General features: G+C 51.6%; 114 protein-coding genes, 2 tRNA genes and 1 pseudogene (1 of these 117 running past the window's edge). 53 read left to right on the forward strand and 64 right to left on the reverse strand.

Annotated elements, in window-relative coordinates:
- Positions 1-233: 233 nt before the first annotated feature.
- Together HBA93_RS07505 and leuD are read right to left on the reverse strand one after the other, a co-directional pair.
- A complete protein-coding gene (locus HBA93_RS07505) occupies positions 234-653 on the reverse strand; it encodes a metallopeptidase family protein (RefSeq protein ID WP_221722878.1) in 420 nt (139 codons plus the stop codon).
- A gap of 150 nt (positions 654-803) precedes the next feature.
- Entirely contained in the window at positions 804-1409 is a 606-nt protein-coding gene (leuD, locus tag HBA93_RS07510) for a 3-isopropylmalate dehydratase small subunit (RefSeq protein WP_121992254.1), read from the reverse strand.
- A 243-nt stretch (positions 1410-1652) separates the two neighbouring features.
- Between leuD and HBA93_RS07515 the strand changes: the two genes are divergently transcribed.
- Positions 1653-2522, forward strand: coding sequence for an HpcH/HpaI aldolase/citrate lyase family protein (locus tag HBA93_RS07515; RefSeq protein WP_221722879.1), 870 nt, complete (start codon positions 1653-1655; stop codon positions 2520-2522).
- 31 nt (positions 2523-2553) lie between these two features.
- Positions 2554-2760 (forward strand): DUF1737 domain-containing protein, encoded by a 207-nt coding sequence (locus HBA93_RS07520; protein WP_221722880.1) that lies wholly within the window; start codon positions 2554-2556, stop codon positions 2758-2760.
- A 146-nt stretch (positions 2761-2906) separates the two neighbouring features.
- Here HBA93_RS07520 and HBA93_RS07525 read toward each other — a convergent pair whose 3' ends face one another.
- Positions 2907-4943 (reverse strand): M3 family metallopeptidase, encoded by a 2037-nt coding sequence (locus tag HBA93_RS07525; protein ID WP_286201824.1) that lies wholly within the window; start codon positions 4941-4943, stop codon positions 2907-2909.
- 155 nt (positions 4944-5098) lie between these two features.
- Between HBA93_RS07525 and HBA93_RS07530 the strand changes: the two genes are divergently transcribed.
- The 4 genes from HBA93_RS07530 (at position 5099) to typA (ending at position 10540) form a co-directional block, all read left to right on the forward strand.
- Positions 5099-5566 carry a MarR family winged helix-turn-helix transcriptional regulator gene (locus HBA93_RS07530; RefSeq protein WP_221722882.1) on the forward strand — a complete coding sequence of 156 codons (468 nt, stop codon included), beginning with the start codon at positions 5099-5101 and terminating at the stop codon, positions 5564-5566.
- Between the two features lie 44 nt (positions 5567-5610).
- Positions 5611-6879, forward strand: coding sequence for a multidrug effflux MFS transporter (locus HBA93_RS07535; RefSeq protein WP_221722883.1), 1269 nt, complete (start codon positions 5611-5613; stop codon positions 6877-6879).
- A 232-nt stretch (positions 6880-7111) separates the two neighbouring features.
- Positions 7112-8500 carry a magnesium transporter gene (gene mgtE, locus HBA93_RS07540; RefSeq protein ID WP_221722884.1) on the forward strand — a complete coding sequence of 463 codons (1389 nt, stop codon included), beginning with the start codon at positions 7112-7114 and terminating at the stop codon, positions 8498-8500.
- Between the two features lie 222 nt (positions 8501-8722).
- Complete coding sequence (typA, locus tag HBA93_RS07545; protein ID WP_121992248.1) at positions 8723-10540, forward strand: translational GTPase TypA; 1818 nt, start codon at positions 8723-8725, stop codon at positions 10538-10540.
- 72 nt (positions 10541-10612) lie between these two features.
- Here typA and HBA93_RS07550 read toward each other — a convergent pair whose 3' ends face one another.
- On the reverse strand, positions 10613-11062 hold the full coding sequence (locus HBA93_RS07550) for a universal stress protein (protein WP_121992247.1): 450 nt from the start codon (positions 11060-11062) through the stop codon (positions 10613-10615).
- Positions 11063-11454: 392 nt separating this feature from the next.
- On the opposite strand from HBA93_RS07550, the gene cysK reads away from it, so the two are divergent.
- On the forward strand, positions 11455-12423 hold the full coding sequence (gene cysK / locus HBA93_RS07555; protein ID WP_221722885.1) for a cysteine synthase A: 969 nt from the start codon (positions 11455-11457) through the stop codon (positions 12421-12423).
- Between the two features lie 351 nt (positions 12424-12774).
- A complete protein-coding gene (locus tag HBA93_RS07560; protein ID WP_221722886.1) occupies positions 12775-13218 on the forward strand; it encodes a DoxX family protein in 444 nt (147 codons plus the stop codon).
- Between the two features lie 119 nt (positions 13219-13337).
- Here HBA93_RS07560 and HBA93_RS24125 read toward each other — a convergent pair whose 3' ends face one another.
- From HBA93_RS24125 to HBA93_RS07590, 7 genes are all read right to left on the reverse strand, one after another.
- Positions 13338-13466: a hypothetical protein gene (locus HBA93_RS24125; RefSeq protein WP_286201812.1), complete on the reverse strand. Its 129-nt coding sequence runs from the start codon at positions 13464-13466 to the stop codon at positions 13338-13340.
- Between the two features lie 216 nt (positions 13467-13682).
- Entirely contained in the window at positions 13683-14564 is an 882-nt protein-coding gene (locus tag HBA93_RS07565) for a 3-hydroxybutyryl-CoA dehydrogenase (RefSeq protein WP_121992244.1), read from the reverse strand.
- Positions 14565-15001: 437 nt separating this feature from the next.
- Positions 15002-15931, reverse strand: coding sequence for an electron transfer flavoprotein subunit alpha/FixB family protein (locus HBA93_RS07570; protein WP_221722887.1), 930 nt, complete (start codon positions 15929-15931; stop codon positions 15002-15004).
- Between the two features lie 23 nt (positions 15932-15954).
- Positions 15955-16704: an electron transfer flavoprotein subunit beta/FixA family protein gene (locus tag HBA93_RS07575; protein WP_221722888.1), complete on the reverse strand. Its 750-nt coding sequence runs from the start codon at positions 16702-16704 to the stop codon at positions 15955-15957.
- Positions 16705-17129: 425 nt separating this feature from the next.
- Positions 17130-17735, reverse strand: coding sequence for a cob(I)yrinic acid a,c-diamide adenosyltransferase (locus tag HBA93_RS07580; RefSeq protein ID WP_221722889.1), 606 nt, complete (start codon positions 17733-17735; stop codon positions 17130-17132).
- Between the two features lie 36 nt (positions 17736-17771).
- Positions 17772-17963: a twin transmembrane helix small protein gene (locus HBA93_RS07585; RefSeq protein WP_022709359.1), complete on the reverse strand. Its 192-nt coding sequence runs from the start codon at positions 17961-17963 to the stop codon at positions 17772-17774.
- Positions 17964-18104: 141 nt separating this feature from the next.
- The gene (locus HBA93_RS07590; protein ID WP_286201825.1) at positions 18105-18962 is read right to left on the reverse strand and encodes an SDR family oxidoreductase; all 858 of its coding nucleotides are present in this window, start codon (positions 18960-18962) and stop codon (positions 18105-18107) included.
- 169 nt (positions 18963-19131) lie between these two features.
- Between HBA93_RS07590 and HBA93_RS07595 the strand changes: the two genes are divergently transcribed.
- Complete coding sequence (locus HBA93_RS07595; protein WP_121992240.1) at positions 19132-19977, forward strand: YihY/virulence factor BrkB family protein; 846 nt, start codon at positions 19132-19134, stop codon at positions 19975-19977.
- Positions 19978-20030: 53 nt separating this feature from the next.
- Here HBA93_RS07595 and HBA93_RS07600 read toward each other — a convergent pair whose 3' ends face one another.
- A complete protein-coding gene (locus HBA93_RS07600) occupies positions 20031-21062 on the reverse strand; it encodes an aspartate-semialdehyde dehydrogenase (RefSeq protein WP_022709801.1) in 1032 nt (343 codons plus the stop codon).
- 623 nt (positions 21063-21685) lie between these two features.
- On the opposite strand from HBA93_RS07600, the gene HBA93_RS07605 reads away from it, so the two are divergent.
- A complete protein-coding gene (locus HBA93_RS07605) occupies positions 21686-23563 on the forward strand; it encodes an MFS transporter (RefSeq protein ID WP_221722890.1) in 1878 nt (625 codons plus the stop codon).
- A gap of 94 nt (positions 23564-23657) precedes the next feature.
- On the opposite strand, the gene leuB is transcribed toward HBA93_RS07605, so the two are convergent.
- The 5 genes from leuB to HBA93_RS07630 form a co-directional block, all read right to left on the reverse strand.
- Complete coding sequence (leuB, locus tag HBA93_RS07610) at positions 23658-24770, reverse strand: 3-isopropylmalate dehydrogenase (RefSeq protein WP_221722891.1); 1113 nt, start codon at positions 24768-24770, stop codon at positions 23658-23660.
- Between the two features lie 250 nt (positions 24771-25020).
- Entirely contained in the window at positions 25021-25212 is a 192-nt protein-coding gene (locus tag HBA93_RS07615) for a Trm112 family protein (RefSeq protein ID WP_122005965.1), read from the reverse strand.
- Between the two features lie 26 nt (positions 25213-25238).
- Positions 25239-25937 carry an LON peptidase substrate-binding domain-containing protein gene (locus HBA93_RS07620; protein ID WP_221722892.1) on the reverse strand — a complete coding sequence of 233 codons (699 nt, stop codon included), beginning with the start codon at positions 25935-25937 and terminating at the stop codon, positions 25239-25241.
- Between the two features lie 83 nt (positions 25938-26020).
- On the reverse strand, positions 26021-27088 hold the full coding sequence (trxA, locus tag HBA93_RS07625) for a thioredoxin (RefSeq protein ID WP_221722893.1): 1068 nt from the start codon (positions 27086-27088) through the stop codon (positions 26021-26023).
- Between the two features lie 140 nt (positions 27089-27228).
- Complete coding sequence (locus HBA93_RS07630) at positions 27229-27744, reverse strand: prolyl-tRNA synthetase associated domain-containing protein (RefSeq protein ID WP_221722894.1); 516 nt, start codon at positions 27742-27744, stop codon at positions 27229-27231.
- Between the two features lie 388 nt (positions 27745-28132).
- On the opposite strand from HBA93_RS07630, the gene HBA93_RS07635 reads away from it, so the two are divergent.
- Positions 28133-28207, forward strand: a tRNA-Gly gene (locus tag HBA93_RS07635).
- 201 nt (positions 28208-28408) lie between these two features.
- Positions 28409-28483: transfer RNA gene (locus HBA93_RS07640), tRNA-Gly, on the forward strand.
- A gap of 148 nt (positions 28484-28631) precedes the next feature.
- Here HBA93_RS07640 and HBA93_RS07645 read toward each other — a convergent pair.
- From HBA93_RS07645 to HBA93_RS07660, 4 genes are read right to left on the reverse strand one after another with little or no spacing between them, the layout of a single operon-like run.
- Positions 28632-29480, reverse strand: coding sequence for a metal ABC transporter permease (locus tag HBA93_RS07645; protein ID WP_121992234.1), 849 nt, complete (start codon positions 29478-29480; stop codon positions 28632-28634).
- Entirely contained in the window at positions 29477-30340 is an 864-nt protein-coding gene (locus HBA93_RS07650; protein ID WP_113943884.1) for a metal ABC transporter permease, read from the reverse strand. Before HBA93_RS07650 ends, HBA93_RS07645 begins: the two co-directional genes overlap by 4 nt.
- Positions 30340-31233 (reverse strand): manganese/iron ABC transporter ATP-binding protein, encoded by an 894-nt coding sequence (locus HBA93_RS07655; RefSeq protein ID WP_221722895.1) that lies wholly within the window; start codon positions 31231-31233, stop codon positions 30340-30342. The genes HBA93_RS07650 and HBA93_RS07655 overlap by 1 nt, the downstream gene beginning before the upstream one ends.
- Positions 31233-32153, reverse strand: a complete 921-nt coding sequence (locus tag HBA93_RS07660; RefSeq protein ID WP_121992231.1) for a metal ABC transporter substrate-binding protein — start codon at positions 32151-32153, stop codon at positions 31233-31235. The genes HBA93_RS07655 and HBA93_RS07660 overlap by 1 nt, the downstream gene beginning before the upstream one ends.
- 142 nt (positions 32154-32295) lie before the next feature.
- Here HBA93_RS07660 and irrA point away from each other — a divergent pair, with 142 nt between their 5' ends.
- The 6 genes from irrA to HBA93_RS07690 all read left to right on the forward strand — a co-directional run bounded on the left by irrA (position 32296) and on the right by HBA93_RS07690 (position 38011).
- Complete coding sequence (gene irrA / locus HBA93_RS07665) at positions 32296-32760, forward strand: iron response transcriptional regulator IrrA (protein ID WP_221722896.1); 465 nt, start codon at positions 32296-32298, stop codon at positions 32758-32760.
- 145 nt (positions 32761-32905) lie between these two features.
- A complete protein-coding gene (locus HBA93_RS07670; RefSeq protein ID WP_221722897.1) occupies positions 32906-33754 on the forward strand; it encodes a metallophosphoesterase family protein in 849 nt (282 codons plus the stop codon).
- Positions 33754-34935, forward strand: a complete 1182-nt coding sequence (locus tag HBA93_RS07675) for an ABC transporter ATP-binding protein (RefSeq protein WP_221722898.1) — start codon at positions 33754-33756, stop codon at positions 34933-34935. The genes HBA93_RS07670 and HBA93_RS07675 overlap by 1 nt, the downstream gene beginning before the upstream one ends.
- Entirely contained in the window at positions 34928-35860 is a 933-nt protein-coding gene (locus HBA93_RS07680; protein ID WP_221722899.1) for a carbohydrate ABC transporter permease, read from the forward strand. Before HBA93_RS07675 ends, HBA93_RS07680 begins: the two co-directional genes overlap by 8 nt.
- Positions 35861-35872: 12 nt before the next feature.
- Entirely contained in the window at positions 35873-36694 is an 822-nt protein-coding gene (locus tag HBA93_RS07685; protein ID WP_122093056.1) for a carbohydrate ABC transporter permease, read from the forward strand.
- 51 nt (positions 36695-36745) lie between these two features.
- The gene (locus HBA93_RS07690; protein WP_221722900.1) at positions 36746-38011 is read left to right on the forward strand and encodes an extracellular solute-binding protein; all 1266 of its coding nucleotides are present in this window, start codon (positions 36746-36748) and stop codon (positions 38009-38011) included.
- Positions 38012-38042: 31 nt separating this feature from the next.
- Here HBA93_RS07690 and HBA93_RS07695 read toward each other — a convergent pair whose 3' ends face one another.
- Entirely contained in the window at positions 38043-38918 is an 876-nt protein-coding gene (locus HBA93_RS07695) for a DMT family transporter (RefSeq protein WP_221722901.1), read from the reverse strand.
- 100 nt (positions 38919-39018) lie between these two features.
- Here HBA93_RS07695 and HBA93_RS07700 point away from each other — a divergent pair, with 100 nt between their 5' ends.
- Positions 39019-39519, forward strand: coding sequence for a YaiI/YqxD family protein (locus HBA93_RS07700; RefSeq protein WP_221722902.1), 501 nt, complete (start codon positions 39019-39021; stop codon positions 39517-39519).
- A 5-nt stretch (positions 39520-39524) separates the two neighbouring features.
- On the opposite strand, the gene HBA93_RS07705 is transcribed toward HBA93_RS07700, so the two are convergent.
- The gene (locus HBA93_RS07705) at positions 39525-40145 is read right to left on the reverse strand and encodes a LysE family translocator (RefSeq protein WP_221722903.1); all 621 of its coding nucleotides are present in this window, start codon (positions 40143-40145) and stop codon (positions 39525-39527) included.
- An 81-nt stretch (positions 40146-40226) separates the two neighbouring features.
- Entirely contained in the window at positions 40227-40940 is a 714-nt protein-coding gene (gene tlpA, locus HBA93_RS07710) for a thiol:disulfide interchange protein TlpA (protein ID WP_221723044.1), read from the reverse strand.
- A 44-nt stretch (positions 40941-40984) separates the two neighbouring features.
- Between tlpA and argH the strand changes: the two genes are divergently transcribed.
- From argH to HBA93_RS07725, 3 genes are all read left to right on the forward strand, one after another.
- A complete protein-coding gene (gene argH / locus HBA93_RS07715; protein WP_221722904.1) occupies positions 40985-42385 on the forward strand; it encodes an argininosuccinate lyase in 1401 nt (466 codons plus the stop codon).
- A gap of 169 nt (positions 42386-42554) precedes the next feature.
- Positions 42555-42737: a lipoprotein gene (locus tag HBA93_RS07720; protein ID WP_022709648.1), complete on the forward strand. Its 183-nt coding sequence runs from the start codon at positions 42555-42557 to the stop codon at positions 42735-42737.
- A 221-nt stretch (positions 42738-42958) separates the two neighbouring features.
- Entirely contained in the window at positions 42959-45466 is a 2508-nt protein-coding gene (locus HBA93_RS07725; RefSeq protein WP_221722905.1) for a TIGR02302 family protein, read from the forward strand.
- Between the two features lie 161 nt (positions 45467-45627).
- Here HBA93_RS07725 and hpt read toward each other — a convergent pair whose 3' ends face one another.
- The gene (hpt, locus tag HBA93_RS07730) at positions 45628-46173 is read right to left on the reverse strand and encodes a hypoxanthine phosphoribosyltransferase (RefSeq protein ID WP_221722906.1); all 546 of its coding nucleotides are present in this window, start codon (positions 46171-46173) and stop codon (positions 45628-45630) included.
- A gap of 407 nt (positions 46174-46580) precedes the next feature.
- Here hpt and ftsE point away from each other — a divergent pair, with 407 nt between their 5' ends.
- The 5 genes from ftsE to ppa all read left to right on the forward strand — a co-directional run bounded on the left by ftsE (position 46581) and on the right by ppa (position 50666).
- Complete coding sequence (ftsE, locus tag HBA93_RS07735; RefSeq protein WP_121992220.1) at positions 46581-47240, forward strand: cell division ATP-binding protein FtsE; 660 nt, start codon at positions 46581-46583, stop codon at positions 47238-47240.
- Positions 47233-48228: a cell division protein FtsX gene (locus HBA93_RS07740; protein ID WP_221722907.1), complete on the forward strand. Its 996-nt coding sequence runs from the start codon at positions 47233-47235 to the stop codon at positions 48226-48228. The genes ftsE and HBA93_RS07740 overlap by 8 nt, the downstream gene beginning before the upstream one ends.
- A gap of 112 nt (positions 48229-48340) precedes the next feature.
- Positions 48341-49075: a YdcF family protein gene (locus tag HBA93_RS07745; protein WP_221722908.1), complete on the forward strand. Its 735-nt coding sequence runs from the start codon at positions 48341-48343 to the stop codon at positions 49073-49075.
- A 135-nt stretch (positions 49076-49210) separates the two neighbouring features.
- On the forward strand, positions 49211-50020 hold the full coding sequence (locus HBA93_RS07750; RefSeq protein ID WP_221722909.1) for a lysophospholipid acyltransferase family protein: 810 nt from the start codon (positions 49211-49213) through the stop codon (positions 50018-50020).
- Positions 50021-50132: 112 nt separating this feature from the next.
- On the forward strand, positions 50133-50666 hold the full coding sequence (ppa, locus tag HBA93_RS07755) for an inorganic diphosphatase (protein WP_022709655.1): 534 nt from the start codon (positions 50133-50135) through the stop codon (positions 50664-50666).
- Between the two features lie 86 nt (positions 50667-50752).
- On the opposite strand, the gene HBA93_RS07760 is transcribed toward ppa, so the two are convergent.
- Both HBA93_RS07760 and HBA93_RS07765 read right to left on the reverse strand, forming a co-directional pair.
- Positions 50753-51046, reverse strand: a complete 294-nt coding sequence (locus tag HBA93_RS07760; protein WP_221722910.1) for a YggT family protein — start codon at positions 51044-51046, stop codon at positions 50753-50755.
- Positions 51047-51217: 171 nt separating this feature from the next.
- Positions 51218-51805, reverse strand: a complete 588-nt coding sequence (locus HBA93_RS07765; protein WP_221722911.1) for a gamma-glutamylcyclotransferase — start codon at positions 51803-51805, stop codon at positions 51218-51220.
- 265 nt (positions 51806-52070) lie between these two features.
- Between HBA93_RS07765 and HBA93_RS07770 the strand changes: the two genes are divergently transcribed.
- Positions 52071-53087, forward strand: a complete 1017-nt coding sequence (locus tag HBA93_RS07770) for a DUF2125 domain-containing protein (RefSeq protein WP_221722912.1) — start codon at positions 52071-52073, stop codon at positions 53085-53087.
- Positions 53088-53182: 95 nt separating this feature from the next.
- Here HBA93_RS07770 and HBA93_RS07775 read toward each other — a convergent pair whose 3' ends face one another.
- Positions 53183-54112, reverse strand: a complete 930-nt coding sequence (locus tag HBA93_RS07775; protein ID WP_028233314.1) for a prephenate/arogenate dehydrogenase family protein — start codon at positions 54110-54112, stop codon at positions 53183-53185.
- A gap of 1 nt (position 54113) precedes the next feature.
- Complete coding sequence (hisC, locus tag HBA93_RS07780; RefSeq protein ID WP_121992322.1) at positions 54114-55223, reverse strand: histidinol-phosphate transaminase; 1110 nt, start codon at positions 55221-55223, stop codon at positions 54114-54116.
- A 426-nt stretch (positions 55224-55649) separates the two neighbouring features.
- Between hisC and metX the strand changes: the two genes are divergently transcribed.
- Both metX and metW read left to right on the forward strand, forming a co-directional pair.
- Positions 55650-56831 (forward strand): homoserine O-acetyltransferase MetX, encoded by a 1182-nt coding sequence (gene metX / locus HBA93_RS07785; RefSeq protein WP_121992214.1) that lies wholly within the window; start codon positions 55650-55652, stop codon positions 56829-56831.
- A gap of 4 nt (positions 56832-56835) precedes the next feature.
- Positions 56836-57507 carry a methionine biosynthesis protein MetW gene (metW, locus tag HBA93_RS07790; RefSeq protein WP_221722913.1) on the forward strand — a complete coding sequence of 224 codons (672 nt, stop codon included), beginning with the start codon at positions 56836-56838 and terminating at the stop codon, positions 57505-57507.
- Between the two features lie 99 nt (positions 57508-57606).
- On the opposite strand, the gene HBA93_RS07795 is transcribed toward metW, so the two are convergent.
- Positions 57607-58386, reverse strand: a complete 780-nt coding sequence (locus HBA93_RS07795) for a methyltransferase domain-containing protein (RefSeq protein ID WP_221723045.1) — start codon at positions 58384-58386, stop codon at positions 57607-57609.
- Between the two features lie 72 nt (positions 58387-58458).
- Positions 58459-58728: a hypothetical protein gene (locus tag HBA93_RS07800; protein ID WP_221722914.1), complete on the reverse strand. Its 270-nt coding sequence runs from the start codon at positions 58726-58728 to the stop codon at positions 58459-58461.
- A gap of 390 nt (positions 58729-59118) precedes the next feature.
- Between HBA93_RS07800 and aqpZ the strand changes: the two genes are divergently transcribed.
- Entirely contained in the window at positions 59119-59805 is a 687-nt protein-coding gene (aqpZ, locus tag HBA93_RS07805; RefSeq protein WP_221723046.1) for an aquaporin Z, read from the forward strand.
- A gap of 61 nt (positions 59806-59866) precedes the next feature.
- Here the strand turns inward: aqpZ and HBA93_RS07810 are convergent, their stop codons facing one another.
- The 5 genes from HBA93_RS07810 to hemC all read right to left on the reverse strand — a co-directional run bounded on the left by HBA93_RS07810 (position 59867) and on the right by hemC (position 65474).
- Positions 59867-60403: a tellurite resistance TerB family protein gene (locus HBA93_RS07810; RefSeq protein ID WP_121992211.1), complete on the reverse strand. Its 537-nt coding sequence runs from the start codon at positions 60401-60403 to the stop codon at positions 59867-59869.
- 194 nt (positions 60404-60597) lie between these two features.
- A complete protein-coding gene (locus tag HBA93_RS07815; RefSeq protein WP_221722915.1) occupies positions 60598-62307 on the reverse strand; it encodes a heme biosynthesis protein HemY in 1710 nt (569 codons plus the stop codon).
- A 24-nt stretch (positions 62308-62331) separates the two neighbouring features.
- Entirely contained in the window at positions 62332-63750 is a 1419-nt protein-coding gene (locus HBA93_RS07820; RefSeq protein ID WP_221722916.1) for a COG4223 family protein, read from the reverse strand.
- Between the two features lie 80 nt (positions 63751-63830).
- On the reverse strand, positions 63831-64541 hold the full coding sequence (locus HBA93_RS07825; protein WP_221722917.1) for a uroporphyrinogen-III synthase: 711 nt from the start codon (positions 64539-64541) through the stop codon (positions 63831-63833).
- A 3-nt stretch (positions 64542-64544) separates the two neighbouring features.
- Positions 64545-65474, reverse strand: coding sequence for a hydroxymethylbilane synthase (gene hemC, locus HBA93_RS07830; protein WP_221722918.1), 930 nt, complete (start codon positions 65472-65474; stop codon positions 64545-64547).
- 214 nt (positions 65475-65688) lie between these two features.
- Here hemC and tsaD point away from each other — a divergent pair, with 214 nt between their 5' ends.
- The 5 genes from tsaD to HBA93_RS07855 all read left to right on the forward strand — a co-directional run bounded on the left by tsaD (position 65689) and on the right by HBA93_RS07855 (position 69295).
- The gene (gene tsaD / locus HBA93_RS07835; protein ID WP_221722919.1) at positions 65689-66780 is read left to right on the forward strand and encodes a tRNA (adenosine(37)-N6)-threonylcarbamoyltransferase complex transferase subunit TsaD; all 1092 of its coding nucleotides are present in this window, start codon (positions 65689-65691) and stop codon (positions 66778-66780) included.
- On the forward strand, positions 66777-67757 hold the full coding sequence (locus HBA93_RS07840; protein ID WP_221722920.1) for an NAD(P)H-dependent glycerol-3-phosphate dehydrogenase: 981 nt from the start codon (positions 66777-66779) through the stop codon (positions 67755-67757). The genes tsaD and HBA93_RS07840 overlap by 4 nt, the downstream gene beginning before the upstream one ends.
- 12 nt (positions 67758-67769) lie before the next feature.
- Complete coding sequence (locus HBA93_RS07845; RefSeq protein WP_221722921.1) at positions 67770-68060, forward strand: YciI-like protein; 291 nt, start codon at positions 67770-67772, stop codon at positions 68058-68060.
- Between the two features lie 32 nt (positions 68061-68092).
- Positions 68093-68521 (forward strand): EVE domain-containing protein, encoded by a 429-nt coding sequence (locus tag HBA93_RS07850; RefSeq protein WP_022709673.1) that lies wholly within the window; start codon positions 68093-68095, stop codon positions 68519-68521.
- A 90-nt stretch (positions 68522-68611) separates the two neighbouring features.
- Entirely contained in the window at positions 68612-69295 is a 684-nt protein-coding gene (locus tag HBA93_RS07855) for a class I SAM-dependent methyltransferase (protein WP_221722922.1), read from the forward strand.
- Between the two features lie 124 nt (positions 69296-69419).
- Here HBA93_RS07855 and HBA93_RS07860 read toward each other — a convergent pair whose 3' ends face one another.
- The gene (locus tag HBA93_RS07860) at positions 69420-70301 is read right to left on the reverse strand and encodes a DMT family transporter (RefSeq protein ID WP_221722923.1); all 882 of its coding nucleotides are present in this window, start codon (positions 70299-70301) and stop codon (positions 69420-69422) included.
- A 237-nt stretch (positions 70302-70538) separates the two neighbouring features.
- Between HBA93_RS07860 and HBA93_RS07865 the strand changes: the two genes are divergently transcribed.
- Positions 70539-71912 carry an aminotransferase-like domain-containing protein gene (locus tag HBA93_RS07865; RefSeq protein WP_286201826.1) on the forward strand — a complete coding sequence of 458 codons (1374 nt, stop codon included), beginning with the start codon at positions 70539-70541 and terminating at the stop codon, positions 71910-71912.
- Between the two features lie 12 nt (positions 71913-71924).
- Here the strand turns inward: HBA93_RS07865 and HBA93_RS07870 are convergent, their stop codons facing one another.
- The gene (locus tag HBA93_RS07870; protein ID WP_221723047.1) at positions 71925-72488 is read right to left on the reverse strand and encodes a L,D-transpeptidase family protein; all 564 of its coding nucleotides are present in this window, start codon (positions 72486-72488) and stop codon (positions 71925-71927) included.
- Positions 72489-72795: 307 nt separating this feature from the next.
- Between HBA93_RS07870 and HBA93_RS07875 the strand changes: the two genes are divergently transcribed.
- Positions 72796-73476 carry a response regulator transcription factor gene (locus HBA93_RS07875; protein WP_028233341.1) on the forward strand — a complete coding sequence of 227 codons (681 nt, stop codon included), beginning with the start codon at positions 72796-72798 and terminating at the stop codon, positions 73474-73476.
- Between the two features lie 188 nt (positions 73477-73664).
- Positions 73665-74120, forward strand: coding sequence for a cyclic nucleotide-binding domain-containing protein (locus tag HBA93_RS07880; protein WP_121992201.1), 456 nt, complete (start codon positions 73665-73667; stop codon positions 74118-74120).
- Between the two features lie 27 nt (positions 74121-74147).
- Here HBA93_RS07880 and HBA93_RS07885 read toward each other — a convergent pair whose 3' ends face one another.
- The 5 genes from HBA93_RS07885 to tesB all read right to left on the reverse strand — a co-directional run bounded on the left by HBA93_RS07885 (position 74148) and on the right by tesB (position 81238).
- Positions 74148-75740 carry an ABC-F family ATP-binding cassette domain-containing protein gene (locus tag HBA93_RS07885; protein ID WP_221722925.1) on the reverse strand — a complete coding sequence of 531 codons (1593 nt, stop codon included), beginning with the start codon at positions 75738-75740 and terminating at the stop codon, positions 74148-74150.
- 154 nt (positions 75741-75894) lie between these two features.
- Positions 75895-76701 (reverse strand): exodeoxyribonuclease III, encoded by an 807-nt coding sequence (locus HBA93_RS07890; RefSeq protein ID WP_221722926.1) that lies wholly within the window; start codon positions 76699-76701, stop codon positions 75895-75897.
- Positions 76702-76858: 157 nt separating this feature from the next.
- Positions 76859-77500, reverse strand: a complete 642-nt coding sequence (locus tag HBA93_RS07895; protein ID WP_075654699.1) for an outer-membrane lipoprotein carrier protein LolA — start codon at positions 77498-77500, stop codon at positions 76859-76861.
- A gap of 94 nt (positions 77501-77594) precedes the next feature.
- Positions 77595-80159, reverse strand: coding sequence for an FtsK/SpoIIIE family DNA translocase (locus tag HBA93_RS07900; protein WP_221723048.1), 2565 nt, complete (start codon positions 80157-80159; stop codon positions 77595-77597).
- 215 nt (positions 80160-80374) lie between these two features.
- Positions 80375-81238, reverse strand: a complete 864-nt coding sequence (tesB, locus tag HBA93_RS07905; RefSeq protein WP_033315854.1) for an acyl-CoA thioesterase II — start codon at positions 81236-81238, stop codon at positions 80375-80377.
- A 202-nt stretch (positions 81239-81440) separates the two neighbouring features.
- Between tesB and HBA93_RS07910 the strand changes: the two genes are divergently transcribed.
- Entirely contained in the window at positions 81441-82712 is a 1272-nt protein-coding gene (locus HBA93_RS07910; RefSeq protein WP_221722928.1) for a ubiquinone biosynthesis hydroxylase, read from the forward strand.
- Positions 82713-82805: 93 nt separating this feature from the next.
- A complete protein-coding gene (locus tag HBA93_RS07915; RefSeq protein ID WP_022709741.1) occupies positions 82806-83243 on the forward strand; it encodes an OsmC family protein in 438 nt (145 codons plus the stop codon).
- 48 nt (positions 83244-83291) lie between these two features.
- Here the strand turns inward: HBA93_RS07915 and HBA93_RS07920 are convergent, their stop codons facing one another.
- From HBA93_RS07920 to rimM, 11 genes are all read right to left on the reverse strand, one after another.
- Entirely contained in the window at positions 83292-83663 is a 372-nt protein-coding gene (locus HBA93_RS07920; RefSeq protein WP_122093025.1) for a VOC family protein, read from the reverse strand.
- 268 nt (positions 83664-83931) lie between these two features.
- Positions 83932-84711 carry a succinate dehydrogenase iron-sulfur subunit gene (locus HBA93_RS07925; RefSeq protein ID WP_022709743.1) on the reverse strand — a complete coding sequence of 260 codons (780 nt, stop codon included), beginning with the start codon at positions 84709-84711 and terminating at the stop codon, positions 83932-83934.
- 17 nt (positions 84712-84728) lie between these two features.
- Positions 84729-86564 carry a succinate dehydrogenase flavoprotein subunit gene (sdhA, locus tag HBA93_RS07930; RefSeq protein ID WP_121992197.1) on the reverse strand — a complete coding sequence of 612 codons (1836 nt, stop codon included), beginning with the start codon at positions 86562-86564 and terminating at the stop codon, positions 84729-84731.
- Between the two features lie 8 nt (positions 86565-86572).
- Entirely contained in the window at positions 86573-86956 is a 384-nt protein-coding gene (gene sdhD / locus HBA93_RS07935; RefSeq protein ID WP_022709745.1) for a succinate dehydrogenase, hydrophobic membrane anchor protein, read from the reverse strand.
- 12 nt (positions 86957-86968) lie between these two features.
- A complete protein-coding gene (sdhC, locus tag HBA93_RS07940) occupies positions 86969-87370 on the reverse strand; it encodes a succinate dehydrogenase, cytochrome b556 subunit (RefSeq protein ID WP_121992196.1) in 402 nt (133 codons plus the stop codon).
- Between the two features lie 431 nt (positions 87371-87801).
- A complete protein-coding gene (locus HBA93_RS07945) occupies positions 87802-88269 on the reverse strand; it encodes a GNAT family N-acetyltransferase (RefSeq protein ID WP_121992195.1) in 468 nt (155 codons plus the stop codon).
- A 387-nt stretch (positions 88270-88656) separates the two neighbouring features.
- Positions 88657-90066: a 3-isopropylmalate dehydratase large subunit gene (gene leuC / locus HBA93_RS07950; RefSeq protein WP_121992194.1), complete on the reverse strand. Its 1410-nt coding sequence runs from the start codon at positions 90064-90066 to the stop codon at positions 88657-88659.
- 243 nt (positions 90067-90309) lie between these two features.
- Entirely contained in the window at positions 90310-90744 is a 435-nt protein-coding gene (gene rplS, locus HBA93_RS07955; RefSeq protein WP_022709749.1) for a 50S ribosomal protein L19, read from the reverse strand.
- Positions 90745-90956: 212 nt separating this feature from the next.
- A complete protein-coding gene (locus HBA93_RS07960) occupies positions 90957-91310 on the reverse strand; it encodes a DUF4260 domain-containing protein (protein WP_221722929.1) in 354 nt (117 codons plus the stop codon).
- Positions 91310-92005 carry a tRNA (guanosine(37)-N1)-methyltransferase TrmD gene (gene trmD, locus HBA93_RS07965; RefSeq protein ID WP_221722930.1) on the reverse strand — a complete coding sequence of 232 codons (696 nt, stop codon included), beginning with the start codon at positions 92003-92005 and terminating at the stop codon, positions 91310-91312. Before trmD ends, HBA93_RS07960 begins: the two co-directional genes overlap by 1 nt.
- Positions 92005-92628: a ribosome maturation factor RimM gene (rimM, locus tag HBA93_RS07970; RefSeq protein WP_221722931.1), complete on the reverse strand. Its 624-nt coding sequence runs from the start codon at positions 92626-92628 to the stop codon at positions 92005-92007. Before rimM ends, trmD begins: the two co-directional genes overlap by 1 nt.
- Before the next feature lie 91 nt (positions 92629-92719).
- Here rimM and HBA93_RS07975 point away from each other — a divergent pair, with 91 nt between their 5' ends.
- The 3 genes from HBA93_RS07975 to aroB all read left to right on the forward strand — a co-directional run bounded on the left by HBA93_RS07975 (position 92720) and on the right by aroB (position 95571).
- Positions 92720-93691, forward strand: a complete 972-nt coding sequence (locus tag HBA93_RS07975) for a tyrosine recombinase XerC (RefSeq protein WP_221722932.1) — start codon at positions 92720-92722, stop codon at positions 93689-93691.
- A 112-nt stretch (positions 93692-93803) separates the two neighbouring features.
- Positions 93804-94412 (forward strand): shikimate kinase, encoded by a 609-nt coding sequence (locus tag HBA93_RS07980; protein ID WP_121992190.1) that lies wholly within the window; start codon positions 93804-93806, stop codon positions 94410-94412.
- A gap of 22 nt (positions 94413-94434) precedes the next feature.
- Positions 94435-95571: a 3-dehydroquinate synthase gene (aroB, locus tag HBA93_RS07985; protein WP_221722933.1), complete on the forward strand. Its 1137-nt coding sequence runs from the start codon at positions 94435-94437 to the stop codon at positions 95569-95571.
- A gap of 66 nt (positions 95572-95637) precedes the next feature.
- On the opposite strand, the gene HBA93_RS07990 is transcribed toward aroB, so the two are convergent.
- Together HBA93_RS07990 and HBA93_RS07995 are read right to left on the reverse strand one after the other, a co-directional pair.
- Positions 95638-95898, reverse strand: coding sequence for a DUF2798 domain-containing protein (locus tag HBA93_RS07990; RefSeq protein ID WP_221722934.1), 261 nt, complete (start codon positions 95896-95898; stop codon positions 95638-95640).
- A gap of 220 nt (positions 95899-96118) precedes the next feature.
- Positions 96119-96448: a BolA family protein gene (locus tag HBA93_RS07995; RefSeq protein WP_113943822.1), complete on the reverse strand. Its 330-nt coding sequence runs from the start codon at positions 96446-96448 to the stop codon at positions 96119-96121.
- A gap of 180 nt (positions 96449-96628) precedes the next feature.
- Between HBA93_RS07995 and HBA93_RS08000 the strand changes: the two genes are divergently transcribed.
- From HBA93_RS08000 to cobT, 3 genes are all read left to right on the forward strand, one after another.
- Positions 96629-97252 carry a J domain-containing protein gene (locus tag HBA93_RS08000; RefSeq protein WP_022709758.1) on the forward strand — a complete coding sequence of 208 codons (624 nt, stop codon included), beginning with the start codon at positions 96629-96631 and terminating at the stop codon, positions 97250-97252.
- 318 nt (positions 97253-97570) lie between these two features.
- A complete protein-coding gene (cobS, locus tag HBA93_RS08005; protein ID WP_121992188.1) occupies positions 97571-98557 on the forward strand; it encodes a cobaltochelatase subunit CobS in 987 nt (328 codons plus the stop codon).
- A gap of 94 nt (positions 98558-98651) precedes the next feature.
- Positions 98652-100538 carry a cobaltochelatase subunit CobT gene (gene cobT, locus HBA93_RS08010; protein ID WP_121992187.1) on the forward strand — a complete coding sequence of 629 codons (1887 nt, stop codon included), beginning with the start codon at positions 98652-98654 and terminating at the stop codon, positions 100536-100538.
- 92 nt (positions 100539-100630) lie between these two features.
- On the opposite strand, the gene HBA93_RS08015 is transcribed toward cobT, so the two are convergent.
- Positions 100631-101299, reverse strand: a complete 669-nt coding sequence (locus HBA93_RS08015) for a VUT family protein (protein WP_286201814.1) — start codon at positions 101297-101299, stop codon at positions 100631-100633.
- Between the two features lie 81 nt (positions 101300-101380).
- Positions 101381-101674, reverse strand: a complete 294-nt coding sequence (rpmB, locus tag HBA93_RS08020) for a 50S ribosomal protein L28 (RefSeq protein ID WP_022712289.1) — start codon at positions 101672-101674, stop codon at positions 101381-101383.
- 337 nt (positions 101675-102011) lie between these two features.
- Between rpmB and HBA93_RS08025 the strand changes: the two genes are divergently transcribed.
- Positions 102012-102860 carry a DUF3108 domain-containing protein gene (locus HBA93_RS08025; protein ID WP_221722935.1) on the forward strand — a complete coding sequence of 283 codons (849 nt, stop codon included), beginning with the start codon at positions 102012-102014 and terminating at the stop codon, positions 102858-102860.
- A 24-nt stretch (positions 102861-102884) separates the two neighbouring features.
- Here HBA93_RS08025 and HBA93_RS24130 read toward each other — a convergent pair whose 3' ends face one another.
- The 6 genes and pseudogenes from HBA93_RS24130 to dapF all read right to left on the reverse strand — a co-directional run bounded on the left by HBA93_RS24130 (position 102885) and on the right by dapF (position 108490).
- Positions 102885-103385, reverse strand: coding sequence for a hypothetical protein (locus HBA93_RS24130; RefSeq protein WP_286201815.1), 501 nt, complete (start codon positions 103383-103385; stop codon positions 102885-102887).
- A 28-nt stretch (positions 103386-103413) separates the two neighbouring features.
- Positions 103414-104178, reverse strand: a complete 765-nt coding sequence (gene gloB, locus HBA93_RS08035; protein ID WP_122093016.1) for a hydroxyacylglutathione hydrolase — start codon at positions 104176-104178, stop codon at positions 103414-103416.
- Between the two features lie 15 nt (positions 104179-104193).
- Positions 104194-104868, reverse strand: coding sequence for a septation protein A (locus HBA93_RS08040; RefSeq protein ID WP_221722936.1), 675 nt, complete (start codon positions 104866-104868; stop codon positions 104194-104196).
- Positions 104865-105926 (reverse strand): annotated as a pseudogene (gene ftsY, locus HBA93_RS08045) (signal recognition particle-docking protein FtsY); the annotation flags it as partial. The pseudogene ftsY and the gene HBA93_RS08040, both read right to left, overlap by 4 nt.
- A gap of 396 nt (positions 105927-106322) precedes the next feature.
- A complete protein-coding gene (gene mtaB / locus HBA93_RS08050) occupies positions 106323-107603 on the reverse strand; it encodes a tRNA (N(6)-L-threonylcarbamoyladenosine(37)-C(2))-methylthiotransferase MtaB (RefSeq protein WP_121992182.1) in 1281 nt (426 codons plus the stop codon).
- 2 nt (positions 107604-107605) lie between these two features.
- Positions 107606-108490, reverse strand: a complete 885-nt coding sequence (gene dapF, locus HBA93_RS08055) for a diaminopimelate epimerase (RefSeq protein ID WP_221723049.1) — start codon at positions 108488-108490, stop codon at positions 107606-107608.
- Positions 108491-109059: 569 nt separating this feature from the next.
- On the opposite strand from dapF, the gene HBA93_RS08060 reads away from it, so the two are divergent.
- From HBA93_RS08060 to sucD, 5 genes are all read left to right on the forward strand, one after another.
- The gene (locus tag HBA93_RS08060; RefSeq protein WP_121992311.1) at positions 109060-109605 is read left to right on the forward strand and encodes a protease inhibitor Inh/omp19 family protein; all 546 of its coding nucleotides are present in this window, start codon (positions 109060-109062) and stop codon (positions 109603-109605) included.
- Between the two features lie 86 nt (positions 109606-109691).
- The gene (zapE, locus tag HBA93_RS08065; RefSeq protein ID WP_221722938.1) at positions 109692-110876 is read left to right on the forward strand and encodes a cell division protein ZapE; all 1185 of its coding nucleotides are present in this window, start codon (positions 109692-109694) and stop codon (positions 110874-110876) included.
- 439 nt (positions 110877-111315) lie between these two features.
- Positions 111316-112278: a malate dehydrogenase gene (gene mdh / locus HBA93_RS08070; protein ID WP_121992181.1), complete on the forward strand. Its 963-nt coding sequence runs from the start codon at positions 111316-111318 to the stop codon at positions 112276-112278.
- A 152-nt stretch (positions 112279-112430) separates the two neighbouring features.
- Positions 112431-113627, forward strand: a complete 1197-nt coding sequence (sucC, locus tag HBA93_RS08075) for an ADP-forming succinate--CoA ligase subunit beta (protein ID WP_113943808.1) — start codon at positions 112431-112433, stop codon at positions 113625-113627.
- A gap of 3 nt (positions 113628-113630) precedes the next feature.
- Positions 113631-113918: the 5' portion of a succinate--CoA ligase subunit alpha gene (gene sucD / locus HBA93_RS08080; protein ID WP_113943807.1), read on the forward strand. Its footprint extends 615 nt past the window's final position; 288 of the gene's 903 nt are visible here — the first part of the coding sequence; the start codon lies at positions 113631-113633; the stop codon falls past the right edge of the window.

The following is a 113918-nucleotide window of genomic DNA, read 5'->3' on the forward strand; positions in this document are numbered from 1 at the left end:
GAAGCTCTCTGCCGCTAGCAGCGCCGCCGCCCTCGTTGTGTCGCTATATAGACCCCACCAATCCAAACTGTCAACACGACTTTTCAAAAAAATTACACAAATCGCAAACTTTCTTTCCACAGGGAAAACTTCGAATTTTATGCAATTATTAACCAACGACACAGGACTCTTTGGAACAGAGATTCTATATGCCTCTGCGAGCCGCGCTGCACCTTTATATATAGTAGAGCATATTAATGCTGACTGCCGAGCCGCTCCATCTCCGCTTCCGACAGACCTAAGCTCTGGCCGATCTCATGCAGCAATATATGACCGATGATCTCGCCGAGCGTTTCTGTATTCTCGCTCCAGTAATCTAAAATAGCGCGGCGATATAATGTAAGCACCTCCGGCCCCTCCTGCGCGCGCAAATGAAAGCGTTCACCAATACCCCGCCCTTCAAAAAGACAGAGAATGTCATAAGGCGTATCCAGATCCAGATCTTCCATAACCTGTTCATCCGGAAAATCTGCAACTTCAATACGAATCTGCGGGCTGAGCGCATGAAAGTCATCCGGCATATGCGCATAAGCATTCAATGCCAGTGATTGTAATTCATCGATAGACGGGGCAAGCCTTGTTGCCCAGTCTCCGCTCAGATCAGTCTGAACCATTGTCCCTGTCTTTCTGCCCCGCTTATTATACAGCAGGTAGTCCAAAATTGATTCCATAAAAAAACCACGCTGACAGCCATCTGCAGCGTGGTTTCAAAACTGATATAGGCATTTATCCTGTAAATGCCAAGTGAGCCTTATTTTAAAGGCTCAGGCCCACGGACGGCTTGCAGAATTCTTCTTCTCAAATACCGAGATATTATCCGCTTTTTCCATTGTCAGGCCGATATCATCCAAACCATTGAGCATGCAGTAGCGCTTGAACTCATCCAGTTCAAAAGCAATAGAACCGCCATCCGGACCGGAAATTGTCATAGATTCGAGATCAACACTCAGCGTAGCATTGGCACCGCGCGAAGCATCGTCCATCAACTTATCCAGATTTTCCTGAGAAACCTTGATCGGCAGGATGCCATTCTTAAAGCAGTTATTATAGAAGATATCCGCAAAAGAAGTGGAGATCACGCAGCGGATACCAAAATCCAGCAAAGCCCAAGGCGCGTGTTCGCGGGATGATCCACAGCCAAAATTGTCACCGGCCACCAGAATCTGCGCATTGCGATAAGCAGGTTTGTTCAGAACGAAATCCGGATTTTCCGAACCGTCTTCATTAAAGCGCATTTCCGCGAAAAGACCTTTACCAAGACCTGTACGCTTGATTGTCTTCAGATAATCCTTAGGGATAATCATATCCGTATCGATATTGATGATCGGCAACGGAGCGGCAACGCCGGTAAGCTTGGTAAATTTTTCCATCGGTCTCGTAACCTGTAAGTCAAAATGCTTTTCTCATTGTGCTTTACACCAGCTTTTTGCAGAGTCAAAGGCCTGAAATCCAAGCGAAGTGCCGCACCATGATAATAATGCGCCCCTCAACCCCAAAGGCAACTACCTTTTCATTGATTGCCTATGATATTAAATTTAAACAATATCCTGTCATTTTTGACCAGTTTTCAGATCAAAAATAACACAAACATCTTTGCCAGGGAGAAATTCTGAGTGACACTTTATCAGCCGCGCCGTGCCGTGCTTTATGTTCCGGCCAGCCATCAGAAAGCCCTCGCCAAAAGCACACAACTACAGCCTGATGCCATTATATATGACCTTGAAGACTCTGTTGCCGAGCAAATGAAACATGAAGCGCGTGATAATCTGCGCGCACATTTTCAGAAGCAGTACCAAACAGTACGAAGCCCGCTAAAAGCTATTCGCATCAACAGTCTTGCCACGCAATGGGGTGAGGATGACCTGAAACTGGCAGCAGAACTCAAAACTGAGGCTATTGTTCTGCCGAAAACAGAAACGCCGCAACAGGTGATAGATGCTGCCCGCAAGCTTGATGATTATGATGCACCGGAGACCCTCGGCATCTGGGCAATGATTGAAACCCCGCGCGGTATTCTCAATGCGGATGAAATTGCCCGACTGGCACAAAAATCCGCAGCGCGTCTCAAATGTTTCATTATCGGCACTAATGATATTGCCCTGAGCACAGGCGTTAAAACCACGAACCAGCGCAGTGCATTACTGCCGTGGATGATGCAGATTATTCTCGCAGCCCGCGCAGGTGGCATTGATGTGCTGGACGGCGTTTACAATAATTTTCAGGATCAAGCCGGTTTTGCAGCCGAGTGTGAACAAGGTGCAATGCTCGGTTTTGACGGCAAAACCCTGATTCATCCCTCTCAGATTGAAACAGCTTTGGACAGCTATTCTTCTACTGCCGAAGAAGCCGCATGGGCAAATCAGGTAATTGCTGCTTTTAATCTGCCGGAAAATGCTGCCAAAGGTGCCATCTCTCTCAATGGTACGATGGTCGAGCAATTACATATTCGCCAGGCCGAGCGTACTCTAGCGCGTGTGCGCTGATTCTTCTTTCTGCAAACTACAGGAGTTTTCCATGCAGCTTTATCGTTTTCTTACCGGACCAGATGATTCTTCTTTTTGTCATCGTGTTACCGAAGCCCTGAACAAAGGCTGGATGCTCTATGGTTCGCCAAGCCACAGCTATAATGCTGAAGAGAAGAAAATGTATTGCGGTCAGGCCGTAACCAAGACCGTTGATGGGCATGAATATTCGCCGGATATCAAGCTCGGCAGCTTCTAAAAATAAAAGCCCCTGCATAATTTGCAGGGGCTTTTTCTATTTACTAGAGCATAATTCCTTAAACTTGAATCAGTTTAAGGAAAAATTATGCTCTAATTTTAAAGTGTTAGAGCGACCTTTGTGTGCCAAGTCTGGCACACGGCGCTCTAAAGGCCGCGCTTTTCGATCATCGCCTGCGGACTTGGCATCCGGCCACGGAATGTTTTGTACAATTCCTCCGGATCTTTGGAACCACCCGCCGCGTAAATATGTGTCTTCAGCTTTTCTGCCAGATCCGCATTGAAGACATCGCCGCTTTCTTCAAAAGCTGCAAAAGCATCAGCGTCGAGCACTTCCGACCACATATAAGAATAGTAACCGGCCGAATATCCGTCACCGCTGAACACATGCAGGAAATGCGGTGTACGGTGGCGCATAATAATCGCGTCCGGCATATCAAGTTTTTTCAGAACTTCCGCTTCAAAAACCAGCGGATCAGTCACAGGCTTGTCACTGGTATGGAATGCCATGTCCACCAGCGCCGATGAGGTGAATTCCACCGTGTTGAAACCGGCATTGAAAGTGGCAGCTTTCAGCACCTTGTCAATCAGATCCTGCGGGATTGTCTCACCGGTTTTATAATGTGTGGCGAATTTCTCCAGCACCGGACGCTCTGTCAGCCAATGTTCATAAAGCTGGGATGGCAGTTCGACAAAATCACGCGAAACTGCGGTGCCGGAAATCGCTGGCCATGTCACATCGCTCAGCAGTCCATGCAGAGCATGGCCGAATTCGTGGAACAGCGTATGCGCATCGTCGAGCGACAACAGCGCCACCTCGCCTTTAGGCGGCTTGGCGAAGTTCATCACATTATAAATGATCGGTGGCTGACCACCATCCAGACGATGAGACGACTGCAATGCACTCATCCATGCGCCGGAGCGTTTGCTCTGGCGGGCAAAATAGTCACCTAAGAACAGGCCGCGTCGTGAGCCATCTGCATTGAACACTTCCCACACACGCACATCTGGATGCCATGTCTGAATACCCTGATATTCTTTGAATGTCAGGCCGAACAGACGTGTTGCAACATCAAAAGCTGCTTCAATAATTTTATTGAGCTGCAGATAAGGTTTGAGATCGCCTTCATCAAAAGCGAAGCGCTCGGCACGCAGTTTTTCTGCATAATAGCGCCAATCCCAGCCAGCTACCGGATGATTAAGCCCCTCACCGGCAATCAGCTTTTCCAGATCAGCCTGTTCTTCCGATGCACGTTGTTTGGCTTTATCCCAAACCGGTATCAGCAAATCCATCACCGCATCGGGTGTTTTGGCCATTGTGTCATCAAGCTTGAACGCAGCGAAATTTGCATAGCCCAGCAGCTTTGCCTTTTCATCACGCAAGGCAACAATCTCTGTTACCAATGCGCGATTGTCAGTCTCGCCACCATTTTCACCACGCTTTGCCCATGCTTGATAGGCTTTTTCACGTAAATGACGAACGGAGGAGAATGTCAGGAACGGCTCGACAATCGCACGGGACAATGTAACTGCCCATACATCGTCACGGCCGCGCTCCTCAGCTGCCGCTTTCATCGCATCACGCAACTGATCCGGCAAACCGGCAAGCTCGGCTGCATCCGTGATAAACAAAGCCCATGATGCTTCATCTTTCAGCACGTTCTGGCCGAAACCGGCACCAAGACCGGCAAGCTTTTCATTAATATCAGCCAGTCGTGCTTTGTCCTGTGCATTCAGTTTAGCGCCGTTACGCACAAAGCCTTTCCAGCTCTTTTCCAGCACACGCAGAGTTTCTGTATCCAGCCCGAGATTGATACGGTTCTGATAGAGAGCATCAAGGCGGGCAAACAGCGCTTCATTCATCATGATGCGCGAGTGATGGCGGGACATTTTCGGCGCGACTTCGCGTTCCAGCGCCTGAATATCCTCATTGGTATGGGCACCCGCGCGCATCCAGAAAATCGCAGCAATATGGGAAAGATCACGGCCGGAAAGCTGCAATGCTTTCAGCGTATTCTCAATTGTCGGCGCATCAGGGTTCTGCAGAACAGTTTCCACATCCGCCCAGTCTTTCTCCAGAGCAATATCAAAAGCCGCTTTAAAATCCGCATCACTGAATTTACTGAAATCCGGCAGACCAAGCGGGCCGCTCCACTGGCTGAGTGCTGAATAGGCGGGCGTCATCTGATTGTCCTGCGGCATATCTCACGGTCTCCGGTTTGCAGAATTACATTTCAAACATTTAAGCAGCCCGCTTATCCGCCACAAGTGATTTATACGGATAATTGACCGGTTTGAAAATAAATAGTAAGGAAACCTTATTATAAGGATGCCTTACAATGTTTACAGGAAAATCCTACGATCCCGATAGTTTCGGCTTCGTTGTCTATGATATCAGCCGGCTTTTCAGCCTTGAGCGGGAGCGTAAGATCGTTGCCGCAGGTCTTGAACTCACCGCTTTCGAGTCACGGACACTGGTTCATGTGGCGCGTTATCAGCCAGCCCGCCAGTCTGTCCTCGCCGAGAGTATGAATATTGAAGCTATGACCCTGTCCGGCTATCTCGACAGGCTGGAAAATCGTGGCTTGCTGCGCCGTGAGCCTGATCCCGATGACCGTCGTGCCAAACTGATTTTTCTCAATGATACAGCCGTGCCGGTTCTGGATGAGCTGAAACGCATTGCGAAAGAAACCATCGCCGATGCTTCACAGGCGCTGCCGCCGGAAGAATGGCAGAGATTTTTGCATAATCTGCTGACCGTCCGCGCGCACTTAAGACAACTCAATCAGGAAAATCGGAAAAGCTGATCCGATTATCCGCAATTTAGCTCCCAGCCATAAAGCATGCCGCTATGCCCGATTCATCACCCCGCGAAAAAACACCCCCGCTTGTCATTATGTCCGAGCGCCGCGTTGGCATTATCGGCGGCTTTCTTGCCGCCATCGGCCCGCTGGCTATGTCACTCTATACACCCGCGATGCCGGAAATTGTCTCGGATTTCGGCACCACAGAAGCAGCAGTTAAACTGACCCTGACCGCCTATTTCGGCGGCTTTTGTTTTGCTCAGCTGATCTGCGGCCCCTTATCAGACGGTTATGGCCGCAAACCGGTCACTATTCTTTTCATGTCTGTCTATCTGGCAGCCAGTGTGCTGGCATTGTTTGCACCGACAATTGAGATCATGGTGCTGGCACGCCTGCTGCAAGGGGTCGGCGCTGCGGTCGGCGTTACCATGTCCCGCGCGATTGTCCGCGATCTGTTCACCAGCGACCGCTCGGCGCGGGTTATGAACCTGATTGGCATTGTCCTCTCCGTCGGCCCTGCCATCGGCCCGACACTTGGCGGGCTGACACTGGAATTCCTCGGCTGGCATGCGATCTTTCTGGTGATGATTTTGCAAGGGGCAGCCGTCATTCTCATGATGCTGCTTTTTGTGCAGGAAACCGGTAAGCCCGATCCTTCCCGTGTCCGGCCACGGGCACTTGTGCAATCCTATTTCAGCCTGCTCAAAACCCCGCACTTCCTGTTTGCCAGTCTGGTGCTTACCGGCGCTACCGGCGCCCTTTATACATCAGCCACCATCATGCCCTTCATTCTTATGACGCGTGTGGGGCTGTCACCGAGCACATTCGGCATGGGGATGTTGTTGCAAACTGCTTTCTATATTTCAGGCGGCATTATTTACCGCATCCTGATGCAGCGCGTGACCGTTTTCCAGATGTCCTGCATCGGGTTGCTCTGCACCGGCTCCGCCAGTATCCTGCTCGCTGTGTTGCTGCGCATTTATGAACCGGGCTATCTGCTGGTAATGCTGCCGATGGGGCTTTACGTGATGGGCATTGCCTTTCTCACCCCACAAATGACAACGGCAGCCATGGCACCTTTTCCGAAAATTGCCGGTTCGGCTTCCGCTTTGATGGGCTTCTTCCAGATGGGCGGCGGTCTGGTCGGCGGCATCATCTCAGCCTCTATGGGCGATCCGGTTATCGCCATGGCAACATTATTGCCGCTGATGGGATTACTGTCATTAATCAGCTATATCATGTGGAACAGGTTCAAACTGCCTCTGGCCCCTACTTTGGAGCATCCGATCACCCCTGAAAAATCTGCAGACCGGTAAAGTCAGACTCTCATAGAATTGTCAGGCAAAAACAGCAGGGTTGACAAGCGCGGCCCGAGAGCACAAAACACGCCCAGACCATCAGGTCTGATTTTAACCGGAGTTTTACTCTTATGCCCAGCGACAGTCACAGTCGATTGTTTATGCCGTCAATGGCAGATCTGACCTGATCGCAGGAGCGATTGGTTTGTCACGATCTGCCATGACGGCGGATCGACAGAGAGGCAAACCAATGAACAACAATAACGGCACCTTCCGTGCTGCTCTCGATACAACGAATCTTGCAATCTCCGCGCTGCTTGAACAGATCGGCCAATTGCGTACAGGTGATGCTGTTGAACTGATTAACGAGCTCGATCTCGACGATCAGGTCACTTTATTCCGCAGCATTTCAACCGATCAGGCTGTTCTTTTTCTGGATCAGCCGGAACTGCATTATGCAGACCAAATCATTGACAGTCTGGATAACGGACGCGCCGCAGAGATCCTGAACGGCATGTCTGCAGACCGTGCAACAGACATTTTCCATGATCTGGACTGGCCGTCCCGCAACCGTCTGTTTTCAGTTCTTTCACCGGAAACCAAAACCGCACTGAAAAAACTGATGGGCTATCCGGCCGATACCGCCGGTGGTCTGATGACAACGGAATTTATCGCTGTGCCATCCACATGGACAGTCGAACAGACTTTAGCTCATATCCGGCAGGTCGAGCGCTCCCGTGAAACGGTCTATGCCATCTATGTTGAAAATCCGGAAACCCGCATTTTACAACATGTAGTATCACTGCGCCGTCTCATCACCGCCAATCCGCAATCCGGCATTGCGGAAGTCGGCCGTGATCAGGAACCGCTGACAATTCCGCCAATGATGGATCAAGAAGAAGTCGCACGTCTGTTCCGCAAGCACGATCTTCTGGCAATTCCCGTAGTGGATGAGCAGCACCATCTGATCGGCATTGTCACCGTGGACGATGTGCTGGACGCCATGACCGAAGAAACTTCGGAAGATGCCTATAAATTCGGTGGTATGGAGGCTTTCACCAAGCCTTATATGCAGATCAGCTTCTTCGAGATGCTGCGCAAACGCGGTGGCTGGCTTTGCATTCTTTTCTTAAGTGAAATGCTGACTGCCAGCGCCATGCAGCATTTTGAAGTCGAACTCGAAAAAGCCATTGTTCTGGCACTGTTCATTCCGCTGATTATGAGCTCCGGCGGCAACTCCGGTTCACAAGCCACATCCTTGCTGATCCGTGCCTTAGCACTGCAGGATCTCAAGCTCGGTGACTGGTGGCGTGTGGCTCTGCGTGAAATACCAACAGGTCTGGCACTGGGCTCTATGCTGGGCGTGATCGGCTTTGTCCGTATTGCAATCTGGCAGAAAACCGGCCTCTACGATTACGGTGAGCATTGGGTGCTGATCGGCATTACCATTGGCGTTGCACTGATCGGCATTGTGCTGTTCGGCTCTCTCTCCGGCTCGATGCTGCCGTTTGTTCTGCAGCGTCTCGGTCTTGATCCGGCCAGCGCCTCTGCACCTTTTGTAGCCACACTTGTCGATGTGATGGGGCTGGTCATCTATTTCAGCGTTGCGGTTATTTTCCTCACCGGAACACTGCTTTAACCTCGGAACAGGCCGGAATTTTCCGGCCTTTTTCTTATGCTGAAAATGTCCGTCAGGCTTTTTATGCAGTCAGTGCACAGCAGCAATGAGATATGCAATATGCTAAAATCAGCCCGCCCCCTTTTAAAATTGGCGAAAAACCTGTAAGAGCGCCCCATTATCTGCGGCGTTCACGAGGGATATCCTTAAGCGTCCCAACCCCCTATTCAGAGTGATAACTCAATGCAATTGCGCAACATCGCGATCATCGCACACGTTGACCACGGCAAAACGACCCTGGTTGACGAACTTCTGAAACAGTCCGGTGTATTCCGCGACAATCAACGCGTTACCGAACGCATGATGGACTCCGGCGATATCGAGCGCGAGCGCGGCATCACCATTCTTGCCAAGGCAACTTCCGCTGTCTGGAAAGATACACGCATCAATATCGTTGATACTCCGGGCCACGCCGACTTCGGCGGTGAGGTCGAGCGTATCCTTTCGATGGTTGACGGTGTTGTTGTTCTCGTTGACTCCGCTGAAGGCCCGATGCCTCAGACCAAATTCGTGGTCGGTAAAGCTCTGAAACTCGGCCTGCGTCCTATCGTTGCGATCAACAAGATCGACCGTCCGGATGGCCGCCATGAAGAAGTCATCAACGAAGTTTTCGACATGTTCGCAGCGCTTGATGCGACTGACGAACAGCTCGACTTCCCGATCCTTTACGGTTCAGGCCGTAACGGCTGGATGGCAGAAAATCCGGAAGGTCCGAGCGATCAGGGTCTGGCTCCGCTTTACGATCTGATCGTCAAGCACGTTCCGGCGCCAAAGGTTGCTGAAGGTCCGTTCTCGATGATCGGTACCATTCTGGAATCTGATCCGTTCCTCGGCCGCATCATTACCGGTCGTATCCATTCCGGTACTTTGAAGCCGAACCAGTCGGTTAAAGTGCTCGGTCAGGACGGTAAACTGCTGGAAAACGGTCGTATTTCCAAGATCCTCGCTTTCCGTGGTCTGGAACGTACTGCCATTGAAGAAGGTATGGCAGGCGATATCGTTGCTATTGCCGGTCTTTCCAAAGGCACCGTGGCTGACACATTCTGCGATCCTTCAATCAACGAAGCCATGAAGGCTCAGCCGATTGATCCGCCGACCGTTACCATGTCCTTCATCGTAAACGACAGCCCGCTGGCCGGCACCGAAGGTGACAAAGTTACCAGCCGTGTTATCCGCGATCGCCTGCTGAAAGAAGCTGAAGGTTCGGTTGCCCTGCGTATCGAAGAATCCGAAGACAAAGATTCGTTCTACGTTTCCGGTCGCGGTGAATTGCAGCTTGCTGTTCTCATCGAAAACATGCGCCGTGAAGGCTTCGAGCTGAGCATTTCCCGTCCGCGCGTTGTGATGCACAAAGACGAAGATGGCAACCTGCTGGAACCGGTAGAAGAAGTTGTGATCGACGTTGACGAAGAATATTCCGGTACTGTTGTTCAGAAAATGTCTGAACGCAAAGCGGAAATGGTTGAGTTGCGCCCGTCCGGCGGCAACCGCGTCCGTCTGGTATTCTTCGCACCAACCCGCGGTCTGATCGGCTACCAGTCAGAACTGATGACTGACACACGCGGTACAGCGATCATGAACCGTCTGTTCCACGAATATCAGCCACATAAAGGCGAAATCGGCGGACGTAACAACGGCGTGCTGATCTCCAATGATCAGGGCGAATCGGTTGCCTATGCAATGTTCAACCTTGAAGACCGCGGTCCGATGATCATCGATTCCGGTACCAAGGTTTATCAGGGCATGATCGTTGGTATTCATACCCGCGACAACGATCTGGAAGTCAACGTGCTGAAAGGCAAGAAGCTGACCAACATGCGTGCATCCGGTAAGGATGAAGCTGTTAAGCTGACCCCGCCGATCCGCATGACTCTGGAACGCGCTCTGTCCTGGATTCAGGATGACGAACTGATGGAAGTAACACCAAAATCCATCCGTCTGCGTAAGCTTTATCTGGACCCGAATGAACGCAAGCGTTTCTCGAAGTCCAAAGGCATGTAATCTGCACTAAAAAAGAAAACGGCGCTCTCGGCGCCGTTTTTTTTATTCAGACTATCCAGATAAACCGGTATCTTATTTCACAACCAGAACCGGTATTTTGCTCAAAGACAGCACCTCTGCCGCCTGACTGCCAAGCAAAAGCTTATTCACACCGCGACGGCCATGCGAGGCAACCACAATCAGCTCAGCCTGATGGGTCTCGGCAGCCTCAACAATACCTACTGCCGGTGACTGATTTTCAATATGCAAGCCTTCAGCAGTCACACCGGCATCGCGCGCTTTGGTGATCGCCTGCTGCACAATGGCTTTGGCCTGCTCTGCCATGGAGGTGCGGTATTCTTCAAAAATTTCCGGTGAAGTGCTTAAACCCGGTGCCACAACAATGCCGTAACTCGGAAACAAATCCGTTACAGTCAGCACTGTAATTTTTGCGGAAAGTTCTTTGGCCAGACCGATCGCCTGTTCCAGCCCTTTATTGGCAAGTTCCGAACCGTCTGTCGCCACTAAAATATGTTTATACATGTCCTCGTCTTTCCCTTTTACAGCATCCGCCGGAATGCACCCTGTCTATTATATGTGTGTTTCTGTTCCGGTTTTTCAATCAGTATCACTACAAACACACATTATTCAGAATGGACTCCTGAGAGACACATCATAATATAAATCTAGGAATGAACAGGACAAATTACATTGATCAGGATCAAACTGATTGTGATTTCCTGTACCGGAAAAGCCTGAAAACTCCATGGAATTTGCTGAACTGCTGCTCCCGTTCCGCCCCTGTGCCATAAAATAATTCTAATATTTCACATTGATAGAATAATATTCTAAATTACTCCTGCATTCTGGAAGCCTGCATCTATAATCCTGAGCAGACAGGTTCTATGCTTTGCAGAAAGATCAGGAGATTTGGTATGAGCGATTCTAACAAGCCAGGCCGCGGCCGTATTTATTCTTCTATTGTTGATACAATCGGTAACACACCGCTTGTCCGTGCAGATAAATTTGCCCGCGAAAACGGCGTGGTCGCCAATCTTCTCGTTAAACTCGAATTCTTTAATCCGCTGGCCAGCGTCAAAGACCGTATTGGTCTGGCTATGATTGAAAGCCTTGAAGCCAAAGGCAAAGCTGTTCCGGGCAAAACCGTATTTATTGAGCCGACATCCGGCAATACCGGTATAGCACTGGCATTTGCTGCGGCCGCCAAAGGCTACAGCCTGATTCTCACCATGCCTGAAACCATGTCGATTGAGCGTCGCAAATTGCTCAAACTGCTGGGCGCGGAACTGGTTCTGACCGAAGGTGCAAAAGGTATGAAGGGTGCGATTGCCAAAGCGGAAGAGCTGGCAGCAGGCAATCCGAACGCAATTATTCCGCAGCAATTTGAAAATGCCGCGAATCCGGAAATTCACCGCAAAACAACGGCGGAAGAAATCTGGAATGACACCAATGGTGAAGCGGATATTCTGATTTCCGGCATCGGCACCGGCGGCACGATCACTGGTGTTGGCCAAGTCCTGAAAGCCCGCAAACCGTCATTCAAAGTCGTCGCGGTTGAGCCAAAGGATTCGCCTGTACTTTCCGGCGGCAATCCGGGTCCGCATAAAATTCAGGGCATAGGTGCAGGTTTTGCGCCGAAAACACTGGATACCGGCGTTTATGATGAGATCATTCAGGTCGCCAATGAAGATGCATTCGCTTTTGCACGCCAGATCGCCAAAGTTGAAGGTATTCCGGTTGGCATTTCTTCCGGTGCTGCTTTGAAAGCCGCTGTGGAAGTCGGCAAGCGTCCGGAAAATAAGGGCAAAAACATTGTCGTTATTATTCCGTCTTTTGCTGAGCGCTATCTCTCAACCGCTCTGTTCGACGGGCTTGATGCCTGATCTGCCTGCTTAAAACCATCCGCTATAAAACCGGCGCAATCGTGCCGGTTTTTTTATGCCGCTCTTTGGTTTCCGGCGCTGAATTACTTCAGTAAACATAAAACGAATACAAACTGATGCTTTATCGCCCATGCCCGATAAAGCGCATCAGGCATAGATTTCTCTGTCGTAACCTCTTTCATCACGAACAATTCATATCCGAAGAATATCCGGTTCTGTTACATGAGAAAACAAGAATCGAACCATACGGTTTAATATGCTTAACCTATGTTTCAGTTCGTCTATCGCAGGAAAATACAAAAAAGATTTCACGTGAAACGCAAATAATCCAAGCGCAAAGAAACCTGATCCATGACAGACAAACTTTCTGAACCATCTTTATTGCTGCCATTCCTGGCCCCTGTTTATGCCCGTTTTCATGATTTCACCTATGCAGTCATGCGTGCAACCAGCGGCGGCATCATGGCTTTTTTCGGTTGGGAAAAGCTGTTTAACGGCGATATGCCACGCGATATTGAATTGTTCCGGCAACTGGGATTGGAACCGGCAATCCCTTTGGCCTATTTCACCAGCATTCTGGAATTTATAGGAGGCATAGCTATTGCGATCGGCCTGTTCACCCGCCCGCTCGCCTTTATGCTTTTCATTCAGATGGTCGTAATTCTGGTGATGGTGATGATCCCGCGCGGCAGCGGTTTCCAGCTTTCAACCGTCTGGTTCGGTGTCTTCATGTATCTGAGTGTGGCCGGCAGCGGGCGCCTGTCGCTGGATCGTCTGATCGGCAAGCAGTTCTGAAATACAAAAGCCGGCTCATGAGCCGGCTTTATTCATTTTCAGTTGACCGGATCTGGGAGCTATCCGGAAAACAGTAAAGTTAATGAGCTATGCACCCCAGTGGACGCACAAAGATCGCTCTAATGCGAATGACGGGCTGCACAGGCTGGACCCGGGCCACGCATATAATGGCGTTCCGGACGATAGCTTGGTGCCAGAAACTCACGAATAACTTTAAAAACTTGACGAAACTGAACGATCAGACCCATCACACTACACCCTGATTAATTTAACATTATTATTTTTTCTGAAGCGCAAATCACAACAGTGAATTTAAGGTAAATATTAGCGAAGAAAGGTGAACACGAAGTGAATTCGCATGCTTAATGAGCAGTTAAAAATAACCTTTTATTTATTAACCCGACAAAAAACCCTGCATTTCCTAAGCAAATGCAGGGTTTTCAGCAATTTATGCGCTCAAAATATTAACGGGTAGGCACCGGCTCATCACCGCGATAATCATAGAAACCGCGACCGGTTTTACGTCCGAGCCAACCGGCTTCAACATATTTCACCAGCAACGGGCATGGGCGATATTTTGAATCCGACAGGCCTTCATAAAGCACCTGCATGATCGACAAGCAGGTATCCAGCCCGATGAAATCGGCCAGCTGCAACGGCCCCATCGGATGATTGGCACCAAGCTTCATGGCCGTATCAATGGCATCGACAGTGCCAACACCTTCATAAAGCGTATAAATCGCTTCATTAATCATCGGCAGCAAAATACGATTAACGATAAAGGCAGGGAAGTCGGCGGAAACCGTGATGGTCTTGCCCAGTTTCTGCACAAAGTCCTGTGCGGCGGTGAAAGTCGGCTCTTCTGTGGCGATACCGCGGATCAATTCAACCAGTTTCATCACCGGCACCGGGTTCATAAAATGAATACCGATAAAGCGTTCAGGCCGGTCTGTGGTTGCCGCTAAGCGGGTGATTGAAATCGAAGATGTATTGGTCGCCAGAATAGCATTGCTGTGCAGATGCGGGCAGACCTGCGCAAAAATCTGCTTCTTAATGGCTTCATTTTCTGTTGCTGCTTCGATCACTAGATCACAAGGCGCCAGATCCGCCATGGTTTTGGCCGGCTTAATCAGCGCAAGGCTGGCAATGCGTGCTTCCTCAGCAAGTTTACCCGAAGCAACCTGACGCGCCATATTACCGCTGATGGTGGCGATACCGTTTTCCAGTCGCTCAAGCGAAGCGTCATGCAGCAGCACATCATAGCCTGCCAGCGCGCAAACATGAGCAATACCATTGCCCATCTGCCCTGCGCCGATGATACCCACTGTTTTAATTGTAAAACTCATGATCCGCTCCGATCCCTTCGTATCAATAAATTTACAGCAATAACGCCAATTTTTCTGCGCCTACATGAGCAGTCTCATGCGGATAAGTCTAGAGCGGATTACGTTCAAATTAGATGATAACGCGCTCTGTTTTCTTTTTTGGTCGCATTGTCACGGGCGTCAAATTGCTTCAATTTAGAGCATTTCCAGCAAAAGTGTGAAGCGTCTCCGCAGGGAAATCAGTTCGCCGGACTGATTTTTTTTCCTGCTGCGATGCGTCGGATAATGCGTCGAAACAAATAGTACAGCGGTTCCAACGATTCAGTCCTAACTGGAACCGCTCTAACTGTGAAATGCTCTGCCCCTGATTAAAACAAAACGCGCCCGGATTAAATATCCGGACGCGTTATACTATTAAAGACGATCATGCCCGATTGTCATGATCCCTGTTTCGCTTCTCAGAGTGCTTTTTCAAGTTCCGGCAGAACAGTGAACAAGTCACCGACAAGGCCATAATCCGCGATCTGGAAAATCGGTGCTTCTTCATCCTTATTGATCGCAACGATCACTTTAGAATCTTTCATACCGGCCAGATGCTGGATCGCACCGGAAATACCGCAAGCGATATAAAGATCAGGCGCAACCACTTTACCGGTCTGACCAACCTGCCAGTCATTCGGCGCATAACCCGCATCAACAGCTGCACGGCTCGCACCGATTGCAGCACCAAGCTTGTCAGCAACCGGTGTGATAACTTCATTAAATTTCTCAGCAGAACCGAGTGCACGGCCACCGGAAATAATGATTTTCGCCGAAGTCAGTTCAGGACGATCGCCGCCGGAAATTTTGGCTTCAACAAATTTCGACACAGCCGGATCATTGCCTGCATCAACGCTTTCAACCGCAGCGGAACCGCCTTCACCGGCAGCCGCAAAAGAAGCGGTACGTACGGTGATAACCTTCTTGGCATCAGTGGCTTCAACAGTCTGAATCGCATTACCCGCATAAATCGGGCGCTTGAAGACTGTAGGAGACACAACTTCGATAATTTCCGAAACCTGTGCCACATCGAGAAGTGCTGCAACGCGCGGTAACACGTTTTTACCCGAAGTGGTCGCCGGAGCAATCACAGTGTCATAGGAGCCGGCAAGAGCGACCAGCAATGCTGCGGTTGGTTCTGCCAGACGGTTTTCCAGTGCATCGCTTTCAGCGAGCAGGACTTTGCGCACGCCTTTCAGCTTGGCAGCAGCATCAGCAGCAGCTTTGGCGCCTTTACCCGCAACCAGAACATCCACATCACCGCCGATAGCTAGCGCAGCAGTCAATGCCTTTGCAGTCTGGTCAGAGAGGCTTGCATTATCGTGTTCTGCAAAAAGAAGAATAGCCATAATCGTTTTCCTGTCCTGACCGCTTACAATACGCCTGCTTCGTTTTTGAGCTTGTCAACAAGCTCGGCAACGGAAGCCACTTTCACACCGGCTTTACGGCCGGAAGGCTCTTCGGTTTTGAGGATTTTCAGACGCGGTGCAGTATCTACACCGTAATCAGCCGGTGCCTTCTCATCCAAAGGCTTCTTCTTCGCCTTCATAATATTCGGCAGAGAAGCATAACGCGGCTGGTTCAGGCGCAGATCGGTGGTGACGATCGCAGGCAGCTTGACTTCAATCGTCTGCAAACCGCCATCAACCTCACGGGTTACATTGGCAGAAGCGTCTGAGAGCTGTACTTCCGAGGCAAAAGTTGCCTGTGCCCAGCCAAGCAGGGCAGACAGCATCTGACCGGTCTGGTTCGCATCATCATCAATCGCCTGTTTGCCGAGAATAACCAGCTTCGGCTCTTCTGCGGCAACAACGCCTTTCAGAATTTTCGCAACGGCAAGCGGCTCGACAGCGTCATCGGTTTTCACGAGGACGGCGCGGTCTGCGCCCATAGCCAGAGCGGTACGCAGCGTTTCCTGCGCCTGTGCAGGTCCGATAGAAACAACCACAACTTCAGAAACTTTACCGGCTTCTTTAAGTTTCAGCGCTTCTTCAACCGCGATTTCATCAAACGGGTTCATCGACATTTTGACATTGGTCAGCTCAACGCCTGTACCGTCACTTTTCACCCGGATTTTGACGTTGTAATCAACAACCCGCTTAACTGCGACCAGAACTTTCATTCGGTTAAGATCCTCTCCACTTGAACAGCATCTGCTGCTCTCTTCGACCGGACATAAGCCTTTTTCTTGCCTGTGTCCGCCTGCCTCTCAGTCAGATACAGTTTTAAAGCATGGCCTCATCAACAACTTGCCTGAAGCCGACATGCTAAAACTCTATCGCAAACGCGCCTGATGCACCGTCAATTTGTGACGGAGATTTCAGAAATTTCATAAGACCGTAATTCTGAACCATAGAGAGGTCAATCATAACCGGCAGAAGGGCTATGAAATATCATCATAACCATCTTCGAAACATGACGGATGATGTCGCAAATATACAAAGATTAACGCGCATTTTGATCTGGAAACCGCATACACTTTTCAGAATGCGCCCTTAGAGCATGTCGTTATCGGAAAACCGGTACCCACTTTTCCGCGACATGCTCTTAGCGTGTCAGCGCCGGTATCCATAAAATATCATCCCGCCCCTGATTATTCGCAATACGGGCAGCCACAAAAAGCAGATCAGACAAACGATTGATATAGCGCAGGGCAACGCCTGAAACCTGCTCATCGGTCTGCGCTGCCAGCGCCACCATGGCACGCTCTGCACGCCGCGCAATAGTTCTCGCCATGTGCAGATGCGCTGCTGCCGGTGAACCGCCGGGCAAAATAAAGGAACGGAGCGGTTCCAGCCGTGCATTCAGCACATCAATTTCCTGTTCCAGCCGGTCAACCTGCTTGTCCACAATCCTCAAAGGCTCATAGCCGAGATCTGCAACAGTGCCGGAGGCAGGATCTGAAACAGCAGCGGGGGTGGCAATGTCAGCACCAAGGTCAAAAAGATCATTCTGCGCCCTTGTCAGCATAGCATCAACATCCGGCAGGATCAGCGCTGTGTAAAGCCGTGCCAATCCGATTGATGCATTCAGTTCATCAATATCACCGCAGGCAACAATGCGCAGATCGTCTTTTCTGCGTCTCGGGCCGCAAGCCAGTCCTGTTGTACCGTCGTCGCCGGTACGTGTATAAATTTTGTTCAGCTTAACCAAAAATGCCTCACCGGTTACTAATTCATACAAGCACTTTTAACGGCGGGCAAAATATAATGCACCGACCATCAGAACCACAGCAATAAACTGAAACATAATACGCAAGCGCATCAGCTTGTTGGATGTATTGCCATCGCCGTTGCGCATCATATTGCGCAAACCCAGCAACAGAACAATAGCCACTGCGATCATGGCAATGATCGCTGCAAATTTAAAACCGCTGTCCATTCTTTCCTCCCGATTGCTTTTCAGCAATCCTCAGTCTTTCCCGCTCAATGTGTAACAGAAGCTTTTTGCGGCAGATAGAGCATTTCCCGTAAAAGTGTGAAGCGGTTTTACGTAAGGATAATGCAGCGTACTCGCGTTCTTTTACGACTGATCGGCCAGCATTTTATAAAGCCAGCGTGCAGGCAGCAGGCGTTTAGCCAGAATGCCCAGCTTTGCAGGACGGGTAACCGGATAATGCGGGCGCGGACGATCACTTTCCAGCGCATGCAACAGAACCTCATAAACAGCATCAGGCCCCAGCTTCACAGAGGATTTCGTGCCGCCGCTTTGTAACTTGGCGAATTGCCGCCGGTAATCTTCTGCATGAACGGAATTGTCCATATCAATATATTTTTGCGCATAAGCCGCCGCATTGGCTGCAAATTTACTGGTAATCGGCCCTGGTTCGATCATGGAAACAGAGATGCCGGAACCTTCGAGTTCCATACGCTGCACCAGCATAAGCCCTTCCAATGCAAATTTGGATGAAACATAAGCCCCGCGCCATTTCATCGGCACCAGACCGAGAATAGATGAACAATGCACCAGACGCCCCTGTTTACTCGCCCGCATTGCAGGAATCAGCCGCTGCGTCAGATCCTGCCAGCCGAAGAAATTGGCCTCGAACTGCAAACGCAAAGCCTCCATCGGCAAGTCTTCCACCGCGCCCGGCTGTGCATAGGCACCATTATTAAACAGCGCATCGAGCTGATGGTTGCACAAGTTAAGCACGCTCTCAGCCACAGCAGCAATCGACTCCGGCTCACAATAATCCAGATAAAAGGTCTCAAAACCCTGTTCCCGCAAATAGGCCAGATCCTGTTCTTTACGGGCAGTAGCAAAAACCCGCCAGCCACGCTCTTTAAGAGCCTGTGCACAGTAAGCGCCAATGCCGCTGGAACAACCGGTGATTAAAATGGTTCTTTGCTGCGCAGATGGAATTTGCACATTTTTGGCCATATGCTGATCTTTATCCGTTGGTTTGCGGGCTGATATCATTGCAATTCCTGTCCGCAGAGTTTTTATACACGTTGAATTTTTGACTTGTGGTCAGTTATACCACACAAACTTGTAATCAGCTCTGCCACAGACGAAAACGAATGAGCCGAACTAAAGGAATTTTCTGTCTATGCGAAAGATAATCCGCTTCCTGCGACAGATCACAACTGATGCAATCGGTCATTTTATATCCGATGATGGCTGGGCTTTCGCATCCCATATCGCCCTCTCCGGCCTGATGGCGCTGTTTCCGTTTCTGATTTTTGCAACAGCACTTGCCAGCTTTCTTGGCGCAGATGCTTTTGCCGAGACAGCGGTACATGTGATTTTTGATACATGGCCTCCCGCTATTGCCGCTCCGATTGCCCGTGAAGTGCAAAATGTTCTGACAATTCCGCGCGGTGACCTCCTGACCCTCAGTGTGATTGCCGCTGCCTATTTTGCTTCCAATGGCGTGGAAGCTTTGCGTGTAGCACTCAACCGCGCCTATCGCGTCACCGATACCCGCTCTATTCTGTTTTGCCGTGCGCAAAGCCTTGGCTTTGTGATTATCGCCACGCTCAGCATCATGGCCATCAGCTTCCTGCTGGTGCTTGCGCCGCTGGCAATCCGTCTTGCAGAACAATGGGTTCCCGCACTGGAAACCATGTCGATTTCATTCGGTTTCTGGCGCTATGCGATTGCACTTTCGGTGTTAGTTTTCGGATTATTTGTCGTGCATATCTGGCTGCCGGCCGGACAAAGGTCTCTGCTGGATATTCTGCCCGGTATTGCGCTGACACTGATTGCATGGCTGGCCGGTGCAACCGCCTTTGCCCGTTATCTTGAAAGCTTTGCCAGCTATGTCACCACCTATGCCGGTCTGGCATCGATCATGGTGGCGATCGTGTTTCTCTATATCATTGCCGCGATTTTCATCATTGGCGCGGAAATCAATGCCGCGATCATGCAGTACCGCAATCGCGAGCAACAGTAGGATAATAAAAAGACGCGGAAACCGCGCCTTTTTCTTTATTACTTTCTCAAAAATCAGGCAGCTGATTTCGGCTTGATCAGATTACGCTCCAGCAACAATTCAGCGATCTGAATAGTGTTGAGTGCTGCACCTTTGCGCAGATTGTCCGCAACGATCCACATGGAAAGACCGTTTTCCAATGTGATGTCTTCACGGATACGCGAAATGAATGTCGCGTCTTCGCCGGCGCTTTCATAAGGCGTGATGTATCCACCATCCTCATGCTTATCAACAACCTGACAACCCGGTGCATCACGCAGGATATCACGGGCTTCATCAGCGCTGATCGGCTTGTCGAATTCAATATTCACAGCTTCAGAATGACCGATAAAGACCGGCACACGCACAGCAGTGCAGGAAACTTTGATCTTCGGATCCAGCATTTTCTTGGTTTCGGCCATGACTTTCCACTCTTCTTTGGTGGAGCCGTCTTCCATGAAGGAATCAATATGCGGGATAACGTTGAAAGCAATGCGCTTGGTGAATTTCTGTGCTGTGACAGGATCAGCAACAAAAACCGCGCGGGACTGCTGAAACAGCTCGTCCATACCTTCTTTACCGGCACCGGAAACCGACTGATAGGTTGCCACAACAATGCGCTTGATGGTGGCCGCATCATGCAAAGGCTTGAGTGCAACAACGAGCTGGGCAGTCGAGCAGTTCGGGTTGGCAATGATATTGCGCTTACGGAAACCGTCAATCGCATCCGGATTGACTTCCGGCACGATGAGCGGCACATCGGCATCATAACGCCATGCGGAAGAATTATCGATAACCACGCACCCCTGCGCGCCGATTTTTGGTGACCATTCCTTGGAAATATTACCACCGGCCGACATCAGACAAATGTCAGTATCGGAAAAATCATAGGTGTCGAGCGCTTTAACTTTCAGCGTCTTATCACCATAAGACACTTCCGAACCCTGACTGCGGCGGGAAGCAAGTGCCACCACCTCAGAAGCCGGAAAACCACGCTCTTCGAGAATATTGAGCATTTCGCGACCCACATTACCTGTGGCGCCGACAACAGCAACTTTGAAACCCATGTGAAAAATCTCCTGTCCCTCTCCGCTTTCACACCAGAAAACCCGTGGCCACGCAGGTTCTCCGCCCCGGACCTAACCCGGGAGAGGGTGAGCAGGCCAAGGGATCAGACCGTTTTGGTGGTCGTTTTCGAGGTGATTGTCTTCAGGGCAATCATGGCCGTTTTGGTAATACCGAATGCAGGAGAAGGTATACCCATAGCTCCGCCGCCGGAGAAATCTCCGGAAAATGCTGGCAAAACTGATGGCAAAGCGAGGGATTCCACGCGGTGTCTCCTAATTCACTGCTGCTTTTAACCCGATTTTGCCAAGAGTCAATTGCCGTTTATGTCGTCAAAGCCGCCAAATGTTTAAGAAAATACCAATTTTCCAAGAAGCTGTGTTCGCATCCGCGCTGCGCAGAAAAATATTTCACCATTATTATACTAAAGAATACTGACGCAAATCCCGTTTTCAGTTCATTCTGTCTGCGACTGCTTTGCCAGGCGGCAATAGAAACCGCGCGACTGCAGGCACCTCCGGCCACACCGGCCACGAGACGAATTTCGCATATTGAAAGGCTGAGAATAATCAACACCCGGTGGCAATAAGGGAACTGCCGCAGGGTTTATCCGGGAGGACAAATTATGGCAGCAATTGATGGTGCGCGTGAACGCGCCCCTAAAATGACCAAGGAGGAGCGCAAAGTTATTTTTGCCTCGTCGCTTGGTACAGTCTTCGAATGGTATGATTTCTATCTCTACGGCTCACTGGCCATTTATATCGGTGCCGCCTTCTTCAGTGAATATCCTGAAACAACCCGTAATATTTTCGCGCTGCTGGCTTTTGCGGCGGGCTTTCTTGTACGCCCGTTCGGTGCGTTGTTCTTTGGCCGTATCGGCGATCTGGTAGGCCGTAAATATACGTTCCTTGTTACCATTGTGGTGATGGGGCTTTCCACCTTCCTCGTCGGTTTGCTGCCGGGGTCAGCATCTATCGGCATTATCGCGCCGATTATTCTGATCGGATTGCGTATGCTGCAGGGTCTCGCACTCGGCGGTGAATATGGCGGTGCGGCAACCTATGTGGCCGAACATGCACCAAACGGACGCCGCGGTTTCTATACTTCATGGATTCAAACCACCGCGACTTTCGGTCTCTTCCTGTCTCTGGTAGTGATTTTGCTGATCCAGAACTCCATGACAGCTGAAGAATTCGCAGCATGGGGCTGGCGTATTCCGTTTCTGATTTCAGTTGTTCTGCTCGGTATTTCCGTCTGGATCCGTATGCAGATGAGTGAATCCCCTGCTTTCAAGAAAATGAAAGAAGAAGGCAAACAGTCCAAGGCTCCGCTGAAAGAAGCCTTCGGTCAGTGGAAAAACGCCAAGATCGCTCTGATTGCCCTGTTCGGCCTCACCGCCGGTCAGGCTGTGGTCTGGTATTCCGGTCAGTTCTATACGCTGTTCTTCCTGCAAAACGTGCTGAAGGTTGAAAGCATCTCGGCCAATATCATGATTGCCGTGGCGCTGCTGATCGCAACCCCGTTCTTCCTGTTCTGGGGCTGGTTGTCGGATAAAGTCGGCCGTAAGCCGATCATCATGGCAGGTCTTGCACTGGCAATTTTCACCTATTTCCCGCTGTTTAAAGCTCTCACCGCAGCTGCCAATCCGGCACTTGCCCGTGCGGAGGCAACAATCAGCGCAACCATCACGGCAGCACCGGGCGATTGTACTTTCCAGTTCAATCCGGTTGGTACAGCCAAATTCACAACATCCTGTGACGTGGCAACCGCCTTCCTGTCCCGCTCTTCCGTTCCTTATACGGTTGAAACCGGCACAGCAGGCACAGCTGCTACCGTGAAAATCGGTGAAAGCACCATCACATCCTACGATGCGACCGGTGCGGATGCCGCAACACGCGCACCGGCTTTTGTTCACGATGTGAATCTGGCTCTGCAGAAAGCCGGCTTCCCTCTGGTTCGTAATGCAGCAAAAGTACCGGATGCCAGGCTGGATGCATTTATTGCTGCCAATCCGGAACTGTCGCTGAATGCAGATACGATCCGCGCCGGCGAATCCGTCAGCATGACAGCCGATCAGATGGTTGCTGCCAAACTGGTTCCGGCGGCTGATGCCGCAACACTTGGCGAACAGAAAGTTTATAGCATTCCTGATGCAGGAACCTTCAAAATGGTTGCCGATCCGGATGAAGTAAACTGGCCGCTGACCATTCTGATTCTCACCATTCTGGTGATCTATGTGACAATGGTTTATGGTCCGATTGCCGCTATTCTGGTGGAAATGTTCCCGACCCGCATCCGTTATACCGGTATGTCACTGCCTTACCATATTGGTAACGGCTGGTTCGGTGGACTGCTTCCGGCAACCGTGTTTGCGATGAGCGCTGCCAAAGGTGATATTTATTACGGCCTCTGGTATCCGATCATTATCGCTCTGATGACTCTGATTATCGGTCTGATCTTTGTGCGTGAAACCAAAGACCGTGACCTCGATCACGTAGAGTAAAAACTCTGCCGCAAAACAAAACCGCCGGAGCATTGCTGCTCCGGCGGTTTTTTATTCGAAACGATCAGCAGCCATTATCTGGCTATCAGAATCTTTAAGCAGACAATGCTTTGAACTTCGCGAGAATTGCGTCGCCCATTTCAACAGTGCCAACTTTTTTCGAGCCTTCAGCCCAGATATCAGCTGTACGGATACCGTCATCCAGAACCGCAGCAATCGCAGCTTCCAGACGATCAGCTTCTTCAATCAGGTTGAAGGAGTAGCGCAGGCACATTGCGAAAGAAGCAATCATTGCAATCGGGTTGGCAATACCTTTGCCAGCAATATCCGGTGCCGAACCATGTACCGGCTCATACAACGCTTTGCGTTTGCCTGTTGTTGCATCCGGCGCACCGAGCGAAGCGGATGGCAGCATACCGAGCGAGCCGGTAAGCATAGCAGCAACGTCAGACAGCATATCGCCGAACAGGTTATCCGTTACAATCACGTCGAACTGCTTCGGCCAGCGCACCAGCTGCATACCACCGGCATCCGCCAGCATATGTTCCAGCTGTACATCAGCATATTTGGCTTTATGAGTTGCGGTTACAACTTCGTTCCACAACACGCCGGACTTCATCACGTTGCGTTTTTCCATCGAAGTGACTTTGTTGCCGCGTGTGCGCGCCAGTTCAAAAGCCACACCGGCAATACGCTCGATTTCGTAGGTTTCATAAACCTGTGTATCGATACCGCGCTTCTGACCATTGCCCAGATCAATGATTTCTTTCGGCTCACCGAAATAGACACCACCGGTCAGTTCGCGGACGATCAGAATATCGAGACCTTCAACAACTTCAGGGCGCAGCGATGAGGCATCAGCCAGCGCAGGATAGCAGATTGCAGGACGCAGGTTTGCGAACAGCGCCAGATCTTTACGCAGACGCAGCAGACCGGCTTCCGGACGTACTTCATAAGGCACGCTGTCCCATTTCGGGCCGCCGACAGCACCAAACAAGACAGCATCAGCAGCCAGCGCTTTTTCCATATCGCCTTCTGAAATCGCCTGACCATGGGCATCATAGGCAGAACCGCCGACGAGGCCTTCATCTGTCTCAAAGCCAAGGCCTTTTTCTTCATTCAGATAGGTAATGATTTTGCGGACTTCCGCCATTGACTCAGGGCCGATACCGTCGCCCGGCAGAAGAAACAGTTTTCTGGTCGCCATTATGCCATGCCTTTGTTCAGATCATCTGCCGGTCATCCGTACAAATGAACTTCTTTAAACTCAGAGCACTCTTCCTCTGCAACTTGTTTCAAAGGCAAAGCGCTCACGCGAAAAATTCACGCTATTCATAGCCCAAAAGCTCAAAGGGGGGAAAGTGTCAAACGCAAGATTTGACTCATATTTTTGCAAATTTCGCAATAATCCTAAACCGGATACATTGCCTGCATAAAAGCGGCTCTTCGAATATAATCTATTCTAAACTACGGGCTTCCGATGCCAGCAGGATAGGCACCCCCTCCCGCACCGGATAGGCCAGTTTTGCTTTTTTAGAAATCAGCTCACCATGCTCACGGTCATAGTCCAGCACGCCTTTGGTCAAAGGGCAGACCAGTAATTCCAGCATTTTCGGATCGATTTTCTTTTCAAAGCCTTCAGAACTCATATCCGGCCACCCTTTATCGCAGCATATTACTGCAGACCTGAACCATAATCATCCCCGTTACGTACCAGAGCAATCTCGGTGATCGCAACCAGCGTTTCCGCACGGGTTTTCAGATCAGGAGCTTCCAGCAATGCCTGTTTTTCCGCTTCACCAAAAGGCGACATCATTGACAATGCATTGACCAGTGTTTCATTGCCTGCCTTGGCAATGCTTTCCCAATCCGCCTCAAGACCATTGGCTTCAAGATAATCGCGGAAAGCCTGTAACAGCGCTTCACGATCAACCTCTTTTTCGCCCTGCTCTTCTTCAAGATCCTGCAGATAAGGCGTGATCCGCGCCATACGGAACGGATGCGGTACCGGTAGTTCTTCTGCCAGCCGGAAGCGGCAAATGCCCTGCAATGTAATCAGCACACGGCCATCACCGGTTTCTGTATAAGAGGTAATCCGTCCTAGACAGCCGACTGCGCTCAGCTCCGGCCGGTCCGTACCTTTAGCAGCACCTTCTTTATCTTGCACCGCAACACCATTGATGATTTGCGGCTGGATAATCCCGATCACACGGTCACCGGCCAAAGCCTCATCAACCATCACAAGATAACGCGGTTCAAAAATATTCAGAGGCATTTGCCCGCGGGGTAAAAGCAGACCGGCTACCAGCGGAAATACCGGAATCACTTCCGGTAAGTCTGACGCTTTTCGGTAATGGACATTGCCCGCCTGCATAAATTCACCTCACATCTCAATACCAACCAATACCGGATTACTGCTCCGGTATTGTATCATCATTTATCAATTTTGCCCGTTGCTCAGGAGAACAGCAGCGACGACAATTTACGACGACCGTTTAACGTTGCCGGATCTTTAAAGCCCCATGCTTCAAAGAATTGCAGCAATTGCTTGCGCGCACCATCATCATTCCATGTACGATCCGCTTTCATAATCGCCAGAAGACCGTCTGCGGCTTCCTCACGCTTATCCAGTGCATTGGCAATCATCGCCAGATCAAAACGGGCCTGATGGTCATCCGGATTCGCAGCCAGTCGCGCCTGCAATTCAGCAGGATTGCCGAGATGTGCAACCTGATCCGCCAATGCGAGACGCGCTTCAACTGCACGGATAGCCGGATCTTCTTTCTGCTTTTCCGGTACACGAGCCAGCACTTCACGGGCTTTTTCCAAATCACCAAGATCAAACAGGCATCCCGCCAGACCGGCAAGGGCCGGCATATTATCCGGCACATTTTGTAAAACCGCAGCATAAATCTGTGCAGCCTGATCCGGCTCGCCATGCGCATGCATTTCCTGTGCAGCCGCCAAAGCTTCTTCAATTGCTGCCTGCGGGCCACTTACCGAACCGGCGCTTTTGGCAACCTTATCAATAAATTCTTTGATCTTACTTTCCGGCAAAGCACCCATGAAACCATCAACAGGCTGTCCGTTGACGAAAGCAATCACGGCCGGAATAGACTGAATACCCAATTGTCCGGCAATCACCGGATGATCGTCAATATTCATCTTCACAAGTTTAACAGTGCCCTGCGCTGCATTCACAGCGCTTTCAATCATCGGTGTCAACTGACGGCATGGGCCGCACCATGGCGCCCAGAAATCCACCAGCACCGGCTGATTGCGGGACTCACTGATAACATCCGCTGCAAAGCCTGCAGTCGTTGTATCTTTAATCAAACCGGCAGCGGAATCAGAACTGCCAAAACCCGCCAGCGATGACAGCGCACCGGCACTGTCTTCAGTCTCTGCCGGGGCTGCAGTTTCAGCGGACGTATTATAGGTCACGCTGGTATTACCCTGACCGGAGGCTTGGCCATAAGTTGCCCCGTAAGGGTTACCGCCATAAGGATTATTAGCGCTGTTCATTGTCGTCCCTTAATCCGTTCTTCCCGTAGCCATATTACATCATAAATTCAGCTGACTGCGAGCCATGCTGTAATTATGGCAGAATATAATATCTCTGCCATGTTAATTCGGCATTTTTAGCGGCGCTTTCAAGCCCCGCTTTAAGCCGGAGCTGTTTCTGCAGTGCTGACAGACACTATACGCGCTTCATGTCCGGTAGCTTCCAGAAACTTCAGCAGGTCATCACGGTGAATCGAGGTCGTCGCCTCATTGGTCAGCGGATGCGCATTGATAATCTCATGACGCATCAATGCTTCGTCCAGAATGATGCTGACCTGATGACCCGTATCATTAATCGCACCGAATGCAGATACGGCACCTGGTATAAGCCCCAGATATTCCATCAGCTTTTCCGGTTTACCGAAAGAGACCTTACTGGCGGCACCGATCAGCGTATGAATGGTTTTCAGATCAACAACCGCATCTTCTTCAACAGTCACAAGAAAGAAATTGTCTTTCTTGTCTTTCAGAAAAAGATTCTTGGTATGTCCGCCGGCAATTTCCCCGCGTAATTTCTGAGAATCAGCAACTGTAAACAGGGGCGGATGTGTAACGGTTTGCACCTTGATCCCCAGCGTATCGAGATAATCATGCAAATCAGCAGCGGTTTTCGGCATTTTTTGTCTTCTCCTCCAAAGCAGTCTGCATATCTCTTACAAGACAAGCATAAAAAGCTGCAAGAAAACGACAAAGATATGCGTTTGAAACAAAAATGCCGTCACTTTCGCTGCAACGGCCACAGATTAATGACCGCACCATGCTTCGACTCATTTATTTGCGCTCAAAATATCCCGCTCGCAGGGTTCAAGATCGAATCATTACAAGTATTTATGCCTTTAAAACGGTGTTTCCCGATATATCAGGCCATCAAGCTGTGTGAAAAATGCCTGTATTCAGGGCTTATGGAATTATACACAAAACTGATTGATGTTTTTGCAAATTCCCTGTTGCAAATCACCTGAGGTTTTGCCATATAGCGCAGGCCTAACCAACAAACTGGCGCGAGCGGGTGTAGCTCAGGGGTAGAGCACAACCTTGCCAAGGTTGGGGTCGAGGGTTCGAATCCCTTCGCCCGCTCCAGTTTGGTTAAGCTTTCAAAAGCCACGCAACAGCGTGGCTTTTTGCTTTTCAGGTCCAATTTCTCTATATTATTACTATGACAAAGCCACTTCTCCGTTCGTCTTAAATCCTTTAAAAAAATTACAGATTTTGCATTTTTCCTGTTGCAAATCACTCCGGCTTTTGCCATATAGCGCAGGCCTAACCAACAAACTGGCGCGAGCGGGTGTAGCTCAGGGGTAGAGCACAACCTTGCCAAGGTTGGGGTCGAGGGTTCGAATCCCTTCGCCCGCTCCAGTTTGGTTAAGCCTTCAAAAGCCGCGCAACAGCGCGGCTTTTTGCTTTTCAGATTTCCGGTTTGATTCCATAGACTTATTCTTAAAAAATATGGCGCCGCGCTCACGCGCGACGCCTTGCCTGCAGAGAATCGTTTTCTTGCATGAAGTTAAGAGGAGAAAACCTGTCTCTCCGCACGGGCAACACGGCGACGTGCAATGATAAACGCCGCAATAAACACCAAAGTCATCAGCAAAACGATTGTTGGTGCAGGTGCACTGTCAATAAAGAACGAGACGTAAACGCCAAGCCCTGACGAAGCGACAGCCACAATCACCGCAACAATCAGCATGGAGCTGAAATTACGCGTCAGCAGGAAGGCAATTGCCCCCGGTGCAATCAGAATTGCAATTGCCAGAATGATACCCACCGCTTTCAAAGCACCGACAATGGTCAGCGAGAGGATAGCCAGCAGGCCATAATGCAGCAATCTGACCGGCAACCCCACAGCACGCGCCTGCGCGGGATCAAAAGCGTGTAGCAGCAGATCCCGCCATTTCAGCACCAGAAGAGCAGTTACAATCACAGCAATGATTGCTGTTTCAATCATATCCTGCTTGCCGATACCAAGAATGTCACCGAACAGAATGTGATCCAGATGCACATCAGACTGCACCTTCACATACATCACCAGTCCGAGACCAAACATACCGGAGAAGACAACGCCCATAATGGTATCTTGTTTAATCCGGCTGTTTTCTTTCAGAAAACCGGTTGCCAGTGCACAGAACATCCCTGCCACGAAAGCGCCGATCGCCAGCGGAATATTAATGATATAGGCCAGTACCACACCCGGCAACACCGCATGGGAAACAGCATCTCCCATCAGCGACCAACCCTTAAGCACCAGAAAACACGATAATAATGCGGCCGGTATCGCGATCAGCATGGCAATGACCATAGCATTGACCATGAATTCAAAGCGAAACGGCATCATCAGAGTTTCAAACAGGCTCATGACTGCACCTCTGCTTTGAGAGTTTCAGCTGCCCGACGTCTTGCGGCCAGCATGCCGTGCTTCGGCGCGAAGAAAAATGCTGCCAGAAAGATCAGCGTCTGCATCACAACAATAATCCCGCCGGTCGCGCCATCAAGAAAATAGCTGATATAAGCGCCGGTAAAACTGGTGAGCGTTCCGATGATGACAGCAATCGTCAGCAAACGCGGAAAGCGATCTGTCAGTAAATAGGCTGTTGCACCGGGTGTCACCACCATAGAAATCACCAGAAATGCACCGACCGTCTGCATTGCCGCAACGGTACAGGCCGACAGCAGTGTGAAGAAAATCACCTTCAGCACGGTCGGGTTCAGGCCGATCGAACGGGCATGACTTTCATCAAAGAAAGTCACCATCAGGTCTTTCCAGATGAACAGCAGCACGACCAGCGATACAAAGCCGATTATCGCCAGTTGCAGTGTATCCGCCGGTGTAATCGCCAGAATATTGCCCAGTACAATCGTCTGAATGCTGACTGCGGTTGGTTTCAGCGACACCATAAACAGGCCAAGACCAAAGAAGGATGTGAAAATCAGACCGATAATCGCATCTTCTTTCAGCTTGGTACGCTCATTGAGAAACAGCATCGCTGCAGCAGCTAAGCCGCCGGAAAAAAAGGCACCGATCGCAAAAGGCAGGCCGAGCATATAAGCGCCCGCCACCCCCGGCACGATGGAGTGAGACAGAGCATCGCCGATCAGTGACCAGCCTTTGAGCATCAGATAGCCGGACAGGAATGCGCACACGCCGCCGACCAGTGCCGAAACCCACATGGCATTGATCATATATTGATAGGAGAACGGCTCAAGCAGCAGTTCCATTACTCTGCTCCCTTACCGTGATTGTCCTGATAGAGCACCAGCGGCCGCTCATCATCGGTCAGAATATTCACCGGATGCGCTTTGCCTTTATCGGCATCATTGAGCACGAAATGGCGCAGAACACCGCCAAAGGTTTTCTCAAGATTAGCCTGCGTAAAGATGGTTTCCGTGTCGCCATAGGCCAGAACCGTGCGGTTCAGCAGCACTGTGCGGTCACAGAATTCCGGCACACTGCCCAGATTATGGGTCGAGACAAACATCACCCGCCCCTCATCGCGCAGATCACGCAGCAGCTTGATGATTGCTTCTTCGGTTTTAACGTCCACACCGGTAAAAGGCTCATCAAGCAAAATGACCCGACTATCCTGTGCCAAAGCACGCGCCAGAAAAACACGTTTTTTCTGGCCACCTGATAATTCGCCGATTTGGCGCTTGCGATACTCCGTCATATTCACGCGCACCAGCGCATCGGTAACCGCCTGATGATCGGCCTGCTTGGCACGACGCATCATACCCATATGGCCATAACGTCCCATCATCACCACATCTTCAACGAGAACCGGAAAGTTCCAGTCCACATCTTCCGACTGCGGAACATAAGCGACGAGATTGCTCTTAAGTGCTTGTTTGACCGGAAGGCCGAGAATGCGGATATCGCCTTTTGCCAGCCGCACAAAGCCCATCAGCGCTTTGAACAAGGTGGATTTACCGGAACCGTTCACGCCCACAAGTGCGGTGATTGTACCGGTCGGAATTTCAAAACTGGCATCACGCAGGGCCGTATGGCCATTGCGATAGGTCACTGTCGCGCCACTCACCATAAGCCCTGCTCCCGCATCAGATGATGCGGGAGACCGGACTGTCGTTGGGCGGACATTAAGCGGGGCATTCATTATTTCGCATCTCCGGATTTAAGACCCTTCGCAATCGTGTCAGTCGTCACACGAAGCAGGTCGAGATAGGTCGGCACGGCACCGTCCGGCTCTGAAAGCGAATCCACATACAGAACACCGCCATAATTCGCACCGGTTTCAGATGCCACCTGTTTGGCCGGAGCCGGAGAGATAGTGCTTTCAGAGAAAACCACAGTGATATTGTTCTTGCGAACGGCATCAATTACTTTGCGAACCTGCTGCGGTGTACCCTGCTGGTCAGCATTGATCGGCCAGAGATAAAGTTCTTTCAGGTTGAGGTCGCGTGCCAGATAGCTGAAGGCACCTTCACTGGTCACCAGCCAGCGCTTGTCTTCCGGAATATCTTTCAGCTCATCCTTGATCGGATCAATCAGTGCCTTGAGTTTGGCCTTATAGGTTTCAGCATTGGCTTTATAGATTTCCGCATTTTCCGGATCATGTTTCACGAAAGCATCGCGGATATTATCGACATAAATCATACCGGCCGAAGGCGACATCCAGGCATGCGGATTAGGCTTACCGCTATACGGACCTTCGGTAATGCCCATCGGCTCAACACCTTCAGACACAACAACGCTTGGTACATCTTTCAGATGCTGAAAGAATTTTTCAAACCAGCGTTCAAGATTAAGACCGTTCCAGAAAATCAGCTGCGCACCTTGCGCCTTCATAATATCACCCGGGGTCGGCTGATAATCGTGAATTTCCGCATCCGGTTTGGTGATGGATTCAACAATCGCAGCATCGCCTGCAACATTGCGGGCAATATCAGCAATAACCGTAAAGGTTGTCACTGCCTTGAATTTTTCCTTAGCCGCAGCAGGCACCACGACAAGCGCTGCGGAAAAAGCCGTACCAATAATACCGGCCAGCAGCACGCGCCTCATTTTGCTGAACATTCTCAACTCCTCAATCCATACCAGATTTTTTAATTGCAAATAGAAAATCCTAGTTGCAAATGATTGTCAATTGCACTCTTCGTAATGAGTCTGTAATAATTTTGCAAGTGAAAATCATTCGCAACTGAAGAGTGGCCATGTCATGCTAAAAGTGCCTGAAAAATTACGTGCGCAATTGCGGTCACAACGCCTGATGCAAATGCAGGATACGCCTCTTATCCGGCCAATTTTGCAGAAAGCCGGCCTGCGCCCGACCAAACAACGTCTGATACTCGGACAATTTCTGCTCAGCGGACATCATCAGCATATTTCGGCCGATGATCTGCATTTGCTCGTGATGCATAGCGGTTTCAGCATGTCGCTGGCGACTGTCTATAATACGCTCAACCAGTTTGCTGAGGCTGGCCTGATCCGCAAAATATCCGTCAGCGGCCAGCGCACATTCTTTGATACCAATGCCCGTAATCATCAGCATTTTTATTTTGAGGATGAAGATCGGATGATTGATATCGGCGGAGCACAGTTGGCACTCACACCGCCACCTCAGGCACCGGCCGATTATGCGATTACCAAAATCGATATTCTGGTCAGCCTTAAGAAAACCTAGACAGCATCCGATGTTACAATTGTGTCACCGGCCTGATGTCTGCCTGTCACCAACGCAGTGTAGTGAACGCGCAGTGGCGGTCTGTGTCCCCCGTTAGAAATACACATCCGCATCTTCTCTTCAAACTCTGTGAAGGAGCAGATCCATGCGGATTGTTCAGATTACCGATACTCATCTCAGCCCGTCCAAAGCCCATTTCACTAAAAACTGGCAACCTCTCGCCGAATGGCTGGAAGAGGTTCAGCCAGATCTCGTCATCCATACCGGCGATCTGGCTGTCGATGGTGCGGATTTCGACGATGATCTGACCTTCTGTGCTGACCTGCTCGGCGAGCTGAATATGCCGGTGCTTTGTGTGCCCGGCAATCATGATGTCGGTCATCTGCCCTCCTCCCTCCAGCCGGTTAATGATGAACGTCTGGAGCGCTGGCGCGATCTCGTCGGCCCTGACCGCTGGGTGCATGACCAGTCCGGCTGGCGTCTCATCGGTCTCAACAGTTTGCTGATCGGCAGCGGCCATGCGGAGGAAGAAGAGCAATTTCAATGGTTAGAAGACGCGTTGAACGGTGCCGATGGCAATCCTGTTGCAATCTTTGCGCATAAGCCGCTTTTCGTGGATAGTCCTGATGAAGGTGACAGTGGCTACTGGGGTGCCTCCCCGAAAGACCGTAAACGCCTTCTCGATCTGTTCAATGCGCATAATGTCCGCCTTTATGCCAGTGGTCACCTGCACCGCGCATGGGCTGGCCATCATCAGGGCATTTCCCTGATCTGGGGGCCTTCCTCCGGCTTTATCGTCGGCCCGATGGAACGCGATCTGCCGGGTGAGCGTATTGTCGGTGCTGTGATCCATACGCTGAGTGATACAGTCCACAGCGAGATCACCGAACTGACGCAGTTGCGCCCCTATCTGCTCGATGATGTGGTGCATGAAGTGTACCCGTCGAGCCACACTGCCGCCATTACCAGTGCCGATGCAACGGAGCAGGCATAATGGCGCATTTCGCACTGAAAAATATCTCCAAATCTTTCGGCGATCAGCATATTCTTAAAGATGTGACGATTGAAGCCGAAGACGGTGAATTCATTGCACTGGTCGGGCCTTCCGGTTGCGGAAAAAGCACAATTCTGCGCATTGCCGCCGGTTTGGAACATGCCGATGATGGCAATATCTGGTTGGACGAACGCAATATTACCGCTGCGCATCCTTCAGACCGTAATATCGCAATGGTGTTCCAGTCCTATGCGCTCTACCCGCATCTGACAGTACGTGAAAATATTGCCGTGCCGCTCGCCATGCGCGATCTAAGCACAATGGAACGCCTGCCACTGATCGGCAACTGGATACCGGGTCAGGCGGCTAAACGCGCCGCCATTCAGCAGCAGGTACAGGCAACTGCACAGAGCCTGAAAATCGACCATCTGCTCGACCGCAAGCCTGCGCAAATGTCCGGCGGCCAGCGTCAACGCGTGGCACTGGCACGCGCCATGGTGCGCCAGCCACAGGTCTTCCTGATGGATGAGCCACTCTCCAATCTCGATGCCAATTTGCGCGTACACACCCGTGCCGAGATTGTTGAACTGCATCGCCGCGCCGGTGTGCCAAGTCTTTATGTGACCCATGACCAGTCCGAAGCTCTCAGCATGGCCGATCGCGTTGCTGTGATGATCGGCGGCCATCTCCTGCAAATTGATACACCGGCGGAGATTTACAATAATCCGCGCCATATTGAAGTCGCCCGCTTCATCGGCAGCCCGAAAATCAATGTGCTCAATGCCCGTGCCAGCGATCAGGGCATTATTCATTTTGCCGGCAAAGCAATTTTAAGCGAAGTTGACATTCACGCCGGTTCTGCACTCAGCGTAGCTATCCGCCCTGAGGATCTGCAAATCCGCCGCACCAATGACAAACCCGCAGAAAGAACCATCTCAGCCACTGTGGTACGCATCGAATTTCTCGGCTCTGAAGCGCTGGTCTATCTCAATGCTCCGGGTGCTCAGGAATTACTGACCGCACGCAGTACCCCTGCCTCAGTCGCAGAACTGCAGCCCGATATGCCGGTACACCTGACTTTTGAGCCACACAAAGCCTTGCTGTTTGATACGGAAGGCCAGCGCCTGCGCAAACTTACCCATACGGTTACCGGTCGCGTCAAGGCAGACAGCCATGTCTGACATTGCACAAACCTTCTCCCCTGTAATGACAGCGCGTGAGGCAGCCAATGCGGCGCGCAAACGCGAAGAGCGGCTGGCATGGAAACTGATGGCGCCTGCCGTCTCGCTGGTGTTGCTGTTTATTCTGTTACCGACACTGGCTGTGCTCTATCTCAGTTTCACCAATTTTGAGCTCGGCTATACGGATTACGAATTTATCGGTCTGGAAAATTACATTGAGCTATTCAAAGACCGAACATTCCGCACTTCCCTGCAAAATACCGCTATTTATACACTGATCGTCACGCCGGTTTCCGTTTTTCTCGGATTAGGTGCAGCTTTGCTGATCGAGAGTGAAACACGCGGCAAAGCCTTTTTCCGCACGGTTTACTTTCTGCCTGTTGCCTCGCTGCTCGTGGCTATGGCCACGGTCTGGCAATATCTCCTGCACCCGACAATGGGGCCGGTTAATGCCATGCTCGGCCTGTTAGGGATCGACGGACCGAACTGGCTTGGCAGTTCCTCCACCGTGCTGCCAAGCCTTGCCATGATCGGCATCTGGCAATCGGTCGGTTTCAATATGGTGCTGTTTCTCGCTGGCCTGACCGCCATTCCCCGAGAGCTGTATTCTGCCGCCGAAATGGATGGCGCCAAAAGTGCATGGGAGCGTTTCCGCTTAGTCACTTGGCCGCTGCTCGGCCCCACCACACTTTTTGTCCTTACCATCAGCGTCATCAACTCCGTCAAAGTTTTTGAATCGGTGAAAACCCTCACACAAGGCGGGCCGAACAAAGCCTCGGAAGTGCTGCTGCATACGATCTATCAGGAAGGTTTCGTGTTCCTGCGTGTCGGTTATGCCTCGGCCATGACCGTGATTTTCCTCATGGTGCTGATCGTAATGATGTTGTTGCAATATCGCGTGCTTGACCGCCGCGTGCATTATTAAGAGGCGGAAATCATGTCAGTCTTACGTTTTACCCGCCTCGGGATTTTGTCTCTCGGTGCTCTGCTGTTTCTTGCGCCCTATATCTGGATGCTCTCCACCGCAGCCAAGTCACAATCGGATATTTTCTCTTCCTCTCTCAGCCTCATTCCACAGAACTGGGCATTGATCGAAAATATCACCAAGGCCTTTTCCCGTGTACCGATGGGACAGTTATTGCTGAATGGTGTGCTGGTCTGCGCACTCATTCTGGTGGTTCAGGTTATCATCGCTATCCCTTGCGCCTATGCTATGGCCAAGCTGCGCTTCCGCGCGGCACAGGTGATGATGAGCGCGGTAATGCTCGGTCTGCTGGTGCCGATCCATGCCACAGCCCTGCCTTTCTATTTAGGCTTTGAGCGTACCGGCCTGCTGAACACCTATTTCGCCATCAGCGCGCCATTCTTCATCTCGGTGTTCGGCATCTTCCTGTTTCTGCAGTTCTTCCGTTCGATGCCGGATGATCTGATTAATGCCGCCCGCCTCGACGGCATGTCGGAAACCGGCATTGTCGCCCGCGTTATTGTGCCGAATGCATGGCCTGCCATCACCGCATTCTCGATCTTTTCCGTGGTTGCCCACTGGAATGATCTGTTCTGGCCGCTGATCGTTGTCACCAATATGGACATGGCCACACCGCCTCTGGGGCTGCTCTATTTCCGCGCTGCCGAAGCCGGTGATGACTATGGCGCACTGATGGCTGCCACACTGATTATCACCCTTCCCCTTGTTCTTGCCTTTCTTGCCGCGCAGCGCCGCTTCATTGAGGGCATCACCATGACCGGCCTCAAAGGCTGATCAGCCTCACGTCTGTAACGCTCTTCCTCCCCAACATTTACGGAGCCTGTAATGACATTCTTCTCCCGTACTCTGACTGCAACCGCCCTGCTAACCGGCTTGTGCAGCACAGCTCTGGCTGAAACCACGCTCAATGTGCATTATCCTATGCCGGGCTTTTTTCAGGACGTGATGGCCAATATTTCCAAGAAATTCACGGAAGAAAATCCGGACATCAAAATCCATTTCGTCAATCCTTCCGCGACCTATGAAGACGGCATTCAGCTGATTATGCGCCAGAACGGTACGGCTGAACTGCCGGATATCACTTTTACCGGTCTGAACCGGCTGCGCATTTTGAGCGAACGCAGTATCGGCCTTGATCTGAAGCAACTGGTCGAGAAAGAAATTAATTTTGAAGCGCAGGGCTTCACGCAGACTATTCTGAACCTTGCCAAAGTCGGTGACCGTCAGGTTGGTCTGGCTTTCGCCACCTCCAATCCGATCATGTATTACAATGCAGATCTGTTTAAAAAAGTTGGCGAGAACCCGGATACGCCTCCGGCAACTTGGGATGATGTTATCCGCATCGGCGGCAAGATCAAAGCACTCGGCAACGGCGTTCAGGGCATTGATTTCCGCTGGCAGGGTGATGACTGGATGTTCTCAGCCCTGTTGTTCGGTGCCGGCGGCCGGATGCTTTCAGAAAATGAAAAACAGGTCGCATTCAGCGGCGCTGAAGGCGAAGCCGCGTTTAAACTGCTCGACCGCATGGTCAAAGAAGGCGGTCTGCCGGTCTTCACCAAAGAAGCCGGTGAACAGGCTTTTGCGGCCGGAAATGTCGGCTTTGCTTTCCAGACAACCGGTGGTCTGCGCAATACCATCAAAAATGTCGGCGACAAATTCGACATGCGCACAGCCAAGATTCCACTGCTCAATCCGGAAAAAGGCCGCCTGCCAACCGGCGGTAATGCGGTTGTTATCCTGACCTCAGACGACGCGAAAATTGAAGCCGCATGGAAATTTGCCAAATTTGCAGCCGGCCCTTACGGCGCATCGGTCGTCGTGCCGGGCACCGGCTATGTTCCGAATAATGAGCTGGCCGCCAAGTCCGACGACTATCTCGGCAAATTCTATGACGAAAACCCGCTGTTCAAAGCCGGCCTGAGCCAAATGAACATCATGATCCCTTGGTATGCTTTCCCGGGCTCGAACGGCGTGAAAGTCACCCAGACCATCGTTGATAATCTGTCCCGCGTTGTTGAACAGAAGGCCACACCGGAAGAAGCCCTTGCCGATGCGGCCGATGAAGTGAAAAAGCTGCTACCACGCCGCTAATCACATCAGAATAAAGATCAGACCGGCGGTTTTAAGCCGCCGGTTTTCTCTTTTGTAAAGTTGCAAGTGCCACACCAAAAGTGGTCAGCACCATACCGGCAATCTGCACCAGCGTCAGCGTTTCCCCAAACAGCAGATAGGCCATAATCGCAGCGGTTCCCGGCACCAGATAGAAAAACGACGCGACTTTTGATACTTCGCCCTGCCCGATCAGGATAAGCAGCAGCAAGATCGCACCGATTGACAGAACCAGCACCAGCCAGAGCATTGCAAACAGCAATTCCGGCGACCAGATCACTGTCTGCGTTTCAAAGCCGAGCGATAACAGACCGGTCAGAATACCCGCTGCAATATATTGCACGGTCGTACCGGTTTTCAGATCAATTTTCACCGCAAATCGTTTTTGCCAGACTGTACCGATACTGATCGCCATAACGGCAGCGAGCGCCGCACTCAAAGTCGCCGGATTAATCCCGCCGGAACTGAGCGAAAATTTCGGCGCAACCACCAGCGCCACACCGCAAAAGCCGATCAGCAGCCCCAGCCATTGGCGCGGCAAGACTGTCTCACGCAAGAAGAGTGCGGCAATCAGCGTGGTAATCAGCGGCTGCAAGCCGGAAACCAGCGCTGTCATCCCCGCAGGCAAACCATGGCGCACCGCCCAGAACACGCCAGAGAGATAAATCCCGTGAATCAGACAGCCAACTATTGCCGCATTCACAAACCCGCGCCTGTCTGGCCAGCGGGCACCGGTTGCCAGCGCCCAGACCGCCAGAATAATCGCAGCGATAAAAAACCGTGCGGTCATAAACCAGAAAGGCTCGGCATAGGGCATAGCAAGCCCTGCACCAATAAAACCGGTTGCCCAGAGAAAGACGAATAAAGCAGGGAAATATTTAACTGGCATGATCTGTTCCACGAACTATACAACCGGCTTATCCCTGCCGCCCTGCCTCGCCAAGCGTTAAACGCTTGCCATTCACATTTGGCTTTGCCATGAAGCATGAATGACACACTCCGATGAAAACAAAACCATCTGCATTTATGTCGATGCTGATGCCTGTCCGGTTAAAAACGAGATTTACAAAGTTGCTGAACGCCACAGCATCAGAACCTTTGTTGTCGCCAACAGCTATATCGCCATTCCCCGTGATGAACCGCTGATTGAACGTGTAATCGTCCCTGCCGGTCTGGATGTGGCTGATGACTGGATTGCCGAGCGGTCGCGTGCCGGTGCGATTGTTATCACGGCAGATATTCCGCTGGCACATCGTGCAGTCACCGCCGGTGCTGTTGCGCTTGCACCGGACGGCCGCTTGTTCAGTGCCGCCAATATCGGCAATATTCTTGCCACCCGCAATCTGATGGATGAACTGCGTTCCGCCAATCCGGTATCTGCCGGTCAGTTCGGCGGATCAAAGCCGTTTTCGCCCCGTGATCGCTCCGCTTTTCTCTCAGCGCTTGATCTCGCAATTGTACGACTGAAGCGCGACGGTTTCACAGCATAAGCGGATCAGCTGGAACGCATTGTTGCCGTTGCCACACCGGCACCGATCAGCAATGTGCCGCCGGTACGGTTGAAAGCACGCAAAATCCGCGGGCTTTTAAACAGCGTGCGCGCACGATGCGCTGCAAAAGCGTAGAGAAACGCATTGCTGAAAGACAACACCAGAAATGTGCCTTCAAAAATCAGCATCTGCGTCCAGAAATCGCCATGCCGGTCGAGAAACTGCGGCAGGAAAGCCACGAAAAACGTAATGCTTTTCGGGTTGAGGGATGTCACCAGCCATGCATGCGCCAGCATTTTCACAGGTGATACATCGGCATCCCGCGCTTCTGCCTGCATAGTGGCACCGGAGCGGAATAATTTGATACCAAGCCAGATCAGATAGGCAGCACCAAGCCATTTCACGATTGTAAATATTGTAGCAGAGGCAGCAAGCAATGCACCGATGCCAAGCATCGACAATGTCATGGCCGTAAAGTCACCAAGCGCCACACCGGCGGCCATAGGCATGGCGGTGCGCCAGCCCTGCCCCAAAGCATAGGATACAACCAGTAAAATTGTTGGTCCCGGTATCACCAGCAAAACAATTGATGCAGCCGTGAAGGCAAGCCAGACATCCAGCCCCATTGGAAAAACTCCCCGAAAAAAGTGATCTGAACAGAATTATGCCGCTCTGTAAAATCACTTTTCCGGCGGACTTAATCCTGTTTAACGGCGCAGGCTCTTAGCTGTATTCACCAGATTAACAGCATCCTGCCCCGCCCAGTGTGCTGGTCCGTTCATTGCCGCAATCTGACAACCGGTTTCATCAATCAGCAAAGTTACAGGCAAACCAAAAGCCAAACCTCTGCGTTTCAGATCATTAAAAACAGTCAGACTGGCATCACGATAAAAGCCGAGCTTTTCAACGCCGATTTCATTGAGAAAATTCTTAGGCTTAGAGACATCACCGGTGTCGATATTCAGTGCCACCACTTCAAAATCGTCACTGCCCTGCTCAGCCTGCAATTTATCCAGCGCAGGCATTTCCTCACGGCACGGTGCACACCAGCTTGCCCAGAGATTAACCAGCAGGGTTTTGCCCTTCATATCGCCGATGGTGGTTTTTGATCCGTCAGGGGCATCAAACTGCAAATGTGTCAGCAAAGCAGGCTTATCCGATGGCTGCATTCCGGCAACGTCACCGGTTGCAGCAGCTGACAATTTAGCTAACTGTTCCTGATTTAAAGCACATTTTGCATCATCTCCGGTACTTACTGCGGCATTACCGGCCGTATTCTGTGTCGGAACAACATTGCCAGAAGGCGGTTCCATCACGTATACCGCTATGGCACCGGCCAGAAGTCCGGCGATACCGGCAAACAAAATCATCTTCGGACTGACTGCGCTTTTCGGTTTCGTCTCTTTATTATCTTCGGCCATAATATCGTTCTTTTTACTCAAAGTTCCGGCTCAGGTATGCGCGCATGACGACAGAAAAATCCAGCAACCAAATGTGGGGTGGCCGTTTCGCCTCAGGTCCCTCTGCCATTATGGAAGAGATTAATGCTTCGATCGGTTATGACCGCAAACTCTATGCACAGGACATTGCCGGATCGCTGGCGCATGCTGCCATGCTTGCCAAGACCGGCATCATCTCTGCAGATGATTACAAACAGATCTCCGATGGTCTCAATACCATATTAGCCGAGATCGAAAATGGCAAATTTACCTTCTCGCGCAAGCTTGAAGATATTCATATGAATGTGGAAGCCCGTCTGGCTGATCTGATCGGCGCTCCGGCCGGTCGTCTGCATACGGCACGCTCGCGTAATGATCAGGTCGCTCTGGATTTCCGTCTCTGGGTCAAAAATGAGCTGGAAAAGACTGCTGCCTCGCTGAAAATCCTGATCGAAGCCTTCCTGATCCGCGCGGAAGAGCACGCGGCAACAGTTATGCCGGGCTTTACGCATTTGCAAACAGCACAGCCGGTAACCTTCGGTCATCATTGCATGGCCTATGTGGAAATGTTCGGCCGTGATCTCTCCCGCGTGCGCGATGCGATTGAGCGTATGAATGAAAGCCCTCTCGGTGCGGCAGCGCTGGCCGGCACCGGTTTCCCGATCGACCGTCACATGACCGCTGAAGCGCTTGGCTTCCGTGAGCCAACCCGTAATTCTATCGACAGCGTTTCCGACCGCGACTATGCGCTGGAATTCCTGTCGATTGCTTCGATCTGTGCTACGCATCTGTCGCGTCTGGCCGAAGAAATCGTGATCTGGTCAACCTCGCAGTTCAATTTCATCCGTCTGTCCGATGCTTTCTCCACCGGCTCCTCCATCATGCCGCAGAAGAAGAATCCGGACGCCGCTGAACTGGTACGCGCCAAAACCGGCCGTATCACCGGCTCGCTGGTTGGCCTGCTGATGGTGATGAAAGGCCTGCCGCTGGCCTATTCCAAAGATATGCAGGAAGACAAAGAAGCTGTTTTTGATGCAGCCGAATCCATTGAGCTGGCGCTGGCTGCCATGAGCGGCATGGTTTCCGATCTGACTGTAATTGAAGCCTCGATGAAAAAGGCTGCCGGTTCCGGTTATTCCACTGCAACTGATCTTGCTGACTGGCTGGTACGTGAGCTCGGCCTGCCATTCCGTGAAGCGCATCACGTGACCGGCCGTGCCGTTGCACTGGCAGAATCGAAAAAGGTTGACCTGTCCAAACTGACACTGGAAGACATGCAGTCGATCCATCCGCAGATTACTGAAGCCGTATTCGGTTTCCTCACTGTGGATAAATCTGTGAAAAGCCGTCAGTCTTTCGGCGGTACCGCACCACAGGAAGTGCGTCGTCAGATCAAATACTGGAAAAAACGCCTGATTAAGGCCTGATCCGTCCCTTTACTCAACAGGCCGGAAGCGGTTTACATTTCCGGCCTGCATCCCTTCAAAGATTTGTGTTTGTATCCGAACAGTTTGCGTTGTCCTGCAATTCAGCTAAAACTGTCAGCGAAATTACCCACGGCTTTGCGGCCAAACACCAGTTTCAGGATATTTTTTGATGAATAGCCGCGTATTCATGACCTCTGTGATTATGCTTGTTGCCGTTGGCAGCATTGTATCCGGCTGCGGCCGTCGTGGCGCGCTGGAAGCCCCGCCAAATGCCACAGTGCATGATGACTGGCGCAAACCGGATAAAAAAGCTGTCGAAGAAAAACCATTTATTCTGGATAAGCTGATTTAAAGCGGGTCGCATTTCAACGTATCCGCTGCGTCCGCTTCAAAATTTTTGAGCGGCGGCATGTTCGCTGAGGTTAAATTCAGTCAATTTAACTGCACTAGAGCATAATTCCTTAAACTTGGATCAGTTTAAGGTGAAATTATGCTCTAATTTTAAAGTGTTAGAGCGACCTTTGTGTGCCAAGTCTGGCACACGGCGCTCTAAGACACAGAACCGGATGTTGAATGCCTGAATCTGACACCAGATCTTTTGAAAACGCAGACCGCAGGCTTTACCGTCTGCGGATCAAAGCGGCATTGGTCTTGTGCTTTGAACGTTTATGGCCGTTCATATTACCGGTTCTGCTTTTAACGGCATTATTAGCCAGCCTATCTTGGCTCGGTCTGTTTCAGGTCATGCCGCGCTGGCTTCATTTCACGCTATCTGCCGTTTTTATACTGGCTTATGCCTATGCGTTGCTCCGTTTCCGGCATTGTCAATTACCGGACGATCAGACAGTCAACAGCCGGATTGAGCGTGAAAACGGCCTGCAACATAGTCCGTTGCAACTGAGCGACGACCAGCTTGCCGGACAGAGTAACGATCCGCTGGCGCAGGCACTCTGGCAGGAACACCGCAAGCGTATGGCCGCGCTGACGGACAGGCTGCACGGATTTCTGCCCCATCCCGATATTCCGCAACGGGACCCCTATGCCCTGCGCACATTTATCATTCTGCTGTTTGCCTCAACAGCTGCTTATTCTTTCAGCCCGTCTTCCGGTAAAATCAGTGATCTGTGGAACCCGCCTGAAGGCTTTGCAGGGCCGGAAGGCCGCATCGATGCATGGATTACACCACCCGCCTATACGGGCAAAGCACCGGTCTTTCTGAGTGCCAATACAGATGTAAAGCCGCTGGATGTGCCTCAGGGCAGTATTCTAAGCGTCCAGATCAGCGGCAGTACACGCAATCAGCTGACCATGACAGGTCAGGACGGCACAACCTATTCTGTTGAGGCCAAACCGGCTTCCGGAACGGTGAAAACTCAAGACAGCACCAATTTCGAACTGCCTCTGAATAAAACTGTCGCGGCCAGTCTGCAGGCCGGTTCACGCCGCCAGTCATGGCAGTTTAACATCACGCCGGATACACCGCCTGTCGTCGACTTTACCCGTAATCCGACTTATGCGCTGAACGGCACACTGGAACTGCATTATAAAGCCAATGATGATTATGGCGTGACTAAATTACAGCCCGTAATCAAACTGCTGGAAAAATCGGAAGAAGGCGCGCAATCGCTGACAGATGCGCCGGAACTGCCGCTGACTATACCAAAGCGCGGCAAAAACAACACGGACGAGACCACAGCTCTTCAGGATCTGACTATGCATCCGTGGGCTGGCAAATATGTTTCCCTACAATTGCAGGCGATTGATGATGCAGGCCAGACAGGCACAAGCAAAGAAATCCGTTTTGTGCTGCCCCAGCGCCCGTTTACCAATCCGCTGGCGCGTGCCGTTGCTGAGCAGCGTCAAACACTGGCGCTCGACAGCAATCAGAAAACACCTGTTGTGCAAATGCTTGATGCGCTGACCATGCATCCGCAAACCACAATCGCCAATGTCAGCCATTATCTGGGGCTTCGCTCTGTGCGGGAACGCCTGAAACTGGCGCGCAATGATGAGGATCTGCGCGAGATTGTCAGCTATATGTGGAATGTCGCACGCGGCATTGAAGATGGTCAGCTTTCCGATGCGGAAAAAGCCCTGCGTGCAGCGCAGGAGGCGTTAAGTCAGGCATTGCAGAATAATGCCAGTCCTGAGGAAATTGCCCGCCTGACGAAAGAACTGCGCGAAGCCATGAATCGTTATCTCAACGAAATGGCACGCCGTCAGCAAAATAATCCGAACCAGAATGCGCAAAATAATCAGAATGTCCGCGTGCTCAGCCAGCGTGATATTGACCGGATGATGCAACAGATTGAAGACCTCGCCCGCTCAGGCAATCATGCGGAGGCACAGCAGATGCTGTCGCAACTGCAGGAAATGCTCAACAATCTCCAACCTGGTCAGAGCGCTCAGCAAGGTCAGGGCCAGGGCCAAGGTCAGGGTCAAGGCAGCGGCGCACAACAACAGCTGAACAAACTCGGCGATCTGATGCGCCGTCAGCAGGAGTTGATGAATGAAACTTTCAAACTGGATCAGCAATTGCAGGAACAGTCTGGTGATTTCAACTATGACGGCGAAGGAGAACAGCGTACGCAAAACGGCCAGTCCCGTCAGGAAACCGAACAAGCCCTGAAGGATTTACAGCAGCAGCAGCGTGACTTGCAAAATGAGCTGAATGCGCTGACAGACCAGCTGAAACAACAGGGGCTGGAATCCTCGAAAGAAATGGATCAGGCGTTAAATTCCATGGGGCGTGCAGGCCGCTCTTTGGGCAATAGCGAAAGCGGACAGGCCACGGATCAGCAAGCCGAGGCGCTTGATGCCTTGCGACGCGGTGCCCGCTCCATGATGCAGCAATTGCAACAGGCGCAGGGTAAAGGTCAGGGGCAGCAAAGCGGTACAGGTCAGCAGGATCCGTTAGGGCGTCAAACCGGTCAGGGCAGTTCGGAAGGCACAGGCAAGAACCAGATTGATATTCAGAAAGCCCGCCGCATTCTCGATGAAATCCGCAAAAAACTCGGCGATGCGCTCAGCCCGCAGCAGGAAAAAGACTATCTGGAGCGTCTGCTGAAACGCGATCAATAAAGCATTTCCAGAAAAAGTGCGAAGCGGTTTTGCGTTGGATAATGCGCAAACAAAAGGATAGAGCGGTTCAAAAATTCAGACTTAACTGGAACCGCTCTATTTCATGAAAAAGCCGCTCATAATCATGAGCGGCTTTTTAAATTCAGCGAATGGCCGGAAGCTTATTCCTGCTCATCCATAACGCGGCCGACATAAGGCAGCTGGCGGAAAGAATGCGCCACATCCATGCCATAGCCGACAACAAAATAATCCGGACATTCAAAGGCTGTGAAATCCGCATAAAGATCAAGCTTACGGTGACCCGGCTTGTCCAGCAAAACAGCAATGCTCACACTGCGTGCGCCGCGTGATATCATCAGTTCACGCACAAAATTCAGCGTTTTGCCGGATTCAAGAATATCATCAATCAACAGAATATCGCGGCCTTCAACATCGCTGTCGATATCGCGCACCAGACGGATTTCACCGCCCTTTGTACCTGCACCATAGCTGGAAACAGTGATGAATTCCACGTCCGGCTCAACACCGGCATCATGCATAGCGCGGATCAGATCCGCTGCGAAAATAAATGAGCCTTTGAGGATAGAAACTGCCAGCGGCCGTTCCAGCTTACGCTCGGCAATTTTTTGTGCCAGTTCACGATTGCGCTCTGCAATCTGCTCCGCACTGAACAGAACTTCAAGATTTCTGCCACCTACATAAGGCATAAACACGTCTCCGGTCTTAATCCGCGCTGGGATTTTATATTACGCAGTTTCTACGGATCGAAACGGAAAAAGCAAACAATCCGGTGAATTGTTTTCTCCGCCGAAGCGGTAGCCGCTTTTCCTAAAACTGCTCGAACCGAAATATCTCCGGCAAGAAAAAAGTAGCTGTTACAGTACTACGCCTTTTGCTGAAAGGGCAGTTTTACATTATTTACGCCTGTTCCGCATCAAATCTGCGTTTTAACCGGTTACACACAGCAGGTCTGTGCACAAAGAGCCATAAAATTTCTATTCTTTTTTCAACCTCAAAATGCCAAACTTGCATGCAGATTAACGCGAGATTAACCACAAGGGTCAATGTTCGGCAACCATAAGAAAACCGGCAAAAAACATCGGGAAAATAATCAGTGATTCGCTTTGAAAATGTAGGATTACGGTACGGCATGGGATCGGAAATCCTGCGGGATGTTTCCTTTCATATTCCGCCGCGCTCCTTTCAGTTTCTGACCGGCCCGTCGGGTGCCGGAAAAACATCGCTGATGCGTCTGCTTTTCATGGCGCTGAAACCGACACGCGGCCTGATTACCATTTTCGGCAAAGACATCTCCACAATGCAGCGCAGTGAAATTCCGTTACTGCGCCGTCGCATCGGCATCGTCTTTCAGGATTTTCGGCTACTCGACCATATGACTACCTATGAGAATGTGGCCTTGCCTTTGCGCGTACGCGGGAAGGAAGAGGCCACCTACCGCCATGAAGTGCAGGAATTGCTGCATTGGGTCGGTCTTGGTGACCGTATGCATGTACTGCCGCCGGTTTTATCGGGCGGTGAAAAGCAACGTGCGGCTATTGCCCGTTCTCTGATTGACCAGCCGGAGATTTTGCTGGCCGATGAGCCGACCGGTAATGTGGACCCGCCGCTGGCACGCCGTCTGCTACGCTTATTCGCTGAACTTAACCGTTCCGGCACTGCCGTGATTATCGCCACCCATGATCTGACATTGATGGATCAGGTGGATGCGCGCCGTATGATTCTTGATCAGGGAAGGCTGGATATTTATGGCTGACCTGCGTGCAACCATCGATCATTATCACGGGATTTTTCTCGAGCTGCTTGGCAAGCGCAAACGGGAAAAACGCGGTCCGACCCCGATTGTACCTCCGGTCAGTGTTTCCGGCACCACGCTGATTACAGTTATCGCAATCATGACTTTCCTCGCCTGCATTACTATTGGCGGGGTTAGTCTGGTACGCGCATCAGCTGCCCAATGGCAGAGCCAGATTTCACGTGAAGCAACAATTCAAATCCGGCCGATCGATGGTCAGGATATGGAAGCTGCCCTTGCGCAGGCCAGTCAGATTGCTTCCGGTTTTGCCGGTGTCACAGGCACCAATATAGTTGACCGTGCAGCCACAGCACGCCTGCTGGAACCATGGCTCGGCACCGGTCTGGATATTGACGAATTGCCTGTACCCCGCCTTGTAGTCGTAACAATTGACGAACAGAATCCGCCGGATTTTGAAACTTTGCGCTCTGAATTACAGAAAAATATTCCCGGTGCCAGTTTCGATGATCATCGCACATGGGTGGATCGTCTGGTCTCCATGGCGCACACAACCGTGCTGATCGGTATGGGCGTCTTATTCTTAATGCTATCTGCCACTGTGCTGACAGTGATTTTTGCCACGCGTGGTGCAATGGCCGGAAACAACCACATTATTGAAGTACTGCATTTTATCGGCGCGGAAGCCCGCTTTGTTGCCCGTGAATTTGAATGGCATTTCTTCCGCACAGCACTCAAAGGCGCTTGTTACGGCGGTGCGGCGGCCTTGCTGGTATTTTTGATTGTTTCCTGGTGGACCAGCCGCAATCTGGCAACACCGGAAGGCGATCAGGCAGCAGCTTTGTTCGGCAGTTTTGCCATCGGACGTGAAGGCTATATCGGTATTGCCGCAACAATCATCATCGTCAGCATTCTCACAATGCTGACCAGCCGCCTGACCGTGATCCGGCAGCTGAAAGACATGGACAGTATCAGCGGCAGCAAAGATTAGAGCAGTTTGCGGACAAAGCAGTTTCCTCTGCTGTCCTGTCTGCTCTATACTATAAGACTGATTTGCGCAGGTTACAGCAATCTGCGCTGATACAAGAAAATGAACAGGCCAAATGGCAATGCATGTGCAAAACAATGCTTCAGACACTGCGGAACAAAACCGGCAGAATGGCGAACGACCGGCAGCAACAACCGGCCGTGAAGCATCCGTGCATGTCTCCAAAGACGGCTTTACCCGCCATTGGCTGAAGCGTTTGCGCAGACGCATTCCGCCGGTTGCCGTTGTCTTGTTTTCGCTGATCGTTGCGCTGGGAATCGGATTTGTTATTTTCAGCGAGCATGTTAGCAACTTACAGGCACCACCTGCCGATCAGAAAGCCGATGCGATTATCGTGTTGACCGGCGGGAAATCCCGTATTGAAGTTGCATTGGAGCTGCTGGCAGAGAAACGCGGCGAGCGGTTGCTGATTAGCGGCGTTCATCCGTCTACCAAGCGTGAGGCCTTGCAACGGGTTACCAGAACAGATCCGGCTTTATTTTCCTGCTGCGTAGATCTTGACCGTTCGGCGCTCAATACAATCGGCAATGCGGTTGAAAGCGCCAAATGGATTAAACAGCATAATTACAAGCGCATATTCATTGTAACCAATAATTATCACATTCCGCGCTCAATTCTGGAATTGTCACGGCAGGTCAGCAATGTCGAACTCCTGCCTTATCCTGTCATCAACAGCGATCTGAAAAACAACAACTGGATGCGTCAGGGCGATACGCTGCGCGTGTTATTTACCGAATATATCAAATATATTGGCGCTCTTGCACATATCAGTCTCAGCCAAAATGATTAAAACACAAGCTGCTGATCAATACGCAATGATGTCCGGAATTGATAAGCGCTGATTTTTCTTCTATTTGAAGAGCCGCTCTGTTTAAAACGGAGTTATTTTACCTGTCATGCACGTATTAAAAGGCTGATACAAGATATGATCATAGCCATCCGGTCAGTGCTGTTTAATCTGGCTTTTTATATCAGTCTGATCATACAGATGATCCTGTTTTTACCGCTCACGCTGATTTTGCCGCGCAAAAAAGCATGGATCGTCCCTAAATTCTGGGCACGCTCCAATCTGTTTCTGCAAAAATATATTGTCGGCACCGATTTTGTGGTCGAAGGGGCGGAAAACCTGCCGGAAGGTGCCTATATTTGCGCACCAAAACACCAGTCTTTCTGGGATGTTTATGCGTTTTTATCTTACACACCCGATCCGGTTTATATTCTCAAGCGCGACCTGATGCGTATTCCGCTGTTCGGTTGGTATCTGAAGAAAATGAAAATGATCCCTGTCGATCGTGGCACGGGGATCAAAGCTTTGCACTCCATTTCGGGCGGCACGCAGGAAGCCATTGCTGACGGGCGCCAGATCATGATCTATCCGGAAGGTACCCGCCGTGCCCCTGGTGCGCCGCCTGCCTATAAATATGGTGTCGTCCATCTTTATACCAATCTCGGCCTGCCGGTCGTGCCGATTGCCCATAACGCCGGTCTGTACTGGCCGCGCCGTAAATTCCTGCGTTATCCTGGCACCATCCGTTGCCGTATTTTGCCCCCGATTGAAGCGGGTCTGGATAAGGAAGTCTTTTTGCAGCGCCTGATTGAAGCCACAGAAACAGCTTGTGACGAGTTTCTGGTACAGGCCTCACAGGATAAAAATGCGCCGCCAATGCCGCCGACAGCCAAAGCCCGCCTCGCAGAATTGCAGGCGCAGCAAAATAAGGCTGCAACAAAGGCATAACAGCACTCAGAATTTCACGAACATGACAATAAGCCGCTTTAACTGAAATTGCGTTTTTGTTGCACGGTTTCACGAAAACCGATATCAGAACGCCAAATGAAAGGACACGCCCATGAATATCGATGCCATTTCCATCGGCTCCAACCCTCCTGAAGACGTCAATGTCATTATCGAAGTACCGGTCGGTGGTCATCCGATCAAATACGAGATGGACAAAAGCGCCGGCGCTCTGATCGTCGACCGTTTTCTCTACACACCAATGACCTATCCGGGCAATTACGGCTTTGTTCCGCATACTCTGTCGGAAGATGGCGACCCGATTGACGTTCTGGTTTGCAACACCCGTCCGCTGATCCCTGGCTGCGTGATCAATGTTCGCCCGATTGGCGTTCTTGTGATGGAAGACAATGCCGGTAAAGATGAAAAAATCATCGCCGTACCGTCACCAAAGCTGACCCGTCGTTATGAAAAAGTGCATAACTACACCGATCTGCCGGAAATCACTCTGCAGCAGATTGCTCATTTCTTTGAACATTACAAAGATCTGGAGCCAGGCAAATGGGTGAAAATCGGTGACTGGGGCGACGAAGATTACGCACGTAAATTCATCGTTGAAGCGATTGAACGCGCCAAAAACGCAAAATAATTGAAAAACTAGCCAGTCTCCCAAGTGGCCGGATTTTCAATCATAGATAATAAAAAAACCCGCTTTCAAGCGGGTTTTTTTATTGATTAACTTAAGAGTATCGGAGCCAGTGTGTTCCACATGAACTGGCGGATGAAGAAGATCACCAGCAGCAGAATAATCGGCGAAATATCAATACCGCCGAGATCCGGCAAAATCTTGCGGATCGGACGCAATGCCGGCTCTGTCACCTTGTAGAGAAACTCACCGATCGAAGCGACAAAACGGTTGCGGGAATTGACCACGTTAAAAGCATACAGCCAGGAAAACACCGCACTGGCAATGATGATCCAGGTATAAATATCCAGCGCCAGATCAACGGTGCGCAAAATTGCGAGCATAAATGTCTCCTACTCAGACGGACTGTTCATTGCACCGGTGTATGATTAGCACGGGCAAAGGATGAGACACATTTAAACAGCGCTCTTGCCATTCACAAGATCACCGGCCGGAAAAAAGTCAATCAAAGGCAGTTAAAGACCAGACAAAGATTGGACAAACCTGCAATCCTGTCAGTCCGCATGGCTGTCCAGCAGCTTTAAAACAGCCTCCAGCCGCTCATCCCTGATATCCATTGCCTGCAAATGACGGGCAGTATTGGCAACATAATCGCGGTTTGGGCCGGCCTGACCGCTGGCACGCCGGACAAGCAAAGCCATATCCTCAGCACTGAGCCCGCCTGCATATTGTTTATGCAAGGGATCGGCCACATAGACCAGCGCCTCGACATCACGGCCGTCTGCCAGCTCAACCATCAGCCATTTTTCCACATAGACTCCGCTGATCTGTTCACGTTCACGCAGATAGTTCATCACCGGTAGTCTGTTGTCCGCTGTCACGCGAAATGCCTGCCCGTGACAGAAGCCGCCGCTGTTCAGACCCAGCACCAGCCCCGGCAATTCCGGTGTACCCCGATAAACATGGGAATAGATGCACAAGGACCGGCTGAAACCGGTCAGCAGCGCCGGAATATTCTCGGCACTGTCAAAACCCGGCCGCCACATCAGTGACCCGTAGCCGAAGACCCAGAAATCAGAACCGGGACCAGCCACATTATTCTGGAACACGAAATCCGTGTGTGAACTATCCTTTGGGGTCATTTGTTTGCTTTTGCTTGTCTCGCCAAATTCATATAATGCATAGGATGCTCAGGCATATAGTTTACACTCTGTGCACAGCATTTCCCAACAGGCAAACATTTTTCCGGCATGGCTTTGTGTAGAAAAATGTACCTCCGAATGACTTTTATCTGCAAAACAATACCGCATGATGTGTTGTCAGCGCGGTATTGAGAATAAAAAAGATTATAGAAGAGTTCTACTGCGCTGTCAGCAGAGCGCTCTTTGAAATCTGAGAGGCATAGCTATGGTAGCTAAATCGCGTCCTAACCCGCAAAGCTCAAAACGTATGACATGGGGCATTCTCTTTGCACTGTTCATCGTTATTTTATACACGGCGGGCTGGTTTTACCTCGCTTCTATGGCAAAGGACCGCGTTCGCACCGAGCTTGCCAATACTGCCGGTCAGGGCGAAACATTAGAATGTCAGTCCCTCTCGGCGCGCGGCTACCCCTTCTCGATGTATATCAGCTGTTCCGGCTTCAACTTCCGTGACAAAGATCAGACGCTGAATGCTGCAACCAGTGCTGTGAATGTAGGCGCGTCCCTGTTTTCATTCCGCACGGTGCAAACACATCTCACCGGTCCTGCGGCACTTGCCATGTCCGGTGCCGATCCGGTGAAAGCGGATTGGGATAATCTCAAAGCATCTGCGCGCATTGACGGACGCGCGCCACAGAATATCAGCCTCAGTGCCGATAATCTGCGCGTGCAAACTGTGACCGCTGAAAATGTAGAAGCACCGACATCACTCTCCCTTCTCGGTCTGCAGTTTGATCTAAACAGTCTTGAAGAACCACTTCAGGTCAAAATGACCTTTGATGATCTGCGCCTCACCGGCGACAAATCTCTGGCTGCCCTGCCGGAGCTCGACGGCTTGATTGATATCACCTCTCCGGCAAGCCTCGCGGCCTTCAAAGAGCCGGATGAAAGCGGCAGTCTGCTGCGCGGAAAATCCTTGCAGCTTAATCAGATGCTGTTTCTGCTGCCGTCCGGCGCCAGCATCAGCATCAGCGGCCCGATTACTGTCGACAGCGAAGGATTAGCCAATGCGGATCTGAAAATCCGCCTGACCAATGCTCCGGCAATCGGCCAGACATTGCAGACCGCCTTTCCCGATCAGGCTAAAAATATCAATACAGTGGTTTTTGCACTCGGCTCCATGCCGAAAGATGAAACAGGAGCAACGATTGTTCCGGTTATCATTAAAGAGGGAAAAATCAGTGCAGGCTTTATCCCGCTAGGACGCGTACCGCGCCTTTAATGTAAAAAAACCCGCCGGAATGGCGGGTTTTTCATTTTTAATTTAAACAAAGCAACAGCCTCACGTATTTATTGGCTTGTTTGCAGCTTCGCATATTACTTTTGCTTGCTTGCAGCCTCGCGGCCAAAGTTCGGCGCATCTACTTCCTGCCCTGCATCAATAATACCGCGGCGGATCGCACGGGTACGCGTAAACAGGTCAAACAAGGCATCGCCGTCACTCCAGCGGATTGCCCGCTGCAACGAAGCCAGATCTTCCGAAAAACGCCCCAGCATTTCCAGAATAGCATCCTTATTATGCAGGCAAACGTCGCGCCACATTGTCGGATCCGATGCCGCAAGACGGGTAAAGTCACGGAAACCGGAAGCGGAATATTTAATCACTTCCGACTCCGTTACCTTCTCCAGATCATTGGCCGTACCAACAATATTATAGGCAATGATATGCGGCAGATGCGAAACGATCGCCAATACCAGATCATGGTGCTGCGGATCCATCTGGTCTGTTTTGGAACCGCAGGCTTCCCAGAACGCATTGAGTTTTGCCAGCGCATCTGCATCTGTATCCGGCAGCGGTGTGAGAATGCACCAGCGGTTGATGAACAGATCAGCAAACCCCGCATCCGGCCCCGAATATTCGGTACCGGCAATCGGGTGTCCCGGAATGAAATGCACATGATCCGGCAATTCCGGCTGCATCTGCGCAATCACCGAGCCTTTTGTAGAGCCCACATCGGTGACAATCGCACCGGCTTTGAGGCTGCCGGCAATCTGGCTCGCAACCAGACCGGACGAGCCAACCGGCACAGAGACAATCACCAGATCAGCATCTTGCACCGCAACCGCATTATCTGTGGTATAGCTGTCACCCAATCCCAGTTCTTCCGCGCGTTTCAGCGTTTCCGGACTGCGGGTAGCAATAGCAATATGACCGGCCAGACCTTCACGGCGGATAACACGAGCCAGCGACGAACCGATCAGACCAATACCGATCAGCGCAATTTTATTAAAATGAATATCAGACATATCAGGACTTCAAAAATTCTGTGAGAGCGGCAATCACGCCGCGATTGGCTTCTTCCGAGCCGATGCTCATCCGCAGGGCTTCAGGGAAGCCATAGGATGTCACGCGACGCAGAATATATCCTTTAGACTGCAGATATTCGTCAGCTTTGGCGGCAGACTTATTCTGTGTGTCAGGGAAATGCACCAGCAGAAAATTAGTGACTGATGGCGTTACCTTCAGGCCGAGTTTGGTGAACTCGTCTGTCAGCCACTGCGCCCATTCTGCGTTGTATGCGCAAGCCTTCTGCACATGATCGCGGTCACGGATCGCCGCAGTACCGGCAGCAATCGCCGCACTGTTCATATTGAAAGGTCCACGCACACGGTTCACTGCATCAGTGACATGCAAAGGTGCATACATCCAGCCGATACGCAGCGCAGGCAGGCCGTGAATCTTCGAGAATGTGCGGGTCATCACCACATTATCGCTCGCAGAAACCAGTGCCACACCGGCCTCATAGTCATTTTTACGCACATATTCCGCATAGGCCGCATCCAGCACCAGCAGAACATGCGGCGGCAAACCGGCATGCAGACGCTTCACTTCCTCAAACGGTACGTAAGTGCCGGTCGGATTGCCCGGATTGGTGATGAAAACAACTTTGGTCTTGTCTGTGACAGCGGCAAGCACCGCATCCACATCAATCACTGTATCATTTTCTTTCACGATCACCGGTTTTGCACCGGCCGCCAGTGTCTGGATTTTATAGACCAGAAAGCCGTGATCGGTAAAAATCGCTTCATCACCCGGTGCCAGATAGGTCTGGCACAACAGGCCGAGCAATTCATCCGAGCCGTTGCCGCAGAGAATATTCTCAATATTCAGCCCTTGCGTTTCCGCAATGGCCTGACGCAGAGCGGTAACTTCACCGTCCGGATAAGAGCTCAGATAATGATCGGTTGCACGATAGGCTTCAACGGCATGCGGGCTTGCACCCAGCGGGCTTTCATTGGCAGACAACTTGTGCACTTTGGCAACACCGTGAACGGTGGCTTTGCCAGGAACATAAGCAGCAATATCCATGACACCGGCTTTAGGTGTCGGGCGTTGAGCTTTCGCGAAATCGTTCATCATTCTTATCCAATATTAAGAGCCTGTATTGTTGATAGAGATTATGTGCGGAAACAGCATTACAGAAACATTTTCCGGTCTGTGACCAGCAAAATATTCCCGCTGAAACTGAATGACCTTAGCGGCATAAACCGCATCGCAGAACAAGTCGAGAGAAACCTTGACTTTAAACCCCTCTAGCCCCTAGATCGCAGTAGTTTCGGATAAAAACATCTGAAATCATCAACGCGGCCGGTTTATTAAAATGCGCAAAACAGGCAGAAATTGTCTGAACATCCGCATCCAGTTCCGGTCACCGGACAAATTCTAATGCATAACTCCGAAAAACAAATCGGCTTTCGGAGAGGATTATGCGTAAAATCAGGGAATTAGAGCATTGGGTTTGTTGCAGACAGACCTGAAAATGTTCTGACGCAGACATGTTTTATGACGATATCAGCTGAAACTGCCGCCCTATCAGACAGCCGCAATCAGGAAGCTGTTCAGCCGAACAGCCCTGTGGTGTATTTTGGTGAAGACAAACCGCTTCAGCTTGACAGCGGTTCCGTTCTGAGCCCGTTTCAGCTCGCTTATCAGTCCTATGGCACACTCAATGCCGATAAGAGCAATGCTATCCTGATCTGCCATGCCCTGACCGGCGATCAGCACGTTGCCAGCACCAATCCGCTCACCGGTAAAGAAGGTTGGTGGACTTCACTTGTAGGCTCCGGCAAGCCGATTGATACTGACCGCTATTTTGTGATCTGCTCCAATGTTATCGGCAGCTGCATGGGTTCCACCGGTCCTGCATCCATCAATCCGGCAACCGGAAAACCCTATGCGCTTGATCTGCCGATTATCACCATAGGTGATATGGTTCGCGCACAGGCAATGCTGGTAGAGCATTTCGGTATTGAACAATTACTGGCCGTGGTCGGTGGTTCTGTCGGCGGCATGCAGGTGCTGCAATGGGCTTCAAGCTATCCGGACAAAGTTTTCTCGGCTGTGGTTCTGGCCAGCGGCGCACGTTTGTCGGCGCAAAATATCGCCTTTAATGAGGTTGGCCGTCAGGCTGTGATGGCTGATCCGCTCTGGCTCAACGGTCAATATCTTACCCAATCAGATTCAGTACCGCGCAAAGGTCTGTCGGTTGCGCGTATGGCTGCACATATCACCTATTTGTCGGAGGCTGCATTGCACCGTAAATTCGGGCGCAATCTGCAGGACCGCACCAATATTACCTTCGGTTTTGAAGCCGATTTCCAGATTGAGAGCTATCTGCGCCATCAGGGTAATAGTTTTGTTGACCGGTTTGATGCCAATTCCTACCTCTATCTGACGCGTGCCATGGATTATTTCGATATGGCAGCAGAGCATAACGGCTTATTGGCTTCAGCTTTTGCCGGCACCAAAACCCGTTTTTTTGTTGCATCTTTCTCCAGTGACTGGTTGTTCCCGACCTCTGAAAGCCGGCTGGTTGTCCATGCGCTCAATGCTGCGGGGGCGTCTGTTTCATTTGTCGAAATCGAAACAGATCGCGGCCATGATGCTTTCCTGCTCGATGAGCCTGTCCTGTTTTCAACAGTAGACGGTTTCATCCGCTCTGCAGCCCGCGCGAAAGGTCTGTAATCCCATGACTGATACGAAAGCCGGAACCGGCGATACGACACTTTTCGCACAGAATGCCACGGAAAACCTCCATATTCATAACCGTGTGGATTTCGATATTATTGCCTCACTGGTGCGCCCCGGAACACGGGTTCTGGATGTCGGTTGCAGTGACGGTGAATTGCTGCAATTGCTGCGCGATACCCGCAATGTCGACGGGCGCGGTGTGGAATTATCGCAAAGCGGCGTGAACCAGTGTCTGATGCGCGGATTGTCGGTAATTCAGGGTAATGCTGACAGTGATCTGGTCTATTACCCCGATTCCAGCTTCGATTATGTGATCCTGTCGCAGACTTTGCAGGCCACGCTCAATCCGAAAAAGGTCCTCAGCGAATTATTGCGCATCGGCGAACGCGCCATCGTTTCCATTCCGAATTTCGGTTACTGGCGGGTACGTGGTTCACTGCTGTTTCGCGGACGGATGCCGGTGACCAAAGAACTGCCGTTCAGCTGGTATGATACGCCGAACATCCACTTCTGCACGATCCGCGATTTTGTGGATATGACCAAAGAGGTCGGTGCAACGGTTGAAGATGCTGTGGCACTGAACCGTAACGGTGAACGCATGCCGTTCAGTCTGCCATGGGGCATGTGGAACCTGCTCGGCCAGCAGGCTGTGTTTCTGCTTAAACGCTAAAGCGCATTCCGAAAACTGTGAAACGGTTTTCGGGATAAAATACACGTAAAAACAAAAACAGAGCGCGTATTGTGACCCAATCCGGACGTAAACAGATGTTTATTGACCGGAGCGCTCACGGGAATCGTGAATTGTAATCTTCACCGGTTGCTGACGTGCTGTTCCCTGCGGCGTCAGCACCGGCACGAAAACGCGTCGTGACGAGCGCTTGAGTACAGGCAGCCCCTGATAAAGACGCTTATGCGCCTCTCCGATCATCACACCACCAAAGAGCGGCCAAAGACGGGTGCCGACACTCTCAATCAGGCCGGACGATTGTTGCAGCCAGCGCCAGCGCGTAGGCGGCACATGCAATGCATTGATAACTTTGCCCGGTGTGAAATTCGCCTCCCTGAAAGCCTGCAGCAATTGTCCGCGGCTGAAAGGACGGCCACTGCCAAAAGGTGTGTGCTCCATCCGTGCCCAGACACCTCGGCGGTTCGGAACAACGACAATCAGCTGACCGTTCGGAGACAAAACACGCCAGATTTCCTTCAGGGTTTCTGAGCTGCTTTCTGAAAATTCAAGCGTATGCACCAGCAGAATACGGTCAACAGAACTGTCCGGCAAAGGCAGCTCTTCATCATAAACCAATGCAGTGCTCAATGCCTGATCATGCGGCCAGCCGGTTGCCCCCTGCCGTGCAGGCATAAAAGCAAATGCGCGCTCGGCCAGCGATGCAAAATGATCCAGATAAGGCAGCGTATAGCCGATCCCGACAAGCCGCTCCTGCGGCATTGGCAACCATAAAGGATCCAGCGCGGAAGTAATAACCGAAGCGGCCAGTTTGCCCAGTGCTGTCGAATAAAATGACTGCAGCTCTATAATATCCAGATGCATCATTTATCCTGAATCAGTTGAGCAGGTCTGCATATTTAAATGAACCGGCTGCCATGTCACAGCGGTATCCGGCTATTGCCAGCAACCAAGATTTTTACCTTTAAGATTATGGGAATCGATCTCCATAATCAGCGCAGGATCATCACGCATCAGCATATAATAAGCACGCTGCTTCATATTAATCTTTTGCCATCCGGCGCATTCTTTGGGTAGTTCGACCTGTTCAATTGTAACTTTTTCAGTCCAGGCCGTTGCAGTCCCTGTGCAACCTGCCAGCACAGCGACCAAAGGCAAACAGAACAATCTGAAATTAAAAGCCTGTCGGCGCTCGAACATAGACATCAAGCCGGCACTCCGGAAACCGTTTATATTATCCCGAAACCTTATAAGCGTCGAAACCGCTCATAAATTTACAAGACGGTACAACACTTTAAAACACCATAACAGCCCGAAAAAATGAAAACCGTCACAATCCTTATACCAACCGTCTGTTGCCACCGGTTAATAACAGGATAGTTGCATATCTCCGGCCCGACATCTGCGCCTATTTTATAATCATTATAATATAAGACAGAATATTTCTTTTTAAGACAAATATTTACACCAATTGTGTTCAAAAAAAGACTGTTCAATTCTGACAAATCTGTCCATATTCGGCGGGCAATCTAAATTCCGTGCAGATTTCATTTTGTTCAATCATCTACGGGGATAAACATGCAAGATACGCCTTCCATGATGAATAAATTGTCGGCTGAGTGTTTTGGCACCTTCTGGCTGGTCTTCGGCGGTTGCGGCAGCGCCGTCCTCGCTGCAGCCTTTCCGGAGCTGGGTATCGGTTTTGCCGGTGTCGCTCTGGCATTTGGTCTGACTGTCTTAACAATGGCCTATGCTGTCGGCGGTATTTCCGGCGGACACTTTAATCCGGCTGTAACTCTCGGCCTTACTCTGGGCGGACGCTTTGAGGCTAAAGACCTCATTCCATACTGGATCGCACAGCTGGTCGGCGGTATTATTGCTGCTGCAATTCTGTATTTTATTGCCAGTGGTAAAGCTGATTTCAGTGCCGGCGGCTTCGCTTCCAACGGCTACGGTGATCTTTCACCGGGCAAATATGGCCTTGGGGCAGCTTTTGCCATTGAAGTCGTGCTGACCGCCTTCTTCCTGATTATTATTCTCGGTTCCACCTCATCACGGGCACCGGCAGGCTTTGCACCAATCGCGATTGGTCTCGGGCTGACACTGATCCACCTGATTTCAATTCCGGTGACCAATACGTCCGTTAATCCGGCCCGCTCCACGGCAGCCGCCCTGTTCGCAGATACAGCTGCTATCAGCCAGCTCTGGTTGTTCTGGGTTGCTCCGCTGATCGGTGCCGCTATCGGCGCAATCATCTGGAAAGGTCTTCTCGCAAAAGACTGATTTACGGCGACAAATAAAAAAGGCCGTCAATGACGGCCTTTAATTTTTGGCATCGGCTGCTTTATTCAGCTTTTCCGGCCTCAGCGCTGACTTGCTCTTCAACCATTGATATCGAAGCCAAAGCGTCACGCATCGAGCGGGCACGTTCGGCCACCCGTAATTTAATACCGATACGCTGCTCCTGATCCACGCCGATCAGCTCAGCAATACGCCACATAATATTATCTTCGATTTCGCCGACATCACCGTCGGCATAAACCATTTCCCACAGCACTTCGATAAAGCTCAAACGTGCGGGCACATCCAGATGACGTTTCAAAACACTGGTAAAACGATACAGATCAATCGATTCCTGATCCGCAACTTCTGCCGCTTTAATCAAAGCCTGCAAATCATCGCCCTGCAAATCATAAGCCTGCGAAAGCAAGTCTGACAGACGTTTGCGCTCTTTTTCGTGCTGCTCACCATCCGCTTCAATGACATGAAACATCAGAGCAGCCGCAGCCAGACGCGGATCTTCATCAGAGAATGTTTGTTTTTTCTTCGAGGAATCCACACCCGGTAATTCTTTGAAAAAACTGATCAGACGCTCAAACATACATGCTCCAGTGCTTATACAGCCTTTGACAGGTCTTACACATAGACCAGCATCAGGAAGGATGCCAAGCATACAGACATGTTTTGTCTTACAAGTATCTTCTAATCTTTCTCAGAGTCACCAAGCTGCAACAAAAATACTGTTTTGCGCCGGAAGTACCGGACTTCATTCTGCAAAACCGCCCATACGCAGTATTAAAACAACCGGAACGCCCCTTCTTTGCGTAACGGCACATCATGATCTGCCGCCACCCCCGGGTCATCAACAATCAGATTATGCTTATCCTGCGCAGTGTCAGAATTATCAGGCTGCAAATCTTTAGCGACCTGCACCGCAGGATTATCGCCCGTCTCGGTGAGAATCGTTACTTTGGCATTGCGCAGATTATTGTCCTGCGGTTCCGTTTTTTTCGGTGCAGCTTTAACTTTATCCGCAACAAGGGGCATGGTTTCCGCATCATCAGGATCATTGGCAAAGACCGGCTCCCTCACCGCAGGCATGTCCGACGGCTCGGTCTCTTCCGCGCGCGAATATGTGACGGGTAAAAACGGCTCTTTCAAACCGTCGTCATCGAGAACCGGAGACGTATCCGCCGCGATTTCTGTAAACGGAACTTTCCATTCAAATGCATTAAGGCGACCTGTCACCGGAGAAGCCGGTGCCCAATGGTCCGAAACAATACCGTCAGCTGTCCACGCCGGATCGCGCGGCGCTTTGACAGCCCGTGCAAGCCATTCACGCACACGCCCCTGATCACCGGTCTGCGCTTCTTCAATATCGGCCATCAGTAAATAGGCACTTTCACGCGGAGCAGACTTCAACGCTGCTTCTGCACTTTCCCGTGCCAGCGTCAGTTCTCCGGCATCCAGTGCTGCACGGGCAACAATCAGCGCAGCTTCCGCATGATGGCTGCGCAGACTTGCAAGATGACGGGCTTTTTTCAGCCGGTCCAGCGCCGTATCGCCGGAACGGCCATGAATATAAACATCTGCAACTTCCGGATGCGGTTCACGCTTCCATGCGGCTTCAAGAATACGATTGCCTTTACGGATACTGCCGTCACGCAACAAACAACGCGCAGCAATCAATGCGGCCGGTATCAGCTCCGGTTCCAGCTTGAACGCCTCATTCGCTGCCTCACGGGAAGCCACAGCATCCGTTTCAAAACTTTCCATCGCCTGTGCCGTCAGCAAAACCGCACGGTTGCGTTTCAATGTCTCACGGGCAGCTTTACCGTCTTTGCCATAAGGAATAACCGCCTTGCGTGCCTCAAGCACCCGCAATGCACCGGTAACATCGCCCTGTAAAACCTTATGCCCAAGCACTGCATTCGACGCCCATTCCAGCTGCGGTGCCATTGTGCTGGCTTCCTGCGCATATTGATAGGCTGCTTCCTGCACACCGTCGCGGCTGGCCTCAAGATATAATCCCCGCAGACCCAGCAATTTGGTTTCAGGATCAGCGATCATCTCTTCAAAATAACGGCGCACATCATCTTTGCGCCCTTCCAGCAATGCGGTTTGCGCATCAAGCAACCGGATCAGCGGCTCCTGATCCACGCTCAGCAATTTGGAAGCCTGTTTGCTCATACGCCGTGCCGCTTCTGCATCACCGGCACCGGCAGCAATCAAACCGGTTGAGAGTGACTGATAACCACGGTCACGCTTGCGGGCACGAAAATGACGCTGCAAAATATAAGGCGAACGAATAAGATTTTTGACGATCCACCACAGCAACATGGCACAGGCAATGGCGGCCACAACCATACTGGCGGCAGTCATCAGAGAAATATTGTGCCGCTCTCCGGCGAAAGTGAACACCAGATCACCGGGACGGTCAGCAAGCCAGCCGAAACCCAGCCCCAGTGCCGCAACTACAACAAGAAACAGGATTACCCGTATCATACCGTTCTCCCTTTCCTGTTTCGCTTATTGCGCAGCCGGTTTTTGCTCAGATGCCTGCGTTGAAGCGGTCATCAGCTGTGCCAGCAATGCATCCGCATCGCGACGTGCACTCAATGTATTATAAAAACTCTGACCTGCCTGTTTAGCTGCTTCCGGTAATTGCGCCCATTCCGTCATTGCCCGCTGCACATCCCCATTTTGCAACGCAAATTCTATGCGTGCAGTCACCGGTCCGACACCGGAACCGGCGACATCACCGATTGGCCGCGACCGCACCAGATTTTTGGCGCTGCCCACCAGCTGATCCCAGATACCGGCATCTGCCGCAGGTTTGTTCACCGCTGCCACCATATCATCCGCCAATGATGCAAATTGTGTGTTCAGCTGGCTTAGTGTCGGAATACCGGTTTCTGCCTGTGCTTCAAGTGCAGTAACAGAACCTGCCTGCTCCGGCAGCAATGACTTATAAGTCTGCAACTCATTCAGATAAGAACCACCACGGTCAATCGCGGATTTCAAAGCATTGGCCGCAATAATCGCTGCCATATCCGGCTGCGTGGCCTGCGCATCTATCTTCGTCTGCAAAGCACCCAGTTGCTGTTGCAGCGCTTTAACCTCATCCGTATCGGTATTCAGTGCGGCATTGGCCTGCTCTGCCTGAGAGCCGATCGTATTAAGCTGTGTTTCCATCGCATTCAGGCGCTCGGTCAGACCGTTCACCAGCGCACTATCCGCAGGCTGCGCCTGCCCTGGCAGTGCTTTCAGCTGCTCCTGTAAAGCAGTCACATCAGCACGGATCGCCTCATCATTCGCTGCCGGCACCTCACTGGCTCTAAGCATTTCATTCAAGTGTTTTTGAGCTTTTGCTGCATTTTTCTCTGCGGCTTCCAGGCGTGCCAGCAAATCTGCATCCGGTTTAGCTGCTGCCTGCAAACCGGCGATCTGCTGTTTCAGATCTGCGATTTCTGCAATTGCCGTCTCATCACGATTACTGTTCTGTGCCGGAAACAAACCAAGGCCTGCCCATTGCAGTGCCGTAGAGCCCAGCAGAACGATCACGCCACCTGCCAGTCCGGCAATCCACGGCGAATTTGTTTTTCTCGTCTGCGGTGCGGAACTACTGGCAGAATTCATGGTTTTTCCTGATGCAAATGGATTAGGGCCGGAAACACCGGCAGAAGATGCCGGACGGGATGTGCTCTGCGGCGGAACCGAGGTTGCAGGTTTCGCTTCAACATGCGCTTTGGGCGGAAGAGGTGCGGAAGATTTTGCAGCGGTTTGTGCCACAGGAGCCGGATCACCCACCGGCTCTGCATCCGGCACAGTTTTACCGGCAGATTTTGCAGCCGACGCCCCAACAGCCTTCACATCAGACGGATCAAGATCAATCACCACCGGTTTACGGGTGGTCTTGCTGTGACGTGACACTGTGGATTTAGCCATGAGTCCTCTCGCAAAATCTGTCTTTTAAACTTCAGATGCAACCTAAATGACGAAATTGAACAAATGGTTGCATATTTTCATCAGATCAATGCCAGCAGGCGTAATAAAGCATCCTCATCCGGCGTTTCACTGATACGTACCTGCGCACTGCAATTATCTGGTAATTCTGCAGCAATCCGTGGCGAAAGACAAAAAATATATTTCGCGCCTCTGATAAAAGCCCCCTTTGCCTGCTTGTCCAATGCAACAAACTGTCTGGCAGCGACAGCGGAATAGAGCAAAATCACCTCTGCCCTGCCGGTATCAGCAATCCGGCTCAGCTCGGCATCACTATAGGTAACAGGGCGGGTATCATAAGTCTCGGCCACGCTCAGCTGAATACCAGCGGCACTCAACTGCGCTTGAAAATCAGGCCGCCTGATTTTTCCGGTTAAATACAGTACATGACTGCCCGCCGGCATTTCTGCAGCCACATGGCGTCCCAGATGCAGCCCCCAGCCATCACCGGCATAGATTGCCTCAAAACCAACGTCCCGCGCTACAGATGCCGTTTTTTCACCCACCGCATAAAGCTGCAAATGCTGGTAAGGTGCCAGTAAATCAGGATTGATATGGCGCAGGGCATTGGCACTGGTCACGGCAACGGCATCAAAACTGCCCTGCGGCAATGATGCACCCGTTGCCACAGTCTCACTCACCGGCAGACAAACCGGATGATAACCCGCTGCTTCAAGTTTGGCGGCAGTCAAAACTGCATCCGGCTGCGGGCGTGTGACCAGAACCCTGCGCATTGTTCACCCCCAGCTGGTGAAGAAATCTGCACCGGCTTCAGTACGGATTCGCTCGGCGGCTTCCTTGCCCAGCGCCGCCGCATCTGCTGCAGTACCATCAACAAAAACGCGATGCAGGCGTGAGCCGTCCGGTGTCAAAACCATGCCGGCAAAGGAAACACGACCGTCCTTAACCTCCGCCAGTCCGGCAATCGGCGTGCGGCAGGAACCGTCAAGCTGCGCCAGAAATGCGCGTTCGCAGGTCAGCCGGATAAACGTCTCTTCATGATTGATCGGCTTAAGCAGTGCATCAACACGAGCATCATTCATACGGCTTTCAATGGTAATCGCGCCCTGTCCCGGAGCCGGCAAAAACCGCTCCGTATCCATCAGCTCAGTCACCACATGTTCCAGCCCGAGACGCTTAAGACCTGCAAAAGCGAGTAAGGTGCCATCGACCTGACCTTCTTCAAGTTTGCGCAAACGGGAATTTACATTGCCGCGAAAAGTAATGACATTCAGGTCAGGGCGGATATGACGGATTTGTGCCTGACGGCGCAGGCTGGACGAGCCAACCGTCGCACCCTGCGGCAAACCGGTCAGTTTTGCACTGGTTTTACCGACAAAAGCATCTCGCGGATCTTCACGCTCCAGATAGGTGGAAAGATGCAGTCCTTCAGGCAGCACGGTCGGCATATCTTTGGTGGAATGCACAGCAATATCAATGCGCCCCTGTAACAGCGCATCTTCGATCTCTTGAGTGAACAGCCCTTTACCACCAATCTCCGACAATGCCCGGTCCTGAATACGGTCGCCCTGTGTGGACATCGGCACGATTTCAACATCCGCTTCGCTTAAACCATGCGCTGCCACCAGGCGTGTACGTGTTTCCTCTGCCTGTGCCAGTGCTAAAGCGCTGGAACGTGTTCCGATTTTTAAACGTGGTGTTTGCATCTGGCTCTGTCCGTGATACGCGAATGTCAAAGGCTTCTCTAACTGCCTTTCACCTCAGGAGCAAATTCATGGCTGTAATATCATGAATATAATGCCTATATCCGGTGCAAGATAGGAAGATCAGCGAAGTTTGTTTATTGAGCGCATTATCCTTATGCAAAACCGCTTCATGCTTTTTGCCGGAAATGCTTTGTTAATATGGGTCTAATCGCTTATGCGCGTGCTTGGAATAGAGACAAGTTGCGACGAAACAGCCGCAGCTATCATTGAACGCCATGAAAATGAACAAGGCGGGGTGTCTTCGCGCATCCTGTCCAATGTTGTTCTCAGCCAGATTGCCGAGCACGAACCCTATGGCGGCGTGGTACCGGAAATTGCCGCACGCGCCCATGTGGAAGCCCTTGACGGATTGATCGCCAAAGCTCTTTCCGAGGCGGATATGACCATTCAGGATGTGGATGCTGTCGCCGCCACCGCAGGCCCCGGTCTGATCGGCGGGTTGATTGTCGGCCTGATGACCGCGAAAGCCATGGCCTTTGCCGCAGACAAACCTTTCTACGCCGTCAACCATCTGGAAGGCCATGCCCTGACTGCGCGTCTGACCGACGGACTGGCCTTTCCTTATCTGTTGCTGCTGGTATCCGGCGGTCATACACAGGTTATTCTCGTGCACGGCCTCGGCCACTATGAGCGCCTCGGCACGACGATTGATGATGCGCTGGGCGAGGCTTTTGACAAGACCGCCAAGCTGCTGGGATTACCTTATCCGGGCGGCCCTGCGGTTGAACAGGCTGCACTCAAGGGCGATGCCTCACGGTTTGAACTGCCGCGCCCGCTCAAAGGTGAAGCACGACTGGACTTTTCTTTCTCCGGTCTTAAAACCGCCGTGCGCCAGACAGCAACTCAGCTTGTGCCGTTGAGCGATCAGGATGTGGCGGATATCTGCGCGTCTTTTCAGACGGCCGTTGCCGATACGCTGAATGACCGCGTGAAGCGTTCTCTGCTCCGTTTTCGTGAAACCTATCCGGATAAAGAAAATCCGACCCTTGTCGTTGCCGGTGGCGTTGCCGCCAATAAAATACTGCGCAAAGGACTTGAAACGCTTTGTGAAAAACACGGCTTCGATTTTCTCGCCCCGCCGCATATTCTTTGTACCGACAATGCAGCCATGATTGCATGGGCAGGTGCCGAACATGCAGCCCGCACAGCGCCGGATAATCTCGATTTTGCACCGCGCTCGCGCTGGCCGCTGGACAGCACATCGGCACCGCTGGTCGGTTTTGGTCGCAGAGGAGCAAAAGCATGAGTAAAAAGATTACGATCTTAGGCGGCGGCGCATGGGGAACAGCGCTCAGCTGCATGGCCGCGCAGAACGGCCATAAGGTCGTGCTGTATGCCCGCGATCCGGCAACGGTTGATGACATTAATCACAATCATCGTAACAGCCGCTATCTCGGCGATATCGCCCTGCATGACAATCTGCGTGCGACCAGTGATGCAGCCGCAGCTCTGAACAATGCCGATACGGTTCTGGCTGTTATCCCTGCACAATCCATGGCTGCTGCATTGCAGGAACTGAAACCGCTTATTCCGGATGATTGCCCTGTTGTGCTTTGCGCCAAAGGCATTGAACGCTCCACCGGACGGCTGATGTCGCAAATCATTGCCGATATTCTGCCTGCCCATCCGATTGCAGCACTTTCGGGCCCGAGCTTCGCCAGCGATGTTGCCCGCGGCTTTCCGACTGCCGTGACGATTGCCTGTGAAAATATTGCCATTGCCGATGATCTGGCCGCACAGTTCTCCGGCAGCACATTCCGCTGCTATTCCTCCGTTGATCTGATCGGTGTTGAAGTCGGCGGCGCGTTGAAAAATGTGATTGCCGTAGCAGCCGGTGCCACGATCGGTAAAGGTCTTGGCGCATCGGCACAGGCGGCACTGGTCACCCGCGCTTTTGCTGAATTACGCCGCATAGCGGCTGCCTTTGGCGGACGGCCTGAAACCCTGATGGGATTATCAGGCCTCGGCGATCTGATGCTGTCCTGTTCTTCCCCGCAATCGCGCAATTACTCCTACGGGCTGGCCTTGGGACGCGGCGAACCGCTGGAAGGCCTGCTGCTGGCCGAAGGTGTGGCCACAGCGCCGGTGATTGCCGAACTTTGCGCGCGCAAGCAGATCAATGCACCGATTATCACCACGATTGCGGCTTTGCTCAATGGCAGTATTACTATTGATGCGGCTGTTACCGGATTATTGTCCCGTCCTTTGAAAAACGAAGATTAGGAACCTGACCTCATGCTGTTCGCCATTCTCTGCAATGACAAAGCCGACCATCTGCAACTGCGTCTTGATACCCGCCCTGCCCATCTCGATTATCTGAAAAGCCTCGGCGACAAGATCAAATTCGGCGGCCCTTTTCTGAGCGAAACCGATCAGAAACCAGTTGGCAGCATGCTGATGGTTGAAGCTGAGACTATGGAAGATGCAAAAGCCGTTGCAGCTGCTGATCCTTATGCATTGGCTGGTCTGTTCGACAATGTGACTGTACGCCCGTGGAACTGGGTCATCAACAAACCTGCTGAATAAACTTGGCCTGCTGAATAAATCCGGAGAAAACTGTGGCATATTGGCTGTTTAAATCTGAACCATTCAAATGGTCGTGGGAAATGCAGAAAGCCAAAGGCGCTGTCGGCGAGCAATGGGACGGCGTGCGCAATTATCAGGCACGCAATAATATGCGCGCTATGCAGCTTGGCGATAAGGGCTTTTTCTATCATTCCAATGAGGGACTGGAAGTCGTCGGCATTGTGGAAGTTTGTGCATTAGCGCATCCTGACAGCACAACGGACGATCACCGCTGGGAATGTGTGGATATCCGCGCCGTCTGCGATATGCCGAAGCCGGTGACATTGAAAGATGTGAAGGTTAATCCGCTATTGAGCGATATGGCGCTGGTCACATCCATGCGTCTTTCCGTGCAGCCCGTCAAAGAAGATGAATGGATCGAGGTCTGCCGGATGGGCGGATTAGACCACACCAAAATTTGAGAAAATAAAAATGCAGAGCGCAACCCAAACTATAGTCCGGAAGCGTTCTGCGTTTGCAGTCGCTTATCCTCTGCTTGATCCGGAGCGTCTATGCCCCTCCTGATCCCTGACGCAGACCGCGCAACGCAATTCATCCTCGACAATACCGGCATTCACCACCCGCCCCATGTGCCGGAAATCGTGCTTCATCTTGCCGATGAAGCACATGATCTTTGGCACAAGACCGAAGAAGAACTTTCCGAAATCGGATTACCGCCCCCCTATTGGGCTTTCGCATGGGCAGGCGGACAGGGCGTTGCCCGTTATATTCTCGATCATCCGCAGGCTGTACAAAATAAACGCGTACTGGATTTTGCTTCCGGCTCCGGTCTGGTCGGTATTGCCGCCCTTTTAAGCGGTGCACGTTCTGTAACCGCCAATGATATCGATCCTTTTGCCCGCTATGCCATCAGCCTGAACAGTGTTTTGAACAAAGTATTCTGTGACTTCAGCAATGCTGATCTGATCGGGCAGGATGTGAGCGACACGATCGATGTTCTGCTGGCCGGTGATGTCTTTTATGACAAGCCATTGGCCGACCGGTTGATCGTCTGGTTTGATATGCTTGCCGCCAAAGGCGTGCAGATTATCGTCGGAGATCCCGGACGTTCGTATCTGCCGCGACACCGGCTGACAGAAATGGAAGTCTATTCCGTCCCCGTCACCCGCGCTCTGGAAGATGCTGATGTTAAACGCACCACCGTCTGGCACTACGGTGAAACAGAAAAGGCGTAGCTAAAAGCCACGCCTGATTGGTTTGTGTGTGATGCTAGAACATAGCACTTCTCGACACTCTTCAAATATAACGCTTCGCATATTTTTAACTTTGTCGCTAAGCGCTATATTTGAGCAATAGTGCTCAAATATAGCGCTTAGCTCCGGCAACACACATCACCACAACACAAGCCACCGCCATCATTGCTATGCTTACCGGTTCACCCAGCACAAAGGCTGCCAGAGCAAGTCCAAAAAACGGCTGCAATAATTGCAACTGACCCACGCCTGCCGCACCGCCAAGTGCCAGCCCGTGATACCAGAAGAAAAAGCCGATCAGCATACTGAACAGCGACACATAAGCCACGCTCAGCCATGCCGGTGCGCCGATGCCCGCAAAGCTATCCGGACGCAAAGCAATAGCGAGTACCAGCATTACCGGCAACGCCAGCACCAGTGCCCAGCAAATCACCTGCCAGCCACCGATTGAACGCGACAGACGTGCGCCTTCCGCATAGCCATAACCACAGACAATGATCGACAACAGCATCATCACATTGCCATAGAGCGAAAATTCGCCCCCTGACTGATCTTTCGTCAGAGCGAAAATTGCCACCGCCGCACTGCCTGCCAGCGAGAAAGCCCAAAACCGCCATGACGGATTACTGTCGCCGCGCAAAACCGCAAAGACTGCCGTGCTCAGTGGCAACAGGCCGATAAAGACAATCGCATGGGCTGAAGTCACATATTGCAGCGCTAATGCTGTAAACAGCGGAAAACCAATGACAACCCCGCCGGAAACCAGCGCCAGTGAAACAAGCTCTGATGGTGTCGGCAGTTTCTCACGAAAGGCCAGTAACAAAGCGCCGCCCAGCACACCGGCAATCGCCGCCCGCAGGACAGTAAGGAAGACCGGATCGATCTCCAGCACCGCAAGTCGGGTTGCCGGTAGTGAGCCACTGAAAATTAAAACGCCGATAAAACCGCTGATCCAGCCAGCACTTTGGTTATCCGCCTGCTTATTCATTTTCACATATTCTCGAAATTTATTGCGTATTTCGTGATAAATATTGATACACAGACAAAATTGTCAGATACAATTTCAGTACAATTTAAACAAACTGTACTGCTCAATTCGGAGATACAGATGACTTATCATTCCGGATATACAGCGCCGGACGCACTGCAAACAGCAAGTGGTACGGCTGATCAGCTTTCCGTCAGTCAGGAAATTCTGGAAGCGACAACGCTGGTTGAAAAGGTCATGACAATCATCCGCGACCGCATCAGCGCCATGAGCCTGATGCCGGGCGCGCGTTTGCCCTCCATCCGCCGTCTTTCGGAAACCATGTCCATATCCAAATCCACAGTCGTGGAAGCCTATGACCGGCTGGTGGCTGAAGGCATTATTCAGGCGCGACGCGGTGCCGGTTTTTATGTCGCTGAGAAAAATCATCCGCCGCTCATCAGCTCGGATTTTGCAGACACCCATAACCGTAATATCAATCCCTATTGGGTGATGCGGCAATCGCTGAGCAATACAGAAACCACCTTCAGACCGGGTTGTGGCTGGCTGCCATCAGACTGGCTGCCCGAAGAAGCCATCCGCCGCGCCTTGCGCCAGATTGCCCGTAACCCCGTATCGAACATATCGGAATATGACGAACCGCTCGGCCTGCCGCTGCTGCGCCAGCTTCTCAGCACCCGCCTGCGCGAACAGGGCGTTACAGCCGCACCGTCACAAATCCTGCTCACCGATTCCGGCACCAATGCTCTTGATCTGATCTGCCGTACTTTTATCCGCACCGGCGATACGGTTCTGATTGATGATCCGTGTTATTTCAATTTCCGTGGCCTGTTACTGGCGCAGGGCGTCAATCTTGTCGGTGTGCCTTACACACCCCAAGGTCCCGATCTGGAAAGCTTCGCCCGTCTTTGCACCCAGTACCGGCCAAAACTCTATCTCTGCAATTCCGGTATTCACAATCCGACCGGCGCCACAATACAACCGGCAACAGCGCATCGCCTGCTCAAACTCGCCGAACAGCATGATCTGATTTTGGTTGAAGATAATATTTTTGCGGATTTTCATCAGAACCCGCCACCGCTACTGGCAGAGCTCGACGGTCTGGAGCGGGTAATCCATATCGGCAGCTTTTCCAAATCCCTGTCAGCAGCCACCCGTACCGGCTATATTGCTGCGCGTCCTGATTGGCTGGAAAATCTCACCGACATGAAACTGGCGACCAGTTTCGCCAGTAATGCCCTGTCCTCACAGATCATTTATCAGTTGCTGACCGATGGCAGCTACCGCAGCCATATTGAGAAAATCCGTGTCCGGCTGGCAGAGTGTCAGACACGGACACGACACAAACTTCTCAATGCAGGCTTCAAACTCTGGTGCGAGCCGGTTGGCGGCATGTTTCTCTGGGCACAATTACCGGATGATCTGCCTGAAGATGTGGACAGCGACATGATTGCCAGACGTGCTCTGGATCATAATATTGTTCTGGCGCCCGGCAATATTTTCAGCCAGTCACAGACATGCAGCCGCTTCATGCGCTTTAATGTTGCCCAGTCCGTCCATCCGAAAATTTTCGATACGCTCAGACAGATCATGTATCTGCCCGCGACATGAATGTGAGATAAATCAGCCGCGACGAACACGGATAACCGTATCTCCCGAAAGATGCGGTAATAAACGCATCATATCGCGACGGCTCAGGGCAATACAGCCTTCGGTCGGCGTATATGTTTCCCGTGAAAGATGGAAAAATATCGCGCTACCGCAACCTTTTTTGCGCTCGGTAATATTCCAGTCCATAACAACGCAAATATCGTAGAGCTCATCTTTGCGCCACATCTTTTCATGGCTGCGCTGATAGGAAGCTGCAACCGGACGATTATAATTGCGGTCATTGGCAGCATCACACCAGCCATCCTGCGGCTGTGTCGCCCGAAAGTGCAATGCCGTCGCCGGCTGATCTCCGACCACCGGCGTCTGGCGGCGGTATCCGTAAAGCAGACGCATCTGCGTCAAAGGCGTTGCACCGTCCCCTTCGCGCTTGCGAGAAGACACGCCGCCCTTGCCCAAAGCACAGCGCAACACCAGCGGTCCGGCAATCAGATAACCCTGGCTGCGATGCCCGGGACGCACATGAACATCCATAATTTTAATCGTGCGGGATGTTTTTCTGCCTGCATCTCCCTGCATCAGGCCGCTTTGCTTTGCTTCTCTGCCGAGTATCATATGTATAGGCCCCCTCCGGACCGGTTCTATATGCTATTTTCCGGTAACGCTCTGGAAACACCAGAGAATCATTTCTCCGCATATATTTACACAGCTAATTTTATTCACATCCATAAACTGATGTCAGATCACTTAAAAGCAGCATTAAAGGCGTATTTTATAAGGTAAATTTTGTTTCATCTGACCTCTCTTTAGTTTTTCTTCGTTAAATGTCATAAATCACCCATCTTGCTGATGTTCAGCTCCCGTTTTGAAACCGAATGAGGCAGATATGATCGCCCATACACTTCTGATTGTTGATGATGATGAGGATCTCCGTTCCATCCTGATCGACCAGCTGTCACTTCACCCTGAATTTCAGATCCTGCAGGAAGACACTGCCGGTAAAGCAATTCAGACCGCACGGGCCAATAATATCAGCCTGCTGATTATGGATGTCGGCTTGCCGGATATGGATGGCCGTGATGCTGTCAAACAGCTGCGTGCCGGTGGTTTTACATCACCTATCATCATGCTGACCGGTCACGATACGGATTGCGACACCATTCTGGGCTTTGAGTCCGGTGCCAATGACTATGTTACCAAGCCGTTCCGTTTTGCAGTGCTGCTTGCCCGCATCCGCGCGCAGCTGCGCCAGCATGAACAGAGCGAAGACGCGACCTTTATCGTCGGGCCTTATACATTCAAACCAAGCCAGAAGCTGCTGCTCGATCAGAAAGGCGATAAAATCCGCCTCACTGAAAAAGAAGCGGCAATCATCAAATTCCTGTACCGCGCCGGTGGTGTGGTCGGACGCGATGTCTTGCTGGAAGAAGTATGGGGCTATAATTCCGGCGTTACCACGCACACGCTGGAAACCCATGTCTATCGTCTGCGTCAGAAAATCGAACTGGATCCGTCCAATGCCAGCCTGCTGATTACCGAAAGCGGCGGGTATAAACTGGTTCCCTGAAAATGAAGGCAGCCCGACACTCACGATGTCCGGGCTGCTTAATATTCTGCATAACAGATGATTTTATCGAAAACTTTAGATATTTTTCGGTAATTTGGATTACAGCATAATTCTTCCGGAACAGGACACTGACTATTCCCGTGCGGGAACCGGTTCCGGAATAAGGATTATGTGCAAGAAAGAGACATATGGCGCTCGATGATGACATTCAGTTCCTGAGTACGATTGGCCTTTTCGAGGCCTTCTCGGCTCAGCACCTGCGGCTGCTTGCCTTTGGCGCAGAACGCATGGTTCTGCGTACCGGCAGAGAACTGTTTCATGAAGGACAAAGTGCTGATTGTGCCTATATTGTTGTCAGTGGCAGCATTACCCTTTTTCATGAAGGCAAGCAGGGACGCGTCAATCTGCGTTCGATCAGCACCGGTACGGTGCTGGGTGAAATGGCGCTGATTGCGCAGAGCAGCCGCCTGACCGGCGCTGTCGCTGATACGGAAACCGAAGTGATCCGTCTCAGCCGTTCCATTTTCCACCGCATCCTGGAAGAATATCCGGAGCTTGCCGCTTCGCTCTATCTGCATATCAGTAATAATCTGAATGAGATGGTCGAGCAGATTGACAAGCTGTCATCCCGTTTTTCCGATTAAAGCATCTCCGCTTTTGCCGGAAATGCTTTAAACCGGCAATTCGATACGCCGCGTAAGTGTGATTGCGTTTAAAAATGCCTCGTCATGACTGGTAATCAGCAGCGCCCCTTCATAGGTATTGAGCGCCGTTTCCACCGATTGTAATGCTACAATATCCAGATGATTAGTCGGCTCATCGAGAATGAGCAGTTCCGGTGCCTGAACACCGCCCAGAACACAGGCCAAACCAGCCCGCAATCTCTCACCGCCGCTGAGCCCCCCCACCTTTTGCAAAGCCGCATCTGCACGGAACATAAAGCGCGCGAGCGCGGCGCGGCAATCATTATCCGTAGCTTCAGGTTGCAGAAGTTTAAAATTATCCCTGATACTCAGATCATCATTCAACAGGCTCACATGCTGATCCAGCATGGCATGACGGACATAATATTGTACGCTGCCCTGCTGCGGTGTCAGCTTTCCCGCCAATACATGCAGCAAAGTCGTTTTTCCTGATCCGTTCGGCCCGCACAATGCAATGCGTTCCGGCCCTGTAATCTGCAATGACAAATCCTGAAATAACGGCTGACGATCATTAAAAGTCATTGTCAGATGTTCCGCAACGAGTACCGTTTTCGTTGCGGCAAGACTGAGATTGCCAAGCATAAAGTTCTGCGGGATCAACCGTTCAAACTTGCTCTGCGCCTCACTCAGCGCCTGCTGGCTGCTTTCTGCCTGCTTTTGCGCCAGTTGATTATTACGCCCGCCGGTTGCCTGTGCGCGATCTTCTCTGGCGTCCAGCAATAACTTGCTTTGCCCTGCACTGAAACGTGATTTCTTACCGGCAGAATCCCGTTTCTCCTGCCGCTCTCTGATGAGGCGTGCCTGTTTTTCCGCCTGTTTGGCGGCTGTTTCAGCTACTGCAAGATCATGACGGGCAGCGGCTATCTCTTCCGCTTTGCGCATCTCATAAAAATCCCAGTTACCGCCATAAGACGACACACCAATTGGCGTCAGCTCAATAATCCGGTCCATCTCGCGCAATAATATGCGGTCATGGCTGACCACCAGCGCCCCGCCACGCCAGTTGCGCAGCAAATGCAGTACAGCCTCACGCCCCTGCATATCCAGATTATTGGTCGGCTCATCCAGCAGGATCAGATCCGGCTCGTGAAAAATCAGGGCAGCCAGAGCGGCACGGGTTTTCTGCCCGCCGCTTAAAGTACTCAGTTGCGTTTGCGCGCTGAGTTTTGGCAGTCCCATTTGGGAGAGCGCATCCTCAATCCTGCTTTCCAATGTCCAGTCCGCATCAGCCAGATCATCATCGCTGCCTTCACCTGCCAGAATACGCGCCTGCGCAGCCAGTTGCACGGTCACACCAAACAAGTCCGCAATCGCTTCATGGGCTTCATCAGTATTCTGATGCAGGAAACCGAGTTTGGCATGACTGGTCAGCGAACCACTGGCCGGTGCTGTTTCACCGGCAATGATACGCAATAAAGTTGATTTACCCGTGCCGTTACGCCCGATCAGACCGGTACGTTCACGGGACAGATGAAGAGAAAGATTTTGAAAAAGACTGCGGCCGTCAGGCGTTTGCGCAGAAATATTTTGCAGTGTGTACAGAGTTATCAAGAGCAGCATCCAGTGAAACAACAAAAACATCAGTTAAGAAAAACTGTGCTGTCTGCTTCATTGTGATGAACCCCTCAAATACATTGCTTAATCGGCACAAGCGGCCATGACATTCATTTAGACAGGCATCATGACTTATTCAAGTCACGATGCCTTGAATATTTCAGTCGAGATCGAAGCGGGCGATAACCGGCACGTGGTCGGAAGGACGCTCCCAGCCACGGGCATGGCGCAGAACCTGCAGTTCTTTCATATGCGGCTCAAGATCTTTGGAACCCCAGACGTGGTCAAGGCGACGGCCACGATCAGATGCGTCCCAATCCTTGGCACGATAGCTCCACCATGTATAAATTTTCTGATCTGCAGGGATTACCTGCCGCATCAAATCACTCCAGCCACCTTTAACCCGTAAATCTTCCAGTGTCTCGGTTTCAATCGGTGTATGGCTGACAATTTTCAGCATCTGCTTATGTGACCAGACATCATTTTCCAGCGGTGCAATATTGAGATCGCCCACCAGAATGGAAGAAAAACCATCACCACGATCTGCCGTTACTGCCCGCATTTCCTCAAGGAAATTCAGCTTATGGGCAAATTTCGGATTGATCGTCACATCCGGTTCATCCCCGCCGGCAGGCACATAGAAATTATGGATGCGGATTGATTTACCGCCTGCCTGCACAACACTGCTGAGGTGACGGCAATCACCCATATCGCAGAAGCCGATAACTTCCGTATTTTCCATCGGTCTGCGCGACAGTGTGGCCACGCCGTGATAGCCCTTCTGACCGCTGATCGCGATATGTTCATAACCGGCATTGCGCAGCTCTTTGAGCGGAAACTGGTTATCAGGACATTTGGTTTCCTGCAGACACAACACATCCGGTGTGTGCTTCTCCAGAAAGTCCAGAACCAGTGGCAAACGAAGGCGAACTGAATTGATATTCCAGGTGGCGACGGAAAAACTCATTAAACTGCTCAACGGGCTGAAGGGTAAAAGACAAAACAGGTGAGGTTTCACCATAGCTTGCGTAACATAAGCCGCTTATGCAGGATGTGCAAATGCCGGATAAATAAAAAATGCCGCGCTAAAGCAGGCGCGGCATTTTCAATAGTTTGAACAAGGATCAGCGATTTTTGCGTTTCATAGCCAGACGCTGATAGTCAATCTTGAACATATTATCCGCAAAACGCACACCTTTCTGCACGTTGAAGATCATCACCGTGGTATCCTGACGTTGCGCATCAGTGATTGTCCACTGCTTCAGTTCCGCATTGGCCGGATCAAACATCAGCGCAATTGTGGCATCGGCAAAAACCGCTTTGTCGCCCAAAATCATGGTCAGCGCATCCGGTTCGTTTTTCAAACCGCGCAAACGGCCGCCGCCCAGATCAACATGATCGCTCAGCAGCAGCTTCAGCGGTGTTTTCGACAGCGGATACAAATCCCATGTATCCAGCTTCTTATTATTGACGACGACGGATTCGCCATCGGAAATCACTGTGATCGGCGATTTATCATAGTTGAAACGGATTTTTCCCGGACGCTCAATGTAGAATTTACCGCCAGTCTGATCGCCTTTCGGGCCAAACTGCACAAATTCACCGGTCATGGTTTTCACAGCTGTAAACTGATTGGCAATAGCCTGTGCCTGTGCACCGCTATTGGCCGATTGTGCCTGCGCGAAACCGGCAGGCAGCAGCACGCCCAGAGCAATAGATGCAGCAGTGAAATATTTTGCGACCATGAAAGGCAATTTCAGTTTCATCAGAAACATACGCTCCCGTATTCGTTATAACGGTTTTCACCGTGTTCTTTTATCTTTTAAACCGGTAGTTTGACCTGACTGTGGCAGAGCAAAATCAGTAATCATCATCCTGCGTCGGAACAAGAATATCGCGTTTGCCCGCATGATTGGCAGGTCCCACAATACCTTCTTCTTCCATACGCTCAATGATCGAAGCTGCGCGGTTATAACCAATGCCGAGACGGCGCTGGATATAGCTGGTTGAGGCCTTCTTATCGCGCAGCACCACCGCAACAGCCTGATCATAAGGATCGTCGGAATTTTCCAGATTGGACGTACCGGACGGTGCGGAACCGCCCTCGTCCTCATCATCTTCCATAACGGCATCCAGATATTCCGGCACGCCCTGCGCTTTAAGGTGCTGAACCACCTGTTCAACTTCATCATCGCCGACAAAAGGCCCGTGAACACGCTGGATACGCCCGCCACCGGCCATAAATAACATATCACCCATACCCAAAAGCTGCTCTGCACCCTGCTCACCAAGCACTGTGCGGCTGTCAATTTTGGAGGTAACCTGAAACGAAATACGGGTCGGGAAATTCGCCTTGATCGTACCGGTAATCACATCCACCGACGGGCGCTGCGTTGCCATAATCACATGGATACCGGCAGCACGAGCCATCTGCGCCAGACGCTGCACCGCGCCTTCAATATCCTTACCGGCAACCATCATCAGATCGGCCATTTCGTCGATAATCACGACGATATATGGCATTGGCGACAAATCCAGCTCTTCGGTTTCATAAACCGCCTCACCGGTATTGCGGTCAAAGCCGGTCTGTACCGTACGGGAAATCTGTTCGCCTTTTTTCTCAGCCAGTGAAACCCGACTGTTGAAACCGTCAATATTGCGCACGCCGACTTTCGACATTTTGCGATAGCGGTCTTCCATCTCGCGCACTGCCCATTTCAGTGCGACAACCGCTTTCTTCGGATCAGTCACCACAGGGGTGAGCAAATGCGGAATACCGTCATAAACGGAAAGTTCCAGCATTTTCGGATCAATCATAATCAGGCGGCATTCCTGCGGGGTCATGCGATAGACCAGTGACAGGATCATGGTATTAATCGCCACAGACTTACCGGAACCGGTAGTACCAGCCACCAGAACGTGAGGCATTTTGGCGAGATCGGCAATCACCGGCTCACCATTAATGGTCTTGCCCAGTGCCAGTGCCAGCTTGGTTTTGGTCTGCATGAAATCGCGGCTCGCCAGCATTTCACGCAAGAATACCATTTCGCGCTTCGGATTAGGCAGTTCAATACCAATGGCATTGCGCCCCGGCACCACCGCCACACGGGCAGAAATCGCACTCATTGAACGGGCAATATCATCAGCCAGACCGATAACACGGGAAGATTTAATCCCCGGCGCCGGCTCCAGCTCATACATGGTCACAACCGGACCCGGCTTGACCTGAATAATTTCACCGCGCACACCGAAATCTTCCAGCACACCTTCCAGAACACGGGCATTCTGCTCCAACGCTTCTTTTGACAGTGACGGGTCACGCGCAACCACTTTCGGTTCGCTCAGATAATTGAGATCCGGCAACATGAAGCGACCGCCATTATTCACCGGATGCGTTGGTGCACGGGCCGTCGGTGCCTTTCGTGCCGCCTGCATGCGCGGTGCTTGTGCCTGTGCAGCCGCAGGTTGCTGCGGTGCCGGTGCATCATCATAATCATCATCGTCAAAATGCATGTCATCAACAGCATGACCGGCAGGTTCAAAGCCCGGTTCAAACCGCTGACCTGCACCCCGACGCGCGACTGTCACATCACCGAACGGATCATCATTGCGGTTGTGTCTGCGTGCTGAGGACGGATTGCGCTTCAGACCAAACATGCGCCGCACCGATGCCTTGGCGCTCAGCATCCAGTGGGATGCAGCACCCAATGTCGATGCGGACAGAGCAGAGAAGAAGCCCGTGCGGATTTCGCCGGTTTCCTCATCAAAATCTTCATCATAATGATCATCTGCGACCTGACGTGCTTTGGCACGGACAGGTTTTGTCAGGCTGCGCTCACGGCCGATCAGACCGCTGGCAAAGGCGCATAACCACAAAGCCGGAACTGACAAAATAACAGCAATACCAAGCGCGATCACACCAGTAGGGAATTCCCCCAGAAACACACCCGGTACTTTGAGCACCATATCGCCGAACACACCGCCAAGCCCGATCTGCATCGGCCAGCTTTCCGGCGGCGTGACACAGCTGGCAATCGCAGCAAACAGCAAAGATGCAAAAAACCATGCGGAAATACGTCGTGCCAAACGGTCAATGCGACCATTGACGATCATCAAAATGCCCCAAAAAACCAGCGGCAGCACCACAACGACACTGGAAAGACCATAAAACTGCATGGCAAGATCGGCAAAAACCGCCCCCGGATAGCCTGCAGCATTGGTCACTTCATTGGCGGTCGCATGGCTGAAACTCGGATCAGCCACATTCCATGTGGCAAGCGCCGCAACAGCTCCCGCCACCAAAGCCAGCAGCAACAGGCCGGAGAAAATATCAATCTGGCGGCGCAGCAAAGCGCTGAGCCTCAGACGTTCTCCTCGAATTTCCTGTTCATCTGGCCCGTAGGACGGTGAATAGCCTTGCCGCATGAAACCTGCCTCAATTTTTTTCACCTGTTTTCCCCGCAGAAGTGCCGGAATACAGGTAAATTTTATGAATCGCGTCCGATCATACAATAATGGTAGTTAAGACAGCATTAACCATGAACTCGCCATTCCTTGACATATTCAACAGGCTTAAAATATAGAAAAACGCCCGTTTTCGGGCGTGTTTTATAATTTCACTCTGCTTTGCAGTGCAAATCTCAATCGCGGACGCGGATCAGGCCTTCCTGCGCCGTAGAGGCAATCAGCACACCGTCACGGGTAAAGATTGAACCGCGGTTGAAACCACGTGCACCGGTCGCCATCGGGCTGTCCTGACTATAGAGCAGCCAGTCATTCAGCCGACACGGATGATGGAACCACATCGAATGATCAAGACTGGCAACCTGCATACCCGGATCAAACACCGCGCGCCCATGCGCATGCAGCGACGTATCCAGCAAAGTCATGTCTGAGAGATAGGCCAGAATTGCCGCCTGCAAGGCACGGTCATCCGGCACCTCGCCGCAGGCGCGTACCCAGACATTCTGCTCCGGCGGCAGCGGATCTTTGGTGAGATAATGGCTGAGCGATACCGGTTTCATATCAATTGGCTGGTCGCGTTCCAGATATTTGCGCACAGCCTTTGGCGCCATCTGAATATATTGCTCTTTCATATCTTTGATGCTGAGCAGCTTTTCCGGCATCGGCACATGAAGCGGCATCGGAATCTGATGCTCAAGTCCTGCTTCATCAATCTGGAACGAGGCAGACAAAGTAAAAATAGCTTCGCCATGCTGGATTGCTACAACCTGACGGGTCGAAAAGCTCGAACCGTCACGTAGCCGTTCCACGCGATAAATAATCGGAATTGAAGGATCACCGGGTCGCATGAAATAGCCGTGCAGGGAATGGACAAAACGCCCTTCCTCTACAGTACGCTGTGCCGCAACCAGTGCCTGACCGATCACCTGCCCGCCAAAAACCCGCTGCCAGCCCACCTGAGGGCTGCGACCACGGAACAGATTATGTTCCAGCGGTTCCAGATCAAGGATCGACAAAAGTTCTTTCATTGCTTCAGACATAGGAAACTCATTTTCTGCAGTAGCTATACTATGGCTACAACCGGTCGTCTGACGGCGCAAGGGATTGCGGGTAAAAACTGCGGCATTTCCGCTTGAGACAAACCGGCTTAAAGCCTATCTACATCTATGTGTTATAAAGCACGAACTGGTTGAAAGAGAACTGACAGTCCTGCAAACCTGTCGTGCAGAGAAGGAAACCGTCATGGCCAAATCATCCCGCAAATCATCTACGGCTGCTGCTGAGGCGGCATCTGCTCCGGTCAAAACAGATGTTCTGATCGCAGGCGCGGGCTATGTGGGGATGACCACGGCGGTTGCCATTAAAACCGGCGCACCTCAGCTGGATGTCACAATCATTGATGCCGCACCGGCCGGTCAGTGGAAAAAAGATCCGCGTGCTTCAGCGATTGCCGCCGCCGCAACCCGTATGCTGGAACAGCTTGGCTGCTGGCAGGCGATCAAACCGGATGCCCAGCCGATCAATGACATGGTGATCACCGATTCCCGCGTATCCGATCCGGTGCGCCCTGTTTTCCTGACCTTTGCCGGTGAGGTTAATCCGGGTGAACCCTTCGCTCATATGGTTGAAAACAAAGTTCTCAATGCCTCGCTTCATGCCAAGGCAGCTGAACTCGGAATTAATGTGATTGAAGGCTGCGGTGTTGAAGGTTTCACCACCGCCTCCAATGCTGTGACTGTAACACTGGCTGATGGCCGCACGCTTCAAACAAGACTACTGATCGGTGCCGATGGTGTGCGCTCCCGTATGCGCGATCAGGCCGGTATCAAAACTGTTCACTGGAGCTATGGCCAGTCCGGTATTGTCTGCAATGTCTCCCATGAACGTCCGCATGAAGGCCGCGCGATTGAACATTTCCTGCCTGCAGGGCCTTTTGCCATTCTGCCGTTGAAAGGCAACCGTTCCTCCCTCGTCTGGGCAGAGCGCACTGAAGATGCCAACCGTCTGGTTGCGCAGGATGATTTCGTTTTTGAAGCCGAACTGGAGCAGCGCTTCGGTCATCATCTGGGTGAAATCCGCGTAGAAGGCAACAAACGGGCCTTTCCGCTGGGTCTCACATTGGCGCGTGAATTTGTAAAGCCGCGCTTCGCACTGGTCGGTGATGCCGCTCACGGTATTCACCCGATTGCCGGACAGGGGCTTAATCTCGGCTTCCGCGATGCGGCAACGCTTGCACAGGTGATTGTTGATACCGAGCGCCTCGGTCTTGATATCGGCTCCTTTGCTGCGCTCGAAAAATACCAGACATGGCGCCGCTTCGACACTGTGCAGATGGGCGTCAGCACCGATGTTCTGACCCGACTGTTTTCTAATGACAATCTGGCACTGCGCACCGTGCGTGACATCGGGCTCGGTCTTGTTGACCGCCTGCCGGTGATGAAAAACTATTTCATCAAACAGGCAGCCGGTTTTGGCAAGGAAAACCCGCGCCTGTTACAGGGTGAAGCGATCTGACAAAAATCTGCTTGGATTGCACTGGATAATAGGCACGTCAAAACTATTTCTTTTCATAGAGTCTCAGACACGGGATCAATTAGGAGAGAGACAATGAACCGAACTGCCACGGCCATCTGGAACGGCGACCTGAAAACCGGTACCGGAAAACTGACAACCCAGAGCACCGCACTCAATGAACTGCCATACAGCTTCAAATCACGGACTGAAGATATACACGGTAATGCAGGCACCAATCCGGAAGAACTGATTGGTGCTGCCCATGCCGGTTGCTTTGCCATGATGCTGTCATCCCTGCTTTCCACCAATGGCACACCGCCAACGGAATTACAGGCAACCGCGACCATCAGCACCGTGCCGAATGAAGGTGGCGGTTTTTCTATTGCCAAAAGCGATCTGACCTTGCGCGCACGTGTTGCCAATATTTCAGAGAATGATTTTCAAAAGCTGGCCAAGCAGGCCAAAGAAAATTGTCCCGTCTCCCGCGCTTTGAACGCGCTGGAAATCAATCTTACAGCCACATTGCTGTAAGAGAAGCTCCAATAAAAAAGCCGCCGGTCAGACTGGCGGCTTTTTTATTTATGCAGGCATATGACAGACAACTTCTATCATATGTCCGTCAGGATCTTTAACCAAAGCACTGTAATAATCGGCATGATAATTAGGGCGTAAAACCGGTGCGCTATGCTCAACTCCGCCTGCACTGAGTGCTGCCTGATAGAAACGCTCAACCTCGCCGCGTGTACCCGCCAGAAATGCCAGATGCATCTGCCCCTGATAGGCGGAGCCTTTTTGCGAGCCAATCCAGAATTCCGGTTTACCATGACGGCCATAGCCCTGCCAGTTGCCGAATTCAGTTACAGCATCAATACCTAAAGGTGCCAGAGCAGCAGAATAAAACGCCCGTGCCTTATCTTTATTGGTGACCATAAATCCGATCTGATCAAGCATAGCGGCCTCCGCCAAAGATTACACATCTTATGCAAATGCAAAACGCCGATAACGCGTAAGAGTTGCAGGTTAACTTATAAAAATTTAAACGCGCTTAATCCGGCGGATTTATGAAGCCAATAAAAAAGGCACCACGAAAGGTGCCTTTTAATTTTTTGATTATTCACACGATTACACGCGACGTTCGACCATCATTTTCTTGATTTGGCCATCAAGAGGCGTGGAAGCCGCAGGCTGACTGGGAAATAAGAAGAAGCGATTGCCGCGATTACACGCGGCGCTCGACCATCATTTTCTTGATTTCGGCAATCGCCTTCGCAGGGTTCAGGCCTTTCGGGCATGTCTGCGCGCAGTTCATGATTGTGTGGCAGCGATAAAGGCGGAACGGATCTTCAAGGTTATCGAGACGTTCGCCTTTTGCCTCATCACGCGAGTCAATCAACCAGCGATAGGCCTGAAGCAGCACGGCAGGGCCGAGATAACGGTCGCCGTTCCACCAGTAGCTCGGGCACGAGGTCGAGCAGCAGGCGCACAGAATGCACTCATAAAGACCGTCCAGCTTGGCGCGGTCTTCATGGCTCTGCAACCACTCTTTCTGCGGCTCAGGAGAAACCGTTTTCAGCCATGGCTCGATGGAGCGGTGCTGCGCATAGAAATGGCTGAGATCAGGCACCAGATCCTTCACAACCGGCATATGCGGCAGCGGATAGATCTTAACAGTACCTTTGATATCTTCCATGCCTTTGGTGCATGCAAGCGTATTCGAACCATCAATATTCATGGCGCAGGAGCCGCAAATACCTTCGCGGCAAGAGCGACGCAGCGTCAGAGTCGGGTCGATTTTGTTCTTGATGTACAAAAGTGCATCGAGAACCATCGGGCCGCAATCATCAAGATCAACATAAAATGTATCGAGACGCGGGTTCTGACCGTCATCCGGCGACCAGCGGTAAATCTTGAATTCACGCAGGTTTGTTGCACCCGCAGGTTTGTCCCAGACTTTGCCGGGACGGATCTGCGAATTCTTGGGAAGTGCCAGTTCTACCATTGCTCTTTCCCCAATCCTTAGTAAACGCGCGCTTTAGGCGCAATTTTAGCGAGGCTGATACCACCGTCTTCTTCCTTGACCAGCGGGTCAAGATGAACAGGGCGGCTGCCAAGCGTAACTTTGCCGTCTTCTGAGAGCCAGGACAGCGAATGCTTGCGCCAGTTCACGTCATCACGGTTCGGGAAATCCTCATGGGCATGAGCGCCACGGCTTTCCTTACGGGCTTCAGCGGCCACAACAGTGGTCATCGCATTGGCCATCAGGTTTTCCAGCTCCAGTGTTTCCATCAGATCAGAGTTCCAGATCAAGGAGCGATCAGTCACTTTAATATCCGGCATTTCTTTCCAGATCGCGGCCATACGTTCACAACCCTGTTTCAGGGATTCTGAGGTACGGAACACAGCCGCATCTTCCTGCATGGTGCGCTGCATTTTTTCACGCAGAACAGCAGTCGGAGTGCCGCCGTCAGCAAAGCGCAGACGATCAAAACGCTCCATAATCTTATCGCAGGCAGCGAGATTGAGATCAGGAATTTTTGCAGCGCGGTCAATCACTTCACCAGCACGGATTGCAGCCGCACGGCCGAATACCACGAGATCGATCAGTGAGTTTGAGCCAAGACGGTTTGCACCGTGAACCGACGCACAACCGGCTTCACCCACAGCCATCAGACCAGGCTGTACGCGATCAGGATTTTCTTCCGTCGGGTTCAGCGCTTCGCCCCAATAGTTGGTCGGCACGCCGCCCATATTGTAGTGAACTGTCGGCAGAACCGGAATCGGCTCTTTGGTCAGGTCAACACCGGCAAAAATCTTGGCGCTTTCCGAAATACCCGGCAGACGCTCATGCAGAATTGCCGGATCCAGATGATCCAGATGCAGATAAATATGATCTTTGTTTTTGCCAACGCCGCGGCCTTCACGGATTTCAATGGTCATGCAGCGTGAAACCACGTCACGCGATGCCAGATCCTTAGCGGAAGGTGCATAACGCTCCATGAAGCGCTCGCCTTCGGAGTTAACCAGATAACCGCCCTCACCGCGTGCGCCTTCAGTAATCAGGCAGCCTGCGCCGTAAATACCAGTCGGGTGGAACTGAACAAATTCCATATCCTGCAGAGGCAGACCGGCACGTGCAACCATACCGCCGCCATCGCCGGTGCAGGTATGGGCAGAGGTTGCCGAGAAATACGAACGACCGTAACCGCCGGTGGCCAGAACGACCATTTTAGCGGAGAAACGGTGAATGGTGCCGTCATCCAGATTCCATGCCACAACGCCGGTGCAAACACCGTCAGTCATGATCAGATCAAGCGCGAAATATTCAATGAAGAACTGCGCATTGTTCTTGAGTGACTGGCCGTAGAGCGTGTGCAGAATAGCGTGACCGGTACGGTCAGCAGCAGCACAGGTACGCTGTACCGGAGGGCCGTCACCGAAGTTCTGCATATGGCCGCCGAACGGACGCTGATAGATTTTGCCTTCCTCTGTACGGGAGAACGGCACGCCGTAATGTTCCAGCTCATAAACCGCCGCAGGCGCTTCACGGGCCAGATATTCCATGGCGTCTGTATCACCGAGCCAGTCGGAGCCTTTAACAGTGTCATACATATGCCACTGCCAGCTGTCCGGCCCCATATTGGAAAGCGAAGCAGCAATACCGCCCTGCGCTGCAACCGTGTGGGAGCGCGTCGGGAAAACCTTGGTAATACAGGCCGTTTTAAAGCCCTGCTCTGCCATACCCAGTGTTGCACGCAAGCCTGCACCACCGGCACCGACAACCACAACGTCAAATTTGTGATCGACAAAGGTATATTTGCTGCCGTTAGCAGCTGTGTCTTTAGTTGTTGCCATTTGGCCTATCAACCTCCGAAGCTGAGCTTGAGGATTGCAAATACACTCGCGCCGCCAACAACAATCGCAAAGAAGGTGTTGAGCATAACGCAAACAATCTTCAGGCCTTCGCCATGAATATAATCTTCAATAATAACCTGCATGCCCAGACGCATGTGATAAACACCGGTCAGAACAAACAATGCCATAACAATCGCATTAAACGGATGGGCGATTGCAGCGCGGACTTCTGCATAATCTGCACCATTGAGGCAGATAATCAGGCCGATGAAATAAATCACCAGTGGCACAAGTGCGACGGCACTCATACGCTGTGTCCAGAAATGGCCGGTGCCTTCCTTGGCGGAACCAAGGCCGCGAACCTTACCCAGAGGGGTGCGCATATCTTGCATATATCAGTCCTCTCAGCGCAGGCTGTAAGCCACAACCCAGATCAGGATTGTCGCAACAACTGAAAACACGACCGTGGCCCAGGCCATTTTGCTGGCAGTGTGCTTTTCGAGTCCTGCGCCCATGTCCCAGATGAAATGGCGGATACCGCCCGCCAGATGCTGCATCAAAGCCCATGTGTAGCCAAACAGCACAAGCTGTCCTACCCAGGAGCCGAACAGGCCATTGACGAAATTGAAGCAATCTTCGCTGACCGCTGCGGAAATCAGCCATACGGCAAGCAGTACAGTTCCGAAATAGAGCGCGCCGCCGGTAATACGGTGAATGATCGACGTCGTCATCGTGATTGCCGGTTTATAAATCGACAAATGCGGTGACAGCGGGCGCTGGCTTTTGACTATTGGTCTTGTTGTCATAGCTATCCTGGTAAATGTTACCGATAAACAGGCCTTGCTAAACATGCCGTTATACCGGCAAAATCTATGGTCTGTTCATGCCCAACAGAGTCTATATCTATGATGAACCTGCGCCCAGCATAGATATAGACTCTGTCATTTTAACATGCTGCGCAATTCTTGAAGCTTCACAGGCTCAGGAGCCGCGCAGTAGAGCGAATACGGCCAAGATCGTTTAAAGGACGACCATGTTAGGGCTTATCTACTGCGCTTTTATCACTACGTCAAAGTCACAACCATGCGACCAGCCATGCAATTAGTCGCACCTGAGCAGAGAGATGACGTTTTAAACGGTTTTATTCAGCCTATTACCGGACATCTGTCTGAAAAATAAAATCCGGCAACATTTAAATTGTCCTGATTTTAAGCCGTCAGACAGTGTTTCAGCACTTTTATTGCAGATGTGGTGCGAAACGAATCACAAAACTACTCCAGTCAGCAGTCGTTGCCATTTGCTCATAGAGCTTGCGGCCATCTTCAGGCTGGCGTGGCGCATTAAGCGCCAGCTTACTCCATGTACGCTCTTCAGCCTTGTCGGCCAGCACATCAATCAGTGCTTTGGCTATACCTTTTTTACGGTGATCATGATGCACATAAATATGATCAACCTGTCCGGCACGCATACCGGAAACCGGCTCCGGTAAATCATAGAAAATCACAAAACCGACCAGCACACCATCAATACGGGCACCGAGCAATTCGGCGCTGCGGTCTTGCAGCAGTTTCTCAGCGTAATACTCATCCGGCCGGCGCGGCGCACCGCGCTTCAGTGCTTGCGCATAATCGGCCAGCAACGGGGCAAGTTCACGGGCATCACGTAAGTGAAGCAGTGAAATATCAATAGCGTGATCCTGTGTCATGATAGTTTCCCCATTGAGAATACGAAGCAGAGTAACTGCTTCTTTTAAAAACACCAGAGCATGTCGCAGCTAAATGGACTCATTTAGCGTTCGCGAACATGCGACAATCAAAAAAATCTAGAGCGAGCTTAGCGGGTACGATTAAACGCGAAACGCTCTAGTCTAATCAGTGCTGTTTAGCTGAAAAGAAAAACCCGCCCATTGATCTTACGCAATGAGCGGGTTTTTTCTTAGGATCCCGAATTAATACCTGAATCAAAAAGCGGCAGGCGCAAGCGAAAATGGTGATTTGCGAGCATCGGAACGGAGCGTACAGATAGTACGTGAGTACCGAAGCACAGAAAATTGCCATTTGCAGCCACGCATGGCGACTTTTAGATCAGGTATTTAGTTCCAGTCACGGATATCAACAAAATGCCCCGCCACGGCAGCAGCGGCCGCCATTGCTGGCGACACCAGATGAGTACGGCCTTTAAAGCCCTGACGGCCTTCAAAGTTACGGTTAGAGGTCGATGCGCAACGCTCACCCGGCTTCAGACGATCATCATTCATTGCCAGACACATCGAACAACCCGGCTCACGCCAGTCAAAGCCTGCTTCGATAAAAATCTTATCCAGACCTTCAGCTTCAGCCATTTCTTTTACAAGGCCGGAACCCGGAACAATCATCGCATTAACAGTGGAGGCAACTTTTTTACCTTCAACCATACGTGCTGCATCGCGCAGATCTTCAATACGGCCATTAGTGCAAGAGCCGATAAAGACGCGATCAATCGCAATATCGGTGATCTTGGTGCCAGGTTTCAGATCCATATATTCCAGCGCACGCCATTTCGATGAACGCTTGGTATCATCCTGAATATCATCAGGGTTAGGCACCACATCGGTCACAAAAACCACGTCTTCCGGTGAAGAGCCCCATGTGACAACCGGTGAGATTTCAGCGGCATCAAGGGTCACAATCTTATCGAAATGCGCACCTTCATCTGTGCTCAGAGTCTTCCAGTAAGCCAGAGCCTGCTCAAACTGCTCACCTTTCGGTGCGCGCGGCTTTCCTCGGATATAATCAAAAGTTGTCGCATCCGGTGCGATCAGACCGGCGCGTGCGCCGCCTTCAATCGACATATTACAGACCGTCATACGGCCTTCCATCGTCAAAGAAGTGATTGCATCACCGGCATATTCGATCACATAACCCGTACCGCCGGCGGTGCCGATTTTACCGATAATCGCCAGCGTGATGTCTTTAGCGGTAACACCCGGAGCCAGCTTACCATCCACACGCACCAGCATGTTTTTGGCCTTTTTCTGGATCAGGGTCTGAGTGGCCAGCACATGTTCCACTTCGGATGTACCGATACCATGCGCTAACGAGCCGAAAGCGCCGTGGGTTGAAGTGTGGCTGTCGCCGCAAACAATGGTCATGCCCGGCAGGGTAAAGCCCTGTTCAGGGCCGACAATATGCACAACGCCCTGACGCTTATCACGCTCGGAATAATATTCAACGCCAAACTCAGCCGCATTTTTAGCCAGAGCTTCAACCTGAATACGGCTTTCTTCATTCTTGATGCCGTTGATACGATCTGCCGAAGTCGGCACGTTATGGTCAACAACAGCAAGTGTGCGTTCCGGATGGCGCACTTTGCGGCCAGCCATACGCAGACCTTCAAAAGCCTGAGGGCTGGTCACTTCATGCACAAGATGGCGATCAATATAAAGCAGGCAGGTACCGTCATCCTGCTGATCTACCAGATGATCGTCCCAGATCTTGTCATAGAGTGTACGCGGCGCGCTCATGGCTCTTAGTATCCTTTGCAAGCGTTCTGCGGCCATTACCTCCCGGCAATCACAGGACCACAGAACCGATATGATTATGGTTCATATGCACCCGCTATGCGATTTCGTCAAGAAATGACAAGCGGAACAGGGTGTCGCAGCAAGATTATTACCCAAGCGGCATTTAATCTTTGCAAATAGAAAAAGGGCGACCCTGAGGCCGCCCTTATCAATTGGAATTCAAAAAATCGTAATTTGCAGAAATTATTCTGCAGCAGCCTTTGCAGCAGCATCACGCTCAGCGGCGCGTTTGTCTGCTTCACGTTCTGCTTTCGAACGATTGTCTTTTTTCTCAACGATACGGGCAGCCTTACCGGTAAGACCACGAAGGTAGTAAAGTTTCGCACGACGGACTTTACCGCGACGAACAACTTCAACGCCTTCAACCAGCGGAGAATAAACAGGGAATACGCGCTCTACGCCTTCGCCGTAAGAAATCTTACGAACGGTGAAGCTTTCCTGCAGACCAGCGCCCGAACGACCGATGCAAACGCCTTCGTAAGCCTGTACACGGGTACGTGTACCTTCAGTTACGCGCACGAGAACGCGAACTGTGTCACCGGCGTCGAAATCTGGCAGAACGCGCTTTTCAGCAATCTTTGCAATCTGTTCAGCTTCAAGCTGCTTAATAATGTTCATAGTTTTAATCCTTCTGATTCTTCTCGAACAGTCAGAGCGCTATCACTTGCAAAACAGTCTTTGCCGTCATGCTATGCCGTAAAGGCAGGAGCGGTTTCACTACTCATTGATTTCAGGTCAACGAAAATCGGATTTCAGGAAATCCCGAAATGTGAGGCGGCAATACACCATTACCGCCTGTGAATCAACTCACCTCTGCAAGAAGTTCTGATTCAGTTACGCCCGATACGCCCCAAATGCGTATCCTGAAAAGAGGACGCATATTTCAGCCCGTATCCCAGCATCCGGTCAAAAGCGATATGTGCCGCCCAGATCAGCACATAAGGCCACAGCCACTGCTGTCCTGAGACGTACATCAGCATGCCAAGTGCAGCCACACTCAGGAAGCTGTGACCGGCATTATAAACCAGCGCACCAATACGGCTGCCAAATACATAGCCCGCCATGGTAATGTCAGGCACCAGAAACAACAGCGCAAACCACCACCAGTCGGCACCGCTTTGCGCGTAAAGCCACAAAAAAATCAGAAAAGCAGCTGCATATTCCGCACGCCTCAGAATCTGCATTATTTACTCCTGTTCTGATAAGCCTCCCACAGATCCGGGCGGCGCTCACGGGTTATGCGCTTTGCTTCTTCCAGCCGCCATTGATCGACAGCCTTATGATTACCGGACGTCAGCACAGCCGGAATAGAGCGGCCTTCCCATTCCTGCGGACGGGTATAATGCGGATGCTCCAGCAGGCCGGTTTCAAAACTCTCGGTTTCGCCGGATTCATGATTACCCATGACACCCGGAATCAGGCGGACAATCGCATCAAGCAGTACAATCGCACCGGTCTCGCCGCCGGAGAGAATATAATCCCCGACTGAAACTTCCATCAGATTGCGTGCTTCGATTACGCGCTCATCCACGCCTTCAAAGCGGCCACAGAGAATCACTGCGCCCTCGCCTGCAGCCAGTTCACGCACCAGATCCTGCGTCAGCGGCCTTCCGCGCGGGCTCATCAAGATACGCGGACGGTTATCCTGTTCCAAGCTATCAAGAGCACGCGCCACAACATCCGGCTTCATCACCATACCGGCGCTGCCGCCAGCCGGTGTGTCATCCACCATCCGGTGTTTATCGGGCGCAAAATCCCTGATCTGGACAGTTTCAAGCTGCCATTTATCATCGCGCAAGGCACGGCCAGCCAGCGCAGACCCCAGCGGCCCCGGAAACATTTCAGGATAAAGAGTCAGGACAGATGCTTTGAAACTCATTACCGCGCCCATCCGTCATCGTCAGCCTCAGGCGCGTCCGGCTCATCGCCCTCTTCATCCGCAGATGTGGAACCGTCATCAACGAGACCAGCTGCCAGCGGATCAATCAGAACAGCACCTTTTTCCATCAGAATTTCCGGTACGGAAGCCAGTGTGAACGGAATCAAAACCGGTTTTTTGCCGCTTTCTTTAATCTCCAGAACATCACCGCCACCGAAATTAAACACGGCAGAGACTTTACCATAGGACACGCCTTCACCATCCCGTACAGCAAGGCCGATCAAGTCCATGTAATAAAACTCATCCTCGTCGAGATCCTGCGGCAGTTGCGCATGATCCACGTAAAGCTCTTTGCCGTTCAGTGCTTCCGCCGCATTGCGGTCATCCACACCGGCAAAGCGCACCACGACCACAGTTTTGCTCGGGCGGATCGACAGGATTTCATAGCTTTTGCCGGATGTATCATAGAGCAAACCATAGGAACCCAGATCCAGCGGATCGCCCGTATAAGTTTTAACGCGCACTTCCCCTTTGATGCCATGGGCTGCACCAATAACGGCGAGCTGAACCGGATTATCAAGATTTGCAACCCGCACCGGATTGCTCTTTTTCTGAGAAGACATGAAAAACCTTAAACTGTGGCGGCAACGGTTCCGTAACCTCGCCGTGAGAAACTCTATTTTTATTAAGATAACCGGATTACAGATTCAATCCATGCAAACTGCCAAAACAGAAACCGCAAAAACAGAATTTCTGATAATTGCCGCGCCCGACCTCAATCAGGCACGTCAGGACTGGCTCGGCAGCTTAACCAACAGCCGCAGACTGGCTGCCCATACACTGGATGCCTATGAGCGCGATAGCCGCCAGTTTCTGCAATTCATGACCGGTCATCTGGGTACGCCACCGGCTTTGAAAGATGTCTCAAATCTACGTATTGCAGATCTGCGTTCCTATCTGGCTTCACGCCGCAATGATGGTGCAGGTGCGCGCACTCTCGGGCGTGGTCTTGCCGGCGTGCGCTCGCTGCTGCGCTATCTCGAAAAACAGGGGCTGGCCAATGCAGCCGGTGCCAGTGCCATTCGTGCCCCGCGTCAGCCGAAATCCCTGCCCAAACCTTTGTCGGCTGATGCAGCTTTGCGGGTTGTCAACACACAGCAACAGCTGGCGGAAGAGCCATGGATTGCCGCACGCAATGCCGCTGTGCTTACTTTACTCTATGGCTGCGGCTTGCGTATTTCCGAAGCCCTTGGCCTGACACCGGATGCGGTAGCCGATACAACTGCCCGTTCGCTGACAATTCAGGGTAAAGGCGGCAAAAGCCGTCTTGTACCGCTGCTGCCTGCTGTTCATCAGGCAATTGCCGAATATCGCCGCCTCTGCCCCTTTCATTTGAACGGCACTGCGCCACTGTTTCGCGGTGCTAAAGGTGGTGCACTCCATGCCGGTATCATTCAGCGCGAAATGCAGAAAATGCGCTCCGCGCTAAACCTGCCGGAAACTGCAACACCCCATGCTTTGCGGCATTCTTTTGCCACCCATCTTCTGGCCCGCGGCGGGGATCTGCGCACCATTCAGGAACTGCTCGGCCATGCCAGCCTTTCCACAACGCAGGTCTATACCGGCGTGGATACCGACCGCCTGCTGGAGATTTATGACAAAGCACATCCCCGGGCGCACCCGTGAGCACCATCAATAGCGGCAGAAAATCTCCGATCTTTCTTGACAAGCCGCAGATCAGCAGCGATTGACTTTACCCAAGTGTTTCAAATGGAAGCACCGTCACGAGAAGAAGACGATGCCGAACCAAAATAAAAAAGCTGACCAGACGCATTTGCGCAGTCAGGCCGACGAAATTAAAACCCTCCTGAACCAACGCCCTGTGGTGCTTGTCGGGCTTATGGGGGCGGGAAAATCCACCATCGGCAAGAAAATGGCCGCACTGCTGGATTTGCCGTTTTTCGATCTCGATACGGAAATCGAAAATGTCTCCCGTATGAGCGTTACTGAATTATTTGCCTCCTATGGCGAGCCGGAATTCCGCGATCTTGAACGTCGTGTTATGCAGCGCCTGCTGGAAGGCGGATCAATGATCCTCGCAACCGGCGGCGGCGCTTTCATGAATGAACAGACCCGCGAGAATATTGCTTCTGCCGGTATTTCCGTCTGGCTCAATGCGGAACTGGATGTGCTGATGGAACGCGTATTGCGTCGTCAGGATCGTCCGCTTTTGAAAAATGACGATCCGCGTGCAGTGATGCAGAAGCTGATGACCGAGCGCTATCCGGTCTATGCCACAGCTGATCTGAGCATCATCTCCCGTGATGAAAAACGTGAAGTGATTGCACAGGAAGTCATCACCTTGCTGCTCGATCATTTACGCAAGACCGAACCAAGCCAAGACTAAATCATAATCACGAGTATCTCCCATGACATCTGCCCAGATATCAGCAAGAAACATCACAACCGAAACTGTTCATGTATCGCTGGGAGACCGCTCTTATGACATTCTGATCGGCAGCGGTCTGATTGCCCGCGCCGGTCAGGAAATTGCTGCGCGTCTGCCGGGCATCCGCGCGGCCGTAGTCACCGATGAAAATCTTGCAAGGCTGCATTTACCATCACTGCTGAACGCATTGGAAGCCGCCGGTATTAATGCGACACCGGTTGTGGTTGCAGCGGGTGAAAAATCCAAAGGCTTTGCCACACTTGAAACCGTGACCAATGATATTCTCAAAGCCCGTCTTGAGCGCAGCGATGCCGTGATTGCTCTGGGTGGCGGTGTGATCGGTGATCTCGCCGGTTTCGTTGCCGGTATTGTGCGCCGCGGCATGAATTTCATCCAGATTCCGACTTCATTGCTGGCGCAGGTTGATTCGTCTGTCGGTGGCAAAACCGGCATCAACACCGCTTACGGCAAAAATCTTGTCGGTGTTTTCAACCAGCCGCAACTGGTGCTGGCAGATACAGATATTCTCGACACTCTGAGCAAGCGTGAATTCGCCGCCGGTTATGCGGAAGTTGCCAAATACGGCCTGATCGATCAGCCGGAATTTTTCGCATGGCTGGAAAACAACTGGCAGAATGTCTTTGCTGGCAGTGCAGCACGCCTGCAGGCCATTGCCACATCCTGCCGCGCCAAGGCGGCAGTTGTTGCCCGCGATGAACGTGAAACCGGCGATCGTGCTCTGCTCAATCTCGGCCATACATTCGGTCATGCTCTGGAAACAGCGACCAATTATGATTCTTCACGCCTCGTACATGGTGAAGCCGTTGCCATCGGCATGGTACTGGCACACCAGTTCTCTGCACGTCTCGGCCTGATTTCAGCAGATATTGCCGATCGCGTTGAAGCGCATTTGAAAGCTGTCGGCCTGCCGGTTTCCATGAAAGAAATTGCCGGATTGCCTTCCGCAGATGTGCTGATGGCTTATATTGCACAGGACAAGAAAGTATCTCGCGGTTCGCTCACTTTCATCCTGACCCGCGGTCTCGGCCAGTCTTTCATCGCCAAAGATATCAATGCTGCGGATGTACAGGCTTTCCTGCAGGAAAAACTGGCTTAAAGCTCCGTATCATCAATTCAAAAACCGGTCGCAAAGGAGTTTTGCGGCCGGTTTTTGTTTAAGCCCTTATGGCTTGTGGCACACAATGCCGACGAGCCGCCGTACCAGCGGCAGAACCAGTAACAATACCGGAAATGCCACGATCCACGACACCCCCCATGCGGGCATCCAATGCGTCAGAAGATCAGCCGAAAATCCGAGATTTTTCAGCGTGGCGATCAGCGAGACAACAAAAGTCATCAGCACGGACAGAATAAACGGCATAACAACCGAAATATACCGTGCAGGAAGCTTCGGAAAAGCAGAAACAGAATTGGAGGATTGCATAATTTTATTCCGTAAAATTGCGATCTCACACATACACATCTGTCCTGTGATAACAGGAAGCCGGTGTAAGACCGGAAAAGATGCGTTGCTTAACGTTAGACGCTTACGGAAGAGCCTCTGGCTCACTGCGGCTTCAATAACACCGGATAGCCAGTGAGACAAGCCCAAAATAGCATAGACAAGAGCAACCGCCAAAATGCGATTGCTCCGGCTTAAATAGTCAAGCCTGTTTACGGCTGCGGCGGGTCGGCTCCCCCGGTGCGCTCGGCTCCAGCGCAATAGCATGCAGACCGCTCTGCAATTCTTCATCCAGCTGTGCATTAATCGCACGATGACGGTCAACACGGCTCAGGCCCGTAAATGCCTCTGCCACAATTACAACGCGGTAATGTGTTTCACCGGTACCGTCGAACACTTCCTCATGACCGCCGTCTGTGTGATGATGGCCGGCATGAAGATGACTTTCATTGATGACATCAAGCAACACAGGCTGAAAAGCCTCAGATAGTTTTGCGGTAATCCGCTCTTGGCGCGTCAAAGGAATAGACATTCTGATCTCCTGCCCCCATATAGGGACTATGTTATGTGCATGCGTTACCATTCCGGTATACATAATGCAGCTAAATCCCGATTTCACGTCTGCTTCGACTCTCGGCCCCGCAGGGTTCAGTCATGCATCGTGAAATGTCAATTCTTGTATCATCAGATCTGACCCCGTAATATTGATATCATGGCAACGAATTCAAAATTTTTTGACAGCATCCGTATCCGCTCCCGCAAGGAAGACAAAAAACCGGCTGGCCCGCAGTGCCAGTGGGAAGGATGCGAAGAAACCGGAACACACAAAGCGCCTGCGGGCGGTGCGCGTGAAGGTCTTTATCTGCACTTCTGTCTGGATCACGTCCGCGAATATAATAAAAACTTCAATGCTTTCTCCGGCCTTAGCGATGAGGAAATCGCCAAGTTCCAGAAAAATGCGGCTGTTGGCGACCGTCCGACATGGACAACTACCAAAAACTCCACTTCGCGCCAGTCAGCCCCGCAATTTGCCCGTATGCGTTCAGGCACGGCAGCCTATCACAACAAAATTCGTGATCCGCTGAACCTCTTTGAACAAACACGTGCCCGCGCGGAAGCGGCAACCCCGACCAGACGTCCGCGCCCGCTCGAATCCAAAGCTTTCGCAACGCTCGGCATTGCGGCAAATTCGACCAGCGATGCGATCAAGTCACGCTATAAAGAGCTGGTAAAGCAGCATCATCCGGATGCAAACGGCGGCGATCGCGGTTCAGAAGAACGTTTCCGCGAAGTTGTGCAAGCTTATCAATTGCTAAAGACCGCAGGTTTTTGCTAAACAGGCAAAGACTAAAGCATGCCGCCCGAAAACGGATACCGGTTTTGGGTGAAAGACATGCGGTAAAACAAAGATTATTTGCAGGGAACTAAGGGAAATTACGAAAGCAAAAAACTTTCGTTCCCTGTTAACCTGCCGAAACAACTACACCGGCACAGCACTTCAGACAGTTTCAGCAAAAACCGGAACTGTTTGTGCCGGAAGAACTGAGCCAAGACGAACTGAAAGCGATAGAGGGATTTTCCGCTGCACGAAAAGGGAAAGGCTCTCTGAACATATGATGATACAGCGGCATGCAGGCGCCGCTCAGGAGGCATGATGAGCAAGGTTGATCTCGACATAACCAATATGCCGGACACAACTGTATCGGTGCGTGACGTGTTCGGGATTGATTCCGATATGATCGTGCCCGCTTACAGCAAAAAAGATCCGCATGTACCGGATGCAGATCCGGATTATATTTTTGACCGCCAGACAACCTTGGCGATTCTCGCCGGCTTTGCCTATAACCGCCGCGTTATGGTTTCCGGCTATCACGGCACCGGTAAATCCACCCATATTGAACAGGTTGCAGCCCGTCTGAACTGGCCTTGCGTTCGTATCAATCTCGACAGCCATGTCAGCCGTATTGATCTGATCGGTAAAGATGCCATCGTTGTAAAAGACGGTATGCAGGTTACCGAATTCAAAGACGGTATTCTGCCATGGGCCTATCAGAACAATGTCGCTCTGGTGTTCGACGAATATGATGCCGGTCGTCCGGATGTGATGTTCGTTATCCAGCGTGTTCTGGAAGCGTCCGGCCGTCTGACGCTGCTCGATCAGAGCCGCGTTATCAATCCGCATCCGGCATTCCGCATTTTTGCGACTGCTAACACTGTTGGTCTCGGTGACACCACCGGTCTTTACCACGGCACTCAGCAGATCAATCAGGCGCAGATGGACCGTTGGTCGATCGTCACTACGCTGAACTATCTGCCGCATGACAATGAAGTTGAGATCATTCTCGCCAAATCCAAGCATTACCAGAATGCGGAAGGCCGTGAGATCGTCTCGAAAATGGTTCGCGTTGCCGATATGACCCGTCAGGCTTTCATCAATGGCGACCTGTCGACCGTTATGAGCCCGCGTACTGTGATTACATGGTCTGAAAATGCCAATATTTTCACAGATGTCGGCTTTGCATTCCGCTTAACCTTCCTGAACAAATGCGACGAGCTGGAACGCCCGATTGTTGCAGAGTTCTACCAGCGGGCTTTCGGACAGGAACTGCCTGAATCCGCAGTTAATGTCGTGCTTGCATAAATGAACACAACGACCCCGTTTTTCGCGGGGTCGTTCTCGCTTCATTATGACAGCGAAGTAAGGTTAAGTTTTTCTGATATAAGGCAGTTTCATCATGGCAGGCCCCGGCGATAACACACGCGAACGTCCTAAAGGTCCGGTCGATTCCGAACCTTTCAAACGCGCGGTCACAGCCTGTGTGCGTGCAATCGCCGGCAGCAATGAATTTGAGGTCGGCTTCAGCCATGACCGTCCGGCTCTGACCGGCAATCATGCCCGCCTGCCGGATCTGCCGAAGCGTCCGACAGCAGAAGATATTTCCATCATCCGTGGTCTTGGTGACTCTATGGCGCTGCGTCATGCGCGGCATGATCCGCGCATTCATGCGCAGCTTGCGCCGCAGGGCCAGCAGGCACGCGCTATCTATGATGCCGTAGAACAGGCACGCGTTGAAGCTATCGGCGCTCTGGCTATGGAAGGCGTGGCAAGTAATTTGTCAGCCATGCTGGCTGACAAATACAGCCGCGCCAATTATTCCGCAATTACATCGCGCGACGATGCTCCGATTGAAGAAGCAATCTCCCTTCTGGTTCGTGAAAAACTCACCGGCTACCGTCCGCCTGTACAGGCGGGCAATGTGGTTGAGCTGTGGCGCGACTGGATTGAAGACAAAATCGGTGACCGCCTCGAAACGCTCAGTGACCGTCTGAACAGCCAGCAGGATTATGCCCGTCTGGTGCGTGAAATGCTGGTTGCGCTGGATATGGCTGAGGAACTGGCCGAACCATCTGAGAGCGATGACGAGGATAGCCAGCAGGAAGAACAGGCTGATCCGGAAGAATCGCAGGAAGGTGCATCGGAAGAAGATGCAGAAAACCAGTCCGGCGACGGTGACAGTTCTGAAGATACCAATGATGACCGTGAGCGCGGTGATCTGGAAGCTGAAGATGCTGCCTATGAAGATGCAGATGACGGTGAAGAGGAAGATGCGGAAACACCGGGCGAAGCGCGCCGGTCTAACCAGCCGTTTTCCGATTTCGACAAGCATAATGACTATAAAGTTTTCACCCGTGAATTTGACGAGATCGTAGAAGCAACCGATCTTTGCGATGATGCTGAACTGGATCGTCTGCGTGGTTTCCTCGACAAGCAGCTGGCGAATTTGCAGGGTGTTGTCGGACGCCTTGCCAACCGTCTGCAGCGCCGCCTGATGGCGCAGCAGAACCGCTCATGGCTGTTTGATCTGGAAGAAGGTCATCTCGACAGCGCCAAACTGGTGCGTGTGGTGATTGACCCGACCCAGCCACTTTCTTTCAAAACCGAACGCGACACCAATTTCCGCGATACGGTTGTGAGCCTGATTATCGACAATTCCGGCTCGATGCGCGGACGCCCGATTACAGTGGCTGCCACCTGCGCCGATATTCTGGCGCGTACGCTGGAGCGTTGCGGCGTGAAGGTTGAGATTCTCGGCTTTACCACCAAGGCATGGAAAGGTGGCCAGTCACGTGAAGCATGGCTGGATCGCGGCAAACCTGCCCAGCCGGGCCGCCTCAATGATCTGCGCCATATCGTTTATAAAGGCGCTGACGCACCTTGGCGGCGTGCACGGCGCAATCTCGGCCTGATGATGCGTGAAGGCTTGCTGAAAGAGAATATCGACGGTGAAGCGCTGATGTGGGCACATAACCGTCTGCTCGGCCGCCCTGAACAGCGCAAAATCCTGATGGTGATTTCTGACGGTGCGCCGGTTGATGATTCGACCCTGTCGGTTAATCCGGGCAATTATCTGGAACGCCATCTGCGCGCCGTGATTGACGAGATTGAAAATCGCTCACCGATTGAACTGATTGCGATTGGTATCGGCCATGACGTAACCCGCTACTATCAGCGCGCTGTGACAATTGTTGATGCGGAAGAACTGGCCGGTGCCATGACTGAACAGCTCGCCTCGCTGTTTGACGATCAGGACCAGCCGAAAGGCCGGACAGCACGGCGCTGATTTGCAAAGCTGAATGAAAAAGCCTCCCAGGGATGATCTCTTCGGGAGGCTTTTTTTTGATGTGCTTTTTTGATGGCTTGTTCTGCAAACGCTTACCGGATAGCCGGTTTAGTAGCGTCGGATTTACCTGCGCCATAAATTGACGGGGCAAACAGTGCCAGAATCGCCCCGTAAGGCACCAGCATCACGACACTCATCAGAACCTTGATACCAAAGTCACCAAGCGCCAGTGACAGCCACAGCGGCATTGTCAGACCGAACCACTGCACCTGATCGGTCATGGAGCTGTCAGCCAGTCCGAAAGCCGTATCAAGCATGCTGAACGGTGCCGCAAAAGCCAGCGAGAAGAACAGGATCGTATCCAGCACAGAACCGCAAAGTGCTGCTGCCAGCGGTGCTTTCCACCAGCGCAGACGACGTAAGCGACTGAACACACTGATATCCAGTAATTGTGCAAACAGAAACGCACTTCCTGAGGCCACAGCAAGGCGCGGACTTGCAAGCCAGATCGACATGATCACACCCAGCGCGAAACCGGCATAAACCACCTGACGGGCACGCTGGGGGCCAAAGCGGCGATTGGTCAGATCATTGACCAGAAAGGCAAACGGATAGGTAAAAGCGCCATAAGTGAGAATTTCCTGCAATCCCAGATAATGCACGGGATATTGCACAAGGATATTGGAAGCGGCGACAGCCGCACACATGGCCAGAACGGGAAAAATCAACGCTTTAATAGCGGAATTATGCTGTAGAGGCATTTTTTTATCCTGGGTAATGGAACCAGCAAAAAGGCCGGACGAACCGGCCTTTAGCAAAACTAAATTCAGCCGTGAAAGCTATTAAGCAGCAGCTTCGGCCAGTTTCTTGGCAACCTGACGCTTCAGCAGACGTGCGCGCTGTGACAGTTCATTGTCAGAAGCTTTCGCAAGGAATGCATCCAGACCACCGCGATGCTCAACAGTACGCAGCGCATGCGCAGTAACGCGCAGACGATAGCTCTGGCCCATTGCATCGGACATCAGGGTTACATTGCAAAGATTTGGCAAATAACGGCGACGCGACTTGTTGTTCGCATGGCTTACATTGTTGCCGTAGAGGACCGCTTTACCGGTCAGTTCACAAGCGCGGGACATTGGTCTCACCTTCAAAATTCTGTTTCAGGCCCCGGCACAAATATCCGATACCGTCTTCGCTACTATCATAATCAATCCGTGATTGATATGTCGCGGCGCGCAATATCGGACAGCGGCCCATTGGGAAAGTCGGGTTTCTATAGTGAAAGCAGCCCTTCCCGTCAAGCCGTTTCAAGCTGATTACGGGTTCAATTGCAGGAATGACAAGGAATTGACTGTCATTGACTGCATTTTGCCGCTTTTATCATACAAATAGCGGGCACAAAAGTCACCTGTTCTGCATTTTCAGACTGGGTGCTGCACATTATCCGCTCAGGTGAGTCTCAGGGAGATCTGAATGATGTTTACGGACAAGGCTGCAAGAATCCATACCGCAACCGGTCAGAACCGGATATTTGCAGCAGCAATTCTCACGGCCCTCTCCGTAATGCCCGCTACTGCTTTTGCCGCTGATTCCGGCTACCGCACGGAATATGGTATTTCCGTTTTCGGCATAACAATCGCGCGTTCTGAACTGAACACCAGAATCACGAATAATGCTTACGCACTTGACGGAAGTTTTCACAGCTCCGGTGTTGCCCGTATTTTTGACAGTACCAAAGGCTCCATCACCATTAATGGCAATATGCGCAAGCAAGGTGCTGCTGCCGCTGTTCAGCCCGTTTCTTATCTCACCACCTATCGAAGCGGTAAAAAGCACAAACGCACAGCCATCAGCTTCAGGAGCGGCTCTGTCAGTGCTTTCGATAATCAGCCGCCGATCCGGAAAAATGATCCGTGGGTAGAAACCCGCCCGGATGATCTGAAAAATGTTTTTGATCCGATCAGCGCAATGATGATTACCAGCCCCACTGCTGCTGCAGTCTGTAACCGGACATTACAAATCTTTGACGGGCAGACGCGCGCGCAGATCCGGTTAAGTCCGGCGGGAACTGAGGCGTTTTCGGTGAAAGGTTTTGACGGCACTGCAATCACCTGCAATGCTAAATTTGTCCCTGTCTCCGGCTATGAGAAAGACAAGAAATCCGTGCGCTATCTGGCGGACAAAAGCAAAATCACCATCAGTTTCGCCTCGCTGAATACTGATCAGCAGGGTGCAGGAATTTACGCCCCTGTGGCCGCCAGTGTCGGTACACAAATCGGAACTGTTAAAGTCCGCGCAACACGTTTTGAGCAGACGAAATGATTAACGCAATGCCCAGAGGGTCAATTATTCGCCCAACAGCTTATGGATACGATCAATATACTGTTTGCCGAAAGTGACATGCGCCGGATTGATACCTTTTAATTCATCAACAAGCTGTTCTTCATTTTCAGCTTCCACGGCGCTTACACTGCTGACCAGAGCGAAATAGCCGTAAATATAATCCTGCGCGGTCAGTCCGTGTTTTTCGAGCACAGCCATCACTTTCGGCTGCTTTTCAATGCGGGCAGCCAGCGCCTTTGGTGAATGATCGCCGGTACCGGCCTCATAATCACCACTACCGGACATATCCATCGTGTTGAGCTCGGCTTGTGCAGCTTCCATCTTAGTCAGAAATTTTTCATCAAGCGGGTAATTGTTCACTTCCGCCGGCACTTCCGGTTTGGCCACTTCAGAAAAACTCTGCGCAAATGCTGCGTTGGTGGTCAAAGGCATAACAGCGAAAAAACCCGCTGCGAGAAAAGAACCGGCGATAAATGTAGCCGGACGGCGGAACAGACAAATCATACTATACCTTTGCCTCAAACGGCTTTTGTCAAAAATGATCTTTGCGTTTACGCAGTTCCGCAAAAACCTGCAACTCGCTGGCATCTTCCATCCCAAGCTGTTTGCGCACTGCGCTGTCATGCGTACGTAAAAACGGATTAGTCGCCATTTCAAGCCCGATACTGGTCGGCAGGGTCGGCAGACCTTCTGCCCGCAGCCGCTCAATCTCACGGCCACGCTCTTTCAGTGCCGGATTGGTACCGTCAACATCGAGCGCGAAACGCAGATTATTCAGCGTATATTCGTGTCCGCAATAGACTTTTGTATCAACCGGCAGCAAAGCCAGCTTCTGCAGCGATGCATACATATCTGCCGGTGTGCCTTCAAACAGGCGGCCACAACCCAGAGCGAATAATGTGTCTCCCGTAAAAGCAACTTTTGCCTGCGGCAGATAATAACTCACCTCTCCCGCCGTATGACCGGGCGTAGAAATCACCTGCACTTCAAACGAGCCGAACTGAAACCTGTCACCGTCTTTAACACCGCGATCCGCGCCCGGAATCTTTTCCGCTGCGGGTCCTGTGATCTGTGCACCATAGATGCGTTTCAATGCTTCATTCGCGTCCACATGATCAAGGTGATGATGGGTCGTAAAAATATAATCGAGCTTCCAGCCGCGACGTGCCAAAGCCGAACGGATTGCCAGTTCTTCCGGCGCATCAATTGATGCTGTCAGCCCCGTTTCCGGATCATGAATCAGAACGCCGAAATTATCTTCGCGACAATAGAACTGTTCAATTTCAAGACGAGCCATCCGTTTCGCTCCCGCTTATTTTTTATTCACTGATGCGGCGTCATCTTCTGCGCCCCATGGCACCAGAGAATGTTTTTTAATCAGTGGCAGCTGGAACATTGTAAAAGCAATGGTTAGCGGCATGACGCCCCACACTTTGAATGTGACCCATGTATCGGTCGGGAAATTCCGCCATACAACTTCATTAATCACAGCCAGCACGAAGAAAAACAAACCCCAGCGCAATGTCAGCTTACGCCAGCCTTCCGCATCCAGCTTGAAAGCCTGATCGAAGACATAGCCGAGCAAGGCTTTGCCAAACAGCAAGCCGCCCAGCAGAATCGCACCGAACAGGCTGTTAACAATGGTTGGTTTCATTTTTATGAAAGTGTCATTGTGCAGCCACAGCGTCAGAGCACCGAAAACCAGCACGACAATACCCGAAACCAGCGGCATGATCGGCAGACTGCGTGTCATGATCCATGATACAACCAGCGCAATCACCGTAGCGGCCATGAACAAGGCTGTCGCAATAAAAATCGGCTGGCCGATCTGTGCCAGAACAGGAAAACGCTCCACCAGCCATTCGCCGCGCGAATTGGCAAAAAAGAACACCAGCAAAGGCCCGAGTTCCAGTGCCAGCTTTAACAGCGGCGGGACTTCTTTACGCTGCGGGTCAGACGGGTCGCGTTCAAAAATCTGATCGTTCATCGTGCTTCTCCCGCAATTGCTCCGGCAAAATCCTGTGCCGTAAACGGCTCAAGATCATCAATCTGTTCACCGACACCAACAAAATAGACCGGCAATTTATGTTTGGCGGCAATCGCCACCAGAATACCACCACGGGCGGAACCATCGAGCTTGGTCATTACCAAACCGTTCACACCGGCAATATTCTTGAAAATCTCTACCTGACTAAGCGCATTCTGACCGGTGGTGGCATCGAGTGTCTGCAATACTGTATGTGGTGCTTCCGGATCATGCTTGCCAAGCACGCGCACGATCTTCGCAAGCTCATCCATCAGCTCGGCTTTGTTCTGCAAGCGCCCTGCCGTATCAATAATCAGCACATCGCTGCCGGCATCTTTGGCCTGCTGCCATGCGTCATATGCCAGACCTGCCGCATCAGCACCAAGCTTTGAGGAGACGACCGGTGAGCCGGTGCGCTCGCCCCAGATATGCAATTGTTCAATCGCTGCCGCGCGGAATGTATCACCGGCAGCCAGCATCACTTTCAATCCGCCTGCAGTCAGCTTCGCCGCCAGCTTGCCGATGGTTGTGGTTTTACCGGTACCATTAACGCCAACGACAAGAATGACATGCGGTTTATGGGACAGATCAAGCTCAAGGGGTTTTGCCACGGGCACCAGAACTTTTTCGATCTCGGAGCGCATAATGCGGCGCACTTCATCAGTCGAAATATCTTTGCCATAGCGGCCGGATGACAGGCTGTCAGTGATACGCATCGCAGTTTCCAGACCAAGATCGGCCTGAATCAGCACATCTTCCAATTCCTGAAGTGTGTCTTCATCCAGTTTGCGCTTGGTGAAAATGCCGCCAATAGAATCGCCCAGCTGTTGTGAAGAGCGCGACAAACCGCTGCGCAGCCGCTCAAACCATGACTGTTTCTTTTCCGGCTCAGCTTCGACAACAACCGGTTCCTGTTTTGCTTCAACCGCTTTGCTGACTGTCACTTTCACCGGTTTTGGCGCAGGAACCACTTCCGCATCAGCATCGGTAATTTCAGGCTCGGTTTCAGGATAGACCGGTGCCAGTTCAATCGTTGCCGGATCAGCGATGACCGGCTGGGAAAGCAGTTCTTCCACCTTTTCCAGAAAAGTCTCGTGAGGCGGCTCTTCCGTCTGCAGCTTCTCTTCAAGGTCGGTCTCATCCGGCTCCGGCGTATCATAAACCGGTGTCAGTTCAATCGTCGCCGGATCAGCGATAACCGGCTGGGAAAGCAGCTCTTCGATCTTTTCCAGCATAGTCTCATGATGAGGTTCAACACGAGCATGTTCTGCTGCAACCGGTGCGCCCTCTTCTGCTAAAGGCGACAGAACTTCCTCTGACGGAGCGGAAGAAGCCTCTTCCTTTTTGCCGAAAGAAAAAATCTTTTTTATAAAACCCATAGCCATGAATACAGCGCTTCTTATTTCGAATGATAATTAGATATTTTGCGGAACAGCCAGCAGCTTGTCACCATCATGACCGGAGATCACGCGGCTGACAATCTGTCCGGCGCTCAGATCGTCCGTATTCAGCCCTGCCAGTGTAAAGCCTTCAGTCCGGCCCAATCCATCCCGCTCCACGAGAATATTCTGCACAGTGCCTTTGAGGCTTTCCAGATGCAAGCGATAAGCTGCATCACCGGCAACACGCAGACGGGCAGCCCGTTCCTTGATCACTTCACGACGCAATTGCGGCATGCGCGCGGCAGGCGTGCCTTCACGCGGACTGTAAGGGAAAACATGCAAATGGCTGAGGCCACATTCTTCCACAATACGGATAGAATTCTGGAACATCTCTTCCGTTTCAGTAGGGAAACCGGCGATAATATCCGCACCAAACACCGCATCAGGCCGCAGTTTACGCACATCCTCACAGAAACGGATGGAGTCATCACGCAAATGACGGCGTTTCATCCGCTTGAGGATCATATTATCCCCTGACTGCAATGAGAGATGCAGATGCGGCATCAGGCGTTTTTCATTGGCCAGTGCTTCCATCAGGTCTTCGTCCGCCTCAATCGAGTCGATCGAAGACAAGCGCAAACGCTGCAAATCCGGCACCTGAGACAAAACGGTTTTCACCAGCTTGCCAAGGCGTAAATTCCCCGGCAGATCAGGCCCGTAGGAGGTCATATCAACGCCGGTCAGCACCACTTCCGCATAGCCGTTACCGACCAGTCTCTTGACCTGCTCAACCACACCGCCCATCGGGACAGAGCGGGAATTACCACGGCCATAAGGAATAATACAGAAAGTGCAGCGATGATCACAGCCGTTCTGTACCTGCACAAAGGCACGGGCACGGCCCTCAATAGCGTCCACCATATGGCTGGCGGTTTCACGCACTTCCATAATATCGTTGACGCGCACCTTCTCGAACTGGTTCACACCAAAATCCGGCAGCATACGGTAGGAATTGGATTTCAGTTTTTCTTCATTGCCGAGCACGAGATCAACTTCGTCCATCGCCGCGAAATCATCGGCACCGGTCTGCGCCGCACAACCGGTTACGATAATACGGGCTTCCGGATTGTCACGACGTGCTTTACGGATCGCCTGACGGGCCTGACGCACCGCTTCCGCCGTGACTGCACATGTGTTGAAAATAATCGCGCCGTTTTCCAATGTGCCGAGACCGGCCTCATCAGCTTCGCGTTTCATCACTTCGGATTCATAAGTATTCAGCCGGCAGCCGAATGTTACAACCTCAACCGCCATAATCAGGCACCTTCTGCTGTTGTGTCTTTTGCCCAAAGACCTGTTGCCGGATCAAACTGCCCCGAAAACTCCCATTCAGCCGGTCCTGTCATTAAAACATGATCATCATCGCGCCAGTCGATCTGCAATGGCCCGCCCGGAACAATCACTTTTACATTGCGCCCTGTACGACGTGTACGCGCTGCCGATACACCGGCGGCGCAGGCAGCAGAGCCGCAAGCACGCGTCAATCCGACACCACGCTCCCAGGTGCGGATGGTCAGCTCATCTTGTGCCGTGACCTGCGCGATAGAAATATTTGCTTTTTCCGGAAAGATCGGATGATTTTCCAGCAATGGGCCAAACTTATCCAGCTCATAGGACCAGACATCCTGATCGACCCAGAAAATTGCATGGGGATTGCCCATCGACGCCACAGACGGCGAATGCAGTACGGGTGCATCAATCGGCCCGATCTGTAATTCGATCATGCGGGTATCGCGAAACTCTTCCGCCAATGGAATTGCCTGCCACTCGAAATGCGGTTTGCCCATATCCACACGAATCTGGCCGTCCGGCAATTCCTCTGCCAGCAGCAAACCTGCCAGCGTTTCAAAAGTGAATTGCGATTTACCTGTCTCCGCAGCCAGCGCCTGCACCACACAGCGGGTACCATTGCCGCAAGCCTGCGCTTCACTGCCGTCGCAATTAATAATGCGGATATAATAATCTGTGCCCGTGGTCTTCGGATCATGGATCGCCATGATCTGATCAAAACCGGTCTCATTGTCAGCATTCAATGCGCGTGCGGCATCAGGCGTGATCCGGTCACTCCGGCCACGCATATCCGCCACAATAATTTTATTGCCAAGGCCATTCATTTTGGCAAAAGCTGCATTGACTGACATAGCTACAGACATAGTTTCACAGTTTTAAGATATATCCCGGTTACGGCATATCAGCAGCCTTAATGCGGAACATCGACAAAATTCAGTTCGCAGAGATACGAAAAACAGGCAGCGTCCGGAGATTTTACCTTAAAGCATATCCTGAAAGCGCTTCACACTTTACGCAAGGCACTCCGGATATACATTTACAGGCCTATATGGCGGAACTTCTCTCAAATTGCCAGTATATGTGCCAATGATTCGAAAAGCAGTGATGCGTTTTTGTCTGAAACCTGCCTTGGAAGGCAGATCACGCCTTGGCCTGCCGGTAAAATATGTTTATCTTTAAATCATAATCTGCTCAAATTTTGCTGCCAGACAGGTTTTCATACTGTCAGGCCACGACCTGTCAGATTAAAACAAGGCTGAAGCCGTAAAATCATGCAACCATACTTATTTCCCTTTTGTTCAATGATTCCTTTTGAATACAAAATGGTCTAAAGTGCAGCGGATTTTGCCTCAATATTGACCTGAAGACGGAACTGTTTCAAAAATTCCGCTTCGGAAACCACACTATCAAGGAGATGGGTATGGGAGTTTCTAAGATTGGCCTGCTCGGACTTGCAGCTGCCACCATTCTCGCCGGCTGCCAGAGTTCGCGTTTTGACAACATGGCCAGCAACACTCCCCCGCAGGCACAAAATCCTGCTCCTTTACGTCCTGCACCGACAACTTCGGTTCAGTCCGGCTCGCTGAATGATGTGAATTCATCACAGTTTCCGGCAAACCCGAATGATATGAATACCCAGCCGCAGGGCAATACACAGGTTGCCAGCCTGCCACCTGCATCTTCCGTTGATCTGACACCGGGCAAAGTTGCCGGTGTGTGGAATGCTTCGCTTGCCGGCCAGAGCTGTAAAGTTGCAACCCCGCAAACCAAATTCGGTCAGGGCTTCCGCGCGGGTCCGCTGCGTTGTCCGGGTGAACTTGCCAACCTGTCCTCATGGTCGGTTAACGGCAAACAGCTCGTCCTTTATGATGCGAATGGCGGCACAGTTGCGTCGCTTTATTCATCTGCTGACGGCCGTTTTGACGGTCAGACTTCCGGCGGTCAGCCGATCAGCTTGTCCCGCTAAAAACTTGCTGACATTATAGAATTATAAAAGCTGCAGACACAATCTGCGGCTTTTCATTTATAGAACAGCGCCTGAATGAGGTTGTCATGTCTTTCAATGAAACGCTGAAAGCCTATCCGTCCGTATCAGAACGCTACGACTCTCTGGCAGCCGCCGGAGATATTGAAGCAGACCCGCAGCAGCAAATTCTGGCAAAGCGCTTTGATGCTTTGATCGATGCGATTTGCAGTAAGCGCCTTTCGCGCAAATCCAGTGCTTTGGGCTGGCTGTTCGGCAAATCCAAAAAAGTGGCTGAGCCGATCAAGGGCCTGTATATCCACGGTGAAGTTGGCCGCGGCAAAACCATGCTGATGGATATGTTCTTTGAATTGCTGCCGGTTGAACGCAAACGCCGTGCGCATTTTAATGATTTTATGGCCGATGTGCATGAGCGCATTCATGCTCACCGTCAGGCATTCAAAAAAGGTGAAACCAAACAGGAAGACCCGATCCCGCCGGTTGCAGAAGCGCTGGAAAAACAGGCATGGGTTCTGTGTTTTGATGAATTTACCGTCACAGATATTGCCGATGCGATGATCCTGTCGCGTTTGTTCTCGGCGCTGTTCGAGCGCGGCGTAGTGCTGGTTGCCACATCCAATGTAGCACCCGATAATCTCTATCCGAATGGTCTCAACCGTCAGCTGTTTTTGCCTTTTGTCAGCATTCTCAAAACCCGTGTTGATGTGATCAATCTGGATTCGCGCACCGATTATCGCCTTGAAAAGCTCGACCGCCAGCCGGTCTATCTCACACCGCTCGGGCTCAAAACAGATGCCCGAATGGACGAGGCATGGCATAGTCTGACGGAAGGCAGGCTTGAGACAACAGAGGTTATCAAGGTCAAAGGCCGCAGCATTCATCTGAACCGCACTGTCGGCAAAGCCGTTCGTGTAACCTTTGATGAACTCTGCACAAAACCGCTGGCTGCCGCAGATTATCTGGCGATCATGGCGCGTTTTCGCACTATGTTTATCGATCATGTGCCGGTGCTGGATCTTGCTAGGAGAAATGAAGCCAAACGTTTCATTCTGCTGGTGGATACACTTTATGACCAGCGCGCCCGTGTTATCATCTCTGCCGCAGCAACACCCGACAAACTCTATAGTGCCTCCAGCGGCACAGAAGCTTTTGAATTTGACCGTACCGCATCGCGTCTTTTCGAGATGCAGAGTGCGGAATATCTTGAAGTATTTGAGACAAATGAATCAGATGCAGAGCGGATCACAGCGTGATCTGTCTGCAAAACAGGCCGGATTTTCGGATCGTCACTATTTTGTGACGATCATGGCCTAATTTATGCCAGTCAGGGGAATCATAAGAGCACTTATGATTCAACAAATAAGCATTCCGCAATCGGGCTGACTGTAAGCCATTCTGAACAAACAAAAATCAGCTGTAAGCGGACAAAAATTCCGGTAAAATTCCATTCCCTGATTTCATGATATGAAACAGGAAAAATTCCGTATTTTGTCAAAAATGATTTACGTTTACGTAAGAACTTATTTAGCTAAACGATTGAAATCTTTAAATACAAAATTATTAGTTGAGTTATTTTGAAAACGGGCATATCGACCATACAGCGTAATGGCCTCTGCAGGCGTAACCGGTCGGAAAAACCTGAGCAGAGGTTAGGCTGTTTTAGTTAGATTTTAGATCAGGGAAGTAACCAGCATGGCTCGCAATAAAATTGCTCTCATCGGTTCAGGCATGATCGGCGGAACACTCGCCCATATGGCCGGTCTCAAAGAGCTCGGTGACATTGTATTGTTCGATATCGCCGAAGGTATCCCGCAGGGCAAAGGCCTCGATATCGCTGAATCCTCACCGGTTGACGGTTTCGATGCCAAATTCACCGGTGCCAATGACTATGCCGCCATTGAAGGCGCAGATGTTGTTATTGTTACTGCCGGTGTACCGCGCAAGCCAGGCATGAGCCGTGATGACCTGCTGGGCATCAACCTGAAAGTCATGGAACAGGTAGGCGCAGGTATTGCCAAATACGCTCCTGATGCTTTCGTGATCTGCATCACCAACCCGCTCGATGCGATGGTATGGGCTCTGCAGAAATTTTCCGGTCTGCCGGCAAACAAAGTTGTCGGTATGGCTGGTGTGCTTGATAGCGCCCGCTTCCGCTACTTCCTTGCTGAAGAATTCAACGTTTCCGTTGAAGACGTCACCGCATTCGTTCTCGGCGGTCACGGCGATACCATGGTTCCATCGAGCCGCTATTCGACTGTTGCCGGTATTCCTCTGCCGGATCTGGTCAAAATGGGCTGGACCACACAGGACAAGCTCGACAAGATCATTCAGCGCACCCGCGACGGCGGTGCTGAAATCGTCGGCCTGCTGAAAACCGGTTCGGCATACTATGCGCCAGCAGCCTCCGCTATCCAGATGGCAGAATCCTACCTCAAGGATAAGCGCCGCGTTCTGCCGGTTGCAGCTCAGCTGACCGGCCAGTACGGCGTGAAAGACATGTATGTCGGCGTACCGACCATTATCGGTGCGAACGGCGTTGAACAGGTTATCGAAATCCAGCTCGACAAAGAAGAACAGGCCGCATTTGAGAAATCAGTTGCTGCAGTTCAGGGTCTTTGCGACGCCTGCATCGCGATTGCACCAAATCTGAAATAAGCTCCCTTATTCAAGTTCTGGGATGTTTCGGGGCGCTTTTCCCAAAGTGGCCCCGAACTGGTCTCTGGAACTTCATATAAAAATCACGAAGCCTGTCTATCAACACAAGTTGAAACCACAGGTTTCAGGAGCGCCCTTAAAAGGACAACCAGATGAATATTCACGAATATCAGGCTAAGCGCCTGCTCCACTCCTACGGCGCACCGATTGCCAACGGCGTGGCTGTATACTCCGCTGAACAGGCTGAAGAATGGGCAAAGACCCTTCCTGGCCCGCTTTATGTGGTCAAGAGCCAGATCCACGCCGGTGGCCGCGGTAAAGGTAAGTTCAAAGAACTGCCAGCCGATGCTAAAGGCGGCGTGCGTCTTGCCAAATCCATCGAAGAAGTTGTTGCCAATGTTAAAGAAATGCTCGGCAACACTCTGGTGACCAAGCAGACCGGTCCTGCCGGTAAACAGGTTAACCGTCTTTACATCGAAGATGGTGCGGATATTGACCGTGAACTGTATCTCTCCCTGCTGATCGACCGCAGCAACGGCCGTCCGGCTTTCGTTGTCTCCACCGAAGGTGGCATGGACATTGAAGCTGTTGCGGAAGAAACACCGGAAAAGATCATCAATGTTGCAATCGATCCTGCCAAAGGCGTGACCGATGAAGACAATGCGAAGCTCGCAGACGCGCTGAAGCTCGAAGGCGAAGCCCGCGCAGATGCAATCGCTCTGTTTCCGGTTCTCTACAAAGCTTTTGTTGAAAAAGACATGAGCCTTCTGGAAATCAACCCGCTGATCGTCATGACCAATGGTCGTGTACGCGTACTGGATGCCAAAGTATCCTTCGACGGCAATGCTCTGTTCCGTCATCCTGACATTCAGGAACTGCGCGATCTGTCGGAAGAAGACGAAAAAGAAATCGAAGCTTCCAAGCATGATCTGGCCTATGTTGCCCTCGATGGTAATATCGGCTGCATGGTCAATGGTGCCGGTCTTGCTATGGCAACCATGGACATCATCAAGCTTTACGGCGCAGAACCAGCGAACTTCCTCGATGTTGGCGGCGGCGCTACCAAAGAAAAAGTAACAGCTGCATTCAAGATCATCACTGCTGATCCGGCTGTTGAAGGTATTCTCGTGAACATCTTCGGCGGCATTATGAAATGCGACGTTATCGCTGAAGGCGTGATCGCAGCTGTTAAAGAAGTTGGCCTTAAAGTTCCTCTGGTCGTTCGTCTCGAAGGCACCAATGTTGAGCTTGGCAAGAAAATCATCAACGAGAGCGGCCTGAATGTTATTTCAGCTGACGATCTCGACGATGCAGCACAGAAAATCGTTGCTGCAGTGAAGGGAAATTGATCCATGTCTATTCTTGTAAACAAGGACACCAAGATTCTCGTTCAGGGTCTGACCGGTAAGACAGGTACTTTCCACACTGAACAGGCTCTTGCCTATTACGGCACCCAGATGGTCGGCGGTATCCACCCTAAAAAGGGCGGCGAAACATGGACCGGTTCCAAGGGCGAAAACCTGCCGATTTTTGCAACTGTTGCTGAAGCTAAAGAACGTACCGGTGCAGATGCGTCCGTAATCTACGTTCCGCCTGCAGGTGCAGCGGATGCCATCATCGAAGCAATCGAAGCTGAAGTC

The organism is Ochrobactrum sp. SFR4 (assembly GCF_019730395.1).
Taxonomy (GTDB): domain Bacteria; phylum Pseudomonadota; class Alphaproteobacteria; order Rhizobiales; family Rhizobiaceae; genus Pseudochrobactrum.

Bases quoted from the DNA above. Each gene is read 5' to 3' on its own strand.
- HBA93_RS07750 (WP_221722909.1), top strand. From the start codon at position 49,211: ATGATCATAGCCATCCGGTCAGTGCTGTTTAATCTGGCTTTTTATATC.
- sucC (WP_113943808.1), top strand. From the start codon at position 112,431: ATGAATATTCACGAATATCAGGCTAAGCGCCTGCTCCACTCCTACGGC.
- HBA93_RS07855 (WP_221722922.1), top strand. From the start codon at position 68,612: ATGCCCCTCCTGATCCCTGACGCAGACCGCGCAACGCAATTCATCCTC.
- HBA93_RS07525 (WP_286201824.1), bottom strand. From the start codon at position 4,943: ATGACGCCCGCCTATTCAGCACTCAGCCAGTGGAGCGGCCCGCTTGGT.
- HBA93_RS07530 (WP_221722882.1), top strand. From the start codon at position 5,099: ATGTTTACAGGAAAATCCTACGATCCCGATAGTTTCGGCTTCGTTGTC.
- rplS (WP_022709749.1), bottom strand. From the start codon at position 90,744: ATGAACATTATTAAGCAGCTTGAAGCTGAACAGATTGCAAAGATTGCT.
- metW (WP_221722913.1), top strand. From the start codon at position 56,836: ATGACTGATACGAAAGCCGGAACCGGCGATACGACACTTTTCGCACAG.
- HBA93_RS07990 (WP_221722934.1), bottom strand. From the start codon at position 95,898: ATGCAATCCTCCAATTCTGTTTCTGCTTTTCCGAAGCTTCCTGCACGG.
- aroB (WP_221722933.1), top strand. From the start codon at position 94,435: ATGACATCTGCCCAGATATCAGCAAGAAACATCACAACCGAAACTGTT.
- typA (WP_121992248.1), top strand. From the start codon at position 8,723: ATGCAATTGCGCAACATCGCGATCATCGCACACGTTGACCACGGCAAA.
- HBA93_RS07585 (WP_022709359.1), bottom strand. From the start codon at position 17,963: ATGGACAGCGGTTTTAAATTTGCAGCGATCATTGCCATGATCGCAGTG.
- HBA93_RS07960 (WP_221722929.1), bottom strand. From the start codon at position 91,310: ATGCAGATTCTGAGGCGTGCGGAATATGCAGCTGCTTTTCTGATTTTT.
- trmD (WP_221722930.1), bottom strand. From the start codon at position 92,005: ATGAGTTTCAAAGCATCTGTCCTGACTCTTTATCCTGAAATGTTTCCG.
- gloB (WP_122093016.1), bottom strand. From the start codon at position 104,178: ATGGCTCGTCTTGAAATTGAACAGTTCTATTGTCGCGAAGATAATTTC.
- sdhC (WP_121992196.1), bottom strand. From the start codon at position 87,370: ATGACAACAAGACCAATAGTCAAAAGCCAGCGCCCGCTGTCACCGCAT.
- HBA93_RS07910 (WP_221722928.1), top strand. From the start codon at position 81,441: ATGGCCAAATCATCCCGCAAATCATCTACGGCTGCTGCTGAGGCGGCA.
- HBA93_RS07880 (WP_121992201.1), top strand. From the start codon at position 73,665: ATGGCGCTCGATGATGACATTCAGTTCCTGAGTACGATTGGCCTTTTC.
- cobS (WP_121992188.1), top strand. From the start codon at position 97,571: ATGAGCAAGGTTGATCTCGACATAACCAATATGCCGGACACAACTGTA.
- HBA93_RS07865 (WP_286201826.1), top strand. From the start codon at position 70,539: ATGACAATCATCCGCGACCGCATCAGCGCCATGAGCCTGATGCCGGGC.
- HBA93_RS07900 (WP_221723048.1), bottom strand. From the start codon at position 80,159: ATGCGGCAAGGCTATTCACCGTCCTACGGGCCAGATGAACAGGAAATT.
- HBA93_RS07765 (WP_221722911.1), bottom strand. From the start codon at position 51,805: ATGACCCCAAAGGATAGTTCACACACGGATTTCGTGTTCCAGAATAAT.
- hisC (WP_121992322.1), bottom strand. From the start codon at position 55,223: ATGAACGATTTCGCGAAAGCTCAACGCCCGACACCTAAAGCCGGTGTC.
- HBA93_RS07520 (WP_221722880.1), top strand. From the start codon at position 2,554: ATGCAGCTTTATCGTTTTCTTACCGGACCAGATGATTCTTCTTTTTGT.
- HBA93_RS07980 (WP_121992190.1), top strand. From the start codon at position 93,804: ATGCCGAACCAAAATAAAAAAGCTGACCAGACGCATTTGCGCAGTCAG.
- HBA93_RS07700 (WP_221722902.1), top strand. From the start codon at position 39,019: ATGACACACTCCGATGAAAACAAAACCATCTGCATTTATGTCGATGCT.
- sdhA (WP_121992197.1), bottom strand. From the start codon at position 86,564: ATGGCAACAACTAAAGACACAGCTGCTAACGGCAGCAAATATACCTTT.
- HBA93_RS07505 (WP_221722878.1), bottom strand. From the start codon at position 653: ATGGTTCAGACTGATCTGAGCGGAGACTGGGCAACAAGGCTTGCCCCG.
- HBA93_RS07645 (WP_121992234.1), bottom strand. From the start codon at position 29,480: ATGAGCCTGTTTGAAACTCTGATGATGCCGTTTCGCTTTGAATTCATG.
- dapF (WP_221723049.1), bottom strand. From the start codon at position 108,490: ATGTCAGTCAATGCAGCTTTTGCCAAAATGAATGGCCTTGGCAATAAA.
- hemC (WP_221722918.1), bottom strand. From the start codon at position 65,474: ATGCAAACACCACGTTTAAAAATCGGAACACGTTCCAGCGCTTTAGCA.
- HBA93_RS07560 (WP_221722886.1), top strand. From the start codon at position 12,775: ATGACAGACAAACTTTCTGAACCATCTTTATTGCTGCCATTCCTGGCC.
- HBA93_RS07605 (WP_221722890.1), top strand. From the start codon at position 21,686: ATGGCAGCAATTGATGGTGCGCGTGAACGCGCCCCTAAAATGACCAAG.
- HBA93_RS08015 (WP_286201814.1), bottom strand. From the start codon at position 101,299: ATGCCTCTACAGCATAATTCCGCTATTAAAGCGTTGATTTTTCCCGTT.
- sdhD (WP_022709745.1), bottom strand. From the start codon at position 86,956: ATGCAAGATATGCGCACCCCTCTGGGTAAGGTTCGCGGCCTTGGTTCC.
- HBA93_RS07650 (WP_113943884.1), bottom strand. From the start codon at position 30,340: ATGGAACTGCTGCTTGAGCCGTTCTCCTATCAATATATGATCAATGCC.
- HBA93_RS07845 (WP_221722921.1), top strand. From the start codon at position 67,770: ATGCTGTTCGCCATTCTCTGCAATGACAAAGCCGACCATCTGCAACTG.
- HBA93_RS08000 (WP_022709758.1), top strand. From the start codon at position 96,629: ATGGCAACGAATTCAAAATTTTTTGACAGCATCCGTATCCGCTCCCGC.
- HBA93_RS07895 (WP_075654699.1), bottom strand. From the start codon at position 77,500: ATGAAACTGAAATTGCCTTTCATGGTCGCAAAATATTTCACTGCTGCA.
- trxA (WP_221722893.1), bottom strand. From the start codon at position 27,088: ATGAACAGCGCTAATAATCCTTATGGCGGTAACCCTTACGGGGCAACT.
- HBA93_RS07675 (WP_221722898.1), top strand. From the start codon at position 33,754: ATGGCGCATTTCGCACTGAAAAATATCTCCAAATCTTTCGGCGATCAG.
- mtaB (WP_121992182.1), bottom strand. From the start codon at position 107,603: ATGGCGGTTGAGGTTGTAACATTCGGCTGCCGGCTGAATACTTATGAA.
- tsaD (WP_221722919.1), top strand. From the start codon at position 65,689: ATGCGCGTGCTTGGAATAGAGACAAGTTGCGACGAAACAGCCGCAGCT.
- HBA93_RS08060 (WP_121992311.1), top strand. From the start codon at position 109,060: ATGGGAGTTTCTAAGATTGGCCTGCTCGGACTTGCAGCTGCCACCATT.
- HBA93_RS07995 (WP_113943822.1), bottom strand. From the start codon at position 96,448: ATGTCTATTCCTTTGACGCGCCAAGAGCGGATTACCGCAAAACTATCT.
- HBA93_RS07570 (WP_221722887.1), bottom strand. From the start codon at position 15,931: ATGGCTATTCTTCTTTTTGCAGAACACGATAATGCAAGCCTCTCTGAC.
- HBA93_RS07620 (WP_221722892.1), bottom strand. From the start codon at position 25,937: ATGCAGGCGGGCAATGTCCATTACCGAAAAGCGTCAGACTTACCGGAA.
- HBA93_RS24130 (WP_286201815.1), bottom strand. From the start codon at position 103,385: ATGATTTGTCTGTTCCGCCGTCCGGCTACATTTATCGCCGGTTCTTTT.
- mdh (WP_121992181.1), top strand. From the start codon at position 111,316: ATGGCTCGCAATAAAATTGCTCTCATCGGTTCAGGCATGATCGGCGGA.
- argH (WP_221722904.1), top strand. From the start codon at position 40,985: ATGACGACAGAAAAATCCAGCAACCAAATGTGGGGTGGCCGTTTCGCC.
- zapE (WP_221722938.1), top strand. From the start codon at position 109,692: ATGTCTTTCAATGAAACGCTGAAAGCCTATCCGTCCGTATCAGAACGC.
- HBA93_RS24125 (WP_286201812.1), bottom strand. From the start codon at position 13,466: ATGGGTCTGATCGTTCAGTTTCGTCAAGTTTTTAAAGTTATTCGTGAG.
- HBA93_RS07760 (WP_221722910.1), bottom strand. From the start codon at position 51,046: ATGCTCGCAATTTTGCGCACCGTTGATCTGGCGCTGGATATTTATACC.
- cobT (WP_121992187.1), top strand. From the start codon at position 98,652: ATGGCAGGCCCCGGCGATAACACACGCGAACGTCCTAAAGGTCCGGTC.
- hpt (WP_221722906.1), bottom strand. From the start codon at position 46,173: ATGCCTTATGTAGGTGGCAGAAATCTTGAAGTTCTGTTCAGTGCGGAG.
- HBA93_RS07725 (WP_221722905.1), top strand. From the start codon at position 42,959: ATGCCTGAATCTGACACCAGATCTTTTGAAAACGCAGACCGCAGGCTT.
- HBA93_RS07660 (WP_121992231.1), bottom strand. From the start codon at position 32,153: ATGTTCAGCAAAATGAGGCGCGTGCTGCTGGCCGGTATTATTGGTACG.
- HBA93_RS07595 (WP_121992240.1), top strand. From the start codon at position 19,132: ATGCGAAAGATAATCCGCTTCCTGCGACAGATCACAACTGATGCAATC.
- HBA93_RS07810 (WP_121992211.1), bottom strand. From the start codon at position 60,403: ATGTTTGAGCGTCTGATCAGTTTTTTCAAAGAATTACCGGGTGTGGAT.
- HBA93_RS07775 (WP_028233314.1), bottom strand. From the start codon at position 54,112: ATGTCTGATATTCATTTTAATAAAATTGCGCTGATCGGTATTGGTCTG.
- HBA93_RS07885 (WP_221722925.1), bottom strand. From the start codon at position 75,740: ATGCTGCTCTTGATAACTCTGTACACACTGCAAAATATTTCTGCGCAA.
- HBA93_RS07705 (WP_221722903.1), bottom strand. From the start codon at position 40,145: ATGGGGCTGGATGTCTGGCTTGCCTTCACGGCTGCATCAATTGTTTTG.
- mgtE (WP_221722884.1), top strand. From the start codon at position 7,112: ATGAACAACAATAACGGCACCTTCCGTGCTGCTCTCGATACAACGAAT.
- rimM (WP_221722931.1), bottom strand. From the start codon at position 92,628: ATGTCTTCTCAGAAAAAGAGCAATCCGGTGCGGGTTGCAAATCTTGAT.
- HBA93_RS07630 (WP_221722894.1), bottom strand. From the start codon at position 27,744: ATGCCGAAAACCGCTGCTGATTTGCATGATTATCTCGATACGCTGGGG.
- HBA93_RS07690 (WP_221722900.1), top strand. From the start codon at position 36,746: ATGACATTCTTCTCCCGTACTCTGACTGCAACCGCCCTGCTAACCGGC.
- aqpZ (WP_221723046.1), top strand. From the start codon at position 59,119: ATGATGAATAAATTGTCGGCTGAGTGTTTTGGCACCTTCTGGCTGGTC.
- leuC (WP_121992194.1), bottom strand. From the start codon at position 90,066: ATGAGCGCGCCGCGTACACTCTATGACAAGATCTGGGACGATCATCTG.
- HBA93_RS07600 (WP_022709801.1), bottom strand. From the start codon at position 21,062: ATGGGTTTCAAAGTTGCTGTTGTCGGCGCCACAGGTAATGTGGGTCGC.
- HBA93_RS07890 (WP_221722926.1), bottom strand. From the start codon at position 76,701: ATGAGTTTTTCCGTCGCCACCTGGAATATCAATTCAGTTCGCCTTCGT.
- HBA93_RS07860 (WP_221722923.1), bottom strand. From the start codon at position 70,301: ATGAATAAGCAGGCGGATAACCAAAGTGCTGGCTGGATCAGCGGTTTT.
- HBA93_RS07565 (WP_121992244.1), bottom strand. From the start codon at position 14,564: ATGAGTTTTACAATTAAAACAGTGGGTATCATCGGCGCAGGGCAGATG.
- HBA93_RS07870 (WP_221723047.1), bottom strand. From the start codon at position 72,488: ATGCAGGGAGATGCAGGCAGAAAAACATCCCGCACGATTAAAATTATG.
- HBA93_RS07840 (WP_221722920.1), top strand. From the start codon at position 66,777: ATGAGTAAAAAGATTACGATCTTAGGCGGCGGCGCATGGGGAACAGCG.
- HBA93_RS07575 (WP_221722888.1), bottom strand. From the start codon at position 16,704: ATGAAAGTTCTGGTCGCAGTTAAGCGGGTTGTTGATTACAACGTCAAA.
- HBA93_RS07740 (WP_221722907.1), top strand. From the start codon at position 47,233: ATGGCTGACCTGCGTGCAACCATCGATCATTATCACGGGATTTTTCTC.
- HBA93_RS07680 (WP_221722899.1), top strand. From the start codon at position 34,928: ATGTCTGACATTGCACAAACCTTCTCCCCTGTAATGACAGCGCGTGAG.
- HBA93_RS07590 (WP_286201825.1), bottom strand. From the start codon at position 18,962: ATGGCCAAAAATGTGCAAATTCCATCTGCGCAGCAAAGAACCATTTTA.
- HBA93_RS07875 (WP_028233341.1), top strand. From the start codon at position 72,796: ATGATCGCCCATACACTTCTGATTGTTGATGATGATGAGGATCTCCGT.
- irrA (WP_221722896.1), top strand. From the start codon at position 32,296: ATGCTAAAAGTGCCTGAAAAATTACGTGCGCAATTGCGGTCACAACGC.
- ppa (WP_022709655.1), top strand. From the start codon at position 50,133: ATGAATATCGATGCCATTTCCATCGGCTCCAACCCTCCTGAAGACGTC.
- HBA93_RS07825 (WP_221722917.1), bottom strand. From the start codon at position 64,541: ATGCGCAGGGTTCTGGTCACACGCCCGCAGCCGGATGCAGTTTTGACT.
- metX (WP_121992214.1), top strand. From the start codon at position 55,650: ATGACGATATCAGCTGAAACTGCCGCCCTATCAGACAGCCGCAATCAG.
- leuB (WP_221722891.1), bottom strand. From the start codon at position 24,770: ATGGCGACCAGAAAACTGTTTCTTCTGCCGGGCGACGGTATCGGCCCT.
- HBA93_RS07920 (WP_122093025.1), bottom strand. From the start codon at position 83,663: ATGCTTGATCAGATCGGATTTATGGTCACCAATAAAGATAAGGCACGG.
- HBA93_RS07795 (WP_221723045.1), bottom strand. From the start codon at position 58,386: ATGCATCTGGATATTATAGAGCTGCAGTCATTTTATTCGACAGCACTG.
- HBA93_RS07800 (WP_221722914.1), bottom strand. From the start codon at position 58,728: ATGTCTATGTTCGAGCGCCGACAGGCTTTTAATTTCAGATTGTTCTGT.
- HBA93_RS07615 (WP_122005965.1), bottom strand. From the start codon at position 25,212: ATGAGTTCTGAAGGCTTTGAAAAGAAAATCGATCCGAAAATGCTGGAA.
- HBA93_RS07770 (WP_221722912.1), top strand. From the start codon at position 52,071: ATGGTAGCTAAATCGCGTCCTAACCCGCAAAGCTCAAAACGTATGACA.
- HBA93_RS07695 (WP_221722901.1), bottom strand. From the start codon at position 38,918: ATGCCAGTTAAATATTTCCCTGCTTTATTCGTCTTTCTCTGGGCAACC.
- HBA93_RS07815 (WP_221722915.1), bottom strand. From the start codon at position 62,307: ATGATACGGGTAATCCTGTTTCTTGTTGTAGTTGCGGCACTGGGGCTG.
- HBA93_RS08040 (WP_221722936.1), bottom strand. From the start codon at position 104,868: ATGAACGATCAGATTTTTGAACGCGACCCGTCTGACCCGCAGCGTAAA.
- tlpA (WP_221723044.1), bottom strand. From the start codon at position 40,940: ATGGCCGAAGATAATAAAGAGACGAAACCGAAAAGCGCAGTCAGTCCG.
- HBA93_RS07925 (WP_022709743.1), bottom strand. From the start codon at position 84,711: ATGGTAGAACTGGCACTTCCCAAGAATTCGCAGATCCGTCCCGGCAAA.
- cysK (WP_221722885.1), top strand. From the start codon at position 11,455: ATGAGCGATTCTAACAAGCCAGGCCGCGGCCGTATTTATTCTTCTATT.
- rpmB (WP_022712289.1), bottom strand. From the start codon at position 101,674: ATGTCCCGCGCTTGTGAACTGACCGGTAAAGCGGTCCTCTACGGCAAC.
- HBA93_RS07975 (WP_221722932.1), top strand. From the start codon at position 92,720: ATGCAAACTGCCAAAACAGAAACCGCAAAAACAGAATTTCTGATAATT.
- HBA93_RS07685 (WP_122093056.1), top strand. From the start codon at position 35,873: ATGTCAGTCTTACGTTTTACCCGCCTCGGGATTTTGTCTCTCGGTGCT.
- HBA93_RS07745 (WP_221722908.1), top strand. From the start codon at position 48,341: ATGGCAATGCATGTGCAAAACAATGCTTCAGACACTGCGGAACAAAAC.
- HBA93_RS08025 (WP_221722935.1), top strand. From the start codon at position 102,012: ATGATGTTTACGGACAAGGCTGCAAGAATCCATACCGCAACCGGTCAG.
- tesB (WP_033315854.1), bottom strand. From the start codon at position 81,238: ATGTCTGAAGCAATGAAAGAACTTTTGTCGATCCTTGATCTGGAACCG.
- HBA93_RS07535 (WP_221722883.1), top strand. From the start codon at position 5,611: ATGCCCGATTCATCACCCCGCGAAAAAACACCCCCGCTTGTCATTATG.
- HBA93_RS07945 (WP_121992195.1), bottom strand. From the start codon at position 88,269: ATGACACAGGATCACGCTATTGATATTTCACTGCTTCACTTACGTGAT.
- HBA93_RS07670 (WP_221722897.1), top strand. From the start codon at position 32,906: ATGCGGATTGTTCAGATTACCGATACTCATCTCAGCCCGTCCAAAGCC.
- leuD (WP_121992254.1), bottom strand. From the start codon at position 1,409: ATGGAAAAATTTACCAAGCTTACCGGCGTTGCCGCTCCGTTGCCGATC.
- HBA93_RS07720 (WP_022709648.1), top strand. From the start codon at position 42,555: ATGAATAGCCGCGTATTCATGACCTCTGTGATTATGCTTGTTGCCGTT.
- HBA93_RS07655 (WP_221722895.1), bottom strand. From the start codon at position 31,233: ATGAATGCCCCGCTTAATGTCCGCCCAACGACAGTCCGGTCTCCCGCA.
- HBA93_RS07550 (WP_121992247.1), bottom strand. From the start codon at position 11,062: ATGTATAAACATATTTTAGTGGCGACAGACGGTTCGGAACTTGCCAAT.
- HBA93_RS07820 (WP_221722916.1), bottom strand. From the start codon at position 63,750: ATGGCTAAATCCACAGTGTCACGTCACAGCAAGACCACCCGTAAACCG.
- HBA93_RS07915 (WP_022709741.1), top strand. From the start codon at position 82,806: ATGAACCGAACTGCCACGGCCATCTGGAACGGCGACCTGAAAACCGGT.